Origin of the sequence: Larkinella fluvii (assembly GCF_051857545.1) — a bacterium.
GTDB lineage: Bacteria > Bacteroidota > Bacteroidia > Cytophagales > Spirosomataceae > Larkinella.
Genome location: NZ_JBPZHB010000008.1, coordinates 173,015 through 288,357, shown reverse-complemented (window position 1 = coordinate 288,357; position 115,343 = coordinate 173,015). Strand labels below are relative to the sequence as shown.

Here is a 115,343-nt window from a genome sequence, read left to right as displayed (position 1 = left end):
CTAGTGTTTAACTACTTTGATCGTCACACTTTTCAATCCGTTCGTTACGCGTAACAGCAGGAGCCCCGCCGGTTGCTGACGAACCGGTAAATGCTGCCGCTCAACCACCCGGGCCGCGTCAATGTGTCGCTGGCCAACCAGCCGCCCGCTGGCATCCGTCAGTTGCAATTGGAGCGGCTGGCCTTCCGCCCCCCGGATTTCGACTGCCACCTGCTCCGAAACCGGATTGCCCAACACCGTTACCTGAAGCTGCGAAGTGGTCTCTGCTGACATTCGGACCGCCGAAGGACAACGCAGCGGTTTGCCCGAATCTTTCAACACATAGGTGCTGCCCTGCACCCGACCATAGATCAGCCGCGTCGTGTTGTCTTTCAACTCGGCCGGTACCGTGAAACTGTAGGCATGAGCGCCGTTGCCCTTACCCGCATTTTTCAGATCGTCGCGGTAGACATTGGCCACCGTGCTGCCCCAAACCGTGTTCCCCGTGTAAAATTCCACGGTCAGTGGCGTATTGGGTTTATTCCGATCCCAGACCCAGCCCCGGATGGTACCGCACTCGACCTTGTCCAGATAGCCGTCGAAACTCCCCGTTACCGCGGTCGCCGATGTTGGCAGAACCGTAAACACGAAGCTGACACTGTTCGTGTTTCGGGCATCATCGGAGGCCTGGTACGACAATACAAACGTTCCGGCCACTTTGGGGGTGCCGCTGATGATCCGGTCGAAGGGGTCGAAATCCAGTCCGGCGGGTAAATTATCCAGGGTGTAAAAAAGCAGATCTTCCCCTTCCGGGTCCGTAAAGGCTGCCAGGGTTCCCGAGAACGGGACATCCACCTGCGCCGTGATGGGCGTAATTAAAATGGTTGGGGTCGGGGGCACCGGGGGCTTATTTTCCGGTTCGCGACCCGTCCGGCAGGTGAGTGCTTTCGGTGAACCCTTCAGGATAAAACCACTGCCCCGAATGCGGGCCGACAAACTGTGTGGGTTACGGTCTTTTATTTGTTCCGGAATCGAAAAAATGAACGCATGGCTGCCATTTCCTTTGCCCGCCGTGAGCAGATCCTGCCGAAATTCGCCGGCCGTCAACGTCCCGATTACATTGGGGCCATCCAGAATCTCGACGGAAACGGGCGTATTGGGTTTGTTACCATCCCAGGCCCAGCCCCGAAACGTACTGCAATCGGCGCCGTAGACATAGCCGTCGAACGAGCCCGTCGCCGATGGGTTGACGATCTCCAGAGCCGGGGTAATGGTGGCCTGGCAACTGCCCCGGGTACAGGTAATCGAATACGTCCTGAGACCGGTTACCGCCGTTGGCACCGGAATAAAGGGGCCTGCTCCCTGCTGGCCATCCGGCCCCGTCCAGGTGATCTGACCGGTTTCGCAACCCTCCACCTTAAGCAGGACGCCCGGCGTGTTTTGCACAAGGGGAGACGCGGTTCCATTGGAGGTATACGTCAGGGTTGGTGTCGTACAGGCCGATTCCTTTACAGCCACTAACCAGAAATCCGTAAGTCCTTTCGAATTTTCGGTTTTATCCCGACTGGCGTTGGAATAGGATCGGCCCAGAAGATAAAAATTCCCACTGGAGCTTTGGCAAGCGCTGACCAGGATGTCCTCATCGGAGCCCCCCAGGGTTTTATCCCAGACCCAGGCACCGTCTGACCCTAGTTTAACAACCCAGTAGTCCCAGTCTCCCCGGCTATTTTCCGACTTGATCGCATTCCGGTTCGATTGGGACATGCCACCGGCCAGAAAACCGCCATCAGCAGTTTTGATGACGTTGAGACCGTTTTCCTGGCTGGCCCCTCCCAGGGTTTTATCCCAGCGTTTGTTTCCATTCGCATCTATACAGACTACCCAGTAGTCGGAAGAACCGAACGAATTCTCCGATTTTTCAAAACCCTGGTTGGAGTAGGATACCCCGGTCACCACCACCCCGCCATCAGCCGTAGCGACCCCGGATGCTGGTGTGTCTTCGCGGTCCCCGCCGATGGTTTTATCCCAGATTTTCGTCCCGTCTTCGTCTATTTTGACCAGCCAGTAGTCACTGTCATTATAACCTGATCCGCGCACGTTTTCGGTTTTGTCGCCACCCGCGTTGGACCATGACAAACCCACCAGCACGAACTGGCCGTCTGAGGTCGGAACAATCCCTGACACCGCCTGAAAGGCAGGACCGCCGTAGCTTTTATCCCATAGTTTATTCCCATCCGGATCGATCCGGATCACCCAATAGTCGCCTTCTCCTTTTAAAGGGGCCGTTCGATCCGGATTGGGTGGAGATTGGGAGGTTCCGGCCAGCAGATAGCCTTTATTTCCCGGAAGAACCACTATCCCCGAAATCTCTTCCGGAAATTCGCCCCCGAACGTTTTGTCCCAGCTTTTATTCCCATCCTTGTCGATCTTCAGGACCCAGAAATCGCCGTATCCCCGGCCGTCCTCCGATTTATCTCCTCCTTTGTTGGAATCGGATCCTCCGCCCAGCAGAAAACCGCCATCGGGTGTTGCCACGATGGTATTTAAATAATCGAAACCGCTTCCTCCGTAGGCTTTATCCCAGAGCTTGTTCCCATCGACGTCGACTTTGACAATCCAGATATCCGAAGCCCCCAGATTGTTTACGGATTTATCACCACCGATCCCCGATGAGGAAGATCCGCCGAGAAGAAATCCTCCCTCGGTTGGAAGAATGATTCGGGCCTCGTCAAAATCATTTCCGCCGATGGTTTTATCGAAAACGTTGGTAACCTGCGCACGCAGACAGGTGCTCACGAAGAGGAACAGTACCGGCAGCCACCGGCGATTAAACGGCATCCATAAAGCGTTTTTCATGACACGACAGTAGTTGGTTTTGATCAATGGGAACGGGCTATTCTGGCACCGAACAGTGACCCGTTCCTTTACCGATCGGATCGCTTATCCGATTACTGCTTCAGAATTTTCAGACTGACCTTTTTCAAACCGCTACTAACCTGTAAGAATAGTAGGCCTGCCGGTTGTCCCTGGACCGATACCCTCTGCCGCTCAATCGCGGTAGCCGCTTCAATGTGCCGCTGGCCGATCAGCCGCCCGCTGGCATCGGTCAACTGCAACCGGAGCGGCTGGCCCTCCGCCCCCCGGATTTCGACCACCACCTGATCCGAAACCGGGTTGCCCAACACCGTCACCGCAAGCTGCGAAGCGGTTTCTGCCGACAACCGGGCCGGGGCACATTGGTAGGCCCTCGGGGAGCCTTTCAAATCATAGGTGCTACCCAGCACCCGCGCCCGGATCAGCGTGCCGTTGGTCACACTGCCCGGTGGGCTGAAGTTGTAGGCATGCGCTCCGTTGCCCTTCCCGGCATCCTTCAAATCCTGCCGGTAAATATTCGCCAGCGCACTGCCCAAAACCGTCCCCGATCCCTCCAGATAGAATTCGACGGTGAGCGGGGTGTTGGGTTTGTTGCGGTCCCAGACCCAGCCGCGGATGCCGCCACAGTCGAGCTTGTCGAGATAGCCCTCGAAGCTGCCCGTCACGGTCGTGGTGGAAGCGGGGTTGACGGTCAGCGGAAAGCTCACCGAATTGGTCAGCACGCCGTCGCTGGCCGAATAGGTCAGCACAAAGGTGCCTGCTTGCGTCGGTGTACCCGAGATCACCCGGCTGGTCATGCTGATCGACAAACCGTCGGGCAATCCGGTGAGCTGGTAGGTGAGGGGTTGTGCTTCGGGATCGGTGAAGGCGACGAGCGTGCCGGAGAAGGGCACACCGACCTGGGCGACCAGGGGGGCAATGAGCACGGTGGGGGATGGTGGCATGGGGGCTTTGTTGGCGGGCGATCCGGTTCCCTGACAGATGAGGGCTTTGGGGGAATCTTTCAGGATGAAGCTGCTGCCACTGACGCGGGCGGAGAGGTTGTGGGGCAAGCCATCTTTGAGATTGTCAGGGATGGAGAAGAAGAAGGCATGTCGTCCGTTGCCTTTTCCGGCAGTTTGCAGGTCTTGCCGGAAGACATCGGCGGAGAGGGAGGCAATGACGTTGGGTCCATCGAGGATGTCGACGGAGACGGCGGTATTGGGTTTGTTGCGGTCCCAGGCCCATCCTCGGAAGGTGGCACAGTCAGCACCGTAGACAAAACCGTCGAAGGAGCCGGTAATGAGTGGGGGCGAAACGGTTATCGTAGTGGACGCGGGGGCACTGCTGCAACTGCCGGCGGTGCAGGTGGCCGAGTAGATGAGCGTACCGGTGGCGGAGGTGGGTACGGAGATAGTGGTGCCGGTACCGCTGGTGCCGTTGGGGCCGTTCCAGCTGAGGGTGCCAGTGGTGCAGCCGGTGATGGAAAGGGCGACGCTCGGGGTGTTCTGAAAAACCGGTTGGGTGGAAACGTTGGAAGTGATGGAAATCGTCGGAGGAACACAGGGGTCTTCGAGCAGAATCAGCCAAAGGTCTCTACCTCCCAAATTGGGCGCTGTTTTGTCGACGCCGATTTCCGAGTTGGAATACCCGGCCAACAGGTAGTTACCCGCCGACGGTTCCAGCAAAGCCTGGATCATATCGTCGCTATTACTACCCCCTCCCAGCTTTTTTTCCCATTGGGTGTCTCCGCTGGCGTTGAGTTTAACGACCCAGTAGTCATACCGGGTCGGCGTTTCAACTGTATAATAGAATTCCCAGGTGCCCCCGAGCAGAAAGCCTCCGTCGCTGGTGGCCAGCAGTGCGTAACAATAGTCATCATCCGGTCCTCCCAGGGTTCGCTGCCAGTCGATCTCATTGGTGGAGTCAATTTTAAGAACCCAGAAATCATTTCTTCCCTGTGAATCCTCGGATTTATCACCACTCGTATTCGAATTGGAGTAACCCGCCAGCACATACCCCCCGTCAGTAGTTGTCACCAGACCATACAGGTCATCACTCTTATCTCCGCCGAAGGTTTTGTCCCATTGTTTAACCCCGTCTGCATTGATTTTAACGACCCAGTAATCGCTGTTTCCCTGGCTATTTTCGGTTTTGCCCGTCAAGTCTTCCGGGAGGGAAGCGTCGGATGACGAAGTGCCGGCCAGCAGAAAGTTTCCATCAGCCGTGGCCACGATCTTTCTCAGGCGGTCGCTATCCTCACCGCCATAGGATTGATCCCATAGCCGGTTCCCATCGGCGTCTATCTTGACCACCCAGAAATCAGGGGCAAAGGCATCATCATCTCCCTTCTTTTCGGCGGTTTTAGTGCCATTAACGCCCGAATTGGAATACCCGGCGAGCAGAAACTTTCCATCGGAGGTGGGCACGATGGAACTGAGGTCGTCGTTGTCATCTCCGCCAAAGGATTGATCCCATTTTTTTTCGCCGTCAAAACCGATTTTTACAACCCAGAAATCACCACTTCCAAACGACTCGCTTTCTTTGTTACCGTCATTGGGGGAATTGGAATCCCCGCCCAACAGATAGCCGTCCGGGGTAGCAACAATCGTCCGCAAAAACTCATTTTCACTGCCCCCGTAGGTCTTTTCCCACTGTTTGTTGTGGCTGGCATCGAACTTGATCACCCAAAAGTCAGTACCTCCCCAGAGCATTGCTTCTTTGGGCGAGTCCGCAGTAGCTTCTGAATCAGAGTGTCCGCCCAGCAGATAGCCTCCGTCGGCGGTTTTTAGCAGCACCTGTCCATCATCCCGGCCAGCCCCCCCAAACGTTTTGTCAAATGACTTGATCGGTTGGGCCCGGAGCATCTCTCCAAAACCGGTAGTCAACAGGAGTAGGAATAGACTGAAAAGCCGAATCCGGTATGCTGTTTTTGCTAGGGTAAAAGTTGTCATAAGTGAAAAGTCGAGGTTGAACGTGGATGGAGGCCCGGTTGGCGGGCATGTTGATTTTACAAGTCGGAATGAACAGAAGCGACGTTTTAGGGTCGGATTAGTTTGAGAAATGCAGACTGGGTGGAATTGGTAACCCGCAGAAACAGCAATCCGGGGGCTTGCTGGCTGACATCGAACTGGTGTCGCTCGACCAAACCGGCTTCGGGGACGTGCCGCTGGCCGATCAGCCGCCCGCTGGCATCGGTCAACTGCAACCGGAGCGGCTGGCCCTCCGCCCCCCGGATTTCGACCACCACCTGATCCGAAACCGGGTTGCCCAACACCGTTACCGCAAGTTGCGAAGCGGTTTCGGCCGACAACCGGGCCGGGGCACACTGGTAGGCCCTCGGTGAGCCTTTCAGGTCATAGGTGCTGCCCAGCACCCGCGCCCGGATCAGCGTGCCGTTGGTCACACTGCCCGGTGGGCTGAAGTTGTAGGCATGGGCCCCGTTGCCCTTCCCGGCATCCTTCAAATCCTGCCGGTAAATATTCGCCAGCGCACTGCCCAAAACCGTCCCCGATCCCTCCAGATAGAATTCGACGGTGAGCGGGGTGTTGGGTTTGTTGCGGTCCCAGACCCAGCCGCGGATGCCGCCACAGTCGAGCTTGTCGAGATAGCCCTCGAAGCTGCCCGTCACGGTCGTGGTGGAAGCGGGGTTGACGGTCAGCGGAAAGCTCACCGAATTGGTCAGCACGCCGTCGCTGGCCGAATAGGTCAGCACAAAGGTGCCTGCTTGCGTCGGTGTACCCGAGATCACCCGGCTGGTCATGCTGATCGACAAACCGTCGGGCAATCCGGTGAGCTGGTAGGTGAGGGGTTGTGCTTCGGGATCAGTGAAGGCGACGAGCGTGCCGGAGAAGGGCACACCGACCTGGGCGACCAGGGGGGCAATGAGCACGGTGGGGGATGGTGGCACGGGGGCTTTGTTGGCGGGCGATCCGGTTCCCTGACAGATGAGGGCTTTGGGGGAATCTTTCAGGATGAAGCTGCTGCCACTGACGCGGGCGGAGAGGTTGTGGGGCAGGCCATCTTTGAGATTGTCAGGGATGGAGAAGAAGAAGGCATGTCGTCCGTTGCCTTTTCCGGCAGTTTGCAGGTCTTGCCGGAAGACATCGGCGGAGAGGGAGGCAATGACGTTGGGTCCATCGAGGATGTCGACGGAGACGGCGGTATTGGGTTTGTTGCGGTCCCAGGCCCATCCTCGGAAGGTGGCACAGTCAGCACCGTAGACAAAACCGTCGAAGGAACCGGTAATGAGTGGGGGTGCAACGGTGATCGTGGCCGAACCGGGGGAGCTGGTGCAACTGCCAGCGGTGCAGGTGGCCGAGTAGACCAGCGTGCCGGTGGCGGAGGTGGGCACGGAGATGGTGGTGCCGGTTCCGGTGGTGCCGTTGGTTCCGGTCCAGTTGAGGGTGCCAGTGGTGCAGCCGGTGATGGAAAGGGCGACGCCCGGGGTGTTCTGAAAAACCGGTTGGGTGGAAACGTTGGAAGTAAGCAGGAGTGCGGCCAGTGGAGAACCCTGAAACTCATACGCCCCGAGATCGATGGGGCCGTCGTTGAAAAACCGGGAATTGCCGGCCAGATCCGTGGTAACACCGTTGAGGGCCGTAGCGCTGTTCGTTCCGGCATTGATGGCGGGCGAGCAGGCCGTCAAGCTCAGGTCATCATTGGCCGCATCGGTGAATTTCGGATCCTGGCCAACCCGGTTGTCGCCACCATCGGTAAAACCGGTCGTACCGGTTTCGATCAGGCTGTGGGCAACCGTGAGTGATAAATTTACACCCTCTTCAACCGCGTTAAAAAAAGCAGATGCCCCGCCGTTATCCCACAGGATGCAGTTGATCAGGCTGTGAATCGAACGAATCGTTGAAGTCCCTCCACCATCTGTATCAATGCCACCCTCATTGTAAATGACGTTACCTTGATTCTCGGTGGACGTATTCTGATAGAAGCTGCAATTGATCAGCGTCGAACGATTCAAAGCCGACCTGCCATCACTTGTTCGTCCAAAGAGATCATTAAAAATGGCTCCTCCGAGGTCGGCCTGGTTGCCGATAAAAATGCAATTGACCATGGTCAATTGCAGATTGGCCTGCGTATTAGCGTCGTTTTCCACCGCTCCACCCCGGCTTCCTTCGTTGCGGATGAAGCGGCAATTGGTAAAGACCGGCTCCAGCAAACCGTTTTGACTGTTGTTGTCGACGGCAGTCCCTTCCGTGTTCCCGATGAAACTGCAATTGGTTATTCTGGGACGGCTAACCGACAAATTCGTGGTTTCATCCGCATCGGAAGCGGATTCCGTCCTTAGCGCATAAAAGGTATTCTGGGTAAAACTACAATTCGTCAGGATGGGGTTGGAAGTTCCGCCATCGTCAACATAAGTCCTGAATGCGCCCCGGTTTTGAGAAAAACTACAATTGGTCAGAATGGGGCTCGTGGTTCCTCCGTCATTGGCGAAACTATAGACACCGCTTGAATTCTGAATAAACCGGCAGTCTGTCAGGATGGGGCTACTGACCCCCCCTTCTCTTCCATTGTTATACATAGCACCACCATCGTACGCGAAGTTCTGGATAAACGTACACTGGTTCAATGTCGGGTTACTCTGGTTGCCCGTACCACTGCCGTCATTGACGATGCCTCCTCCTGATCGATTGCCGTCCAGGTTATTGGCATAGCCTCCTGTAAGGGTGATGCCATCGAGCCGGGTCTGGGCGCTGGCATTTTTAAACTGCACGACATGGTAGCTGTTGCCATCATCCAGCGTAGAGTTATTGTCGATGTCACCCGATAAGGTAGTACTGGATGGATTCGTCGTGCGGACATCGGTTCCGGCGGTATACCCCCCGTACACCTGCACGCCCGAAGCAATGGAAAACGATTGCGTTCGGTCGGTCGTGGCCGTTGGTTTGTAGAGTCCAGCCCCCACCAACACGGTGGTACTGGCAGGGGATTGGGACAGCACGGCTTGTAATTGGGATGCGGGATAGGCATTGGTCCAACTATCGCCGTCTTGCGTACCGTTGCCGGTTGGGGTTACGTACTTGATCTGAGCGGAAGCCGTCAGAACACTGAGAAGCAGCAGAGTACAGGTAATGAAAAGACCAATTGGTCCAGGGAAGGGTAGATTTGTTTTCATAAGTGAACCGAGCGGTTTGGGTGCGGGTCGGAAAAGTCCCAAACGTAGTCTTCGATTCACAAACTGACTATCGCAATTTTCCCAATTCCTATAACAATCTTCCCACGGATCAAAAAATGGACATCAATCCCCAAAAACCAACCTCATGGGGTTAAAATTGGGATAGTTGCGTAGCGCCTTTGCTATCCCAATTTGACCTTTGCCTGATACTCCCTCGGGGTCACCTGGTAGTGTTGCCGAAACATCTTGGTGAAATGCGCCGGGGAATCAAAGCCCACCAGATAGGCCGTCTCCGATACCGCTTTTCCCTCCTTCAACAACTGAACCGACCGCTTCAGCCGGTGTACCCGAATAAAGTCACCGGGCGTCACCCCGGTCACTGCTTTCATCTTCCGGTACAGGCTCATCCGGCTCAGGTTCGTGTACTTTTCGATGTCTTCGACCCGAAAAGCTGCGTTATCCAGATTGGTTTCAATGAGCTGGGTGATGCCGGCCAGCAACGGATCGACGGGTGCTGGCGCCGGAATCGGTTGCGGGAGTTCGGGGTGCGTCAACCCGGCCTGTAGTTGCTCCCGCAGCCGACGCTGGTTCTCCAGCAGATTCCGCACCTGCAACTGTAACTCCTGTACGTGGAACGGTTTGGTCAGGTACGCATCCGCTCCCCGCGTCAACCCTTCGATTCGATCTTCATAGGCGACCTTTGCCGTCAGCAGCACCACCGGAATGTGGCTGGTCCGAAGGTCACTTTTCAGGTGGTCACACAGCATGTAACCATCCATCACCGGCATCATCACATCACTGATGATGACATCCGGCATCCGTTCGAAGGCCAGATTCAACCCGTCCTGTCCGTTGCGGGCCTGATCCACTTCATACCCGGCTGGCAGGCTCTCGGTGATAAACTGCGCCAGTTCGGCATTGTCTTCCACGACCAAAACCCGAACCCGCTCGTCCTGCCCGTTTTCATTGGAAGGGATTGCCGGTTCCTCATCGGTCAATCGGCCCTTTTCGGTTGGTTGAGCCATTCGAACCGGCAACCAGACCCGGAAGAGCGTGCCCAATCCTTCCCGGCTCTCCACCGTGATCTGCCCCTGCTGGCTTTCCACCAGTTCTTTGACCAACGATAGCCCAATGCCCGTCCCCGATGGTCGGTTTGGCAGATTCCCCGGTCCCGGTTCTGCCTGATAATACCGGTTGAAAATCAATGGGATGCTGACGGGGGGGATGCCAATACCTGTATCACTCACCGCAAGCTCGACCCCTTCCTGCTTTTCTTGCAGGGGGCGAATATGAACCCGCACCTGACCGCCTTCCGGCGTAAACTTCAGGGCATTTGACACCAGGTTATAGACGATCGGTTCGAGCTTGTCAGAATCGAACCAATAATGGGACCGCAACGCATTTTCGAAGATCAAATCGATGCCCAGTGCTGACGCCTGTTCCCGAAACGGCAACAGCCATTGATCCACACACTGGCCTATGTCACCCAGCGACTCGTTGACGGTCATGAGGTGGGCTTCCAGCTTGGAGAAGTCCATCAACTGGTTGATCAGTCGCAGCAAATGACGCGCCTGGGTCTCCATGATCGAGACCCGGCGCTGGATTCCGGGTTCGAGTGACTGTTGCAGCAGCTGTTCGGCGGGCGACAGAATTAGTGTCAGGGGCGTTCTGAACTCGTGGGTGATGTTGGCAAAAAACCGGGTTTTCATCGCATCCAGCTCCCGGAGCTTGGCGGCTTCGTGTTCCTTCAGCGCCATCGATTGCTGCATCTTGAGCCGGTTGACGTAATTCTGAAACAGGCCGTAGGCAATCCCGGCCACAGCGATAATGTAGAAAGCGTACGCCCACCAGGTGGCCCACCACGGCGGGTGAACGACAATTTGCAGGGTTCGGATCCTGGAACTCCAGATGCCGGATAAATTGGTTGCATTCAGGCGCAGGGTATAGGTGCCGGGCCTTAAATCCGTAAAAACCGCTTCGGGCCGCTGGCTTTCAACCCAGGTGGGGTCCAGGCCCACCAGTTGATAGCGATATCGGTTTTTGTCGTGTTTGTTGAATTGCAAAGCCGCAAAACCGATGGTCAGGAAGTTCTGGTTGTCGGGTAAACGCAGTTCGTGGATGGCCTGAACGGGTAACTCGCCCAAGGGAGAATCCGGGCCGGGAACGACCGGTTTATTGTTGATGGAAAGGGTGGTGATCTCGGTTGCGGGCTGAAACGAATCCGGGCGGATGTGGCCCGGATAGAACGCCGTAATGCCCTCCAGACCACCCATCAGGATGCGGTCATTTGGCAGATGCAGAAAATGGTATCGGTTGAACTCATCGGCCAGGATGCCATCTTCGGTCGTGTAGGTCTGGGTCGCCAGGGTCCGGCGTTGAATTTTACAAATCCCTTTGTTCGTTCCCATCCAGACCTGCCCTTTTTGATCGGGAATGACGGAGTAAATGACGTTGTTGGGCAGACCGTTGGCTACGGACAACCGTTGGCTCAAGCCGGTTTTTTTGTCGAATAGACAGGCTCCGCTGCCGAAGGTGCCGATCCAGAGCCGATCGGGTTGGTCGGGGTCGGTGGCCAGGCACAACAGATTGTCGCTGCTCAGGGAGTTCGGGTTGTCGGGATTGTTTTTATAGCTGGTTAGTCGACCGGTTTTGCGGTCGACCCGAACCAGTCCTTCGCTCGGTGTCGCCAGCCACAAGGCCTCATCATCGACGGTGAACATCAAGGTCGTCTTCCTGATGGCGTATGGGAAGCGGGTCCACCGGCCTGGTGATTCGTCATACCGATACGCCGTGGAATCCAGAAACGCCCACACCTGGCCCTGACGGTCGGTGGTCAGCGGGCAGAGCCGTTCGCCGATGGCAATGTTTTTAAAACGGACGGGAAAGGGAATTTTTTCGGATTTCCGGGCCTTGAGATCAATCCGGTACAGATCAGAGCTTCCAACATTGTACCAGAGCCGCCCCTGTCCATCGAAGGTATGGCGAAAGTTGTAGTTGGACAAAGACGGGTCGAGCGGGGGGATCTGATCGGGTGGTAAAGCAAGCCATCCGTTGTTCAACAGATCCTTCACAAAACCGGTTTGGTAGGTTGCGGTTTCAAACGGACTGAGCCGTAAGTCATACTTCTGAATGCCGTTGCCCGCAGTTCCAAGCCACAACACATTCGATTGGTCGATAAAGATGCTGCGGTAATTGATGGGGCCATTCTCGTTCCCGGAGCGGAGCAAGCGGGGGCCTTCGGCATCGGTAAAGCAAAATAACTTATTGTCGCGGGCAAAGTAAATCGTTCCCTTCTGATCGGCAGCGAAGTAGGTATTGAACAGCTCATTTTCCAAAGGCGGAATCGGATAGCTGCGGGCCTGATGCGTAGCGGTCTCGAAAACCGTAATGTGGTGGTGGAAGGCAACGACGAGGTCGCCATTGGGCCGCAGGTATAACCCGTTTAAATACGCTTCGGGCATCCAACTGGCTTTACCGGGTTGGTAGACATGCCGAAGAAAGGACTGTGAACGGTGGTTAAAATAATCAATTCCCTTGCTGGTAAAGACCCACAGATCATCCTCCGGCGTCGACTGCACGAAGCCAATCACATCGGAGGAAAGGGAGTTGGGCTGGTTGGGCTGGTGACGAAACAAGGTAGCTTTTTGCGTACGCAGGTTGAACGAGACCAAACCGGTGTTGGAACGGACGACCCACAGCCGCTCGCCCCGGCGGTCGAAACAGAAGTCGCCGATCCCGCTTTTTCCAAACAGTTTTACAAAAGCCGGTTGCTGCGAAAAGTTGGTAAACTGTTCGGTAACCGGATCGAATACATCGAGGTCCTGTCGCTCTGAGGCAATCCAGATCTTTCCGTTGGGATCCACTTTCAGTTTGGTAATCCCGGCAAATGAAAGGGAAGGGCGCCGGTTCGGATCAGGCTGGAACACTTTGAACTGACTGCCATCGTAGCGGGCCAGACCGTCGCGGGTTGCCATCCAGATAAACCCCTTTTGGTCCTGTACAATGGACGGTACAAAAGCCTGGGGTAACCCTTGCCGGTCGGTAATGAACTTGGGCGCGGGTAGTTTTTGAGGTTGCGCAAGCACGAAAGAACAGGGATTGAACAACCATCCCCAAATCAACCACAACAGGATCAAGTGACTGTCAATCTGTTTCATTCACACCTTTGAATTGCCCTCACCACGAAATAAGGATACTTTTTCGATATGTTACCATTCGTAGACGTACTTTTTACTGAACGTTGTAGGAACGGAGCGATTCTGGAAAATCGGGTTCGCTGGTCGGCCGTCATTTTTGCTCGACGCTGTACTTTTTAGTGCGTACGCAAAAGAACAAATTGGTTGCTTTTTAAGCTGACAACAACACGCGGAATCGTCAATATATACGCTCCGCGCAGCAAGATAGTTTGCTGCGCGCACAGGTTGTCTGAGCCCAAAGCTAACGGGGCGTTTATGGAATGTTAGATTTACCGTTTACCTTCGTGCTTTCCGGTTTGCATGAAGAAATGCACGATCCGGTAATCGGTCATCAGGTCCCGGCTTGTGTCAAAAGATCAATTCCATGAAACCCGTACTCCTCCTGCTCCTTCTCCTCAGTACTTCCTTTATCCGCGCTGCGCGGGCACAGACGGCCCCGGTCGATGGCCCGGCAAAAGCTACTTTTTCCAATCCCCTGCCGATCCAGTTTGGAGACCCTTACATTTTATACACCCAGGGTACCTATTATATGTACGGTACGGGCGGTGGAGCGGAGAAGGGGTTTGCCGCTTATTCGTCAAACGATATGGTTTCCTGGAAAGCCGAGGGGCAGGTGTATTTTCATACGAACAAAAATGGCTGGAGTGATCCCAAAGCCAGTTGGGGCGGGGCGTACTGGGCCCCTGAGGTCTACGAGGTGAAGGGGAAATTTTACCTCTTTTACAGTGCGCAATGGAAGGTAAACCCCACGCGGGAAGTGGAAAATTTCCGGATCGGCGTGGCCGTTGCCGACAAACCTACGGGGCCTTTCATCGATCTGGCTGACCAGCCCGTTTTTGATCCGGGGTATCCCATCATCGATGCCAATGTGTTTTTTGATCCGAATGGAAAAGTCTATCTCTATTATTCGCGTTGCTGCTATAAGCACCCGGTCAAGAGCGAAGTGGCCGATTTGGCCCGAAAAAAAGGGTGGTACGAGGAGATTGAAGAAAGCTGGGTGTATGGGGTTGAACTCAAACCGGATTTTTCCGGTGTCATTGGCGAACCGGTTTTGTTGCTGCGTCCCCCGGTCAGCCTGAGCGACAAGCAGGCCGAATGGGAAAGCCGCTCGGTTACGGCCCGCGAAGTAAACCGTCGCTGGACGGAGGGCTCCGTTACGTTTAAAAAAGACGATACGTATTACATGATGTATTCGGCCAACCATTTCGGCGGTCAGTTTTATGCCATTGGTTATGCCACATCCAAATCCCCCCTGGGTCCTTTCAAAAAAGCAGACAACAATCCGGTATTGCAGAAAAATACCGATCAGGGAGGTTCGGTTACGGGCACTGGTCACAACAGCATCGCCTACTCGCCGGACGGACGGGAGATGTTTTGCGTATACCACGCCAGAACGGCCAAAACCGGGGGTGAGCGCGTGGTTTGTATCGACCGCATGGCGGTGAAAGACGGAAAAATAACCATTTTCGGGCCTACCACGACGCCCCAGAAACGCCCTTCCGGCGTAGCAAAGTCGTTAAAAGAGTAAACGCATTAGCCTTTTTTGGGCGGCCCCGACCCAAAACCGACAAACCGTAGACGCCGATCGAACTTATTCTTCTTTAGAAGAACCCCGAAGCGACTTGAAAACGGCCACAAGGCCGGCCAGCACCAATCCAACCACCAATCCAACCCCAAATTCTTTCAGGGTGGCCGGAAGGTTCGGAAATAAGGTGTGCAGGAAGTGGATGTTATGCACAAATATTCCGCCCGCAACCAGCAGAAGAGCCAACGTCCCTACCACGCTTAAAATCCGGACGATAATTGGTAGCGCGCCAACCAGCACATGGCCCAGTTTGGAAAGGAAACCCGTATGGTTCGACCGTTTGATCAACCTGTAGCCGGCATCATCCATTCGGACAATGAGCGCTACCAGGCCATAGACGCCAACCGTCGCCAGCAGGGCCACCACGGATACCGTCAAAATCTGTATCATGGAGGGTTGTCCGGCAACCGACCCCAGCGCAATGATGACAATTTCTACGGAAAGGATAAAATCCGTCGTTATGGCGGATTTTACTTTGACTTTTTCCTGGTCGACAGGAGGAGTGGCTTGCTGGTCATCCGGGGTCACCTGGTGTTTGGGTGCCTTTTTTTTGCCAAAGTAGTCGATTATTTTTTCGCCCCCTTCATAGGCCAGGTAGCAACCGCCCAGCAGCAGGATGAAGGTGATGGCGACCGGAAAGAATGCATTCAGCAGCAGGGCAATCGGAACAATAATGAGTTTATTAATGAATGAGCCTTTCGTAATAGACCACAGGATGGGCAATTCTCTGTCGGCCAGAAATCCCGTCGCCTTTTCTGCGTTTACCGCCAGATCGTCTCCCAATATACCGGCAGTCTTGCGGGTGGCTATTTTTGTTGCTAAAGCAACATCATCCATTAAGGCAGCAATATCATCTAAAATTGCAAAAAAACCAGAGGCCATTTGTCGAGTGAATTATACGAAAACTTTTTACGGCTGAAAGATAGAGATAGATTGCCTCTAAAGTACCGCCTGCATCCATTATCTGATTGTTTGGGATTGAGGTCACCAGCTTTCTGCCGGTTGCTAAACCAATTCCGGACCTGTTGTAAAAACTTCCTATCTTTCGATCATCGGCAGACTTTAACTACGGTGTTCGATGAGAACCACGGCTTTGCGCTTTTTATTACTGCTCTATGTTCTCTATCGATCAGGAGCTGGTTCGTTATCGGCTCAGCCCAATGCTGTTCAGGATAGCATCGATCGGTACCTCGACCGGGCCGAACAACTCACCTCTTCCCAGCCTGAAAAAGCGCTAGTTGCCGCGAAAACCGCCCTGGTGCTGGCGCAAAAAAAACAGCTGACTTTATCCGAAGGAAAAGCGTATCAATGGCTGGCCCGCATCCACGCCGAACGGGACGACTACGTCAGTGCCCTCGATGCGGCTAAAGCCGGGCTTTCGATTTTCCACAAGCTGGGCGAGCAACGGGACGTTTGCCGCACGTACATCGCCGTGGGCGTCATCAACCGCTATCTGAAACTGTACGACGCGAGTATTGAAGCGAACCTGCAAGCCCAAAAAATCGCGGAAGCGCGGCAAGACACGGCTATGCTCGGAGCCATTTACGGCAACCTGGGAAACGTGTACTTCGACAAAAAAGACTACGATCGGTCCTTGCAAGCCGCCTTGAAGGCCCTGAACATCCAGACGGCCCGGCGGGATGTTCAGGCGATGGGCAATACGTTTCATAACCTGGCGAGAATTTACCGCATTCGCAGGGAGTTTGGCAAAGCGCTCGAATTCTACAACAAATCGCTGACTATCGACCTGAAGAACAACAACCAACTGAACATCGGCGGCTCCTACGTGGATTTGGCACTGTTGTTCAGGGACATGGGCGATTTTCAGCAAGCCTTGCAGTATTCGCAGCGGGCGCTGGCTATTGCCGAACGAATCGAATCCAAAAGTCTGCAGCAACTGGCCCTGGCCAATTTGCCCTTGATTTACGGCGTGTTGGGAAAATCCCGGGAAGCCGTGATGGCCCAAAAGCAGTACCAATACCTGACCGACAGTTTGCAGTCAGCAGAACTGTCCCGGCAGATCGCAGACGTGCAGGGCCGGTATCAGGCCGAACAGAAAGACCGCGAACTGAATTTGCAAAAACTTCGCCTGGAGGCTCAGCAGGCGTCACTAAGCCAGCAGCGTACGCTGATTGCAGCACTAATCGCCTTCGTACTGTTGGCAGGATTGATTGGCTACCTGCTCTTCAATCGGTATAAACTCCGGCAGCGCAACGTAAAACTTTCGCTGGAAAACCAGCAATACCAGCTTTCGAAGAACCTGCAGCTCCGGCAGGATATCGATGAAACCATTAACTACTTCGCCAGCTCGCTCTACGGCAAAAATACGGTGGATGAAATCCTGTGGGATGTGGCTAAAAACTGCATTGCCCGCCTGGGCTTTGTCGATTGCGTGATCTATTTGCTCAATGACGAGCAAACGGCTCTGGTTCAGAAAGCCGCTTACGGCAACAAAAACCCGGAAGCGTATTCCATTCTGGATCCGCTGGTGATTCCGCTGGGCAAAGGCATTGTGGGGAGTGTCGCACGGACGGGGAAACCGGAAATCGTAACCGACACCACCCAGGATCCGCGCTACGTACTGGACGACGAGATGCGCTACGCTGAATTGGCCGTACCGCTGCTGTTGCAAAACAAGGTCATTGGCGTCATTGACTCGGAGCATCCCGAAAAAGGCTTTTTTAAGGAGCATCATCTGGATGCTTTGCAAACCATTGCGGCTATCTGTAGCAGTAAAATTGCCCAGGCCATCGCGGATGAAGAGGCAAAAAAGGCCCGAATCCTGCAACTCGAAGCGGATTACAGCAAGCAAATGGATCGCGTCAAGTCGCAGTTTTTTGCCAACATCTCGCACGAATTCCGTACCCCGCTCCATCTAATTCTGGCTCCGCTCCAAAAACGGCAGGCCATCAGCCCGGAAGAAACTCAAATGATGGAGCGTAACGCCAACCGATTACTTCGATTGGTGAACCAACTGCTCGATCTGGCCAAAGCCGAAATGGGGATGCTTACCCTGAGCCGGCAACGGGGTAATTTAGTCGGCTTCCTGGGACAGACCGCCCGGTATTTTCAGCCGATGGCCGAATCCAAAAACCTGCACTACCAGATCGACCTTCCCAACACCGACTGGGTGGCCACTTTCGACCGCGATAAGCTCGAAATGATTGTGTACAATTTATTGTCCAACGCCATTAAGTTCACCCCATCGGGCGGGCAGGTCATGCTGCGGGCCGAGGTCGAACCGGAGACCGGCCTTCGACTGACCGTTCGCGACACGGGCATCGGTATTCCCGAATCGCTGCAAAACCGCATATTTGACCGCTTCTATCAGATCGACCCCTCGCAAACGCGGGCCTTCGAGGGGAGCGGTCTGGGGCTGGCCTTGACCAAAGAACTGGTCGAACTCTACAAAGGCTCCATTGAGGTGAAAAGCCGACCCGATTCGGGCAGTACGTTTGCGGTCTGGCTGCCGATAAAAGCCGATATCGTGCAGGAAGCTGACGGATTGGACGGGGTCGCATTCCTTACGCCTGTCGGTCAGTCTCCTGGCATAGCCATGACTACGCCCGACCCGTTGATGGAGGAAGAACAGGCCGACGTCAGCGCGGAAGACAAGCCCATGCTCCTGCTGGTCGAAGACCATCCCGAGTTGAACCATTACCTCCGTCAGCAACTTGCCGACCGCTTCCGGGTTGTGCAGGCCATGCGGGGCGACGAAGGACTGCAAGTGGCGCGCCGGGTGGTTCCGGACCTGATCATTTCCGATGTGATGATGCCGGTGATGGACGGTTTTTCGATGACCCGCCACTTGAAAGAAGACGACTTGACCAGCCACATTCCGGTGATCCTGCTAACGGCAAAAGATGACGTCGATTCCCGGAAAGAAGGTTTTGAGGGCGGGGCTGAGCAGTATTTAGCGAAGCCTTTTGCCCTGGACGAACTGGTGACCCGCATCAACAGCCTGCTGACCCAGCGCGATCTGTTGCGCAAAAAGTACAGCCGGGAGGTGAGGCTGCAACCTTCCGGAACACCCATCCGCGACCGGGAAGCCGAGTTTCTGGAAAAAGCCATCCAAATTATTGATGAACACATGACCGACGAAGCGTTCAGTGTGGAATTGCTTCAGCGGGAAATGGGCATGAGCCGGATGCAGTTACACCGGAAACTGAAAGCGCTCACCGACCAGTCGGCCTCCGATTTTATCCGATCTATTCGGCTGCAGCGGGCTGCTGACCTCCTGCAACAACCCGGTATTCAGATTGCCGAGGCCGCTTATCTGTCGGGTTTCCAACATCTTTCCTACTTCACCAGGTGTTTTAAAGAGCAGTTTGGAAGGCTACCCTCCGAATTTGCGAAACAAAAAGCATAAATCCTTTCGGTGTTTACTTGTAATGTTCTGATTGTTAATGGTATAGGGTCGGTATTGACTCTATGTTACATCCGTGCTATTTTCTGGGAAATGCGTGTTAGTCCCGCGATGAGGGCCTGCGCTACCTTTGTTGCCGTAAGGTATCGGCCGAATCACCTGTAAGCAGTAGGCAAACCGATTTTTCTTTTTTCCACACCAACTAAAATGCAAAAAGTAAACGTAGTAACCGTCTTCGCCTTGTGTCTGGTGACACTTTGCGGCTGCGAAGAAAGCTTCATTGAGCGGCAGGAGATGCTAACCTCAACCGGCAAAGTTGCTAACCCTGAGTCAGAAGGGATCGGCGGTGTCAAAACCAATCCGGGGGGGCAATCGCTGCCGTACCCAACCATTACCAGGAAAACGTTTATTCCAGACTATGATCTGTGGGCTCACACCAAGTGCCACACCTGGCGGATTGAGTGGCCGAACTATCCGGCCGGTACTGACCCCAACAAGATTCCAACGGTCTTTACGCTATCCAACGGCGCACTCAACAGTTTCGATTACCTGAATGCCCAATCGGCCTCCAACACGTACAAGACCCATTTCAACCTGTACCACAACGCCCAACTGGAAATGTCCAGTACGCTGTGGGACGAACTGATCTATTCGTTTAACGGTAGCGATCAGATGGAAATCACCTGGTTCAACAAGACTGATATTTCGGTAAAGAGTCTCGAACACTGGGTAAAAGAGCGGCCAGCCCTTTTCGAAAACAACTGGGTGGATAACAGTCAGGAGCCTCCAGTCTATCAGCAGGGCGATGTATTCCTGTTTAAGGTAATGAACTTGTCTTCACCGATGATCCCGAACCGCTACGGCGGCATCCGAATCGTCTCCATGACGCCCCGTATCATCGAGGTGTATCTGGCCGTGCCGAACGACTGATTCGGCCTAACCGCTTCCCTCACAATGTACTATGTTGTTACCGGAGCAGACCCCTGCACCGGGTTGGGGAAGTTATGTCCTCTATTCGTTACTCTTTAACCATTAATTTCTCAAAATCATGCGTAACTATTTTGCACACCTTCTAACAGCCGTGTGCCTTGCGGGCCTTCTGTTCAGCCCCAATCAAGTTCTGGCCCAATGGTCGACACAAAACGGCAACGTGTACGTCAACCCGCCGACCAAAATTGGAATCGGTTTATCAAATCCTAGTCGGAACCTGGACATTCATAGCACATCCGATACCTATCTACGGGTTAGTTCCCTGGGCGGGGCCTCCCTCGGTAGCCAGACGGCCGGCATCGAACTGCGGAGAACCGCCAACAACGCCACGACCAATACCTGGTCCATCAATAACGAAAACCACTTCCGCATCCGGCACAACAGTGACCTGCTGTTTGGTTTGTCTCCCGACATGGCCCGGCTGGGTATCAACCTCGACAACCCGGTCGAATTCACCATCTATGGAAAAAACGTCACCAAATCGGGTAATTCAGTGGTTGACGGTGCCCTACGTCTGCATTCGAAGGTGGGCGACAACATCCACATGCTGGCCCTCGACGGCAACCAGATCGAAAGCAGCGATCCGCTGTACATTAACAACGATTCGGAACAGAACGTCCACCTCGCCAACGGCGGGGGCAAGGTGAAAGTCGGTACGACCGATAACGAAGCCCGGCTGAGCGTGTCCTCGGAAACCGATATGCAGCTCAAGCTTATCAACCCCGGTGCGGGCGGAACGGCCTGGCGGATTGGGGTGGCCAACAACTCCTGGAGTGCCGGGGCGGGTAAACTGGTGTTCTCCAAAACGGCCAGTTCCGACGATGCGACGATGGTAATTACGCCCGCCGGGAACGTAGGCATTGGCCTGACAACGCCCTCCAAAACCCTGCATGTCAACGGAACCACCTCGACCAAAGTGCTTGAAATTACCGGCGGGTCCGATCTGGCCGAACACTTCGACATCGAAGCGGGCGAAAAGCTGCTGCCGGGTACGGTGGTCAGTATCGACCCCAATAAACCGGGGCAACTGCGGGTGGCCCGGCAGGCGTACGACAAAACGGTGGCGGGTATTGTGAGCGGAGCGGGCGACGTGCAGCCGGGGATGTTGATGGGGCAGGCCGGTACGCTGGCCAGTGGGCAGCATCCGGTGGCGCTGACGGGACGCGTTTATTGCCGGGTCGATGCACAGTACGGGGCCATCCGGCCGGGTGATCTGCTCACGACCTCGCCCACGACCGGCCACGCCATGAAATCGACCGACTCCGGGAAGGCCCAGGGAGCCATCCTTGGCAAAGCGATGACGTCATTGGAAACGGGCACGGGCCTGGTGTTAGTACTGGTTAGTCTTCAGTAAGATACGTTAAACCAGCAGCAGCGATGAAAGCAATCAATCCCATTCTCTTTGGTCTGGCCTGCCTGTTCAGCGTTTCGGCGGTGGCCCAGAAATTGGTACCGCATTCGTTCCGGTATCAGGCCGGGACGCCGGACCGGGCCACGTCAGGCCGCGATTCATCAGGCAGCGAACAGCTCCGGTTTCTGACTCAGATAACTCAGCCCAACACGACGTTTCTTCGGCTGTATTTCACGGGAACGCAACTGGGCGACGGCAGCTATCTGGTGCTGGAAGGCACCGATGGCACCCGGCAGGAACTGAGAAAGCCGGACCTGGAAAACTGGCACTATAGCTCGGCATACTTCAACGGCCAATCAGTGAACGTCTCGCTGTTTGCGGCTGCCGGTGATAGAAACACGGTCAGTATCAGCGGCATGAAGGTAAGCGGTGAACCGGCCAGCCTGACCAACAAGGCCCGCCCGGTTGCGGCTTCGCAGCCAGCAGCGCGACAGTCGGCGACACTGGCTGAGGTTTCGCCTGTAACGTACCCACATGCCAAAGCGGTAGGCCGGTTTACCAACGGAACAGATGCGTACGGCACGGGCTGGATTGCACCCAACGGGGCAATTGTTACGGTTATGCTCATGGTCTGGAAAGCAGAAAAAGAAGGGTATGATGTGATTGAATTCAACGTACCAGCCTCTACGGGTATGACGGTCCAACATCCAGCCCCTCAGGATCAGTACCCAATAAAAAGCCGGAATAAAGATGGCTTCGAAACGTTTGCCTTTAAGGGCTCTGCACTCGGTACATCATTTATCAGAGCGAATTGGGCCGTTCTGGAGGCACTTCCGAACGGCACGAGGCTACGGCCGGGCGAACGCCAACAGGAGCACTTCCGCATCGCCACCAACCCGAGCAACTACACCATTGATGCGATGGGTGACGTGCCGGTCGATGTGTTTCACTACGGGAACGGCCACGCTGACCAGTTAGAAGGAAATACCACGTTCCGAACGCTCCGCCTGACGCAGACATCCCTGCTGAAACAGAACGACTACCTGGCGAACCCCTTTGGCGTAGCCGACCGCGACCTGTTCGTGCTGTACAACATGCCGTCGTTTAAAGCGAGTCACGAGGGTGCTCCGGTTGTTTATCAAGGTTCCAACGTGGCCATCGGGGTTCATAACGACCTCGGTGGAAACGATCCAGGCTTTGGCGTCGGCTTCCAGGCCGACGGTTTTCGGAATGGCGTGGCCCGGTTCTTTACCGAAAAATCGGCCTATCTTGACCAGGAAGGCGTAAGCGACCAGCCCAACGGCCAAATTGATAAACCCTACCGCACCGCGCAGCAGGCGGCTCAGCACGCGCCCAATGATTATACGGTGTACATCGCCAGGGGTACGTATTCGGGGGCGGTTACGTTTAACCGGCCCCTGACGCTGCGGGCACCCGTGGGTAAGGTTGTCATCGGTTCGTCGAATGGGGGGGCACGCAAGTCGGCTGAGTCATCCGTTGCCCGAAACGTGGCGATGATCGAAGCCTCGGGTGCCCACTCGCGGCTCGAAAGTTCGGAAACGGCTGAGAAGGTGCGGGTTTACCCCAATCCGTTCCGGGAACAGACCGAAATCAAGTACCCGTTTGCGGAGGGAGGGCCTGTATCGGTGCGTATCGTCAACACGGCTGGCGTACCCGTCGCTACATTCACGCCGAACAATGCCGCATCCGGCCAAAATGGGGTGCAATGGGACGGCACTGACCAAAACGGAATGTCGGTTCCGGCAGGGCTATATATAGTGAAGGTAAACTACGGAAACCAGACCTTCACGACCAAAGTGCTGAAAAAGTAAGCCGTTTGGCAGGTTTCGATTAATGTTCAATTCCAAAATCACAAACTATTTACGACATGAAGCGAATGATGAATAACTTGATTGCAGTAGTTTTTTTAGGGGTTACCCTGACAGGTGTTGCACTCGCTCAGACTCCACCGGAAGAGTTGGCGAAACGAACAGGCAAGGCGCAGGTGGCCGTGGTCGAATTTACGCCCGGCCCAAACGTAGCGGTGATGTCGCCAGAAGCCAGGCGGCAGCTCCAGGCCAGCATTGCGTTCAGAATGATGAAAACCAACCGGATTCACGTTGTGGACGTCCGGCACACGCGGGAAGCGTCGCAGGCCGACCTGACGGCGGTGAATGGAGCTTCGACGGCCGCTGCGGTGCGGGTCGGTAAGCAACTCCGGGTAAGTTACGTGCTGACGGGAACGGTTGACGAATATGACTCGAAAGGCTCCGCCACGCTCAAAACCCGGCTCGTTGAGGTGGCTACCGGAAAGGTCAAACACGCCGACGAGTTGTCGCACCAGAGCACCGCTGTCATGTACAGCGGTAGTGATGCTGAAATGAAGGCTAAAGTACTGCTCCCGCTGATTCTGAAGTTAACGGCTGCGCTCACGGCGGAGGTGCTTTGATCCTGACTGCATCGTAACCCTGGAAGTGAAGCCATCGAGTTTCCGACCCCGATAATTATTTTCTGGCTTAGGTTCTGAAGGTGTTCCATTGGGACAGAATTCGGAAAAATTGGGTGGAAAATTATTTGGAAACAAAAAACCCCGAAATCAGCCTGATTTCGGGGTTTTTTTGGGAAAAAGTAGTAGTTCGTGGGCCCACTTGGAATCGAACCAAGCACCTACTGATTATGAGTCAGTTGCTCTAACCGAATGAGCTATAGGCCCGCACCGGAAAACCGGGGCTTCGACCCTGGGGCAAAGCGTCTGCAAATATACAAAAATCGACTTCCGCTTCAAATCGTAATTACAAAAGTCGCCCGATTGGATGGTCTCGCTGGTGTCGTGCAACACTCTACTCCATTTTGGCGTATATTTGTCTGTAAACCGGTTCCATTCCATTTGGCTTCCCAGAACAAAAAAAAGATCCTGAATGACCCCGTCTACGGGTTTATCACCATCCCGAACGAGTTGACCTTCGATCTGGTCGAGCACCCGTATTTTCAGCGGCTCCGGCGGATCAAGCAACTGGGGCTGTCGGAACTGGTGTATCCCGGGGCCTTGCACACCCGGTTTCACCACGCCCTGGGCGCCATGCACCTGATGGGGCAGGCCATTCAGACCCTGCGCGGCAAAGGCCACCGGATTTCGGAACCGGAATGTGATGCCGCCCAAATCGCCATTCTGCTGCACGACATCGGCCATGGGCCGTTTTCCCACGTCCTGGAATACACCATCCTGCAAGGCATTCCACACGAGCGGCTGTCGCTGCTGCTGATGGAAGAACTAAACCGGCAATTCCATGGTGGCCTGTCGATCGCCATTCAGATGTTCGAGGGGACCTACCCCCGGCCGTTTTTCCACCAGTTGATTTCCAGTCAGTTGGACATGGATCGGATGGATTACCTCAACCGTGACTGTTTCTACACGGGCGTGGCCGAAGGAACCATCGGCGCGGATCGCATCATCAAAATGCTCGATCTCGTCGACGACCATCTGGTGGTGGAAGCCAAGGGAATTCTGAGCATCGAAAACTTTCTGAGTTCCCGGCGGCTCATGTACTGGCAGGTGTATCTGCACAAAACGTCACTCTGCGCCGAGTCGATGCTGGTGCAGATTATCCGACGGGCGCGGTTTTTGCTGACACAAACCGGGTCGGGTCAGAACCGCGAAACGGCGGTTTTTACGACCCCCGCCCTGCACACGTTTCTGTCAAAACCGATCACGATGGAAGACTTTCAACAGAATCCGGACTACCTGAACGCGTTTACGCAACTGGACGATTACGACATCTGGACGTCGGTCAAATTCTGGAGCCGGCATCCCGACCGGGTTTTGTCTACGCTTTGCCAGATGCTGCTCGACCGGCGGCTGTTTAAAATCATTCTGTCGGACCAGCCTTTTGCCGGGGATCTGGTGCGCGAAATTGAGCAGCAATTGTTGGAAGCCGGAATTCAGCAGGATGAATTGTCCTATTTTCTGGTCGAAGGCGTTGCCACTAATTCCGCCTATTTACCGTCTATCGATAATATAAATATCAAGCTGAAAGATGATCGTATTATTGACATTGCCGATGCGTCCGATCTGCCCGGTATTAAAGCCCTGACCAATATGGTCAGGCGATACTACCTCTGCTGGGCGAAAAACCTGACCCGGCAACCGGTTCGGTTGGTATAGTTCAATTTGTTCTCTACCTTAGCGGCACAAATATCCGAGTCTTACATAGCCCCAACGACGACGACGTCAACTCTATGGAATTTACAGTGAAGCAGATTGCTGCCCTGCTCGGCGGTACAGTTGATGGGAATGAATCTCTGAAAATCAGTCAACTGTCCAAAATAGAAGAGGGTAAGGAAGGCAGCATCTCTTTTTTAGCGAATCTGAAATACGAACAGTATCTGTATACAACAGCCGCGTCAGCCGTCATTGTCAATCAGTCTTTTCAACCCCGGCAACCCGTTCAGGCGACCTTAATTTTCGTAGATAACTCCTATTCCGCTTTTACCAAGTTACTGGAGCACGTAAACCGGCTCCAGCCCACAGAAAAAATTGGCGTGGAGCAACCTTCCTTTATGGCCGAAACCAGCCGGATCGGTGACCGGGTCTACCGCGGGGCTTTTTCGTACATTGGAGAAAATTGCCTGATTGGCAGCAATGTCAAAATCTACCCACAGGCCTATATTGGTAACAACGTTACCATCGGAGACAACACGATCATTCATGCCGGTGCACGAATCATCGACAATACCGTAATTGGTCAGCATTGCGTCATTAAACCGAACGCGGTGATTGGTAGCGAAGGCTTCGGATTCGCCCCCGAACCCGACGGAAGCTACCGGGCAATTCCGCAGTTGGGCAACGTCATCATTGAGGACAACGTCAGCATTGGGGCCAACACCACCATCGATTGCGCCACGGTGGGTTCCACCATCATCCGGAAAGGCGTCAAGCTTGACAACCTGATCCAGGTGGGACACAACGTTGAAATTGGCCGAAACACGGTTATTGCGGCCCAGTGTGGCATTGCCGGTTCCGCTAAAATTGGCGAAAACTGCGTCATTGGCGGACAAAGCGGTATCACCGGTCATATTGTTCTGGCCAACCGCACGAAAGTGGGCGGTCGGTCGGGTGTTACCAAATCCGTGAAAGAGGAGGGATTGTCGCTCAATGGCATGCCCGCTTTCGATGTCAAAGACAGCTTGCGATCGTCGATTGTTTTTCAACGGTTGCCGTCACTCGAAAAACGAATCGGGGTGTTAGAAAATAAACTAAACAATCAGTAGTTACAAACGAACGGTTTTCTACGGAATGTCCGTTATGAAGTGACGATAATAGTCTTCTGGTCAGAAGCTTACGGAATGAATACCAAACAGCAAACAATTCAAAAATCGGTATCGGTCTCAGGTGTGGGGTTGCATACAGGCGTTACGGCAACGATGACGTTCCTGCCCGCACCCGCCCATCACGGTTACAAGTTTCAACGCGTCGATTTGCCGGGTCAGCCGATTGTCGATGCGGATGTCGATAATGTGGTCGATTTGTCCCGCGGCACCACCCTGGAGCAAAACGGCGCGCGGATTCATACCGTCGAGCATGCCCTGGCCTCGCTGGTCGGGTTGCAACTCGATAATATTCTGATTCAGCTCGACGGCCCCGAACCGCCCATCATGGACGGCAGTTCGATCAAGTTCATCGAAGCCTTGCAGGATGCCGGTATTGAAGAACAGAATGCGTACCGTAACTATTTCGAAATCAACGAATACGTTCATTACAAGAATTCCGAAAAAGACATTGAAATTGCCGCTTTGCCGCTCAATGATTACCGGCTCACCGTCATGGTGGACTACAATTCACGGGTCATCACGAGCCAGCACGCATTTCTGAACGACATCAGCCAGTTCTCGTCGCAGATCGCGATGTGCCGGACGTTTGTGTTTCTGCACGAACTGGAAATGCTCTACAAACAGAATCTGATCAAGGGTGGTGATCTGACCAACGCCATCGTTATTGTCGACCGGGATGTGCGCGAAGGCGAGCTGGATTACCTGGCCGACCTCCTGAACAAACCGAAAGTTAGCGTCAATAAAAAAGAAGGAATCCTGAATAACCTCGATCTGCATTACCCGAATGAAATGGCCCGCCATAAGCTGCTCGACCTCGTTGGCGACCTGGCCCTGGTGGGGCGGCCCATCAAGGCGCAGATTCTGGCGGCCCGGCCCGGCCACGCGGCCAATGTGGCTTTTGCCAAGAAGATCAAGAAGTTGATGCAGAAAAATGCCGCGAACACGAGCCCGGCCTACGACCCGACTCAACCGCCGGTGTATGATTTTCACAAAATCGCCAGCCTGCTCCCACACCGCTACCCGTTCCAGATGATCGACAAAATCATCGCCCTGGACGAAACCAGCGTCGTTGGCGTGAAGAACGTAACCATGAATGAGCAATATTTTATGGGGCATTTTCCGGGAAATCCGGTGATGCCGGGTGTATTGCAACTTGAGTCGATGGCCCAAACCGGCGGAATTCTGGTGCTGAGCACCGTTCCGGATCCGGAGAACTACTGGCCTTACCTGATCGGTATCGAAAACTGCCGTTTTCGCCGGAATGTCGTTCCGGGCGATACGCTGATTTTTCGTTGTGAATTTATCTCGCCCATGAAGCGGGGGATCGTCAAAATGTCCGGCCGGGGATACGTCGCCGGGCAACTTGTCTGCGAAGCCGAAATGATCGCCAGTCTTGTTAAGAAAAAATAGGTTTAAGGTTTGAATTTCAACGTTTAAGGACGCGTTCCATTCCAACGCCCCGCTTTAAACGGAAGACGTTAAACCGAAAACGTTAAACCACGAAGTTGAATGATTCAACCACTTGCATACATCCATCCTGATTCTAAAATTGCTCAAAACGTTGTTATCGAGCCATTTGCAATCATCCATAAAGATGTCGAAATCGGTGAAGGAACATGGATCGGCTCCCATGCCGTCATAAATGAGGGCGCCCGCATCGGCAAAAACTGTCGCATTTATCCGGGGGTCGTCATTTCGGCCATTCCCCAGGATCTGAAATTCAAGGGCGAATATACGCTCACCTTCGTGGGCGATAATACCACCATTCGGGAGTATGCCACGGTGAGCCGGGGAACCGAAGAACACCGCCGGACCGAAATTGGCAGCGATTGCCTGATCATGGCCTATGCGCACGTCGCGCACGATTGCCGGATTGGAAACCACTGCCTCATTGGCAATACCGTTCAGATGGCGGGCCATGTTCAGCTCGGCGACTGGGCGATCATCAGCGCGTTCAGTGCGGTACACCAGTTCGCCAAAATCGGGATTCATTCCTTCATTTCGGGTGGATCGCTGGTTCGGAAAGACGTTCCGCCGTTTTCCAAAGCCGCCCGTGAACCGATTACCTACGCCGGGATCAACTCCGTGGGGCTGCGTCGGCGCGGCTATACCAACGAGCAAATCAACCAGATTCAGGAGATTTACCGGTATGTCTACCTGCGTGGTTTGAACAACGCCGAAGCCCTCACCCGCATCGACCTGGAACTGCCTCCTTCCGACGAACGCGACGAAATCGTCAACTTCATCCGCAACTCCGAACGCGGCATCATGAAAGGCCCGTCGGGGCGGGAAGTGGGAGAGTAAGAAGAATTGAATAACGAACACTGAATATTGAATACTGAATATCGAAGTCTCCAGTAACCAGATTTCGTTATTCGCTATTCATTATTTGCTATTCGTTATTTTTTGTTTGAAATCTATGCAAATCACCACCGAACGACTCAGCAAGCGCTTCCGGCGCGAGTGGATTTTCCGGAACGTTGATCTGACGATGCGGGCCGGAAACAGCTATACCTTCGTCGGTCCCAACGGCAGCGGGAAATCGACCCTGCTCCAGACCCTCGCCGGCGTTTTGCCCGCTTCGGAAGGTACCATACACTATACGGTTCAGGAAAAACCGGTCGAGATTGACGACTGGTTCCGCCACCTGGTGGTAGCCGCTCCGTACCTCGAATTGATTGAAGAATTGACGCTCCTCGAATTGCTGACATTCCACCAGGCTTTCAAACCCTTCAAAAACCAGCTTACGCCCGACCAGCTTTGCGAACTGATGTACCTGAGCCACGCCCGAAACAAGGAAATCAAAGCGTTTTCGTCGGGCATGAAGCAGCGGGTGAAACTGGGACTGGCGTTCTACTCCGAAGCCGCCATCGTGATCCTGGATGAACCCACCTCCAACCTCGATAAACAGGGCGTCGCCTGGTACCGGGAGCGCGTAAGGCTGCTTTCCGACCAACTGGTTTTGATTGGCTCCAACCAGCCCGACGAATACGATTTCTGCCCCAACGTCATCGACATCAGCCGCTGGAAGTAATTCTTCCCAGGTTTGCTGACGGCTTAAACTGTCCCTCAAAACAGCCTCTCGGCAACATACAGTTGCAACTCTTCGCGTCGTTATGGAGTCATGGTTACTAAGAGGAGAGAGGATAGATTAGAGAGGAAAGAAGGTTCTATACCGGTTTTATCTCTTGTCCCGACTCTCACTTCCTTCCTCTAAAATGATTATCTTGAAATTCTTTACTGATGTCGCCGGTCTATGTGCAGAACATTTACTTTCGCTTTGTTTTTCGTGTTTTTGGGACTGCTCTCTTCCGCCTTTGCTGAGGCTCCGGGCGGGGCCGTACGGTTTGTGCAGAACAAAGGCCAGTGGTCGCCGGAAGTGCTGTTCCGGGCCGAATTACCGGGCGGTTTTCTGTTCCTGAAAAAGCAGTCGCTCCACTACGTTTTTTACGATACCGAAACCCTGGACCGGCTTCACGCGGGGCCGGTTAACCAGCCTGCCTCCCGAACGGCAGCGCCCTCCGAACGCGCCGAACCGCTGGTGAATGCCCACGGCGTGGATGTACAACTGCAAAACAGTCTGCCCACGGCCCAAATTGAAAGCAAAAACCGCGTTTCCGAACACCATAATTATTTTTTGGGGAATGACGCCAACCGCTGGGCGAGCGCCGTTCCGGCTTTTGGCGAAATCATTTACCACGACATTTATCCAGGAATCGACCTGCGGCTGTTTGCCTATTACCAGACTATGAAGTACGAGTTTCTGGTAAAACCGGGTGCCGATCCGTCGGTGATCCGGCTGCGGTATGACGGGGCGTCGTCGGTTCGTTCGGAAAAGGGGCAATTGGTTATTGAAACCACTCTTTTGCCCTTTCGGGAAGAAAAACCGTATTCGTTTACCGAAAAAAACAACAAAACCACGGAGGTTCCGGCGGATTGGGTGCTGGAAGATAAAACCGCCACGTTTCGTTTTCCCAATGGCTACGACAAACAGCAGCCGCTCACCATCGATCCGACCCTGATTTTTTCGACCTATTCCGGCTCGGTTAGCGACAACTGGGGGCATACGGCCACCTACGACAACGATGGCAATCTCTACACCGCCGGAACCGTGTACGGCACCAGTTTTGTGCCCACCACCGGCGCGTTTCAAACCCGGTATGGGGCCGAAATGGACGTGGCGATTATGAAATTCAGTCCGGACGGCAAGCAATTGCTGTATGCAACCTACCTGGGCGGAGCGACCGGAGAAACGCCTAACAGCCTGATTGTGAACAGTAAAAACGAACTATTAATTTACGGAGTCACTTCTTCGGCTAATTTTCCGACGACCGCATCGGCCTACAGCCGGAAGTTTGCGGGTGGGACGGGGTATATTCCCATCGGGAATGGTTTGCCCGAACCGGGCAGTCTTTTCGGAACCATCTACTTCCGAACCGGAACCGATTTGTTTTTAGCCAACCTCAGCACCGACGGCCGGACCCTGAAAAGCAGTACGTACGTCGGCGGTTCGGCGAACGACGGCATCAATGTGGCCGATCAGTACCTGGGCATCTACAATTATGGAGACGACCTGCGGGGTGAAATCATGGTCGATCAAAACGACAATGTCTACGTGGCCACGGTGTCGTTTTCCGCTGATTTTCCGGTAACGGCCAACGCTCCTCAGCCGAGGCTCAATGGCCCGGCCGATGCGGTTTTGCTGCAACTGAGTCCGGATTTAAGCCAGTTGCGTTGGAGTACATATTTTGGCGGAAGTGGTTACGACGTCGCCTACGCGTTGCGAATCGGCGCGTCGGGGTCGTTGTATGCCGTCGGGACGACCCGGAGTGCGGATTTGCCCGGTATTGCCGGTGCCTTCAAACCGGCCATTGGCGGTAGGGAAGACGGTTTTCTGGTCAAATATACCAACAACCAGCTTGAACGAAGCACCTACCTGGGCACCACCGCCGACGATGCTGCCTATCTGATCGACCTCGACCCGCAGGAAAATCCGCACGTTTTTGGCCTAACCCGGGGGACGTATGCAGTAACGGATAGTGTGTATCAAAACGCCCGCAGCGGGCAGTTCATTCACGCGCTCGACCCCACGCTGTCAAAAACCGTCTTTTCGACCGTCATCGGTTCCGGTCGGGTGGGGCCGGATATCTCTCCGACGGCTTTTCTGGTGAACGAATGCGGTAACATTTATTTGTCGGGCTGGGGTGGCAACGTGAACGTCCGGAGTGCCAACGTCAACAGCAGTACGCGTGGGTTGCCCGTCACGGCGGATGCCTTCCGACGGACGACCGATGGCAGCAATTTCTGGCTGGCGTTGCTGGAGCAGGGCGGAAAATCGCTTTTGTATGCCACCTATTTCGGTAGTGAAAACCCGGTCGGACGCGGTGATCACGTCGATGGCGGAACCAGCCGGTTCGACAAAAGTGGGGTCATCTATCACGCGGCCTGTGCCTGCGGAGGAACGACTTTTCCGGCGACGGCCCAGGTGTGGTCAACAACCAACAAAAGCCCCAACTGCAACAATGCGGCCTTCAAATTTGACATCGACCGGCTGAAAGCCACCTTCGATGCCTATCAGGGAACGCAGAAAGACGTCATTCAGGGATGTACGCCGTTGACACTCAATTTCGTCAACACCAGCGAAGGCGGGATTACCTACGCGTGGGATTTTGGCGATACCGGCACCTCGACCAACCCGGCGCAGGTGAGCCACACGTTTGATAAACCGGGCGAATACACGGTTACGTTGACGGCCTATAACCGCCTGACCTGCAAGCGGGTCGATGTTGCCAAAAAGGTGATTAAAGTGTTTCCCGCCAATTTCAAGATCAGCAAAGACACCACAATTTGTCCGGGGCAGCCGGTTCAACTGCTGGCGGAGGGTGGCGCCACCTACGCCTGGACGCCCACGCAGGGAATGACCACGGCGACGGTGGGAAATCCGGTGGTGAATCCCACCCAAACCACCACCTATTCCGTAAAGATCACGAACGAAAACGGGTGTTCGACCACCAAAAATGTGACGATTACCACCGATGATTCCTTCCGGCCCGTTGCCGAGGTTCGGCTCAGTTCGGAATGCGGGCGGCCCATGAAAGTGGAACTGGTCAACAAAACGACGGGAGCCACCGGCCTGGCGTGGGCGATGGGCAATGGTGACACGTTGCGGACCAATTCGCCCGAGCCGTATCAATATCCGCAATCCGGGCAGTATGAAATTACGGTGACATCCTCCAAAAACGGGTGCAGTCTGGCGCTCAATCTGCCGGTTATCATCGAAAACATGAGTGAGGTTCCCAACGTCGTAACGGCCAACCACGACGGGAAAAATGATGTCTTCAACGTGGGGTTCACGGGGGCAAAGCTGGAGATTTTTAACCGCTGGGGTAAACTGATTTACCGCAGTGAGAACTACACAAACACCTGGGGCAATGAAGCTCCGGGTGGCCTGTATTATTACCTGCTGACGACGCAGCGGGGAACGCAGTGCAAAGGGTGGGTCGAAGTGCTGGAATAAACGCCTGCCCCTTACCCCTCTGAGACCACGGTGTTGACGATGTCCTGTACGGTATAAAAAACCGTACTTTCGGCGTAGGCTTCCAGTACATCGGCGCGGGTGTAGCCCCAGGCAACGCCACCGAAGGCAATACCGGCTTCTTTTGCAGCTTCCAGGTCCCGGACTTCATCACCCACGCAAAGCGCTTCGCCGGGCTGAACGCCCACCTTCGCCAGGGCTTTTCGGAATTTGTGCTGTTTTCCGAACAGCGAGCTGCCACAGCCGTAGTGCGTGATGAGAGCTGCGGTGTCGGGGCCCAGCACCCGGCGGATGTTCTCTTCCGAATTCGAACTGACGATGGCGAGTCGGACGCCCACATTCGACAACTGCTTTAACAGCTCAGGAACCCCATCAAACAACGGAATTTGCGCAATGTCTTTGCCCATTTGGCGAATAAAGGCATTGGCAATGAGCGGGATTTTCCAGGCGGGCAGCCGGGCGTTTTTCATCAATTGCCGGGCGTCCATGCCCCGGAGCTGATCGACATTGTCGGGATCGATGGGCGGAAAATGGTAGGTTTCCGCCAGCACATTTACCGTTTTCAAAAAATAGGGGAACGAATCGGCCAGCGTGCCATCGAAATCGAAAATAACCAGTTTATAGTTCATCGTCATTGTTGTTTTACTTGCCGGTTTAAAGTCCTGAAAGGCACTCTGGATGGGAACTTGTTCAAGAGAAACTCCCAAAGGTCAGGCCGATAAGTGGTTTTTCCATCCGCTCTTCCCCAACTTTTTTTCCAACTAAAAACTTTTTTTCAAAACCGCGTAGGGGGAGCACTTCCGACGCGGGTCATAGCGGCATACAACAGCAAATACATTCACAAATCGCTATGACAACCATGAAATTATCCACCATTCTTTCCGCTTTTTTTCTTTTCGCCCTGGTGTCGCTGACCTCCTGCGACTTTGAACACGTCGGTCCTTACGAAGAGGACGACCGCTCGTTTGGCCTGACCAACTTCGACCGGCTCGACATGGGCAGTGCCTTTACCATCAGCGTTGAACAAGGCAGCAACTTTCGCATCGAAGCCCGGGGAAACAGCCGGGATCTGGATGATCTCGACCTCTACACCCGCGCCGGGACGCTCTACGCCCGCTACCGCAATGGCTCGTCGCGGCACAGGCGGTACGACATGAACATCAGCATTACGATGCCGAGCCTGCGGGGCGTCGATTTTTCCGGTGCTTCACGGTCCGACATCAGCGGTTTTCAGGGCCAGCGGGATTTCGACATCCGGCTGACGGGCGCATCCCGTTCGACCGTCGATCTCGACGCCGACCGGACCACCATCGACCTGTCGGGCGCATCGGACCTCGACCTCAAGGGAGCGAGTGGCTTGCTGATCGGCGAACTGTCGGGAGCCAGTAAGGTAGAAGCCTTCGATTATCCGGTCGATGAAGCCGAACTGGATTTGTCGGGCGCCAGCACAGCCCGCGTCCGGGTATCGAAACTGCTCGAGGTAAAAGCCAGTGGTGCCAGCAGCGTGCGGTACCGGGGCACACCTGAGGTAAAAACCAATATATCGGGGTCAAGCACCGTGCGCAAGGATTGATTTCAAAGATGAAAGAAGTGAGAGTAGAGAAAAAAGACTTTTTAACCAAAAAGGAGCACTTGTCGGTGCTCCTTTCTTTCTTCTCTATTCTCACCTCTCTTCTCTATTTAATCAATCGCCTGCGCTACTTCCAGTTCCTGCGGTTTTTTCGGTTTTACTTTCTTTCCGGTAAACCGGGCGATAATCCGATCGACCACCAGATACATCGATGGAACGATCAGCAACGTCAAAATCAGCGACGACGTCAGACCGCCGATGATGACCCAGGCCATCCCGTTTTTGGTTTCGGCACCGGCACCACTGGCCAGCGCAATCGGCAGCATCCCCAGAATCATCGCCAGCGTAGTCATCAGAATCGGGCGCAACCGCTCTTTTCCGGCTTCGATCAGGGCATCGACCACATCGTGCCCTTCGGCTTTCAACTGATTGGTAAAGTCGACGATCAGAATGGCATTTTTGGCCACCAGACCGAGCAGCATGATCATCCCGACAATCGAGAAAACCGTCAGACTTTCCATCGTCAGGGCCAGCGCCAGCAAGGCGCCTACCAGGGCTACCGGGATGGAGAACAGGACGACGAACGGATAAACCACGCTTTCGTAGAGTGCCACCATGATAAAATACACCAGCAGAATGGCAATCATCAACGCCAGTCCGAGGCTGCCAAACGCGTCGGATTGTTGCTGCAACTGACCCAGATACTGAATCGAAACGCCTTCCGGCAGCTTCACGTTCGCCATTTTGGTTTGAATATCCGTACCAACGGTTCCCACCGGACGACCCACCACCTGGGCGTTAATCGTCACCGAAGAAAGCCGGTCGATGCGTTCCAGTACGCTTTCGCCAATTTGTTCCTGAACCTGAGCAAACTGCGAGAGTTCAAACGTTTTGCCCTGGTTATTGACAAACGTCAACCGGCTGATGTCTTCCGGTTTGGTGCGATCGAACTGATCCAGGCTGATGAGAATATCATACTCATTCCCCTTCTGCTTAAATTTCGACAGGTCGTTACCCCGGAAAGCATTCTGCAACGCAATCCCGACTTCAGAAGCATTGATCCCCAATTGGGCCATTTTATCCCGGTCGAGATTAACCGTTACTTCCGGTTTTGGGTCTTTTACCGAATACTTCACATCCTGCGTGCCCGGCACCGACTGGGTCACTTCCTTCACCTGCGCAGCGGCTTTCCGGATGTCGGCCAGGTTCGTTCCTTTCACGGCAATCTGAATCGGCGCCTGCGAAGCTCCCACAAGACCCACCGGAACAACCGTTACTTTCACGCCCGGAATTTTTCCCACTTCTTCTTTCAGCAATTGACCGAAGCTCTCAGTCGATATGGTGCGCAGTTTTTTATCGATCAGTTTCACGTTCAGATCGGCAATATTGCTGTTCGAGGAGGTAGCAATCCCGCTGCTGGTATACCCCACATTGGTGAACACATTGGTCACTTCGGGGTGTTTCATAATAATTTGCTCCGCCCGCTGCGCTACGGCATTGCTCTGATAAATGGAAGCCGTTGGTGCGAGCTCAATCTGGATGCTCATTTCACCCTGATCACTGGCCGGCATAAAAGCGCCCCCGATAAAACCGGCAGGAACTAAGGCAATGGAGCCCACCAGCAAGGCAAAAATCCCGATGAACACGTAGCGTTTGTGGCCCAGTACCCAGACCAGAATCCGGCCATAAGCGGCCGTCAGCCGGTCGATCAGGCTTTCAAAGCCCAGGTTCAGACGTCCCCACAAAGAGCTTTTGCTGAGGACTTCGATCTTGCCGAAGCGCGATGCCAGCAAAGGCGTCAGCGTAAAGGAGACGAGCAAACTCATCAGCGTCGAGAAAACCACCACCAGGGCAAATTCCCGCAGGATGTTCCCGATCAAACCGCCGGTCATGGCCAATGGCACGAACACCACGACGTCCACCAGCGTAATCGCTAAAGCGGTGAAGCCAATTTCACTTCGTCCGTCCAAAGCTGCCGTCCGTTTGTCTTTCCCCATTTCGAGGTGGCGGTTGATGTTTTCCAACACCACAATCGAGTCATCGACCAGAATACCGACCACCAGCGATAAGGCCATCAGTGTCATCAGGTTCAGCGAAAAACCCATGATGTACATGAGCGCGAAGGTCGGAATCATCGACGATGGCAGGGCCACCAGCACGAACATGGCCGAGCGGAAACTGTGCAGGAAGAGCAGCATGACCACCGACACAATCAGGATCGCCAGTCCCATGTCAAAGACGACGGCATTGGCCGAAGCCAGGGTGTAGATCGACTGATCGGAGGCAATGTTGAATTTCAGCTTGAACTGGCTGTACTGTTTTTCCAGTTGCGTCAGCTTGACCTGCGTCAACTGGCTGACCGATACGGCATTGGCGTCCGACTGTTTCTGAATTTGCAGCCCGATGGCCGGCAGGGCATTGATGTGGTTGATGGCGGTTGGTTTGGTGGTTGCGTCCACCACTTCGGCCAGATCCTTGAGCAACACCTGGCTGCCGTTGGTTTTGCGGACAATGATCAACTCGCGCAGGCGGTTGGTCGTTTCGACGGAAGCATCAAAACGAATCGAATACTGGGACTCCCGCGTTTCCAACTGACCGGCCGGATAACTGGTATTGGCTGCGTTGATGGCCTGCGAAACCTGACCAATCGACACGCCGTAGGCACGGAGTTTTTCCGGATTGACGTTCACCTGAATTTCGCGTTCGTTCCCGCCAATGACGTTGACCTGACCCACGCCGGAAACGTTCGACAACTGCGGTTTGATATCATTATCGATCAGGTCGTACAGCGCCGTCGGTGACATATCGGCCGTAACGCCCATCCGCAAAACCGGGATTTCGTCGGTCGAGAATTTGTTCAGAATCGGGCGGTCGGCTTCGTCGGGCAACAGGTTGACAATCTGCTCTACTTTGCGCTGGGCATCCTGCTGGGCCAGGGTGGTGCTGATGCCGTTTTTAAGCTGAATAATCACAATGGAGGCTCCTTCCTGCGAGGTTGAGGTCATGCGATCCAGCCCTTCCAGCGACGATAGGGCGTCTTCAATGCGCTTGGTCACGTTGGTTTCCACCTCGTCGGCGGAGGCTCCGCGGTAGGTCGTGGCCACGCTGATGACGTTGGCTTCGAACTTCGGCAACAGGTTGTAAGACAGTTGCTTGTAACTCAGTGCCCCAAACAGGATGAGTACAATAAAGATGGTGATGACCAGCAACGGACGTTTGACCGCTATTTCGGATATGGACATGGTTTGAGTCGTTTAAGCCGTGGGTACGGTTATTGGGTGATCTGTACGGTTTTGCCGTCGCTCAGGTTCAGTTGACCCGTCGTTACCACCTGATCGCCAGCCGATAACCCCTCCAGCACTTCGATGGAATCGTCGAATTCCCGGCCTACTTTGATGATACGTTTCTGCACGGCATTGCCATTCACCACATAGACGTACGGATTCTTGATGCTCTCGACCAGGGCCATGCGCGGAATTTGCAGGGCTTTCTGGTTGGATTTCTGCGAGAAATCAACGTTGACAAACGTTCCGGCTTTCAGTCCACCGGCGTTGTCGATGGTGATCTCAACCGGGTAATTGTGTTCCTCGGTTCCCTGCGGAGCGATGTATGAAATACGGCCGCTGAACGTTTTTCCCGGAAACACATCCGCCGACACGCGAACCGTCTGGCCTTCGCGCAACCGGTACACGTCGCTTTCGTTGACTGGCACCTGCACTTTCAGCCGGGCTACGTCCAACACCGTTCCCAACACCGTCCCGACCGTAATGTATTCGCCCGGTTCGATGTTTTTCTTCACAATCCGGCCGCTGATCGGCGCTTTCACGTTGGCATCCGCAATCTGCTTCTGAATCTGCTCGGCCTGATTGACGGCGTTTTCGTAGTTATATTTTGTCTCATTCAACTGAATTTCAGTGGTTGCATTGCCCGCCAGCAGCGTGGTATACCGCGTCACGTCTTTTTTCAGCTTTTCAATGTTCAGCCGGGTGGCTTCCAGCGATAGTTCTTTCAGTTTGTTGTCCAGTTGCACCAGCGTCGCGCCCTGCCGGATCGAAGAACCCAGATCAAAATTCACCTGCGTCACTTTGCCGGCGGTTGTGGCTGTAATGTCGGCTTCCTTGAACGGGATCAGATTGCCAGTTTTGACCAGTTGCTGGCTGACGGCTCCTTCTGCAACCGGCGCAACGGTCACCGGAATAGCGGTGTTGGTGTTAGTCGGCATCTGGTTTTTTTCATCGATCGTCTTCTTGTTGGCGGCCAGCCGGAAGCCGATGAGCGAGGTAACGGCCAGAACAGCGATTACAACGATAATTGTGGTCTTTTTCATTTTATTCGGTTGTATTTAGTAATCAGAGCTGGTTATAGAAAGTTAACAACGTGCCCTGCGATTGTTCCAGATCGAGTCGGGCCTGGTAGAAATTAATGAGCGAATTGATGTAGTTTGACTGTGCTTGCCGGTATGAATTGTCGGCGTTGATCAGATCCGTCAGCGGTTTGGTTCCCTGCTTATATTGCAAGGTCGTGATGTTGTAGACCTCCTGGGCCAGCTTCACGGTTCGTTCGTCGTTTTCGGCGTTCAGTTTCGCTTTCTGAATTTGCGATTGGGCATTGCTGAACTGGAGTTGATACGAAGCCGTATTCAATCGTTGCTGTTCTTCCTGCGTCAGCACGGTTAATTTCGCCTGTTGCACCTGCGCGTCCCGCTGGAATCCGTCGAAAATCGGCACATTCAAGCGAAGCCCAATGCTGCCGTACCCGATAAAATTCTTGAAGGCATTGTCGAATTGATTCGCAAAGTTCAGTGTCCCGTAGTTGGCCGTAAAATTCAGTGCAGGCATATAACCCGCCCGAATCCGCTGCAATTGCAACCGCTGCAGCGCGAGGTTGGTCTCGGCCTGTTGAAACGTTACCAGATTTTTCGCGTCGAACTGGGTTTGTTCCACTACGGGAGCCACTTTCATCAGCAACGAATCCGACACCGTCAGCGGCTGATCCTGCGATAAGCCCATTTGGTATTTCAGACGGTTCAGCGCCAGGTTGACATCGTTCTCGGCCAGCGATAATTGCGAACGGGTGTTATTGTAACTCACTTCCGTATTCGTATAATCCACGGGTTGAATCACGCCGTTATCCCGTTGCAGTTTCAGAATGTTCAACACCTGCTGCGTCCGCTCCAGGTTGTCTTTCAAGAGGGCGATCTGTTGCTGGGAAATGAAGACCTGGTAGTAATTGCTCGTGATGTTGTAAATAACGTCTTCGCGGGTTTGCCGGTTGTTGAGGTCGGCCAGTTGCTGATTCGGTTTATTCGCCTTGAGACCGAGCAGTAAAGCTTTGTCGTAAAGCGGTTGGGTGAGCTGAGCGGAAACGTTGTTCTGGTATTTTTGACCAAACGTGAGCCGAATCGGTTCGGGCGACAGTGGCCCCGCCGGGATAATGGACGTTTGCAACTTGACGTTATCCGTAAATGTCGCTGAGCCCGACACCTGTGGTAAATAAAGTCCCAACGCCTGCCGGGCCTGCTGATTGGCGGTTTCAACCTGATAGCTGGCAATTTTCACGGTTCCAAAATGCTGAAGACCGTAATCAATGCATTGTTTTAGCGACCAGTTCGTCTGCGCCAAACCGGGCAGCGAACCTGTTAATAGGAGGAATAAAAAGAGGGCAACGATCTTTTTCATAATTGGTAATAAACGAAGAAAAACTTATATTGTTGATAGGTCTACTGTTGATATATCAACAATATGAATAAATAAAAATCAACTTTCAACCAAAGCCGTCAATTTCCGGAGGAGTTTGAGCAGCGTATTAACCTCTTCCGGATCAAGCTGGCTTCGCACTTCCTCGTCCTGCCTTTTGGCCGCTTCGATAATCTGATCGATGATCATCTTGCCGGCCGGGGTCAACTGAATCAGGTTTTTGCGCCGATCGATGCTGTCCGGGGTAATTCGGAGGTAACCGTCGCGTTCCAGAGTGCGAATAGAGCGTTGAATGCCTGATTTATCCTTCTGTAACGCATTGGCAATGTCTTGTTGCGAAAGCAAGCCATCGGGCGCAAAGTTGACGACAAAAAGCACCGGAAGTTGTTCATACTGGAGTGTGAAACCGGCTTTGGCCAAATCCCGATTCGCTTTTTTGGCAACCTGGTGTAAAAAGTGGTTGACATTGAATACCACGAATCCACCCATCTGGTTGAATATCTTTTCCCGTATACTGATTTCTTCTTGCGTGATCATGGTCACAAACTTATGATAGGTTGATATATCAACCAAATTTACTCCGAAAAAGTTTTGTATTTTTTGAGGATGCGGTAAATGCAAAGGATAAGCGGTAAAAGCTACCCGTTCTTCATCAGCCGGTCGGCCAACGCGGGCGAGAGACGCTGGAGCAGCCGGAGCAATTTGGTTTTCCCGATCCGGCTTTCGAACTGGTTCTTCCGAAAGTGGCGAATGAACTCATCCACCAGTTGTTGGGGCGTTATTTTCCCCTTTCCCCGGCCAGTCGTCATGGGTGTATCGACCAGCGCCGGAATAATTTCGAAAACGTTTATGCCGGTTTTCTCAAGCTGATACCGCAGGGCTTTCGTGGTCGTGTGAATAGCGGCTTTGGTTCCGCAATAGACCGGTGCCGATTTTTTAGGCGCATAAATCAAACCGGATGAAACCGTCACCAGAGCGGCCTCGGGGTGTTTCAATAAAACCGGCAGAAGGCCGTAGGCTAATTGCAACGGACTGGTCAGGTTTATCGTGATTTCGTCGCTGATTTTCTGATAACCATCCGATTCGGTTAGCCAATCGTACGGGTATTGAACCCCCGCATTGTTGATCAGCACATTGATGTCCGGATAATCCTCCCGGCACCGCCGGATCAGGGCCCTGACCTGCGTCGAATCAGCGAGATTGCAGGGAATGGTGTCGATGTTAGGAAATTGACTGCGGAGGTTGGTTAACTTACCCGGATCACTGGAAACCACAATCAGCCGGTTGCCGAGTTCATAAAACCGCCTGACCAGTTCATACCCAATGCCCGAAGTGCCGCCGGTCAGCAGAATCGTATTGTTCGTGACTTTCATAGAATAGGCTGTCAACCGACGGTAAGTGTCTGATAAAGAACGTACTGTCGTATTTTGTGCAGTCAAAACTACCGGACACGAAACGAAAAAAAAATGACATAGGTAAACAAATCAGCGGTGCGCTATTTTTCGGCGGATGCGGCTTAACTGCGTCGGGGTGACGCCCAGGTAGGAAGCAATGTGGTATTGTGGAACGCGTTGTTCGAGTCCGGGATAGTGTTGCTGGAAGAGCGCATAGCGGGTTTGGGCATCCAGCAACACGAGTTCAATTTCCCGTTCTTCTTTCTGAACAAAAAAACGTTCCGCCAGCATCCGGGCCGCCCGTTCGAGATCAGGTGCGCTGTCATAAAGGGCCGAGAGGGCCGCAAAATCGGCAACCAGCAAGCGGCAGTTGGTCAGGGCCTGCTGCCAGATTTGGTTGGGTTTGCCGGTGATCAGTGAAGCATAACCACCCGCGAAGGAATTCGGGATAAAAAAATGTTTGTTGTATTCTATACCGTCCTGATTCCGGTAAAAGGCCCGGATGATGCCTTCCGTTAGAAAGCCAATTTGCGTGGCTTGGCGTCCCTCTTCCAGAAAATACTGGCCTTTCGGCAACCGGATTTCTGAAAAAAGCGGTTCCACCCTTTGCCAGGTTTCAGGACGAAGGGGTGTGAGGGTGTTCAGGAAGGCTTTTAAGGTTTCCAAGAATCCACAGTGCCTAAACCGCATACCGGCCGGTAGCCGAGTAATGCTTCAGCTCGATGGTATCACCCGGCAACGGTTTGGTGTTCCAGTGGTGGTGAATCGCCAGGGCCGATCCCAGGGCCGTTGCCTGCGCCATCGAAGCGGCAAACACTTCGGTATGCGGGAAAGCCGATGCCAGCAAATTCATATAAATCGGGTTCTTGCTGAATCCGCCATCCACAAAAATGCGCTTGACCGGCGAGTTTTCCAGCACCAGGTTGGTCGAGATCAACTGCTGCGACACAATATCGAGCATCAACTGGTGGTAGGCTTCTTCGTAGGACCGGAAAACCGACAAATCGCGGTGGCGGAACAACGATTCCTGGAGCGGAGGGGCTTTGACGCCCTCAAACCGGTTGTCGGAATTGGGCCGCGATTCCCGCAAATACTGAATCAGTTCCGAATCAAAATCGACCTGCTTGTACTGATCGACCGGTGTCTGGAAATGGGCAGCAATTCGTTTGGTCTGCTGTTCGTGTTCATACCCAGCAAACAGGCGCGACGCCTTGATGGGCTGGCCCTGGTAATGCAGGTAACACAGACAATCGTACTGCAACTCCTCCGCCGTCAATGGAATGGTATTGAACGGATTGAGGCTGATGGACCAGGTTCCGGTCGAAATCAGCACGAAAGGTTCCTGAAAAGAGGCCAGATAGGGGATTAAAGCCGCCGAACTGTCGTGCAAACCGACGCCGACCTTGAGCGGATGGTTCAGCCAGATGGCGTTTAGCACACTGTCCGATGTGAAAATAGGGCCAAAAAGTTTGTCCAGTTGCTCGGCAATGACCCAGTCGTGGTACTGGTTTTTATTGAAATCCCATAGCATCGTGTGGCAACCGATGCTGGTGACGTCCGTTAGTACCTGTCCGGTAAACAGGTAACTCAAGTACTGGGGTAAATGCAACGAATACCAGATACGGCGGAACAACTTCGGTTTGTCGTACTTGATCCGGTACAGCATCAGGCCCGAATTCAGGCTGTCCAAAGCCGGGGAAGCGGTTTGCATCGCCAGCGTCGTTTCGTCGCCGTACGTACTGTAGAACTTCTGCCGGATTGCGGCCGGATACGGTTTCAGGTAATTATAGAGGTAGCCGATGGGGCGGCTTTCTTCGTCCAGATGGACAAAACTGGCTCCGTAGGTCGAAAAATTCAACGCCCGGATCTCGAACTCGGGTAACTGCAAGACCTCCCGCAGCAGGGTTTGCACCCAAGCCGTGAGCCGGGCAACGTCTTCGCACGGATCGCCATCGTCGTCCACGATTTCATCAAACGGTTCCGATCGCTCCCACACGATTTCGTACCGTTCGTTAAACAGAAACAGCTTCTTGTTCGTCTTCCCGACGTCGAAAATGGCAATAACGGGCGTTTTCATATTTAATGAGTGAATGAGTGAATGTGCGAATGAGTGAATAGCTACCGCAGTCCGTTACTTTTATAGCGTGATCTTTGATCCTATTCACTCATTCACTCATTCGCTCATTCACAATTGAAATTAAAGTCCTGTGGCGATGGTTTTCAGGCCGCGTTCGCCGATGAGTTGCTGACGGATGTTAAATTGTCGGAAGAGGGCCAGGGGTTGCAAAGCGCCACCGGACCGCCGACGGGCTTCGGCCACCAGGGGCCGGACGTCGGTGCGGTAGGCTTCCTGCAAAATCTCCTGCGCCCGCACTACATCGTTGGCGTCGCGGGCTTCTTCCAGGGCTGTCCGATCGACCAGCAGTGCCTGTGCATACGCCAGTTGTATGGCTTCGACCGACTGCAACAGATCTTCCAGCGGGTCTTTGACGTTATGACTGGCGTCGATCATCCAACCCAAATCCGTCGCGTGATTCATGCCCTTGGCGTCCATGCCTTCAATCAATTCGTTGAAAATCAGGAACAACTGGTACGGACGAATACTGCCAACGGTCAAATCATCATCGCCGTATTTGGAGTCGTTGAAGTGAAAACCGCCCAGTTTGCCTTCCATCAACAGCAGTGAAACGATTTGCTCGATGTTGGCATTCGGCAGGTGGTGACCCAGATCGACCAGCGTGTAGGCTTTCGGTCCGAGTTTATTGGCAAATAGGAGTGATGCACCCCAGTCGCCGACGGTCATCGAATAGAAATTGGGTTCGAAGGCTTTGTATTCGACAAAAACTTTCCAGTTGTCGGGCAAAGCTGCGTAGATTTCCTGCAAACTTTCCTGCGTACGCTCAAACGCTTTCCGAAAATTGAGCTGCCCTGGAAAACAGGAACCGTCTGACAACCAAACCGTCAACGAATTGGAACCCAGTGCCACACCGTGTTTAATCACGTCGATGTTGTGATCGATGGCCTGTTGCCGAACCGCCCGGTCAACGTGTTGCAGGGAACCAAATTTGTAGCTGTGTTCCTGATTGGGCTGATCCTGAAACGTGTTGGAGTTCATGGCGTCGAACCGCAAGCCGAAACTGGCCGCCATACTTTTGATGGCTTCGCCGTCCTGCGGAATGTCCCACGGAATGTGCAGCGAAATCGCTCCGCTCGATTGGTTGAGGGCGTGCAATAGGCCCACGTCCTCGATTTTTTCTTCCAGCGAACGCGGTTCTCCACCGCCCGGAAAACGCCCGAACCGGGTGCCGCCGGTGCCGAGCGCCCAACTCGGAATAGCAATCTGAAAATCGATCAGCTTCTGAATGATGGGTTCGGCATTCGCGATTTCATCCGTCCAGTAGGATAGCTTACGCTGGTGCGCTTCCAGTGCCTTCTGGTTATGATCGGCTATTTTATACGCTTCGAGTTGCATGTGAGTCAGGGTTAAGATTAGTTATTTCGCAGAGTTTATCAGAGTAAAAAGAGTTAAGCGGAGTTTTCTCTGATAAACTCTGATTTTCTCCGCTTAACTCTGCGATACAACTTTTTCTAATCTTTATCGAACAAATGCCATCGCTACACCGCCATCCACGTTCAACACATTGCCGGTGGATTTGCTCAGCAAACCGCCGACGAAGGCGAAACAGGCGTTGGCAATGTCGTCTGGCAAAATGATTTCGTTCAGCAAAGTGCGTTTGGCGTAATACGCTGGCAGTTCGGCCACCGTCACGCCGTAGGCTTTGGCCCGGCCTTCGGCCCAGGCACCCGCCCAGATTTTGCTGTCGGAAATCACCGCATCCGGGTTCACGACATTGACCCGAATGTGGTCTTTACCCAGTTCGGCGGCATTGAGTCGGCTCAGGTGCAATTGAGCCGCTTTCGCCGAACCATAACCGGCATTGTTCGGGCCGGAAACCAGACCGTTTTTGCTGGCAATGTTAATGACGTCGCCCCCCAGTTTCTGCTTCCGCATGATCTCAACGCCTTTCTGGGTGACCAGAAACTGGCCTTTTACCAGGACGTCATACAGCAGATCCCAATCTTTTTCGGTATGCTCTTCAATCGGTTTCGAGATCGACAGACCGGCGCAGTTGACTACAATATCCACCCCGCCAAACGCCAGCGCAGCCGCTTCAAAGGCCTTGCTAATGGTTTCGGCACTGGTTACGTCGAGGGTGGCCGACGTGTGCGTATCCCGGCCGTATTGCTGGCGGAATTCCTCATCCGCGCCTTTCAGCCGGTCGGGGTCGTTGTCGTTGATGACCACCACCGCGCCTTCGGCCACAAACCGCTTGGCAATGGCTTTTCCGATTCCACCGGCACTGCCCGTGATCAGCGCAATTTTGCCCGATAAGGGTTTTGGCTTCGGCATCCGCTGCAATTTCGCTTCTTCCAGCAGCCAGTATTCAATGTCGAACGCTTCCTGACGCGGCAAGGAAGTGTATTCCGAAATGGCTTCAGCCCCCTTCATCACGTTGATGGCGTTGGTATAAAATTCAGCCGCCACCCGCGCCGTTTGCTTGTCTTTCGCGAAGGCAAACATACCCACACCCGGCCACAGAAGGATCACCGGATTTTTATCGCGGATGCCCGGACTGTTCGGGTGTTTGCAGGTTTCGTAATATTCCTGGTACATCGCCCGGTAGGCTTCATACGCCGGAGCCAGTTTTTCCTGAATCGCTGCGGTATCCGTCACATCCTCGTCCGGTTTCAGGTCAAGCACCAGCGGGCTGATTTTGGTCCGCAGGAAGTGGTCGGGGCAGGAGGTTCCGAGCGGAGCCAGCCGGTCCAGATCGTTGGAATTGATGAATTCGAGCACGCGAGCGTCGTCCGTAAAATGGCCGACCATCGACGTATGGTTGGAGCAGAAACCGCGCAGAACCGGGGCCAGCGTGGCCGCCTGCTTCAGCCGGGCGTCTTTTTCGAGGCTTTCAATTTTGGCACCACCAAAAACCGGACGGGTTTTGCCGTAGTTTTCTTCCAGATATTCCGCACATTTCTCAATAACTTCCAGCGTATTGATGTAGCTTTCATAGGCCGTGTCACCCCACGTAAACAAACCGTGTGAGCCCAGCATGATGCCCCGGATACCCGGATTCTGCTCCAGGCATTCAGCCAGTTTCAGACCCAGGTCAAAGCCGGGACGCTGCCACTCGACCCAGCCAATGGTCCCATCGAACAGTTCCTGCGTAATTTTTTTGCCGTCTTTGGCAGCCGCAATCGCAATGGCCGCATCCGGGTGCAGGTGGTCGATGTGGGCAAAAGGCAGAAAACCGTGCAGGGGCGTATCGATTGAAGGTGCTTTGGAGGACAAATCGAAAATGCAGTGGTTGAACAGTTCCACCATCTCATCTTCAAACTCAATACCCCGGTAGACGTTTTTCAGACTCCGCAACCGATCGACGTAGAGTGCCGCCAAACCGCTTTTTTTGAGTGTACCAATGTCTCCGCCAGAACCTTTGATCCACATCACTTCCGTATCGTTGCCCGTCAGCGGGTCTTTGGCCATCACTTTGCAGGAGGTGTTCCCGCCACCGTAGTTGGTCAGCCGGAGGTCGGCACCTAACAGGTTAGAACGATAGATGAGGAGGGCTACTTCGTCACCGGCCAGTTGAGCGGCTTTGGCTTCGTCCCACAAGTAGCTTACATGACGAAACTCGTTCGCCTGCCGTGTTTTGTTCGTACTGAGCATATCGAATTGATGTCGGAACGCCGACGCGATTGAAACTTCAGAGCCTTAATTCTGTACTAAAAAGCGGTTTTAACCAAATTATACCCAAAGATAAACGCTTCCGACAGCCTTACTTTCATGTACTGTCCTATTTTGTGCCTGAAAAATGAATTTTCTGTCTGTCAACCCAGGCTTTTGAGACGACAATCCGCCAATTTAGCGTGTTTAAACTCTTTTCTGTTAATTGGGTTTTTTAAATAAAGATTATAAAACCGTATGTTGGCCGTAACACCCGTAACCATTCAGAAAATCAGTCAAAGCCATGAACCTCAGGAGCACAGCGATTTGCTGGCAGTGGAAGAACCGCTGGAAATTCGCCTGGGTTTCGGACCTGCCGACGACCGTCAGCAACGCAGTGTGGCCGTGACGATGCGGACGCCGGGCCACGATGAAGAACTGGCCCTGGGTTTTTTATTTACTGAAAATATACTTTCTACACCTTCCCAAATCATTTCCGTTCGACATTGTGTTACCGATTCGGAGAAAAAAGGCAATGTCCTGCGCGTTGAACTACAGCCGGACGTCAAAATCGACTGGCAGCGGCTCGAACGACACAGTTATACGGCTTCCAGTTGCGGGATTTGCGGAAAAACGTCCATTGAAGCCGTGCAAAGCGTTTGTCAAAAACCGCTTTCCGGCAATTTTGCGGTCGATTCGGAAATCATCCATACCTTACCGGAAAAACTGCGGGCTGCCCAACGGACGTTTGCTTACACGGGAGGACTACACGCAGCGGCTTTGTTCGACGAAACCGGGCAGTTGCGGCTGGTTCGGGAAGACATCGGGCGGCACAACGCGCTGGACAAACTCATTGGCGCGGCTTTCTGGCAGGGTTGGTTGCCGCTGAGCCGGTTTGGGGTGCTGGTGAGCGGGCGCGTCGCGTTCGAACTGGTGCAGAAGTGCTGGATGGCGGGTGTTCCGCTGCTGGCCGCCGTGGGTGCGCCGTCGAGTCTGGCCGTCGAACTGGCGAAGGAAGCCGGAATGACGCTGCTCGGTTTTGTCCGGGAAAACCGGTTTAATCAGTACAATTAATCCTGTCAGCGCCGGGCCGTCGTTACGGTCGAAGACCCTGACAGCGGTTTGGTTAAAAACCGTAATTAAATCTCCATAGTTGTATTTATCACCTATTTGCCGCTGTCAGGGTCTTCGACCGCTGACAGGGCGGTAACAGAATAAATCATGAAACTTGCTCCTGATACCTTAACCGATCTGAAAATTACCAAACCGAAGGATACGGCCGCCGGGCTGACCGCTGTAACCGAATCTTTTCGACACGTTTTTCGCCAGACGGAACTGGTGCGCGGCTGGAAAGCGCTGTATCAGCTCAACCAGAAAGACGGCTACGATTGCCCGAGTTGCGCCTGGCCCGATCCCGACGACAACCGCTCATCGGTTGCGGAGTATTGCGAAAGTGGTGCCAAAGCCGTTGCCGATGAAGTGATGACGAAACACACGGCGTCGCCGGTTCTGTTTCAGCGGTATTCGGTGGCGGACTTGCTGCAAAAAGATGATTTCTGGCTCGGACAGCAGGGGCGGTTGACGCAGCCGCTGGTGATTCGGAAAGGGCAGACACACTACGAACCCATCGCCTGGAACGATGCTTTTCAACTCATTGCCGACCACCTCAATGCGCTCGGTTCGCCGGACGAAGCGGTTTTTTATACCTCGGGCCGAACCAGTAACGAAGCGGCTTTTCTGTACCAGTTGTTTGTTCGGCAATATGGCACTAACAACATGCCGGATTGCTCCAACATGTGCCACGAATCGACCTCCGTTGCGCTGGCCGAAACCCTCGGGCTGGGTAAGGCATCGATTGTGTATGAAGATTTTGAAAAAGCGGAGGTGATCATGATCATGGGCCAGAACCCCGGCACCAACGCCCCCCGGATGTTGACGCCCCTCGAACAGGCCAAGCGCAACGGCGCCACCATCATCGCCGTTAATCCGCTGGTGGAAACCGGTTTACTGGCCTTCCAGTTTCCGCAAAGCGTTAGGGATATGGTGCTGGGCGGACAGAAACTGACCGACCTCTACCTGCAAATCCGGATCAACTCGGACCTGGCTTTTCTGAAAGCCATTTGTAAACTGCTGCTGGAAGAGGAGAAGAAAACACCCGGAAAAGTCATTGACAAAGCTTTTATAGAGGAATATACGGCAGATTATCAGAATTTTATCAGTAGTCTTGAGCAATACGAACTGAGCGAACTGGTGGGCCAAACCGGATTGTCGCTGGCGGAGATTCAGCAGACGGTCGATCTGCTCAAACACAAAAAGAAGATCATCATTTGCTGGGCGATGGGGCTGACGCAACACCGCAATTCCGTTCAGACCATCAACGAAGTGATCAATGTGCTGTTACTCAAGGGCAGCATTGGCATCGAAGGCGGAGGGGCGGCTCCCATTCGCGGGCATAGCAACGTGCAGGGCGACCGGACGATGGGCATCTGGGAACGTCCGAAACCGGAGTTTCTGGACAAACTGAAAACCGTCTTTGGGTTTGAACCCCCGCGCGAACACGGTTTCAGCGTAGTCGAAGCCGTGAAAGCCATGCACGAAGGAGACGCCAAAGTGTTTTTCGGAATGGGCGGCAATTTCCTGATGGCGGTTTCCGATACGAACTACACCGCCGAGGCCCTGCAACGCTGCCGACTCACCGTTCAGGTGTCTACCAAGCTGAACCGCAGCCACCTGGTTCATGGCGAAACGGCCCTGATTCTGCCGTGTCTGGCGCGCTCCGACCGGGATGCGCAGGCTTCGGGCGATCAGTTTGTGACGACCGAAGCCACCACCGGCGTCGTTCAACAGTCACACGGCACCCTGGAACCGGTTTCGAAACACCTGAAAAGCGAACCGGCGATTGTGGCCGAACTGGCCAAAGCGGTTTTCCGAAACCGCCCGAACACCGTCGATTGGGACAAAGCGATTACCAATTATGATTACATCCGCGACCTGATCGAACAAGTCGTTCCCGGTTTTGACAATTACAACGAGCGTGTCCGGAAACCGGGCGGTTTTTACCTGCCCAACGGCCCCCGCGAACGGAAATTTCCGACCAAAGATGGCAAGGCGCATTTCTCGATCAATGTCCCCAGCCAGATCGCGTTACAACCCGACGAACTGCTCTTGATGACGATTCGCAGCCACGACCAGTTCAACACGACGGTCTATGGCCGCGACGACCGCTACCGGGGCATTCACAACGAACGGCGGGTGGTGTTCATGCATGCTGATGACATCGCGAGCCGGGGATTAAAACCGCAGCAGGTCGTGAATCTGCAAAGCCGGTATGACGGAAAAATCCGCACCGCCGAGCGGTTTGTCGTGGTTTCCTACAACATTCCGCGCGGCTGCACGGCGGCTTATTTCCCGGAAACCAACGTGCTGCTGCCCATTGACCAATACGCCGAAGGGAGCCTGACGCCCACGTCGAAGTCGATTGTGATTACGGTATATCCTTCCTGAACCGAACTTCTTTCACTTCCATCAAGTCAACGACCGTCAGGCGGTTACGGAAAACAATGTAGACGTCGTGTTCACCCGTCACCGGTTTGATCGGCAGGGTTTTCTCGACCCACACTCTCCGCTTTCCGGTGGCGGGTGCATCCATTTCGCCCAGTAACTCACCGGACGGGCTGTCGAGCCGGACTTCGATGCTGGTGCCTTTGGTTTCGGTCGCGAGGGTGAAGTCGATGGCGTGAATGCCGGTGAGGTTGAACTGGCGCATCATCACCCAGCCCGCTTTGTGAATATCGTATAGAATGTCACTGCGCTGAAGTTCATAATGTGCATCAAAATCCTGGGCCGTCAGCACGGGCGGGCGTAGCACCACCGTCGACTGGCGGGTCAACGGGCGGGCGGTTTTATTCCCTTTGTCGGTGTAGGTGGCCGTCAGCACATACGTGCCGTGAGCGGCCGGGTCGGTAGAAAATTTACCTTCGGCGGGTACTTTTTTCTCGGTTTTTTCGTCTGACAACGACAGGATATAGCGCACCATTTCCGACGTTACCTCATCCGAAAGCTGCGGGTGGGCGCTCATGTTGGTTGGCCCCCAAACGCCGGAACCGCCTTTCAGAATCTTCTTGCTCAGTTGCTCGATCAGCGCCGGATCGTTTTTTTTCGGCTGGTACTTCACCGCGATTTCCCGAAAACTCGGCCCGACGGATTTGTCGTTCAGCGCGTGGCAGGCTTTGCAGTCGTTCTCCTCGATCCAGGTGTAACCGCGTTGGTTAGGCAATGTCAGTTCGCCTTTCTCCGAAAGTGAAACGGTTTTTCGGGTAGGCAGATACGTCAGCTTTACCTGAATTCGGGCCGGATCGACGCGGCCATCTTCGGCATCCTCCACCTTTGTCCGGTACGAAACCGCCGGGCCATACAGCCGTCCCGGTTCGGCCAGTTCAATCGTTACTTTGGGCGGATTGTTGCCCGCATTCACCACGGTTTCTGTCGCCGAACGCAGCCCCGCCCGGTCGCTGACCACCAGTTTGACGCGGTAATTGCCCGGTTTCCGAAACGTGTAGGAAAGGTCGGCGGTCGTCTGGCTAAGCGGTTTTCCGTTGATGAACCAGCGGTAGGCAAGCTGGTCGTTCTTGTCGTAGTCCAGTGAGTTTTTGGCCGAAAACTGAACCGGCAACGGCACACCCCCGGCTTCTGTTGTTTTTTCCAGCTTCGCCACCGGCGGACGGTTTCCGGCAATGTATTCAATCCGGACCAGGCGAGAATCGCTGTTGCCACCCCACAAGGCTCCAAATTCGATAAGATACAAAGCGCCATCCGGGCCGAATCGCATGGCAATCGGCTTGCGAAAAGCCGTGGAAGGCATGAATGACTCGATGGCTTTCAGGTTTTTCTGGTCATCGAACGACACGGTTTTCATCCAGTTCCGCATCCATTCGCCCAAAAACAGCTTGCGGTCAAAATAGGCCGGGAATTTAATAGGAGAGGGGTTTTTCGGGTCAAAATAGTAAATCGGTCCGGCCACCAGCGTTCGCCCGCCGGAGCCTAATTCCGGGTGTTCGGTCGACACGTCGTAGGGATACGCCAGAAAAGCCGGTTGCGCCGGGGGCAAATCCCGCAAACCGGTGTTGTTCACCGAGGTATTGGTGGGGTGTTGCGGATCGAACTGAAACAGGACGGAATCCTTCGTAAAATCCACTTTGGCATACGGTTCGTTGTTGCCGATGAAAAACGGCCAGCCGTGGTTACCGGCTTTGCGGGCCTGATTTAGTTCATCGTAGCCCCGGGGTCCGCGCGATTCGGTGTCGCTGGCATCGGGGCCGATTTCGCTCCAGTACACAAAATCCGTGTCCTGATCGACGGTCACTTTAAACGGATTCCGGCAGCCCATGACGTAAATTTCGGGCCGGGTCAGCGTGTCTTTGGAATCGGCAAACAGATTGCCCTTCGGAATGGTGTAGGTGCCGTCGGGTTCGGGATGAATCCGGAGAATCTTCCCGCGCAAATCGTGCGTGTTGCCCGCCGAACGCTGGGCATCGAAGATTTCCCGGCCGGGCCGTTCGTCGAGCGGGGCAAAATTGGTGCCGAACGGATTGGTGTTGTCGCCGGTGGTCAGGTACAGATTTCCGTGTCGATCGAACGTCATGCCCCCACCCGAGTGGCAGCATTCCCATGAATCGGAGACTTCCAGCATCATCTTCTCCGAACTCAGATCGAGCGAATCGCCCCGGAGCGTGAAGCGCGACAGCACGTTGACGTTTTTGCGGGTTTTCGGGGCATAGTACAAATACAGGTGCCGGTTTTGCATAAAGCCCGGATCGAGGGCAATGGCCTGCAGCGTGGCTTCTGATGGTTGCGGGTCAATTTTTCCAAGCAGTTTGTTTTCTTTGGTCGCAATCCGGTGAACATACAGTTCACCGCGGTGGCCGATGTAATACACATCACCATTCGGGGCAATATCCAGTTCGATCAGGTCGCGGAGGTTGCCGGTGAGGTCCACTTTCCGAAACCGGTGTTCGTCGGGCGCTTCAGTCGGGCGGTCCTGCCGAAAAGCAACCGATAACACACCAACCAGGATCAGTGGTAAAAAAAGACGGACTATTTTCATAGTGTGTTTAGGGACGACTCATTTATTCAAATGTAATTCAATCCGGTTTTGTTTTGGTATAGGCCCGTTCCATTTCTTACATTTGAATTTTAGCCTGAACAACACGCTATGTCAACCGTATTATTGACCGGAGGTGCCGGTGGTCTGGGCCGCTCCATTACCCAACAGTTGCTGAACAGCGGCCATACCGTTATTGCCACCCTCGAACCGGGCGGCCATACGCTCGACGCGCAGCCCAATCTGGTGACGCACGAACTTGACCTGACCGACGAAGCGGGTTGTCAGGCTCTGGTTCAGAAGGTGGTGGCCGAACACGGGGGCATCGATGCGGCCATCCTGCTGGTGGGCGGTTTTGCGATGGGGTCGATCACGGACACCGATTTTGCCGCCATCGATCTCCTGTTCCGGCTGAATTTTCAGACAACCTACCAGGTGGCCCGCCCGGTTTTTGAGCAGATGAGCCAGCAGGCGCAGGGCGGACGGTTTGTGCTGATTGGTGCCCGCCCGGCCCTGGTTCCGTCGGCCGGGAAGAGCATGGTTGCCTATGCACTCTCGAAATCGCTGGTGATCCAGTTGTCCGAAATTCTCAATGCCGCCGGCAAAGACAAGAATATAATTTCAACGGTTCTGGTGCCGAGCACCATCGACACGCCGACCAACCGCAAAGCCATGCCCGACGCCGATCCGGCCAATTGGGTAAAGCCCGAAGATATCGCCGAACTGATTGATTTTGTGACCTTTGGTGCCGGAAAGATGTTGCGTGAATCAGTTTTGAAAGTATACAACAAGGCCTAGAGAAACCGAAAAAGCTATCCGAAGCACCGACCGGGCTTCCTGTTTCCAACGATAAATGGTCCCGGCTGAGTGTTTCAGCGAGGAAATGCAATTTTATTGAATAACGTCTTGATAGTCAGTGCTTGTTTGTGTTATGAGAATGGCCGTGTTTCCACACTTCCATTGGTAATCGCTTGAAACGGCTGTAAAGTCCGGTTCGTGTCGTAATTTGCAGCTTTCATTCGCTTTCAAACACATGTTCTTTTTCATTCTTTTTTTTAGAAGACTGTATTCCCTAATCAATCGAAGATTTATCTGGACTGGTTTACTGTGGCTGATTATTCATGCCGTATTTGCCCAGAATCCGTCGGCAATCTGGTATCGTCAGCCCGCCCGCAACTGGAATGAAGCCCTGCCGGTGGGCAACGGTCGGCTGGGGGCAATGGTTTTTGGCCGCGCCGGTGACGAACTGATTCAGTTGAACGAATCGTCGCTCTGGTCGGGCGGGCCGGTCAATCGCAATCCCAATCCCGGTGTTGCCAAGTATTTACCCGAAATTCGGGAAGCCCTCTTCCGGGAAGATTATGAAGCCGCTGCCAAACTGACGCAGCACATGCAGGGGCTGTATACGGAAGCCTACCAACCGCTCGGCGATCTGTTTCTGAAACAGGATTTTTCGGGACAACCTACGGATTACTACCGCGATCTAAACATAAAAAATGCCACGGCGACCACCCGGTTTCGGGTAAATGGCGTCAACTATACCCGCGAAATCTTCGTCTCCGCGCCCGATCAGGTCGTGGTCGTGCGGCTGACGGCGGATAAAAAAGGAGCCCTGACGGTAACGGCAGCCGCACGCAGTCCGCATCCCGTCACGAAATCAGCACAGGGGCGCGATGAACTGGTTATTCGCGGGAAAGCCCCCGCCCACGCAGATCCGAATTACGTCAACTACAATCCAAAACCGGTTATTTACGGCGATTCTGCAGGCTGCAAAGGCATGCGTTTCGACTGGCGGGTGAAAGTTCGCTCGACGGATGGCACGGTTTCGACCGATACGGCGGGTATTCGCATTCAAAATGCAACGGAAGCGGTTTTGCTGCTGACGGCGGCTACCAGTTTCAACGGTTTTGACAAATGCCCCGATCGGGAAGGGCAGGATGAAAAACAACTGGTGAACGGCTACCTGAAAAAAGCACTCACCAAAACCGTGGATGCGCTCCGGAAGGCTCATGTAGCTGATTACCAACGGTATTTTAACCGCACTAGTTTTACGCTGGAAACCGCATCGGCGGTCAATCTGCCGATGGACGAACGACTGAAGCGGTATGCCGAAGGCGGTGCCGACCCGGAACTGGAAACGCTGTATTTTCAATTCGGGCGGTATTTGCTCATTTCGAGTTCCCGGCCCGGCGGACCACCAGCCAACCTCCAGGGACTCTGGAATCCGATGGTTCGTCCACCCTGGAGCAGCAACTACACCACCAACATCAACGCCGAAATGAATTACTGGCCGGCGGAAATGGTCAACCTGTCGGAACTGCATACGCCCTTGCTGACCTGGATTAGGTACATGGCAAAAACTGGTCGTGAAACCACGAAGACTTTTTACAACGCCCGGGGCTGGACGGTTCACCACAATTCCGACATTTGGGGCGCGTCGAATCCCGTTGGCGACAAGGGCAAGGGCAGTCCGTCGTGGGCCAACTGGGCGGTGGGCGGTGCCTGGCTGAGCCAGCATCTTTACGACCATTACCTGTTTACCGGCGACAAAAAATACCTGCAAACCTACGCCTATCCACTGATGAAGGATGCGGCCCTGTTCTGCCTCGACTGGCTGGTGGAAGATCCGCAGGGACGTCTGGTAACGGCACCGTCTACATCACCCGAAAACGTATTTATCACGGATAAAGGCGTCAAGCAATCCGTTTCCGTGGCCACCACGATGGACATGGGCCTGATCTGGGACGTGTTTTCGAACGTCATTCAGGCTTCGTCACAATTGGGAATTGATGCGGATTTTCGGAAAACATTGTCCGATAAAAAAAGTAAACTGTTTCCGTTGCAGATCGGAAAAAGTGGCAATTTGCAGGAGTGGTACAAAGACTGGCAGGATGAAGACCCGCAGCACCGCCACGTTTCGCACCTGTATGCACTGCATCCGGGTCGCGAAATTTCTCCGCTGACTACGCCCCAGTTTGCCGATGCGGCCCGCAAAACCCTCGAAATCCGGGGCGATGGCGGAACGGGCTGGAGCAAGTCCTGGAAAATCAACTTCTGGGCGCGGCTGCACGACGGCAATCATGCCTACAAACTCCTGCGCGAACTGCTGAAGCTGACGGGCGTCGAAGGAACCGATTACGCCAACGGGGGCGGCACCTATCCCAACCTGTTCTGTGCGCATCCGCCGTTCCAGATCGACGGGAACTTTGGCGGCACATCGGGCATTGGTGAAATGCTGGTGCAGAGCCACGACGGTTTGCTCAACCTGCTGCCCGCCCGGCCCGATGCCTGGGCCACCGGCGAGGTGACAGGAATGAAGGCGCGGGGCGGTTATGAACTCGATATGAGCTGGAAAAACGGCAAACTGACGCGCGTGGCCGTTCGCTCGGCGCTGGGTGGCAACTGTCGGCTGCGGGTGACGAGCGCGCTGAAGAGCGATGGGAAAACCCGGCTTCAAACCGCCAAAGGCACCAATCCGAATGCGTTTTTTCAACAGCCGGAAAACCGTTACCAAACGACCAAACCCGAAACCCCCGCCAATGGTGTTTATCTCTACGATCTGGCGACGGAACCGGGGAAAGAATATGTTTTGCTGGGTGTATAAGACAAAAGAGTAAAGAAGTGAGAATAGAGACCGGAGAAGGGAGATCAGTCGCCCGTTTTCCGTCTCAGATCTCCTGTCTCACCTCTTTACTCTTTTGTCTCACTTCTTTATTCTATTGTCTTATTCCTAACGAGTTACCCTTACTTTTACTACCATGAAAACCCTGAAATGCCTGCTTGTATTGTTGTTGGTAACCGGCAACCTGATGGCCACCGAGCCCGGTAAAAAAGACGAAAAACAGGCCGTTGAGCAAGCCGTTGAGAAGCTGCGGAAAGGCATCATCGACGCCGATCAGGCCACGCTCGAATCCCTCGTCACCGACCAACTGACATATGGACACTCCAATGGATTGCTGGAAGATAAAACCGCTTTTGTCAAAGCCCTGGTGAGCAAAGAGTCTGATTTCGTGACGATTGACCTGACCGATCAGAGCGTTTCCATCGTGGATAACACCGCCTGGGTGCGGCACAAACTGTCGGGAACGACCAACAACAAAGGCGTGGCCGGAACGGTCAAACTCTCGGTTTTGCTCGTTTGGGTCAAGCAGAAAGGCGACTGGAAATTGCTCGCCCGGCAGGCGGTTAAGATTTAAGTTTACGGTATTCGGTATTCGGTTTACGGTTTACGGTGGCTGACGCATGCTTTCTTCTCGCGTCAGCCACCGTAAACCGTAAACCGTAAACCGAATACCGTAAACCGAATCCCTGTAAACCGCCCTTCACTTCTCCGTAAACTTTTGCTTTCTCAGCAACCGGTTGATGGTTTCGGCCAGGCGGTCAATTTTGGTTTCTTCGCTTTTGGCCGAATCGATCCAGTCTACGTACGCTTTTTGCTCGGCTTTGGTGTAGCTTAAAAACGTTTGATGGGCGGCTGGTTCGTCTTCCAGGCACAGCAGCAGGTCTTTTTGCGTATCAACCGGAGCCTGAGCGGAATACAATACCACCTCCACCCAATCGCCCGCTTTCTTTCCGATCTGCTTCCTGATTTCGGCCTTAACCGCCAGAAACAGCTTGCCATTGCCCATCGGCATCAGGCTGTAGTTCTTTATTTCGTAACCGTCGATCGTGCCGTTCACCTTCACCCAGTTGAAATACGCTTTTTTGTCTGGTTTCACTTCGGGTAGTGCGGCATACGTCCAACCCCCTTTCCCCTGAAATTTTTCCAACAGATACGAGCCATTGACCAACGGTTTTTCCATAGCAGTAAGGCGGCCGATTCAACGCCATGGCCCAAAGATAGGCATAAAAAAAGGTGCTGAATAGTCTGCGAAGGCAGGAAAAAACCGCTTTTATCGACCGGTATTCAACGCCAGAAAGGCTTCTTCGGGTGAGGAGAGGAAGAGTTTATAGAGCGTGGCGGTGTTGCCGACATGGATTTCGTAGGTGTCTGTTTCGAGGGCTGTCAGCAGATCCTGGGCTACGACCGTGGGCGAGATGCCGTTGATGCCGCCAATTTCCTGCGAGAAGTCGGTATTGACCAAGGGCGGCATCAGTTCAAAAACCTTGATGGCCGTATCTTTCGCCAGTGTATACCGCATCGCCTGCGTGTAGGCGTGTAAGGCGGCTTTGCTGGCCGAATAGGTAGCCGTGGTGTGACCGGGGACGAAGGCGACAATGGACGAGACATTGACCAGCGCGGCCTCGCTTTGTTTTTTCAGGAGTGGCAATAGCTTTTCCGTCAGACGGATGATGGAAAGGTAGTTCGTCGTCATTTCTTCCCCGGCTTTGTCGCTCGCCTGAATGCCGTCTTCTGACAAAGAATAATAGAATGCCCGGCCGGCGTTGTTGATGACCAGATTCAGGGTTGGGAAGTCTTTGTTCAAGCGTGCCACCAACTGATCGACATCGGCCGGATTGCTGACGTCGGAGACGATGGCCGTGGTGTTGTCCAGTTGCGCTGCGGCCTTTTGCAGCCTTTCGGCGTTCCGGCCGGTGATGATGACCTGATTGCCATTCTGAGCAAATAATTTGGCGATTTCAAAACCGATACCGGCACTGCCACCCGTAATTAAAACCGTGTTGTTCTGCGTTTTCATGTTTGTAAAATAGACTGTGAATTGATTAGATAACTAATATATACCGATCGGTATATTGGTACTCAAAAAAAATTAAGGTGTTGATTTTGTTTCGATGTCGTACACCATTTTCCGGGCGGTTTCCAGCACCGTATCCAGATAAAAAGGGTTCTGCGTCGTCCGGGCAATGAAAATACCGCCCTGAATGAGGGCAACCAGCGCAACGGCCACCTTTTCGGCATCCGTATCTGCCTGAAACTCGTTTGCCTGAATGCCCATCCGAACGATGGAAGACAGTTCGGTCTGGGTTTCGATCAGTTCTTCCGCTACGCGTTGCCGCAGGGGTTCGTGCGTATCATCGGCTTCAACGCCCGCATTGAGCAGGGGGCAACCGCCTTCCGGGAAATGCTGAATTTCGTCCCGACTGAACAGATCGATAAAGGCCAGCAGCTTTTCTTTTGGACGAACAGCCCGGCTGAGCCTGGCCCGAACCAGTTTGTTCCGGCGGGCGGCATTGAAATTGAAAACCGCCAGGGCAACATCTTCTTTGTTCTCGAAATTTCCGTAAATGCTGCCCTTCGTCAGCCGCGTGGCCTCCGTCAGATCCGATAGCGATGTGCCCGCATAGCCCTTCTTGTTGAAAATGCCGGCGGCAGTTTCAATGATGAATTGGCGGGTGGCTTCTGATCGCGGTGTAAACTTCATGCTGCAAATATACCGATCGGTATATGAACTGCAAACTATTTCTGGATTTTTTTTCAGGAACCGCTCATCCAGTCCGGTGAGCGGTTCCTGATTCCAGGACGGGTAGGAGATCAGGCCGTAATTGATACGGAGCAACCAGCTATTTAAACCCAAACAGGATCGGAAACAGAAAGGTCACAAGGATGGTCCACAGGGCGTAAACGGGGAGGTAGAAGGCCGTGGCTTTTCCAACGCCGGCTATCGTTGTCTTCTTGGAAAGAACCCTGAAAAGTTGTACCGTTACGAGCAGAAGATGGATTAGAATTAAAACATTGCTGCCCAGCACGGCGGTCCGGTTAGGCGTGATGCCCCATTCTGAAATCCGGAACAGAATGGCCGACAGCGCAATGCCATTTACCACGATCGTGATAGCCGATAGCAGAAAAAGAACCCAGATTTCCAACTGGCTTTTTGTGGTTTTCGATGTTTCTGCGACGGAAAAAAAGATGATGGCCATAACGCCAACCAATAATGCATTGAAAAGCAGTAAAAACTCCCGGTCGTTGTAGGGATCTTTGCCGGAATAAACGATGGCTATGAGATAAATAACCAGCATGACAACGACCAGCGGACTGAATATTTTAGCGATCACCGGTGAAACTTTACCGACTAATTGCGGATTGGTCTGGGTGAGATACGTGCCTATGATGGGAGCCGCAGAAAGCCCGAAAATGCCGAAGTAATCGAAATAAAGCTTTTCAATCTCAAAACCGATCAATTTGAAAAGGCCGATGGTTAAACCGGTCATGATGCCGCCGGCGATCAGGATAAGGGTAGTCATGACGACCAGATCACCGTTGTATCTTAGATAGTTAAGTCGTTTCTCGTCAGCATTGCCCGTCTCACCAACAAAAGCAAAACCGAGTATCGACCACAGAAATAAGACAACGTGAATGCACGCTAAATCCAGGGTGTCGCTTCTTTTAACGTCAGGTAAAAAATTGATAAAAAGTACAGATACGAGGATTGAGATCGCTATAAAAATAAGCTTACCCACCGATAATTTATTCTTCCAGGCAAAGTAAGCCGCCAGGACCGGGAAAATGATAAAACCGATGTTTCGGGTGTAAAAATATTCTTCATCGATGGATAAAAGTACCGGTAACTTGGCGATACCACCGGCCACAAGAGAAGCAATAAGGATAAAGATCAGGTCTTTCTGCGACCCCCAGGAAATGTCTTCACCCGCGAAATTGATTCGTTCGTTCCAGAATGTAAGCAGGGCATTGTCTTTTAGTTCGGGATAGAGCGCTTTGAATGCGCGCTTAAACGTTGGTTTGTCGGCTCTATACAAACGCTCAAGCTGTCCGGGGTTGTTGAGATTTGATAGAATTTCATCTTTCATGACGCAGTAATTTAAAGTGAATACGATTTGTTTCTTTGCTTGTAAAAAGGGTTGACCTGGCGTTTCCGGAGAATGCTCAATGGATGAGTGCATTTCAGCAGTATTCTGGATAGTCTCCTGTTTTTGTATTTATTAAAAGTACTTTGTGATTCAAAGTTAAAAACAAATTCATAAGATACAAGAGCAGTTCCAAAAATATTTGCGGTTTTTATACCGGGCGTTCTGAAACAACCGAAGCAATCACTATTTACGCCAAAAGCCACTCCGGGGAGTGGCTTTTGGCGTAATTGTATTTTCAATTCCGGATTTATTTCTTCGGATTAGTCGACGAGGCACCACCGAGCGAAGCCGGGGTCGAGGTACCTTCCGCAACGGCCGGATTGCCTTCCTTGTCGAGTTCAACAATTTCGTAGCCCAGCCGCTGCAAACCCGGTTTGACGGCCGATTTGTCGCCCACGACCGTGATGATCAGGTTGTTGACGGGCAGGCGTTTTTTGGCGATGGCGTCGATGTCTTTCTTCGTCATTTTTTGCAAAATCTGGCTCTGCTGCTCCACGAAGTTGCCCGGCAGATCGTAGTCGATGATCTGGTTCAGGAAAAGCGCCTTCTGGAACGAGGTCTCGTACCGCAGGGCGTCCCGCTGGCCGACCGAACTTTTCAGGAAGGCCAGTTCGTCTTCCGTAATCCCGGTTTTGCCGTAGTTCGTCAGTTCCTTGACAAATTCGACCACCGAGCTGTCCGTAGCGGCTGCTTTCACCCCGGCCTGAGCCGTGAAAGGACCAGGCGTTTTGGTGCTGCCGAACGACGAACGTGCGCCGTACGTCCAGCCTTTGTCTTCACGCAGGTTCATGTTGATCCGGCTGTTGAACGCACCGCCGAGGATGTAGTTGGCCAGCCCGGCTTTGTAATATTCGCCCGTGGCATCGTACGGTAAATCCGTCAAATACCCGATCCGAATTTCTGATTGAGCGGCTTTGTCTTTGTCAATCAGGTAGATACGGGTTTTGTCGATTTTTTTGGCAACGGGTGCTTTGGGCAAGGAGACCGGTTTGGCGGCCCACTTTTTCAGGAAGTCGAGCTTCGGCAGAATGGCGGTTTTTTCGACGTCGCCCACAATGACGAGGTTTGTGACGGAGGGCGAGAAATTCTGCTGGTAGAACGCTTTCACGTCGTCCAGCGAAATATTTTCAACGGTTTTGATCGTCCCACTGGTCGGAATCGCCCGGATGTTATCCGCGCCGTAGAGTAGTCGGCTATAGGCTTTGTTGGCAATCACCACCGGCTGCGTGCTCTGATTCGAGATCAGTTCGAGCTGTTGTTTTTTCAGCCGGACAAAGTCTTCCGTGGCAAACTTGGGGCGGAACATTTTTTCTTCCACCAGCGCCAGCGTCGCGTCCAGGTTTTTAGTCAGCGACGAAACCGACACCTGAATTTCTTCCGTGCTGGCGTAAATCTGGATGCTGCTGCCCAGTTTTTCGAGCTTCGCGTTGATTTCCTCGTTGCTGAAATTCTGCGTTGCTTCGTTCATCAATGCCGCCGTAAGCTGGGCAATTCCGGCTTTGGAAGGGTCTTTGGCCGACAGCGTGTGGCCGCCCTTAACCGAAAACAACAGGGTTACCGTCGGGATTTCATCGTTTTTAGTCCCGATCATTTTCAAACCGTTCGGCAGCTTGTCGGACCAGAACGGCGGAACTTTCAGGGTTGGGCTGGCACCGGGAGCCGGTTTTTTGCTCCGGTCGAAGGAATCCTTCGCTTTGGCGTATTTCAGGCCATCGTAGCCGTAATCCGGGGCCTTGTAGCCTTCCGTCGCAATCGTGTAGTTGTCGGGATGCGCCACAATTTCCTTTTTATCTTTGGGATAAACCGTCAGAATAACGGCTTTTTTGCCCTTGATATACTGGTTGTAAACCCGCATGATATCGGCTTTCGTGAGGGCCTGATACCGTTTCAGTTCGGTCGGCAGGTAATTTGGTGATCCGGTAAAGGTCTGGAAAGAAGCCAGTTGCGAAACTTTGCCGGAAACACTGGACAGATAATCAATAATTTCGGCTTCGCGGGTGGCTTTAAACTGAGCAAGGTCGTCGTCGGTCACCCCACGGGCTTCGAATTCGGCCAGCGAGTTCCGGACGATCGTTTCCGCGCTGTCCAGCCGGACGTTCGGGAAAGGCAGCACCGTAAACGTAAACTCCCCGGCTAACTCATTGGCCGGGTGGCCAACGTTGGCCTGAACCGCTTTTTCGGTTTTGACCAGGTTTTTGTAGAACAGCGAACTTTTGCCACCGCCCAGAATCTGGGCCAGCGCGTCCAGGGGTGCTTCGTCCGGGTGGAAACGCGCCACGGTCGGGTACGTAATCCGCAGCATCGGAAACCGGATGTTGTCTTCGTACGACACGTAGCGGTCTTTGTCGACCACCACCGGCGGAACAATGGTTTTGGTCACTTCCGGGCCTTTGGGAATGCTGCCGAAATATTTCTCGGTCAGTTGCACCACCTGTTTGGGGTCCACGTCGCCACCGATGGTCAAAACCGCATTGTTGGGGCCATACCAGCGCAGGAAGAAGTTTTTCAGGTCATTGACATTCACCCGGTTCAGGTCTTCGATGTAGCCGATGGTGAGCCAGGAATACGGGTGGCCGTAGGGGTAGAGGTTCTTGGCGGTATACTCGTAAGACAAACCGTATGGGCGGTTGTCGTAATTCTGACCGCGTTCGTTCTTCACGGTCGCCCGTTGAATTTCAAATTTTTTCTGGGTCACGGCATCCAGCAAAAAGCCCATCCGGTCGGCTTCGAGCCAGAGCGCGCGCTCCAGTTGGTTGCTGGGTACGGTTTCGAAATAGTTGGTGCGGTCGCCGTTGGTGGTCCCGTTCAGGGTGCCGCCGGCTTCGGTCACGAGTTTGAAATGCTCATCATCGGCCACGTGATCGGAGCCCTGAAACATCATGTGCTCGAAAAAGTGGGCAAACCCCGACTTTCCGATCTCTTCCCGCGCCGATCCGACGTGGTAGGTGACATCGACGTGGACAATCGGATCGGAATGGTCTTCGTGAATGACCAGCGTCAACCCGTTGGGCAGCACATACTTCTGGTACGGAATAATCAGTTCGCCCTCTTTGCGGGTGACGGTTTCCACGAGTTTCGTCTGTGACCAGGCCAGGTGGGTCAGCATCAGGCCAAGAAGCCCGATGCCATAGCGTAATTTTCTCATTTGTATAGGCTGATGAAATCTATACAAATTAACTGGAATAAGCGCAGGATTGAAAGCGGTTTGCTTATTTGAGCGTACTCATTCCACCATCGACGCCCAGAATCTGGCCCGTGACCCAGCCGGATTCCTCCGACAGCAGAAACGTGACCATCCCGGCGATGTCGGCGGAGGTGCCGATGCGACCCAGCGGATGCCGTTTGCCAGCCGCTTCGAGCCGGTTGGGCGAGACCAGCCCGGCGGCTTGTGCCAGGGGCGTGTCGGTGAGGGAGGGCGCCACGGTGTTGAACCGGATGTTGTGGGGAGCATATTCGGCCGCCAGGGATTTTGTCAAGCCTTCAACCGCCGACTTCGACACGCTGACCGACGAATGCAATCCGAAGCCGAGTTGGGCCGCTACCGTGCTGAACAACACCACACTGGCCGACTTGGACTGGAGGAGGGCGGGCATGACGGTTTTCAGGATGGCGATGGCCCCCAGCACGTTCAGCGTGAAATCTTCCTGAAAGTGATCGAGGGTTAACCGGCCAAACGGAGCCAGCCGAATGGAGCCGGGCGCATACACCAGCCCGTGTAACGTATCGGGCAAGCCGCTCAGGTCGGACTCTCCGGGTTGGGTGGCGTCCCACGTCAGGTGGGTAGATTGAATGCCTTCGGGTTGTCGCCGACCGGCCGTAAAAACCGTGGCCCCTGCCGCCTGAACCCGTTGGGCGGTTGCCTGACCGATGCCGGACGATGCGCCGACAATCAGGATATTTTTTCCTTCGAATTTGTTCATGAGGGGCCAACACGCTGTTGAGTGTTGTGGTTAGAAAAAAGTTGAAAGAAAGGGGAGGGGAAGTACCTGAAGTCGTAAAAACAAAATAAGCCCATTAGAAATCTAACAGGCTTATCCTACTAACCTATGATGAAATAGTATTCTACGGTGCAAAAGTATTGAGTTAGAATGAGCTAACTATACCGTGGTCTCCTGCTTTGTCCGGTCTTCTAAAAAAATAGTTCAGGGGCTGTATCGTTAGACCGGGCCAACTTTTCGCTTTATGAATTCAGGAGAGCGCAGGAAGGTCTTTCTCCGGAAACTACACAGATTTGTTGAAAAATCACTATACATGGCCGTCATTTGGGGAGTAGTCTTGCACGCGCTCGGAGGGTTTGCTTCCGGCAGTTTCTATCTACCGTATAAAAAAGTACAGGGCTGGGCCTGGGAAAGTTACTGGCTCGTGGGCGGTATTTTCTCCTGGGTATTTGCCCCGCTGATTTTCGGTCTGCTCACCGTGCCGAATCTGTTTGACGTACTGGCCGCAGCCCCAACCGAAACCGTGTGGTGGTCGTATTTCTGGGGTGTACTCTGGGGCTTCGGCGGATTGACGTTCGGCCTGACGATGCGGTATTTGGGATTATCACTGGGCATGGCCGTCGTACTGGGACTCTGTGCGGTTTTCGGAACCGTCGTTCCGCCCATCTGGCAGGGGCAATTCGGCACGCTGATGAGTACATTGTCCGGTCAGGTCATCATTCTGGGCTTAGCGGTCTGCGTGCTGGGCATTTCAATTTGCGGTATTGCCGGTATGATGAAGGAAAAGTCGATGACAGATGATCAGAAAAAAGAAACCATCGCCGAATTTGATCTCAAAAAGGGCGTTCTCGTGGCGGTTTTCTCGGGCATCATGAGTGCCTGTTTTTCGTTCGGACTAACGGCTGGCCAACCCATTGCCGAACTGGCGGTGCAGAACGGTGCCGACCCGCTGTACATGAACAATGCGCCCCTCGTATTCATCCTGCTGGGCGGTTTGACCACCAACGCCATCTGGTGTATCTACCTCAATATCAAGAATAAAACGTATACCGATTACGGCAATGTAACGGCCCCCGCCGTGCGGAATATCATTTTTTGCGCCATGGCCGGGGTAACCTGGTACCTGCAATTCTTCTTCTACGGCATGGGTGACAGCAAAATGGGCGAGTACCGGTTTTCGGGCTGGACCCTGCACATGGCGTTCATCATCGCCTTCAGCAGTTTCTGGGGGCTGTATCTGCACGAGTGGCGCGGGGCCAACCGGCAGACCATGCGCACCATTACCCTCGGGATTGCCACCGTGGTGTTTTCGACGGTTGTAGTCGGTATTGGGAATTATCTGGCGGAATAAAAACCGGATGAAGCCTCGAATTATACCGGTTCTCCTGCTGATTCTGTGTTTAGTCAGGACGCACGCCAGCGTTGGTCAACCGGGCCAGCGAAAAGCGTTGTTTGTCATTGTCGACGGCATTTCGGCGGATGTGATCGAAAAGATTGCCAAACCGAATCTGGACGCCATCGCCCGGGAAGGCGGGTATGTTCGGGCGTACGTCGGCGGACAGAAGGGAACGTATTCGCAGACGCCGACGATCTCGGCGGTGGGCTACAACAGCCTGCTGACGGGCACGTGGGTCAACAAGCACAACGTCTGGGACAACGACATCAAGGACCCGAATTATCAGTATTGGACCATCTTCCGGTTTTTCGAGTCGCAGTATCCCCAGAAAAAAACCGCCGTTTTCTCAACCTGGCTCGACAACCGCACCAAGCTGGTGGGCGAAGGGCTTCCGGCCACGGGCCACCTGCGTCTCGACTATTCATTCGACGGTTTTGAGCTGGACACGCTCCATTTTCCGCACGACAAAGACAAACTGTACATTCACCAGATTGACGAAAAAGTGGTGAACGAAGCCGCTGCCTACATCCGCCAGGAAAGCCCGGATCTGTCGTGGGTATACCTGGAATACACCGACGACATGGGTCATCGGTATGGCGATGGTGAGCGGTTCCATGAGGCCATCCGGATGATGGACGATCAGATGGGGCGGTTGTGGAAAGCCGTTCAATACCGGCAGAAAACATTCGGCGAAGACTGGCAGGTGTTCATTACGACCGACCATGGCCGGAGTGCGGATACCGGCAAAAACCACGGCGGGCAGTCGGAGCGGGAGCGGAGCACGTGGATGGTGACGAACGCCAAAAACCTGAATCCGTATTTCCGAAATTCAACCCCCGGTATTGTCGACATCATACCGACGCTGGCCCGGCACCTGCAGGTTTCCATTCCGAAAGAGCAAGCCTTTGAGATTGATGGTATTCCGCTCACCGGCCAACTGTCGCTGACCCAGCCGACGGCGAAAAAAGAAGCCGGGAAAATCGCCCTGAGCTGGAAAGCCGCCGATCCGGAAGGCAACGTGAAAATCTGGCTTACGACCACCAACCACTTCGAAGAAGGCCAGCGCGACCGGTATTTGCTGATGGACGAACTCCCTGCCAAAACCGAAAAAGCCGTGATCGACGTGTCGAAACTGCCCACCGGTTTTTACAAGATTGTGCTGGAAGGGCGGTATAACAATGCCGTTCGCTGGATTGTGGAGTAAGTAATTTTAAGAAAAAGAAATAAACCTGCCTATTCTCTCACTGACGCTGTTTAGGGTTAAAAATCCGGTCCCTTTCTGAAAGTATACCCAACATTGTCGCAACCGGCGGGTTTACTTTTTAGAGTTCTTGTTAACCTGACCGGATTCGAAGCGGTTCTGCTTATCTACCACCGCTTCCGGTTTTTAATCCTATTCACGCGATGACGTCCCTAGATTTTAACAAAGAAGCCCTGCTTGAACTGGCGGATCACGCTCTCGAGCATTCGATTTCCATTTTTATTCCGACCCACCGCCGGGGTAAAGAGGTGTTGGAAGGCCAGGACAGTATTGCGTTCAAAAATCACGTTCAGGCCATTCGGCATGAGCTTGAAGCGCAGGCGCTCCCAAGCCACGAGATTGATGCGTTGATGCTACCGCTGGATGCGCTCCTGGATGATCCGCAATTCTGGCGGCACCGTTCCGAAGGCCTGGCGGTTTTCCGCAGCTCCGACCACTTTTTTACGTTTGACAGTCCGGTACCCCTGGACGATTTCCATAAAATAGGTCCGCAGTTTTGGGTACGACCCCTGCTGTCGTACGTGCAGCCTTCCCGGCAATATTTCCTGCTGCAAATTGGCAAAAACGGCGTGGTGCTCTATCAGGCCGATCAATTTGCGATAACCGTCGTTGAAACCGGGGATGTGATGCCGACCGGTATGGAAGAGGTAACGAAACACTACGATTTTGAGCAGGAATTGCAGGGCCGCACGAAAGGGGTAGGCGGTATGACGGCGATGTATGCGAGTGACGATAACGACAACAAAGACAAAGACCACCTGCTGGCCGATTATTTCCGGCTCGTCGACGAGGCCATGATGAAGCTCAACGGCACCCAGACGATCCCGTTGCTGCTGGCATCGGTTGCCTATTACCAACCCATCTACCGGCAGGTCAATTCGTATCCGTATTTGCACGCTGGCGGGCTGACGGGCAATTTTGATCACGTTCAGATCGGAGAACTGCATCAAATGGCCAATGAAGCGCTTGGTAATTATTTTGAGGAGTCCCGGCAGCAGCGGATCAAGCAATACCAGAATAACAGCGGGAGCGAGCTGGTTTCGCGCGATCTCCGCCAGATTCTGGAAGCCGCTGTAACGGGGAGAATCGAAGCCCTGTTTGTTCGGCACGATGCCCGGGCATGGGGACATTTTGACGAAGAAACCCTGACGGCAACCATCCACGAAGACGAAAAGGAAGGGGATGCTTCATTGATCGATCAGGCCGCTTTGTTGACGCTGCGCCACGGTGGCGAAGTTTATCTAATGGATGAGGTCAAATTGCTCAACAACCGCAGCCCGGTGATGATCACGGCCCTTTACCGGTTTTAATTCAGTACAAAACGTTAACCAACCCTCGAAACATCATGGAATATTCTGTTGATAGTATTAAAATCGATTTGCAAACCGTCGGCTTCGACGAAACACCCGAACTCGTAAATCAGGTGGAAGGCGAACTTCGCCGGGTGATGCGTTTCCGGAATGACATCGTTGCCGCCGATATTTACCTGCGCGAAGAAGGCCGCAATCCCGAAAACAACAAAACGGTGCGCTGGCGGCTGGGCATTCCGGGCAACGACCTGTTTGCCGAAGGAACCGGCTCTAGCTGGGCCGCCGGTCTGCGGGACGCCAGTGACAAACTCCGCCGTCAGTTTGTGGACTGAACCACCGACATAAACGTCAATTGAATAAAGTCCGGGTTATTTGTCAGATTGACGAGTGGCCCGGATTTTTTGTGTTTGTCATGTTGAAATCTATGCATAGTCGATAGCCATTTGTTCTACTTCTTTAATAACGTCCTCTACGGTTTCTTTTAATTCCGGCCCCATCCGGAGATAATCGGTGGGATATTCATCGCGCAGGTAATGCAGCGTCGCATAATACAGCGGTTTAAACCGGTCTTTTAATTGCCATTCCTCCTGCTGGAAATAGTGGTAAGCGGTATGGTATTGTTTTTTGGCAAGGAGGAGCTTGAGGAAAGTTTCCCAAAGATCAGGACGAATTATGTCCGGAAATTCTTTCTTAATCTTCTCTTCAGATTCTATTACCGATGAGGAATTTTGATAAGCAGTAGGCGCAGTAAAATTACTCTCAACCTGAGCGTATGCGTTATTCCACAAGTAAATTATATTCTTTACAATAGAAAATGAGAGATATTCATCGTGACTCATGTTGTCTATTTTTCCATCTGTATAACTCGTTGCCTCAGAAGCTAAGTTGACTAAATCATAAGCGATTTGTTTGCGATATTTCGCCTTTATGAAAAAATAAGATATGGCAATTTCAAGAGATAAAGAGCCTGACGACGTCAAATGCCATGAAATGCCCTTATTTCCAGATCGATCAATAAATAGATTAGATATAATTCCGCTAATAAAGGTGTAGGTAGCTTCTTTTTCTTCTCCATAGTAAAATTCTTTTTTGACCCAGTTCTGAGCTAACCTGTTCTTATAAAAGTCATATAAAGCCATTTCTATTTCTTGTTGATATTTATATTCATAAAGAAAATGATAACAAGTTGCTGTGTCGAGATAAACCAATGCTGTCTTTTTTTTGAATCCGTTCAATAATTGGATCGATTCCTCATATAGTCTGTTTTCAATTAGATCTGTCACTTTTTCTAGCTGGGAGGAACCAATTTCTTCTGCTAATTCCATACGACCTGTTTTGGTTAAATATATCCTTGTTGTCTTACTGATTATGTCTTCTAATTCTTCATCTGTGATAAACTTTCTAAGTGCAGCACTTAAGTAAAAAGCCGCTTCCGGGTCAAATTCGCCCTTTTCTATTGCCGCTAAATGTTGATTAATCCTTTCCTGCATCCATTCCGGATCATCCCCAAACATCTCTTCAAAAAAACGCACCAACCACAAAACCCGCTGGTCGGTGGTGCGGCCAAATCGCATCAAATACCAGATGTTAAAGAACCGTTCTTCCAGCCGGTAGAGATGGTTTTTCGTGCCGGTTTCTATTTTTTCAACAATACGATTGTGAATCAATTGGGTGAGCTGAGCCGAAATCACCTTGCTTTCCAGCCGGACGGTTTGCGACAGTTCTTTGGTGCTGGCGGCATCCCAGGCCTGGGCCAGAGCCACCACGATCTTTTGCTGCTGAGGAGGCAAATCATCCATGCGGTGTTTGTAGAGGGGCGTCACCCGGTCGAGGAGCACCTGCAAATCGCGGAAAACCGTTCCGTTCCCGTTTTCAACCAGAATTTCGTAGAGCAACACCATCGTTCGAATCACCCCGCCCGTCAGTCGTCGGATGGCTTCGATCCGGCCCGGTTGGTGTTTGACAATTTGTTGGATGGCTTCGGTATGGTAGGTTTCGCCCAGTTTCAGGAAAAGCGCCGGAGCTTCTTCGCGGCTTAAACCTTCCAGATGAATAACCTTGAAAAACTCGTAGAAAGGTCGGGTATAGTCGTGAAATTGTTCGATTAGAACAGGTGTTGCTCCTATAATTCGCAAATCCGGCGAAGTCAGTAGCACTTCGCGCAACCGTTGTTCTTCCTGCTTGTCTAATTTTCTCAGAATGTCGCCGATGTTGTCGATCAACAGCAGCAGTTTCTTTTTGTGTTGGCGCAGCCGTAGCGTGAGCAATTCGAAAGCTTGCCGCTCATAGCCTTCCTGCCCAAATTGGCCGGTTATAGCCTGATAAATATCGCTAAAAGACGAATCGGCTTCTTCCAGATATTTGGCAACCCGTTCCCAGACATCTGCCAGCGAACCAATGCCGTATTCTTCTTCATTGAATACGATCGGAATCAATTGGTTGCGGAGTTCGGGCGCGTTTTCCACTTCGTAGGCTAACCGCAGAAGCAGGGTAGTTTTTCCCATACCCCGGATGCCCTGAATGAGATAATGCTGCTCCGGTTTAGCCATCGGAGCGGTATGAATGTCCCGGAACAAGCGTTCGAACAACCGCTTCCGGACGATAAAACCCGCAATCAGTGCTTCTTTGCTTTGGGTGTGCGGATTGTATAAGGTGGCAACGAGCGGGCGCGAATTAGCTGACATATTTTTTCCACCAGGTTTTTAGTATGGACGAATTGAACCGGTACCCCTGATTATCAGCGGTTTCGTGCAGATAACCGTCATACTGTAACGATTCCATCGTGGCTTTGTAACTGGCACTAAAGTTGTTTTTTACCGCCAAATCGTGGACAATGGCTTTTTCCAACGAATCGGTTTGCGCCACCCGATTCAAGACTTCATGAACAAAATTATATTCCGATCCGGGTTCCAGCCGCTTCTTTAATCGCTCGTAATATTGTTCAAAATAGATGCGGTTGCGTTGGTGGAAAACCTGTTCAAAGGCTTGTTTGGCTTTTCCTTCATCGATTGGATTGCCTAGACTCTCAAAAACATCGATGACTTCCTGGACCAGCAACTGGACGTGGAACGGCATCAGCCAGTCAATTTTTTGTAAAATGGAGCGGATGGTTTCGTCGGTTATTTCAATACCGTCGGCCTGAATCAATCGCCGGAACAAGGAACAAGCCTCGTCTTCGGTCAGTGGCGGAATGTCGATAACCAACAACTGGTTGATCAGGTCACTGCCTTCCAGTTTTTTCACCAGAGGCTGTAGGCCAATCGAACCCGTCAGTAGAAACTGGACTTTATGGGTCAGCTTCCGGTTGTGCATCAGTTCCCGAAACGTTTGTAAAAACCGTCTGGCTTCCTGTTTACCATCCTTGATCAGAATATTATCGAGCGTTTCGGTAAACTCATCGACCATGATGATCAGTTTACCGCCTTCCAAATCCAGTTCTTCCAGTAACTTTTCCAGTTCGATCTGAAAATTAATGGCTTGCCCTTTCTCGGTCGACAGTTCCACGAATGGAATCGAGACCTTGATCGTAATATGCTGAAGTAAGTTTTTTGTGATCTTTTTTAGCGTTTCGGACGCCTTTGTCAATTTTCCGAAAGAAGGACTCTCCAGAACCTGCCGGGCTATTTCCTGGTAAAAAGTCGATGTGGTATCAATCGATTGTGTGATAGCATACACATAGTGTTGATTGGTTTCAGGATTGTCCTGAAGGTAGTTCATGATGGAGGTTTTACCCACCCGGCGAGGTGCGGATAGATAGACCTGATTCCCATTGCGTAAAGCCCGGTGGATTTTCTGAATGATTTGGGGCCGCTCAAAGAAATCACTTCCCGAAACCGCCTGACCAATAATATTTCTCATTTGACAATAAATTTATTGTCAAATATAATGACAATAAATTTATTGTCAAATGAATTGGGTCACACTTTGTGTACTGGAATCACGCCAAAATATCCCGCACCACCTTCCCCGAAACATCCGTTAACCGGTATCGGCGGCCGAGGTGTTTGAAAACCAGCTTCTCGTGATTGAGGCCCAACTGGTGCAACACCGTGGCCTGAAAATCGTGGACGTGAACGGGGTTGGCAATGGTGTTATAGCCGAATTCGTCGGTTTCGCCGTATACCATGCCGGGTTTGATACCGCCCCCGGCCATCCAGATCGTGAAGCTGCGCGGGTGGTGGTCGCGACCGTAATTCTCTTTCGTCAGCTTGCCCTGGCTGAAGCAGGTGCGGCCAAACTCACCGCCCCAGATCACCAGCGTTTCGTCGAGCAGTCCGCGTTGTTTGAGGTCGGTCACCAGAGCCGCCGATGCCTGATCGACGTCTTTGGTCTGGCCGGTAATCTCTACGGGCAAATTGACGTGCTGATCCCAGCCCTGGTGGTATAACTGTACAAACCGCACGCCGTTTTCGGATAACTTCCGGGCCAGCAGGCAGTTGGCGGCAAACGTGCCGGGAATCAGACAGTCGGAGCCGTAGAGCTTGATGATGTCATCCGGTTCTTTCGACAGGTCCGTAATTTCCGGCACGGCGGTTTGCATCCGGTATGCCATTTCGTACTGCTTGATTTTGGCATTGATCTCCGGATCATGCACTTCCTCGTAGGCCAACTGGTTCAATTCCGCCAGGCGGTCAAGCATTTTTCGGCGCGACTGGCGGCTCATGCCTTCCGGGTCGCGCAGGTACAACACCGGATCTTCGCCCTTGCTGAACTGCACCCCCTGGTGAATCGAATCCAGAAAACCGTTCGACCACAGCTTGGAATATACCCCCTGGCTGTTGCCTTTTCCCCGGGAAATCAATACCGTAAAATTGGGCAGGTTTTTGTTTTCATTGCCCAGTCCGTAGCTCAGCCACGACCCCATGCTCGGGCGGTTGCCCTGCTGGGCACCGGTCTGGAAAAACGTGATGGCCGGGTCGTGGTTGATGGCTTCGGTGTGCATGGATTTCACAATGCACAGATCATCCACAATGCTGGCCATGTGCGGCAACAGATCGCTCACCCACGCCCGCGACTGCCCATACTGCTTGAAATCGACGAACGATCCGGCCAGGGGCAGGGAGGCCTGGGTGGCCGTAAAACCGGTGAGTCGCTGCCCTCCCCGTACCGACGGTGGGAGGTCTTTGCCAAAAAGCTCCCGTAATTTGGGTTTGTAGTCAAACGTTTCGAGCTGAGAGGGGGCGCCATTCTGGAATAAATAAATGACCCGCTTGGCCTTTGGCGCAAAATGCGGGGTTCCGGGAATGAAATCAGGCTCGTCGGAATCGCTGTTTTTGCTAAACAGATCCGGTATCAGCAGCGAACCCAGCGCAGCACTGCCCAGGCCCAGACTCAGTTTCGAGAAAAACCGACGCCGGTTGAAGGTCAGCAAATGGTCCAGCAGTTCTTTTTCCATAACGGTCAGGATTTAGTAATGGATTCTTCCAGGTTGTAAATCATCGATACCACGCGCATCAGAGCCGCCAGCCGCTTTTTATCGATCTTTTCGGGAACCGGATACTCCCCGACGGCCAGCACGTTTTCAATCTCCGTCGTTTTTATCGTTTGCATTTCCTCCCCGAAATAGGTCACGAGTACACTCAGTTCGGGCTGGGTCGGTTTTCGATTGACAATCAGCCGGAAGGCCTGGCCGATTTTGGTTTCCATCCCGGTGTTTTCCTGCAACAGACGGGCCGCCAGCACCCGCGAAGCTTCCAGCACCGTGGGGTCGTTCATCATTACCAGGGCCTGCAAAGGCGTGTTGGTTTTGCTCCGGCCTACTTCGCACTGGTCACGGTTGCTGGCATCGAAAATGGCCATGGAGGGGGGCGGAACGGTTCGCTTGATGAACGTGTACATACCGCGCCGGTACAAAGCCGGGCCGTGATCCTGGTTGTAGGTCGACAACATGCCGTCGCCCCCGGCGGTGGCGCTTTCCCACAGCCCGGCTGGCTGATATGGTTTTACACTGGGGCCACCGATGGCCCGGTTGAGCAGACCGCTGCTCGCCAGCACCAGATCTTTCACCAGTTCGGCCGGAATGTGGTAACGCGGTGCCCGGGCCAGTAGCACGTTCTCCGGATCGGCCCGCAGCTTTTCGGGGCTAACGACAATCGACTGGCGGTAGGTGGCCGACGTGACGATCTGCCTGACCAGCCGTTTGATGTTCCAGCCGTGCTGCATAAAGTCGACGGCCAGCCAGTCCAGCAGTTCCGGATGGGAGGGAAGCTCGCCCTGCATGCCGAAGTCACCGGCGGTTTTGACAATACCCCGCCCGAAGAACTCCTGCCAGATGCGATTGACGTAGACGCGGGCCGTCAGCGGATTCTTTTTGTCGAACAGCCACTGCGAAAGGCCCAGCCGGTTTTTGGGATAATTAGCATTGAAAGGCAGAATGGACGCGGGGGTGCCGGGCTGCACTTCGTCGCCGTAGGCATCGAAAACGCCCCGTTTCAGAATGTACGTTTTGCGAAGCGTGTCCAGATCGCCCATGACGGATACAATCAGGCGACTGGTATCCGGTTTGTTGATAAACTTCAACAGGCTCTTTACGTCGTCGTTACTGATTTCCATCAGCGGTTTTTTGGCATACGACTCCGGTTTGCCGACGGCGGGGTCGATGGCCGTGTATTTGGAGCGCATTTCATCGACGTTGTTGAAAAAGGCGAAGAGCTGGTAATATTCTTTCTGCGAAAACGGGTCATACTTATGGTCGTGGCAATGTGCACATTCCAGCGTGATGCCCAGCAGCCCTTTGCCGAAGGTGTCGTTGCGGTCGGTCACGTAGGTCACCCGGTATTCTTCTTCGTCGACGGCCCCTTCTTCGGTGATTTTATGGTTGCGGTTAAAACCGGTGGCCAGGAGTTGCTCCTTGCTGGATGCACCACCGGGCGGTACGGGCAGCAGGTCGCCCGCCAGTTGCCAGGTGATAAACCGGTCGTACGGCATGTTCTGGTTGAAGGCATGAATGACCCAATCCCGCCAGGGCCACTGCGTCCGGAAATTATCCATCTGATAGCCGTAGGAGTCGGCATACCGGGCCAGATCCAGCCAGTGCAGCGCCATTTTTTCGCCGTAGGCCGGACTTTTCAGCAACTGATCGACCGCTTTTTCGTAGGCTGTTGGACTGTTGTCGGCCAGAAACTGATCCATCATCGACAAGGTGGGCGGCAATCCGGTCAGGTCCAGACTGACGCGCTTGAGCAGGCGTTCCTTGTCGGATTCTTCGTTGGGGGCCAGGCCTTTCTGCTCCTGTTTGTGGAGAATGAAATAATCGATTTCATTCCGTGGCCACGCCGTCTGATCGATGGGCGGCAGGGCGGCTTTTTGGGGCGGCACAAAGGCCCAGTGTTTTTCGTACTTCGCCCCCTGTTTGATCCACTTTTCAATCAGGTCTATTTCGCGGGTGGAGAGCTTCAGGTTAGACGACGGGGGCGGCATCAGCAGGGAGGTATCCGGCGTGGTAATGCGCCGGAAAGCCTCCGACAGTTCGGGCTTCCCGGCTACCAGCGCGTGGGCCGTCGGGTTTTCGGCGAGGGCTTTGAAGGCGCTTTCGGCGACATCGAGCCGCAGACCGGCTTCCCGCTTGTTGGCATCCGGTCCGTGGCAGGCCAGGCATTTATCCGACAGAATGGGCCGAATGTCAAAGTTGTAGCTGACGGTTTCCGGTAGTTTCTCCTCCGCTGACCCGCTCGACAAGCCCGTAGAGCAGGATTGGAAAGCACCTGCACCACCGGCCACCATGAACAGCAAATAAGAAAGCCTTTTCATTGTAACGTCTGGACTGACTAAAATTTAAATGACCTGTTTTATTAGGACTTACGTCTAATAATTCTGTTGAACTTACAAATTGCCCCTAAATCCCCTAAAGGCCGGGCGGCCGGAGCCGGACTTTAGCATCTGGAAAATTCCGCGTTCAAGTCCCCTTTAGGGGATTTAGGGGCAAAAGCGAAAGACCTGTTTTATAAACAAACCGCCCTGGAGCGTCTCATTCATAAAACAGGTTAATCGTGTTTTTTACCTACATTCCGCGTTAATAACCCGGATTTTGTTGCAGCTTTCCGATTAATATTTCGCGGTTGGGTATCGGAAAAAGCAGACGGTTCTGGGTCACTGCGTAACTGGTACCGGGCAGATACGATTCGCCGGCATGAAACGCCTTGATGTACTCCCCGTTCTTGTTCATCACCTCGATGGCTTTGCCGGTGCGGACCAAATCCAGCCACCGTTTGTTTTCAAAGGCAAATTCAACGCGCCGTTCGTGGGCGATCAGGTCCCGCAAAGCCGCCTGACTGGTTTGCGTCGACGGGGCCAGACCCGCCCGCACCCGAACCGGATTTAGATAGGTCAGCGCTTCGGTACCTTTATTTTGTTCATTGAGGGCTTCGGCCAGCCCCAGGAGCACATCGGAATAACGATAAACCGGGAAATTGTCGTCGGTATTCTGCTCCAGGCTGTGGGCGTGCAGGTACTTTTTGATGTACGGGTACGCCCTTTTACCCGCCGGTTTGACGTAGCCAACCGGGCTTTTCAGGGTTTCAATAGCCATGTCGCCCACTACACCGGTTCCTTCCGCAATGCCAATCGACGCTTCCAGCCGCTTGTCGCCGGGTTCGTAGGTGCCGATCATCTCGAAGGTCGGCACGTTCCAGCCGCCCCCCTGTCGGTTTTGGGAGGTGATGCCGGTGATCTTGCTGACATCCGAAGCCAGGGGCAGAAACGGATACAGAAAGTTGCTGTTTTGCCCCTGATTGCCCTGCTGGTACTGAATCTCGAACAGCGACTCCCGGCTGTTTTTATTCGACAAACTGAAAACCGAGGCATAGTCGGGCAGGAGCGCAAAGCCCATCGGAGTAATCCCTTTCAATTCGGTTTCGGCCAGCGCAAAATTCTTCTGCGTCAGATACACATCGGCCAGCAGCATTTTGGCCGCTGCCTGCGTGGCGCGTCCTGTTTGCGGAAATGCCGGTGCCGGTAGTTTGGCAATGGCGTCTTTCAGATCGTCGACAATGACTTTATACACCTCCTCGACGGACGAACGCGGAAGATAGGCATCACCGGCGCCCGATACGGCTTTCAGGTACAGCGGAACCCCGCCAAAATACCGCACCAGATCAAAGTAAAACAACGCCCGCAGAAACCGGGCCTGCCCCGTCAGCCGGTCGGCCACCTGTTGGCTCAGCCCCGCGCTAGGCAGATAGTCGATGATGCTGTTGGCGCGGGCAATGCCGACGTAACACCGGTTGTACTTGTCGGCGACGAGCGTACTGGTCACATCATCCAGAAAAAAATCGGTATACTCCCGTTCGATGTAGGCCGGTCCGCGGTTGGTGTTGTTGAACTCAAGGTGCGTGTTGTCCGATCGCATCTCGCCCATGCACCAGGCGGCAATCGATCCTTTGGCGTCCCGGACAGCCGCATAGGCACCCACCATGGCCTGTTCGAACTGGGCTTCGGTCTGGTAAAAATTACCGGAGGTTACGGAGCTTTCCGGCACGCGTTCCAGAAAATCTTCGGAACAACCCATCAGGAGCAGGGTCGTTAAAAGCGATAGATACAGGAGCTTTTTCATGTCTTTGATTTTCGATACGATTAAAAATTCAGATTCAGGCCCAGCGCAAATGTCCGTGGAACCGGATACGGGCTGATGTCGACCCCTTCGCTCAGGCCGCTCAGTCCGTTGAAGCTGGCTTCCGGATTGGCTCCTTTGTATTTGGTCAAGACCAGCGCCTGCTGCACACTCAGAAAAATCCGGGATTTGGTGATGTAGCGCGATACTTTCGGCAGGGTGTAGCCCAGTGTGATGTTTTTTACGGTCAGGTACGAAGCATCGAGCGCCAGACGGTCCTGCACATTGCGCGGAAATTCGGTGGTTCCTGACAGTGACCGTCCGACAATACCGGCACCGGGGTTTTCGGGCGACCGCCAGCGGTCTTTCATGTACGTTTCGACATTGAAAATCCCTTCCAGGGTTTCGGTCCATTCCGCCAGCGCATAGTACATTTTTCCACCGTAGGCCCCCGAAATCACAACATTCAGATCCAGGTTTTTGTAGGCAAACGTATTGTTGATGCCATACACAAATTTCGGATTGGGGTTGCCGATGTACGTTTTATCCAGGGTGTTGATGATCCCGTCGCCGTTGATGTCTTTCATGCGCATGGTGCCCACCTTGGACGTGCTGTGTTTGGGCTGCGAATCAAACTCCTCCTGCGTTTTGTAGATGCCATCGAACACATAGCCGTAGAACTGCCCGATTGGATGGCCCACTTCGGTTTTCCAGATCGTGCTGGAATAGTTGCCGATGCCGCCGATGGGCGTGTCGTTGGTTCCTAACTTGATGACCTTGTTGCGGTTGAACGAAATGTTGAAATCGCTTGTCCATTTCAGTGTACCAACCAGATTGCGGGTGGTGGCGCCAAATTCATACCCCCAGAAATGGAATTCGCCAATGTTGTCCTGGATGTTGGAAAAACCGGTTCCAGTCGGAATATCCACCTGATACAGCATGTTCTTGGTTCTTTTGTTGTAATAATCGGCCGTCAGCGAAATCCGGTCGTTCAGCAGCCCCACATCCAGTCCAATGTCCATTCCGGTGGTAGTTTCCCAGGTTAGGCTGGTATTGCCAATCGTGTTGGGGCTTCGTCCCTGCACGAGGGCATTTCCGAATAGGTAATTGGTGGAGACGATGTTGCCAAACTGGCTGTAATTACCAATGTTAAAATTGCCGGCATCTCCGTATTCGGCCCGTAATTTCAGGTAACTCACGCTGCTCCATTTTTGAGCAAAACCTTCGTCCGAAATAATCCAGCCCGCCGATATGGAGGGGAAAGAACCCCAGCGGTTTGCCGATCCAAACCGGGAAGAGCCATCCCGGCGAATGGAAGCGGCCAACAGGTATTTTCCTTTGTAGTTGTAGTTCACCCGGCTAAACATCGAGAGCAACGACCATTCCGTTGAGCTGCTGTTCCCGTTTTTGATGGCAGCCGCGTCGATCCAGGTAACGGCATCGTCCGGAAAGCTGGTGCCCGTGAGCCGGTTGGTTTCCTGCCGGAACTGCTGGGCCGAATACCCCACAAGGGCTTCGACATGGTGGTCTGTCGCAAAGGATTTACTGTAATTGAGGGTATTTTCGGTCAGCCACGAGGTGTATTCATTCGTTTCATACGAGCCGGTGGCCAGCTTGGGCGGGGGCGCAAAAATGCCGCCCGCCGTCGACGGGTTGAAAATCCGCTGTTTGCGGCTTTCCAGATCCAGCGAGAGGGAGCTTTTAAACCGGAAATTTTTCAGAAAGTCGATCTCGGCGTAGGCATTGCTCAAAATCCGGGTCGAGTTGGTCCGGTTGGTGGTTTCCAACAAGGTTTTTTTCCAGTTCGGAAACGTAAAAAGCCCCGGTCCGGTAAAACTGAGTTTGACAGAACCGTCGGGGTTTTTGTCATCGGGCGAAAAGATGGGGGGCGTGATGATGGCCGAATAGAGCGTGCTGTAAAAACCGTCGGTTTCCTGATTCAGACTGCGCTGATAGGTTGGGGCAATGTTGATGCCAACCCGGGCGAAGTCGTTGATCTTGTACTGATTGTTGGACCGCAGGGAAAACCGCTCGTAATTGGTGTTCAGCACCACCCCTTTTTCCTTGTAATAGCCCAGGGTGGTGGCCGAACTGAAGTTGTTTTTGTTTGATAAAATGGAGAGGTTATAGCTGTTCTGCCCGCCCGTCTGCAACAGTTCGTTATACCAGTCGGTACTTTTTCCGGTATAGGCTTCGGGGTTTTGATACAGCGCCGGGATACCGCCGGTGTAGCCTTCGTATTTAATTTTGTCTTCAAAAATTTCTTTCCGGTCCTGTAAAAACTCCTTCGCATTCATGAGCTTGGCCCGCCCCCGCTGCGGAACCTGGGCAAGGCCGTAGGTGGCGCTGAACTGGATGGTGGTCCGGCCTTCTTTGGCCTGTTTCGTGGTAATCAGAATCACGCCGTTGGCCGCCCGCGAACCGTATAAAGCAGCCGCCGAAGCGCCTTTCAGGACGGAGAAATTTTCGATTTCGTTGGGGTTGATGTTGTTGATACCGCCCACAATCGGAAAGCCGTCGACCACATACAGGGGTGTGTTACCAGCATTGATGGAGGCCGCCCCGCGAATCCGGATGGCCATTCCGCTGCCGGGTGTGCCCGAAGCCTGGTTGATCTGGACACCGGCAATGCGTCCCTGAAGCTTTTGAGCCAACTGACCCACCGGCTGGTCTTCCAGTTGGGCTGCGGGCAACGAGGCAATGGAACCGGTGACTTCCCGTTGTTTCTGCGTTCCGTAGCCCACCACCACGATTTCTTCCAGCGCCCGGTCTTCCGGAGCAAGCGTAATGGAAAAGGTGCTCTGGTTGCCTACGGTCATTTCCTGGCTTTTGTAGCCAACGAAGCTAAAAACGAGGGTGGCATTGTCTTCCGTTTCCATCTGAAAATCCCCCTCTCCGTTTGTAATCGTACCCCGCTGCGTTCCTTTCACAACGACGCTGACACCGGGTAATCCTTTGCCGGTTTCATCGAGCACTTTTCCGGAAACCGTACGCTTGGGGGCCACCTGGCCCACCGGAGGGAGTGGTAGCGGTGCTGCTTCTTCGCGTCTGATAATAATGACTTTTCCGGTCAGTTCGTACTGCAATCCCAGTGGGCTCAGGATGTGGTCCAATACCTGTTGAAGCGGTTTGTTTTCGGCAGAAAGGGTGATTTTTCGGCTGGATTGAATCAGTTTCGAGCTAAACACAAAACGGACGTCTACCTGCCGTTCCACCTGGCTTAATACCTTTTTTATCTCCATTTCCTGCGCTCTAACCGTGATTTTCTGATTAAGAAGCGACTGGGCTACGCCGTCGCTGGCGTAGCCCAGTCCGGCAAAGCAAAAAGCGAACAAGGTCTGAATCGCAGTGAGACCCAGGGTTCGGCAGAAGATTCGACAGACGAACGGTTGAATCTGTAGGGGTTTTTTCATAAAAGTTAAGGGTATAGGAGTTTGAACAGGCAATAGTTTTCCCGGCTCCCTTTTTCGGGGAGTAGCATGAAAAGCAGTTTTGAAAAAATGCGTTGGGATTTAACCGGACCGAACGAACTCAGCCCGGCACCTTTTCAGATTGCAGGTTTTTGGGATCATCATACCGCATAAAGTTTTAAGGGTTTAGGTTATTTCGATCAGAAAAAGAATTCAGCCAGTTTATAAACCCGCTTGACAGGTACGCTTTAATTCGTTTTACATCCCTTGCCGTGAATAACAATTTGCCCTTCCACCAGCTCATACCGGGCCTCAATGGCTTTACAGATAATGGTTAGCTGATCATATAATGCCATACTGTCCAGGGAAGCCGTTAAGGGGCAGTCCATCATCAGGTCTTTGTCATAAATGATCGGAACACCGTAGGCTTTTTCGAGCGCAGCGAAAACTTCATTCACAGGTTTGTCTTCAAAGTGAAACGAAGGCTGAACAACGGTCTTGAGCAACACGGGTTTTTCCACCAGGGTTTTTCGCATCCGTACATCGTTCGTTTTGTAAACAATTTTCTGGTTGGGGGAAAGAACGACCCCTTCCAGTTCGCGATTGATGGCTTTTTCCTTTGCTTTGGGATCCGACTGGGCAAACACCGAAACGCGTCCGGTTTTTACTTCAACGATCACTTCCCGCGAACTTTCGTAGGCTTTCACCGTAAAACTAGTTCCTAAGACTTTGGTAACCAGTCCATTGGCATAAACCAAAAAAGGGTGGGCCGGATCTTTGGCGACTTCAAAAAAAGCTTCTCCGTTGAGGTAGACTTCCCGTTTGGGGGTTGAGAAGTTTTTGGCATAGTGAATCCGACTGGCGGGCGCGAGGGTTACAGTACTGCCATCGTCGAGGTGGATCACGACCGGTTGGGATGATGTATTCGCGGTATCGGTGACGGCCGATGTCTGATTGTTAGCAATCGTGAAGGGCGCATCCAACCGGGTGGATGGCCGCTCGGAACGGAGATAGGGGAAAGCCAGCCATCCTGCCAGCAGAATAAGGCTGACCGACGCGGCCACCCGGAACCAGCTACGGTTATAAACCGGTAAAGGCCGCTGCCTGTATTCCGGAGTTGAGGATGACGGCTGATTGATTCTCGAAATCGTCGATTTGACAACCTGCTCAATTTCGTGTGCGGGCAGCGTAGGTTCGTTTACCTGAAGAGACAACACAACGGTTCGGGCCTCGTGAATCCGGTCGGCGCGGTCCGGATTTTCCTGCATCCATTGATGCCAGAAGAAATCCGTCTCGCTGCTGGGCGAAAGAACCCACTGCCGAAAAAAAGGATCCCAGACAAAATCGCCGGTTTTGAAACTTCTGTACTGATCCATACCTACCTGTTCATCTATACCATACGATAGACGAAATCACGGCCGCGATACCAAAAGAAGTAGAATTATTTTGAAAAAAAATAGAATGTTGCCAACTGGTCTGATCCGGTTATCCGTAAAAATGGACCAGAAGCAGCGTTAAGAATTCCACTTTCCAGTATTCCTTTAGTTGTCTGATGGCAATCTGAAGCAGATTGGATACCGTTTGGGGAGAAATGTCCATCACCTCCGAAATCTGGTTCCGGTCCATTTCCTGAAAGAATTTTAGATAAATAACTTCCTTCTGCCGTTTGGGAAGTTCATCCAGCAGCTTTTTGAAACGTTGGGTGACGACCCGGACGCTTTCCTGTTCGATGTACTCTTCTTCGACCGAATATTCAATGTCAAAGCCCTCCTGGTTTTCGCCGGGAAACTCAGTCGATAAACCGGTTCGGGATTGTCCGCTGCGGTTCATCAGCCGGCGGAGCGAGGCCATCAGGTAGGGCTTCACCGCCACCTCCGCACTGAGTCGGTCACGTCGTTCCCAAATGATCAGAAACAGGTCCTGAATGCAGTCCTTGACAAACTCCTTGTCTTTCGAAAATTTACTGCCATACCGAAACAGAACCTGAAAATGAGAAGACATCAGATAGGCAAAAGCCACGGTATCGCCAGACAGAAACTGTTGCCATACAACAAGTTCTGCGGGTCGATTGAAGGGGTGTTTCTTCTGATCCATATGCCATTACCCATTAACATGCGGTTCTAAACACTTGAAAATGTGCGTGTCTTTACTGGCCTGTTTTCAATTCACAAACATCTCATCCACCAGCACCAGTCCCGGTTTGCCTTTGCCGCCGTGCCATTCCGGCAACGTACACGGTTTGGCGACCACTTTGATGTAGGCCAGCGATTGCGGTTTGAACGTACAGGTCACGTTCGGGATCGAGGGCGTGTCGCCTTTGGCGGGCATTTTTGGCTTGACAGTCGTGAGCAGTTTCATCTGGTCGCGGCTGTCGCCCCCCCAGATTTCGACGGTGCCCGGCGGAAAAATACCCGTGGCTTCTTCCACCATGATGCGCAGGGCCACGGAGGAAACCGTGACCGGTTTTTTATATTCCGCCACCAGCACCATGTCGTTGTTGCGGACGCCCGTCCAGTTATTGGCCCAGGCCGGGCTGTTGGCGTTGAACGTACCGAGTTTGTGGTCAAACAGCGATTTAGCCCCCTCCGCCTGGTGAACGCGGTTGAGCGGCAGCAACAGATTGACGCTGTCGGGTTTGTAGGCACTCTTGTAAAAATCGAAGGTGGCCGTACTGCTGCCGAACCAGCCGTCTTTGAACGCCCGGGCCTTGATGGTTGCCCTGTCCGTTAACACCGTCTGGTTGTTGAAAACCGGCGAGTGGATGCTGTCGGGCTCGGTGCCGTCGGTGGTGAAGCGAATCTCAACGCCTTTGATCGGGTGCTTCAGTTGCAGGGCCGTTGGTTTGTCGAAAATCGTCGAACTGTTTTTAATCTGCGGAGGGTTCAGCGTAATCGGGTTTTTGCCGTCGTCCTTAAACCCGGCAATAAACGCGATATTTCGATTGGCTTTCTGCAATTGCTGAATCTCCGAAACCGACAGTTTGGTTTCCCAGAGCGAGACGGTTTTCAGGCTTTTGAAATCGCCGATCTGTTTCTGCAAGTCGGCATACGTTACTTTGGTGCCCGACAAGGTCAGGGTGTTGAGGTGTTTCAGAGCCGCCAGTTCTTGCAGGTCTTTTCCGGTAATGTCGGTGAAATTCAGGTCCAGCTTTTGCAGGTTTTCAAACTGGGCAATCGTTTTCAAATCCGCATCTTTTACCGGCAGTTTGTTCAGGCTCAGCGAAACGACCTGTTGTTTGATGTCACTCAGTTCCTTCAGTTTATCCACGGAATAGGTGTTCCGGTTGTAGAGATTGACCGCCAGCGCCGGTGACTCCCGGGCCAGGGGGGCAATCGTCCGGTAATCGTTGTTGAGTTTCTGAACCGTCTCTTCGTCAGCCGCATCGAATTCATAGACCACTTCCTGCTGTTCGGCGGGTTTGAGCAGGGTGGCAGCAATGCGCCGTAAAGAATCGGTGGGCGGTAAATCGATGACCTTTTTCTTGAAATCCGGTTTGCTTTTCACCCAGAGTGCCAGCAGCGTCATTTCGTCGGCCGTCAACTGTGTTTTACCCGTCGGCGGCATGTGTTTTTTCTCTTCCAGCGGCAGGTGAATACGCTGCAGCAACAGGCTCTGGTCGGGGAAACCGGCTTTGAACAGTTTGCCGGATTTGCCGCCTTTCAGCAGGGCATCGACGTCGGCCATGTTCAGTTCGCCTTTCAGCTTCTCCGGATTGTGGCAACTGATGCACTTCTGCTGGAAAATGGGTTGAATGACGTGGTCGAACACCAGCGCCTGATCGAGGGCCACCGGTTCAACGGTCGGGTTGCTGATCGGGCCGGTAATGAAGTTGTCGCCGTGGGTTAAAACCGCCCCGTAATGCCCCGCGCCAATCAGGAAAACAACGGCCAGAATGGCCCCCGACCGGGCCACCGTGGCTTGGTACCAATCCCGGTTGCGGCTCCAGTAAATCAGGCAGGAGAGGTAGAACAGGCCGATGCCCGACCATTTGTGCCACTGCAACACTTCCCCGGAATAACCGTCTTCTTTGGACAGAAACAGGCCCATGATGACCGTAATACCGGCTGATAAAACGCCAACCAGGAGCAAGTTGGATAAAAAACCGCGGTAAAACTCGTTAGCGGCATACGAAGCGTTGAACCGAAACAGTTCCATTGCCATCGCCAGCAACAGGATCACGATGGGGAAATGGAGAAAGAGCGGGTGCATCCGCCCAAGGGGCTGCACCCAGGTCGGCACCACAATCTTACTCTCGAAAAGCAGAAGAAACAGAATAAAAATGGCTGAAGCAAACAACGCCTGCTCGGCCAGACTTTTGACCTTTTTAGTCATCACAACAAGGAATCCAGTGGGTTAGGAATAGTAGGGTACTGATCAGGCCAGAATATCCCGGACCACTTTGCCGGAAACATCCGTCAAACGGTACCGGCGACCCAGGTGTTTGAAAATCAATTTTTCGTGATTCAGACCCAACTGGTGCAACACCGTCGCCTGAAAATCGTGGACGTGAACCGGATTCTGCGCGATGTTATAGCCCAGTTCATCCGTTTCGCCGTACACCATTCCGGGTTTGATACCACCCCCGGCCATCCAGATCGTGAAGCAGCGCGGGTGGTGGTCGCGTCCGTAGTTATCGGCCGTGAGCTTGCCCTGGGTGTAGCTGGTCCGCCCAAATTCACCGCCCCAGATCACCAGCGTTTCGTCCAGCAAACCGCGTTGTTTGAGGTCGGTCACCAGAGCCGCCGACGCCTGATCGACGTCCTTGGCCTGTTTGGCAATTTCGAACGGCAGGTTGCCGTGCTGATCCCAGCCCTGGTGATACAACTGCACAAACCGCACGCCGTTTTCGGATAACTTCCGGGCCAGCAGGCAGTTGGCGGCAAACGTGCCGGGCACCAGACAGTCCGGGCCGTAGAGCTTGATGATGTCGTCCGGCTCTTTCGACAGGTCCATTACTTCAGGAACCGCCGTCTGCATCCGGTACGCCATTTCGTATTGTTTTACTTTGGCCGTAATTTCCGGATCGCCAAATTCTTGATACGCCAGATCGTTGAGTTCCGCCAGATTGTCCAGCATATCCCGGCGCGCGTGCCGGTCCATGCCTTCGGGATCGCGCAGGTACAACACCGGATCTTCGCCCTTGCTGAACTGCACGCCCTGGTGAATCGAATCCAGAAAACCGTTCGACCAGAGTTTGGAATACACGCCCTGCCCGTTGCCGATGCCGCGTGACAGCAGCACTGTAAAATTCGGCAGGTTTTTATTTTCATTGCCCAGCCCGTAGCTCAGCCAAGACCCCATGCTCGGGCGGTTGCCCTGCTGCGAGCCGGTTTGCAGAAACGTGAGCGCCGGATCGTGGTTGATAGCTTCCGTAAACATGGATTTCACAATACACAGATCATCCACGATTTTAGCGGTATACGGAAACAGGTCACTTACCCACGCCCGCGACTGACCATACTGCTTGAAATTCACGAACGAACCCACCAGCGGAAACGACGCCTGGTTGGCGGTCATCCCGGTCAGCCGCTGTGTTCCCCGCACCGACGGCGGAATTTCCTGCCCCAGCATTTCCCGCAACTTGGGTTTGTAATCAAACAATTCCTGCTGCGAGGGTGCACCATTCTGGAACAGGTAAATAACGCGTTTGGCTTTGGGCGCAAAATGCGGAATGCCGGGCGTAAGCCCTTCTTCATCGGTACTGTTGCCGCCAAACAGATCGGGGATCATCAGCGATCCTAAAGCCGCACTGCCCAGTCCTAAACTCAAGCGGGATAAGAAGCGACGCCGGTTGAAATTAAAGCCGTGTTCTAAGATTTCCTTTTCCATGATCACTACGTCTTTGTAATGGTTTCTTCCAGGTTATAAATTGTCGAAATCACCCGCATCATCGCGGCCAGTTTCGTCTTGTCCACTTTCTCCGGAATCGGATATTCGCCCACCGCCAGGGCCTTTTCCGCGACCGGTTTTTTGATTTCCTTCAGCCCTTTTTCGTAATAGGCCGTCAGCATGTCGATTTCCTTTTCTTTGGGTTTTCGACCCACAATCAGGCGGAACGCCTTGCTGATTTTATCCTTCGACGCGCTGTTTTCCTGCAACAGATTGGCCGCCAGCACGCGGGACGCTTCCAGCACCGTGGGGTCGTTCATCATCACCAAAGCCTGCAAGGGCGTGTTGGTTTTCAGCCGTTTCACCTCACACAAATCCCGGTTGCTGGCGTCGAAAATGGCCATTGATGGGGGAGGGACGGTTCGCTTGATGAGCGTGTACATCCCCCGGCGGTACAGACTCGGCCCGTGATCCTGGTTGTAGGTCGACAGCAGCCCGCGGCCCGAAGTCGCGCCTTCCCACAAGCCGGGGGGCTGATACGGTTTGACGCTGGGACCACCAATTTTCCTGTTCAGCAAACCGCTGCTCGACAACACCAGGTCTTTGATGAACTCGGCGGGAATCCGGTAGCGGGGGCCACGCGCCAGCAAGACATTGTCGGGGTCGTTTTTCAACTTTTCGGGCGTCACCACCGCCGACTGGCGGTAGGTAGCCGAGGTCACCATCTGTTTCACCAGTCGTTTGATGTCCCAGTTGTGCTCCATAAAATCGACGGCCAGCCAGTCCAGCAATTCCGGATGCGACGGCAGATCGCCCTGCATCCCGAAATCGCCGGAGGTTTTCACGATGCCCTTCCCAAAGAATTCCTGCCACAGCAGGTTGACATACACGCGGGCCGTCAGCGGATTCTTTTTATCGAACAGCCACTGCGAAAGGCCCAGGCGGTTTTTAGGATAGTTTTTGTTGAAAGGCAGAATGGACGACGGCGTTCCGGGTTCCACTTCGTCGCCCGGCGCGTCGTAAACACCCCGCTTGAGAATGTACGTTTTGCGCATCGTATCGGGGTCCATATCGCCCATGACCGACACAATCAAGCGGTTGGTATCCGGTTTGTTGACAAACGTCAGGATGTTTTTGACCTCGTCGTCACTGATTTCCATCAACGGTTTCTTGGCGTAGGTTTCGGGGCCCCCAATCACCGACTCGATCCCCACTTCTTTCACGTTGTTAAAGAACGCAAAAAGCTGGTAGTATTCTTTCTGGGAGAACGGGTCGTATTTATGGTCGTGGCAGTGTGCACATTCCATCGTCACGCCCATGAGCCCTTTTCCGAACAAATCCGTCCGGTCGGTGACGTACATAATCCGGTATTCCTCCGGAATAACCCCGCCTTCTTCGGTGATTTTATGATTCCGGTTAAAACCGGTCGCCAGCAGTTGTTCTTTCGAAGCATTGGGCAACAAATCGCCAGCCAATTGCCAGGTGACGAAGTCGTTGTAATGCATGTTTTTGTTGAACGCGTGGATCACCCAATCGCGCCAGGGCCACTGCGTCCGGTAGCCATCGTCCTGATAACCATGCGAATCGGCGTAGCGGGCCAGATCGAGCCAGTGCAGGGCCATTTTTTCGCCGTAGGCCGGATTTTTCAGCAACTGATCGACGGCTTTTTCGTAGGCATTCGGGCTGTTGTCGGCCAGAAACTGATCCATCAGGGGCAACGACGGCGGCAAACCGGTCAAGTCCAGGCTCAGTCGTTTCAATAAACGCTCTTTGTCGGCCTCTTCGTTGGGGGCTAATCCTTTCTGCTCCTGTTTGTGGAGAATGAAATGGTCGATCTCGTTTTTGGGCCAGTCGGTCTGGTCAACCTCCGGAACGGCCGGTTTTTTAGGTGCCACAAACGCCCAGTGTTTTTCATATTTCGCTCCCTGCTTGATCCATTTTTCGATCAGGTTGATTTCGCGGGTCGACAATTTAAGATTAGACGCCGGAGGAGGCATCAGCAGGGAGGTATCCTGTGTGGTAATGCGCAGAAAAGCCTCCGACAATTTGGGCTTCCCGGCCACCAGCGCGTGAGCCGTCGGGTTTTCGGCCAGCGCTTTGAAGGCACTTTCGGCCACATCGAGTCGCAAACCGGCTTCCCGTTTATTGGCATCCGGGCCGTGGCAGGCCAGGCATTTGTCCGACAAAATGGGGCGAATATCGAAATTATAACTGACGACATCCGGCAATTTTTCGTCTTCAACGCCATGCGTTGAACCCGTATTGCAGGCCTGGATCACCCCGAGAACACTTGCCAAAACACCGATCAAATAAAAGGACTGCTTAAGCATAGGAAATAAATTAGTTCGGTAGTAGTTGAAGAATCCTACTGGTTTAGGAAGATGTGAAGCGTTGGTGTTACGCTAAAAACGCGTCCAATTTCGTGAAATAATGTAACAATAGATGATACAATTTGGTGCCATAGTGATATTATTTCATAAATTTAGCCAAGTTCTCTTTGGTTACCAACTGGAATGGAATCAACGTTTCCTTCGCATAGGCTTCCCCTTTCGCAATCTTGATGGCGGTTTCGATGGCTTTGGCGCCCTGCTGTTCGGCATTCTGAAAAACCGTAGCATCGAGCGTCCCTTTCTTGACAGCCTGCAACGCATCCGGAATCGCATCGATGCTGACCACGATGACTTTTTCTTTCAATCCGGCGTCGGTTAATGCCTTGACGGCACCCATGCCCATTTCATCATTCTGGGCAAAAACCGCGTTGATGGTCGTGCCGTACGATTGAATCCAGTTCTCCATCAGTGACATGGCCTTCGCCCGATCCCACTCGCCGGTCTGGTGGGCAATCAGTTTCAGGTTCGGATACTGTTTCAGAATTTCCCGCGCGCCCTGTTCCCGTTTGATCTGGGCAGCCTGGCCCATGTAGCCGTGCATCATCACCACATTGCCTTTTCCACCCAGTTTTTCGGCAATGAATTTCATCGCAATCCGGGCTGATTCTACGTCGTCGGAACCGATGAAGGCTGACGGTTTGGCGGTGGTTTCGGAGTTGACATTGATGATCGGAATGTTGGCGGCCAACGCCTTCGCCACCGCGGGCGAGCTGGCTTCCACTTCGCAGGGATTCATGATGATCACATCGACTTTCTGCGCAATAAAGCTCTCCACCTGCTCGATCTGTTTCAGAGCCGAACGCTCGGCATCGACGGTGATCAGTTCCACATTTGATTCTTTCGCTTTTTTGTCGATCTCGTCACTGACGTTGACAATGAACTCGTTCTGCATGCTGAGCATCGTCACGCCCACGGTCAGTTTTTTGTCGCCGGTTTCGCCGGTTTTTTCGCCCGATGAAGATTGGTTGCAACCTGTTAGCAGGCTGGTAGTGAAGAAGGTAACAAAAATAGAAAAGAAGGTAATTTGTTTCATCTTGTTTTATTATTCCTATTCTCTGGAAGGTTTGTAAAGTTGATTTCTGTTAAACTGATTCAGTTCAAACTCCGAAGGGGTTAAATGTCAATAGAACGTTTTCCATAAACCTCAAAGCCCGGCGGGGCGTCCTAAAAATGGATTTGCCTTCAGAACGCCCCTGCCGGGGCTTTGAACATGGACTTTTCAATTGGCTATCAACATTTAACCCCGCCGGGGTTTTAAAATATTAGCTTTTCGGTTGATTCAAACTATCCAGAACCACGGCTCCGATGATGATGATACCCATCACGACCTGCTGGTAATACGAGGTGACATTCATCAAATCCAGCCCGTTGCTGATGACGCCGATCAGCAACGCCCCAATCAGCGTTCCGGTCATGGTGCCGGTTCCGCCCGAGGTGCTGGTTCCGCCGATGATGGCGGCCGCAATCGCGTCCAGCTCGAAACCGACGCCGGCGTTGGGCTGGCCCGTGGTGATGCGCGACGTCAGCAAGATACCGGCCAGAGCCGCGAGTCCTCCGCAAAGCGTGTATACCACCATTTTGACTTTATTCAGTTGAATGCCTGATGCCTGAGCGGCCTGTTCATTGCCACCCACGGCGTACATGTAGCGGCCCAACACGGTTTTTTTGAGCACCACCGAGCAGATGATAAAAAACACGATCAGGATGAGAATCGGGGTCGGAATGCCCAGCAGATGCCCGCCACCGATGAAATTAAAGGAATCAGAGAGGTTGGACACGGGACGGCCCTTGCTCAGAATGAGGGCCAGGCCCCGGCCGATGGTCATGGTTCCCAGTGTCACAATAAAAGGCGGCACTTTGCTTTTGGTGATGACCAACCCGTTGAACGCACCGAGGATCAAACCGGCGGCTAAACCGGTCAGAATGGGTACGACGACGGGATAGGTATCCGGATGGGCGAAGGACGCGGCTACCACACTCGTAACGGCCACGATGGAACCGATGGACAAATCAATGCCGCCCGTAATGATCACAAACGTAACCCCAAAGGCCAGCAGCGCATTGATCGACACCTGCGTGACAACAATCGTCAGGTTGGAAACCGTCAGAAATTTGGGCGTGACGACCGAAAGAACCAGGCAAATCAGGATGAAGGCAATGAAAATACCGTATTGGCCGATCCCCCGGATGCGTTTTTTGGTCGATATCCCAACCGGGTTGCGGTCGGTTTGAACAGGGTTTTCCATTCAGGTTTAGGATGCGTAATGATTCAATGCACGGCGTACTGCAGGATGGTCTCCTGCGTCGCTTCTGCCTTGGTCAGTAAAGCGGTTTGTTTTCCTTTCGACAGCACCAGAATCCGGTCACTCAGGCCCAGAATTTCGGGCAATTCGGACGAAATCATGATCACGGCAATGCCATCGGAAACCAGCCGATTAATCAATTTATAAATTTCAAACTTGGCCCCCACGTCAATTCCGCGTGTCGGTTCATCCAGAATAACCAGGTCCGGTGACGCCAGCAATACCTTTCCAATCACAACTTTCTGCTGGTTTCCACCACTCAGAAATGTCACTTTCTGATCCGCCCCGGCGGTTTTGATCCGCAGGTCGGCGATCATTTGGGCCGCCGTTTCCGTCTCGCTTTTGTCCTGAATAAACAGGCCTTTGGCGTGGTTCGGCAGACTCGCCAGCGTCATGTTGTGCTTTACCGACATGCCGGGAATAAACCCCAGTTTTTTCCGATCTTCGCTAACATACCCAATGCCGGATCGAATGGCATCCTGTGGAGTCTTGATAATAAGTTGATTTCCTTTCAAATATACTTCACCACTGTCAACGGGGTCCAGGCCAAAAATGGCACGGGCAATTTCGGTGCGGCCCGCGCCCATCAAACCGGCGATACCCAGCACTTCCCCGGCGTGAACCGCAAACGTAATATTAGAAAATTTTCCGGCCCGGCTGAGGTTTTTAACTGACAGAATTTCAGTGCCTTTCTGCGCAACCGAATCCGGAAACAGGCTGTCAATTTCCCGGCCCACCATCAGCTTGATCAGCGTTGGCGTGTCCAGCTCGGCGGCCGGTTTGGTGTCGATGTAGTTGCCATCCCGCAAGACCGTTATGGTGTCGGAGATTTCAAATATTTCGTCCATTTTGTGGGAAATGTAAATGATGGCGACGCCTTTTTTCTTCAAATCCCGGATGATGCCGAAGAGGGTAGCCACTTCTTTGTCGGACAGCGCGGAGGTCGGCTCGTCCATGATAATCACTTTGGCGTCGTTGGAAATGGCTTTGGCGATTTCCACCATTTGCATTTCGGCCACACTAAGGTATTTCATGGGGATTGTGGGCGAAATCGTGACGCCCATTTGCTCCAGCAGAACACCGGCTTTTTGATTCAGTTTTTTTTCGTCGATCCAGCTAAAGAAGCCCCGGTTCGATTCCCGCCCCAGAAAGATGTTCTGGGCAACGGTCAGTTCCGGAACGATCAGAATTTCCTGGTGAATCATGGAGATTCCCTTTTTCAGAACCTCGTTCACATCGCTGGCTTTCAAGTTGCTACCTTCGAAGATGATTTCCCCGGAATCGGGCGTGTGAAGCCCAATTAGAATCTTCATGAAGGTGGATTTTCCGGCTCCATTTTCGCCCATCAACGCATGAACCTCGCCTTTCCGCAGGTTCAACTGCACCTGGTCCAGCGCTTTGACGCCCGAAAAGGTTTTGGTCAATCCGCGTACGGTAAGGATAAAATTTGGATTCATGAGTGTATATTAACCCACGGTTTTAACCGTGGGACACGGGGAATAAGTATTGACTAAACCAAAACCGTTTTAACGGTTTCCGTACGAACCCGGAAAACCGTTAAAACGGTTTTGACAAATGAGGTAATAATCCAGGTCCCCCGGTTAAAACCGGAAGCTACAAGATGATTCATCCCTCCGGGATTTGAGGTCTACCTTGTCCATGCCATCCCGGTTAAAACCGGAGGCTACAAGATGATTCATCCCTCCGGGATTTGAGGTCTAACCTTGTTCATGCAATCCCGGTTAAAACCGGAGGCTACAAGATGATCTATTCCTCCGGGATTATCAAATTTACAATCCCGGAGGGATGAATCATCTTGTAGCGGTGGGTTTTAACCCGCCGAAAAAAGCAGGGATCGAATGTGACAAGTCCCGTAGGGATGATCCATCGAATTATTTCTCCGTCCATTCGACGCCCGTATCCTGCCAGCTTCGCGATTTGGCGGAGTTGATTACCGCTTCGCACACTTTCTGGGTTTCCAGCGCGTCTTTGAATGTGGGTGAACAAGGCTCACCGGTTTCGAGACTTTTCAGGAAATCGGCCACCTGGTGCACAAAACCGTGTTCGTAGCCAATGCCCAGACCCGGCACCCACCACTTGTCCATGTACGGTTGATCGCCGTCCGTGACGTGGATGGAACGCCAGCCACGCACAATTGACTCGTCGGAGTGATCGAAATATTCCAGGCGGTTCAGGTCATGCAGATCCCAGCGGATCGACGCATGTTCGCCGTTGATCTCAAGCGTATACAGCGCCTTATGACCACGGGCATAGCGGGTCGATTCAAACAAACCCAGCGAACCGTTTTCAAAGTGGCAGTGAAAAATACAGGCGTCGTCGATGCCGACCGGTTGTACTTTCCCGGTCAGGGCGTGCATCCGTTCTTTCACAAACGTCTCGGTCACCGCCGACACATCCGTGATGCCGCCGTTGATCCACATCGCCGTGTCGATGCAGTGGGCCAGCAAATCACCCGTTACGCCCGAACCGGCGGCTTCCAGGTCCATGCGCCAAGTGCCGGTGCCGCCCTGCGGAACGTCGGCATTGATGGTCCAGTCCTGCAAAAAGTTGGCGCGGTAGTGGAAAATCCGACCCAGTTTCCCGGAAGCCACGATCTGTTTCGCCAGTGAAACCGCCGGCAAACGACGATAGTTGTACCAAACCGTGTTGGCAACCCCGGCTTTGTCAACGGCTTCCACCATCTGTTCGCCTTCGGCCAGATTGCGGGAGAGCGGTTTTTCGCAGAGAATCATTTTACCTGCCGCAGCCGCAGCAATGGCAATTTCGGCGTGGGTGTCGTTCGGTGTACAGATGTCCACCGCGTCGATGTCATCCCGGGCGATCAGGGCTTTCCAGTCCGTTTCGATGGATTCGTAGCCCCACTGATCGGCAAAAGCCTGCACTTTTTCGGCGTTGCGCGAGCAAACCGCCTTCAAAACCGGGGTGTATTCCAGTTCAGGGAAAAAATTGGGTACGCGATTATATCCGTTGGAGTGTGTCCGGCCCATGAAACCGGTCCCGATCAATCCAATTCTGAGTTCTTTTTTCGTTGCCATTCGTTCAGTTTATGGTTTTAGAGTTTGTCGTTTACGGTTTTCAGTTTACGGTTTTCGGTTGGCTGACGCATTCTGTTAAAGCTGGCGTCAGCCAACCGAAAACCGTAAACTGAAAACCGTAACCCTATTCTGACCAGCCGTGCTGATTACGGACTTTAATCAAAGCCGCGAGGATGTCGTTCCAGGTCTGTTGTTTATACATGACCTCGTTCGGGAACATACAGCCATCCCAGCAGATGTGTTTGAAGGCTTTGGTCAGTTCGCCGGTATCGTCGCGCAGCCAATAGCCTGCGTCGTGGGCGATGTCGAGTTTGCCGTTGGGGTCGGTAGCCAGACAATGGCGACCGGTTTTGTCATGCGAGCCGGTTCCGTGAACGGTTCCGTCGTTTTGCGCAACGTGGAAGTCGATGGTCCAGGGGCGCAGGGCGTTGGTCAGTTTTTTCAGACCTTCTTCCAGTGTTGCCCGGTCGCTCCACTCAAAATCGGCGGGTAAAATCCGGTCCTGTGGGCTGTTGTAGCCTAACAGATACAGGAAGGTATGGGACATATCGGCCTGAAAGCCCATGTTCGGCCGGTCGACGGCTTCGAGCGTGTCAAGCATCGCCCGCCAGCTGTGCATACCACCCCAGCAGATTTCGCCTTCAGCCGCCAGTTTTTCGCCGTATTCGGCCGCCACATCGCAGGCTTCCCGGAAGGTTTCAGCGATGATTTTGGTGTTTCCAACCGGATCAGCCGCCCAGGCTTCGGGCGAGCTGGCGGAGTCGATCCGAATCACGCCGTAGGGCCGAATGCCAATTTCTTTCAGGTATTGACCGTATTGACAGGCTTTGCGCACCATGTCGACAAAAACGGCGCGGTCTTCTTTCGTCCCCAAAACCGGGCCTCCCCAGATGGGGGCCACCAACGAACCGATCACCAGACCGTGCGCGGCTACTTTATCGGCTAGTTTTTTAGCCCCCTCTTTTGGGTCATTGATATCGATGCTGGGATCGAAAAGACCGACATCGACGCCGTCGAACTTCACTCCGTCTACTTCCGCAGCCGCTGTCAGTTCCAGCATCGTGTCGATTGGAATCAGGGGTTCAGAATCCGGTCCTTTTCCGACAACACCAGGCCAGGTGGCGTTGTGGAGTTTAGGATAATTATTCGTGCTCATGAAGGGTATATGGTTTAAGGTTTTTATGCGGTTTACGGTTTACGGTTTTCAGTTTACGGTGGCTGACGCATGCTTGCATACGGGTTTTAATTCGTGCGCCAGCCACCGAAAACTGTATACCGAAAACCGAAAACTTATAAAACTAAATCAGGATTCGCCGGGCCGAAGTGTTTCAGCATGACGATGGGGTCGGTGGATGAGGGGTTAACAATCGTAACACCTTCTGTAGCCGCTTTTTCGCTGATGAAAAATTCGTCGTTCGTCAATTGGCCGTAGCGGATCAGGGCCGGGGTTTCGATGTCCCAAACGCCCATTTTGCCGTGTCCCTGCATGACGATGATGCCGTAAGCCGCGCTGTCTTTGATGGTCACGGTCTGGCCCGGCAACACCGTCAGTTCCTTGGCACTGAACGCGTCCGATTTATAGCAAACCCAGACTTCGCGGTAGCCTTCGGCTTCCATTTCGGCGGTATCTTTCACAGGTTTCGGAACCATATACCGGTTGGCCATCATCTGCGGATCGACGTTCAGGTCCCAGTCGATGGCTTCCATCAGTTGGTCGTAGTCGCCGATGCGGTCTTTTGGGGTGCCATTCCAGAGCAGTTCTTCCGGAATGATGGCTTCGTTGACCAGCGACTGGTACATCGCGAAAACGTCCGATGCTTTCTGCGGTTCGTAGGTACACAAACTGCCCGGTGCGTGGAGCAGTCCGGGCGGAACATCCCAGCCCGTTCCCGGTTCGAGCCGGTAGGCCATCGAGTAATTCGTGATTTTATTATCGCCTTTGGTGAAGTTCTGGAGGCATTCCTTGATTTGCTCCTTGCTGGTGCCAGGCGCAATACCGATGAATGTATACGGAAAATCACCGCCGTGGTTGTTCAGTTGTGGGGGGAAGTAATAGGCTTCCGGTTTGCCCAACTGCCCGATCAGCGCAGCCTGCTCGTCGTTGTGGTGGAGGTGGTGGGGGAGTGGCCCCATGTTATCGAAAAACTTGGAATACATCGGCCAGGCACCGTATTCGTTCCACAGCCGGTCGCCGATCAATTCGCCTTTCAGTTCATCGATGGCATCTTTCAGCAAGATCTTCTCTTCGGTGGTTCCATCCGAATACACCACCTGGCTCAAACCTTCGTTTTCACCGGTCAGCGGGCCGTTTTTGGCGGGGGTTGTTGAGGACAGCCAGCGTTCGTCGATGCCACCGCGTTCACCGCCCAGCACGTAATAATCATCGGGATGTAACTTGATCCGGCGTCCGGGTACGCAGAAAGACCGGGGCACCCAGGTCGGAGCCAGCCGCAGAATGCCTTGTCCCTGTTCTAATGCTTTTTGAGCTACACTCACTTTTTCGGTTGTTTCCATGAAAGGGTCACTTTTTAATCTACCTAAACTTATTTTCCTAAAAAACGCGTGATGGAGTCCTGTTCGGTCAAAATGGACAGTTCGACTTCATACTGGCGGCTTTCGCCCGGTGCCAGAAAGATCAATTCGTTCAATTCCCGGGCTTTGGCCTGTCCCATGGGCGCGTGGGTTCCCGGTTCGATGCCCGTTACGTATTCACCCGCACCCCAGTGTTGCCAGTTGGTCAGCCAGGGCAATTGCGCTTTCTGAAACCGCATCGACAAGGCAAAACCGAGTTGGGTGTTGTAGAGCCCGGCGGTACACCAGCCGTCGGCGTCCGGCGTAGGGTCGATGATGGCAACTTCTTCGCCAAAACCGCTGTGATCGTCCAGCGGGGCCGGGCATTTTTTGAAGTCGTTTCCTGCTACGAAGATTTTGTATTCCTGATCCGGGTGGCGGGGTTGCCACGGCCCCTGCCACACCAGTTCCGTTCCTTCATCGACCAGCGGCCAGCCGAAATTGAAATGGTACAGCAGCATGTGCGGGGCCGGGGTGTTGGCCCGGTTGATCACTTCGTCGTGAATACGGATCGTCGGCTGGCCGAGCGTTCCCGAAATCGTGCGCCGAAGTTCGAGACTGGGGCCGAAAACCCGGGTTTGCCGGATGATACCGGTAATGCTCATGTCCAGCTTCCCCAGGGCGGGGTCGGGCTGAATGATGGAGACGATTTCGGCGGGAATGTTGCTGATTTCACCGTGCAGACCGCGTTCGCCGTAGGCATCCGATTCGGGGCCGCCCACGTGCGTAAGGCCGCAGGTGGTGAGCAGTCCGCCATTGAAGGTTCGGAGCCAGTCGATGCCTTTGTCCGAAAACGGTTGCGGGGGAGTGATCCCGGAATGACTCAGCCAGGCCAGACCATGCTGGTTGTAAAACGCGTCGGCGATGTCCATTGCCCGGTCGATCACCACTTTGTAACGGAGTCCGGTGCCAGTATTGATCCAGGCAATTCGGGTGCCTCGTCCGGCGCCGTTGTCGAGCACGGCGGTTTCGATGCCTCCCCATTGGGCTGGATGAGAAAGTTTTTTATGCCAGTTTGGTGGTGTCAAATCAATTTGTTGTTTACGGTTTACGGTATTCGGTTTACGGTGGGCTGACGCATTTTTAGCATGCGTCAGCCCACCGTAAACCGAATACCGTAAACCGAATACCATAAAATCTACAACTGCTTCAGCATCAGGTTGCGGTATTGCACTTTCATGGGCGGACCGACGTGTACCTGAACGCCCAGGAGGCCTTTGGCGGCTCCGTTGACAGTGTCTTCGTCCGTCACTTCGCTCATCAAAACCCCGTTGACGTAATGCTGCAGCTTATTTCCTTTCACAATCAGGTGAAACGTGTTCCAGTCTTCCTTCTTAATTAAAGTCTTCAAGGAGTCGGAACTACCCAGCGAACCGGTTACGGTCAGGCCATTCCAGGCATTTTTGCTGACGTTGGACCGAATTCCTTCCGGCGTTGCGGGGCCGGTGTACGGCTTGATGGTGGTTTTCTGGCCGCGATAGGCCAGCGTCGTCCGTTTGCGTTCTTCGTAATTCTGGCCGGTGTAGCGGTTGGCACCGTCGATGTCGGCCTGATAGCCCCGGAGGGCAAACGGAATGTCGGTCAGTTGCTCGCTGCGGTAATTGATGCCGGAGTTGCCGCTTTCGGTGATGTTGAACTCGCCTTTCAGTTCAAAGTCCGCCGGTTGGCCACCTTTCCAGATGATGAAGGAGTTGGTTTTCAGAAGGGTGGTCGGCGTGATTTCACCCACCAGATTGCCGTTTTCGGCTTTCCAGTAAACCGGGTCGCCATCCCAGCCTTTCAGGGATTTACCGTCGAATATTTTTACGAAACCCTCTTTCTTTTCTTTCTTCGTTTGCCCTACGCAGCCGGTGGTCAAACCGCTGGTTAGGACGGCTGCCAGGAGAAATCCAACTGGAAGGAATTTATACTTTGCTTTTTTCAACATCGCATTTTTAATTTTTACACTTGAACGAATAATGCCCCTCGATCCTGATGCATCGGGATCGAGGGGCGTTAAGCTGTTACTTATCACCTTTTGCCGCCCCGGTTCCGCCTTTGTAGACGGGATTTTCAGGGTTGCCACCGGCTTTCAGATACGCCATCAAGTCTTTCAGTTCCTCCGGGTTCAAGCTGTTGATCAGACCCGGTAACATGACCGATTCGGTGGAATACTTGGTGGAGGTTACGTCTTTCTTCAGAATTTTCCGGGTCTGATCCGGCGCAAACGGATTCTGCGAAATGGTGTAGCTGGTCTTGTCTTCCGAAAGCTGCCGCCCCAACACCGACTGTCCGTTTTTCAGGTAATAGATCGTGGACGCATACTGATCGGAAACCGCTTTGTTCGGGTTGATGATCGCTTCCAGCATGTCCTTGTTCGAAAACCGGGTGCCGAGTTGCGTCAGATCCGGGCCAATGTCACCGCCCGAACCCTGAATCGAGTGGCAACGGCTGCACAGAACGGCCCCGTAGATTTTTTTGCCTTCTTCGAAATTCCGTCCCGTCAATTCCGTCCCGACAGCCGCAACAGCGTCGTCGAGCTGCCAGCGCCGACCCGGCCCTTTGGGAGCGTAGCCCATTGCCAGATCATTCCCGTTCGTCGTTAACAAATCCGCTCCCGACATTTTGTTGTATTTGTCAAACTGATCTTTGGGAACATGTGCCAGCGCCAGTTTCCGGGCCCGGTCGATAAAGCCTACATAGCTGCGACCGCCCTGGTATTTGAAGGCATTGCCAAACCACGTGAAATACTTGTTCCGCAGTTCAGGGGTCCAGCCGGTTTCCTGGCGGCTCAACATGACGGCGTAATAGGTCTGTTGCAGCGGTGGTACCTTTTCCAGCATTTTGGCAATATCCAGTCCGTACTGGGGGTTGCGTAGAATGAGGTCCGAAGAGGCCGTCGCAGGGGTCAGATTGAGATCGGCCATACCCGGCTCGTCTTTTTTGTCCATCAACGCCAAGGTTTTGGCAACTACGCCCGGCGCTTCCAGGTAGATCAGTACCTTACTCAAACCCCGGTTCATTAACGCGGTTTTGGCCGGATAATGAGGATTTAGGTACGCAATAACTTTGGCTTTGTCGGCGTCGGTCGGCGCACCCATCCGCAGGAAAATCAATTCAAATGCCCGCAGAACGTCAAATTGTTGCGACTCCGGAAGTTGAGCGAAGTTAATTTTCAACAAGGTATTGATGGCTCCGCTTTTGGCGGATTCACTGCCTTGCCGCGCCAGAGCGACAATCGCCTGCGTGGCACGTTGCGGATTCGTTTCGCTGAGGGCTTTTTCCTGCCATTGGGCTACGGGCTGGTGTTCAACCGCAATCCGGGCCGCATAGCGAACAAACCGGTCCGGGTGGCTCAGGTGGGGCCAGGCGGCTGCCAGTGCTGCGGGGTTGGGCTCCAGGTGGTATTGTTCCAGACTGGTCCGGAGTTTATGCTCAGCCGTAACGGTTGGTGTGAGCGGGGTGGTCGAAGTGGACTCGGAGCCGTTGTAATAAACCCGGTACAGATCGGACTCCAGCCGGCGACCGCCCACCAGAAAATACATGGCACCATCGGGGCCAATCGAACCATCCGTGAGCGGAAGTGGTGAGCCCGAGATAAATTCTTCCCGTTCGCCCTCGTAGGTTGCTCCTTTCGGTTTCAGATGAATGGAATAGATGATTCCGAAACTCCAGTCGAACGCGTACAGGGACTGGCGGTATTTTTGCGGAAACTTCGCATTCGCTCCGTAGAATACGTTGGTCGGCGAACCCTGACCAATGTTCAGCAAGGGCGGTAAGTTGTCCGGATTGCCGGGTAACCATTTGCTATTCCCGGTACGCCAGCCAAATTCGGCCCCACTGGAAACGTGGCAAATCCGGGTCGGGCGGTACCAGGGCGTGCCAAAATCCCACTCCATGTCCGAATCGTAGGTGAACATATCACCGTTTTCGTTAAATGCCACATCGAACTCGTTCCGGAAACCGGCTCCGAGCAGTTCCCATCGCTTGCCTTCGGGGTCGGTTGTGGCGACCCAGCCGCCGGGGGCCATTCGGTCGTTGGCGTGGCCGCGTGGGTCTTTGATGAGCGGAAACAGGTTATCCTCTTTCCAGTTGGAAGGAAGCCGGTACGCATCCATCGGGGGGACGTCGGTGTGGTTACCCGCCACCACAATCAGTGATTTTTTATCGGGTGACAACACGATGCTGTGCGGACCGTGTTCGCCTTCCCCTTTCAATTCTCTTAGCAGGGTTACCTTGTCGAATTGATCGTCGTTGTCGGTATCCTGCAAGCGGTATAAACCGCTGGATTTAGGAAACCGGGGGTTCGACCGGTTGTTGACCATGACATAGAGGCTGTTGAACGCATACAGCAGCCCCTGCGCGTAACCCATTCCTAATGTATCCTTGCCAACGCTGAGTTTTTCGACGGTTGGTTTGGTCGAACCGGAACCGATGGCCGGAATTTTGAGCCGGAAAAGTCCACCATATTGATCGGAAGTGATCATACGCCCTTTGTCGTCGAATGTCATCGAAACCCAGGAGCCCTGGTTATTTTCGGAAGGGCTGTACAAATGTTCTGCCTTGAAACCGGGCAGTAGTTTTAGTTTGTCGACCTTCGGACTTTCGGCCCCCTGCCGGTTCGTTTCCGGGTAGTTTAAACCGACCCACGAAGCGCCCACCAGAGCAAGTGCCGAGACCGATAGCATTAACTTGACCGATCTGTACGTAGAAAACATAAGTAATTAGGGTTTATACAGTAAAAAATGCTTGTCGACCCGGACGTCGGGCAAAGCCGTTGAGTTTGAAGACCAGAGTAAAGATTTTAGTCAAGAGAAAAGAGACTTGAATCCAGGACGAGGAAAATGTCTTTATTCTTTGATCTTTATTCTTTTCTCTCGGTTTGAGTTCTGCGAGATGGTTCAATTCTATACGATACTGCTGACTTGATAAAATGGGCCTCGCGGCTCCGGCTTATTTCGGGTTTGGCGTTGAACGTATTCCCCGGTGGCTAAACCGTGGTGTAATAAGGTAAAAGAAAAGCCTTCTTACTGATTGAATAAAAAAGAAAGCACCAACAACATTCAGGTCAAGCGTACTGTGAATTATTCTGCCGGTTTCACTTCTGAAACCGGCAGAATAACCAATCTTAAAAGTGCGGAGTCAAAGCCGCTTCGACGGCCGGAAGGGGATAGTAGTCGTCCAGAACCGTGAAGGCATTTGGCGGAGGAACGGCCCCTTTCGGAAAATAATAATCCAGCGGATTGGCTTTCACCCGGGCACCATGCGCACCGATGATTTCCTTGACCCGGCCCGTCCGGACCAGATCGAACCAGCGTTTGTTTTCAAAAGCCAGTTCGACCCGACGTTCTTTGAAAATGGCTTCCCGCATGGCCGTCTGGTTAGCGGCTGTGGTTGCGGGTAGCCCCGCCCGCGTCCGGATCTGGTTCAGGAAGGGAGCCGCTTCGGCGGTTTTTCCCTGTTCGTTCAATACTTCTGCCATAAACAGGATCACTTCGGCATAGCGGTAAACGGGCCAGTTCTGGCCGGTGTTGTTGTGAACCGAGTGCGTTTTTGCGTATTTTTTAATGTACGGATACACCTTGTTCTCCCGCTGACTCTGGCTCAGGGTAACATAACCGATGGAAAGATCCTTCCGTTTGTCGCCGGTTTCATAAGCCGCGATGAGGTCGGGGGTCGGAATGTTGTTGTTTTCGCCCGAAATCGCCTGCGGATTCGAAGTGCCGGTTATCGGAGCCAACTCGGCGATCGTAATGGGCGCAGGAATAAAGCGGTAAATTTGGTTGCCATTGAAACCCGCAGCCCCTTCCATATACTGCACTTCGAAGATCGACTCCGAATTGTTCTTGTTGGCAGTGGTCGTAGAAACGGTGTTGGCATAGTCTGGAACGAGGGCGTAGCCACCGTTGGCTATAACATCCTTCAGCACGGTTTCGGCTTGTGCCCATTTCTTCTGAACGATGTAGAGGTTGGCCAGAACCGTTTTAGCCGCTCCGGAAGTGGCCCGGCCGGCTTCCTGAGTAGCTTTGTTCGGCAGCAAGCTCCCCGCTTCCGTCGCATCTTTTTCCACCTGGGCGTAGAGCTGGTCAGTCGTAGCAAGGGGCAGGGCGGCTTCTTCGCGGCCCGTAACCGGCGTTAAATGCAGCGGTACTTTTCCGAACAGGCGGGCCAGTTCAAAATACGCGTACGATCTCAGAAACAGCGCCTGTCCTTTCAGATTGCTTTTAACAGCGGCATCGAATTCCACGCCATCGATCAGGGCCAGAATCTGGTTGGTGCGGGCAACGATCTGAAAATAAAGCCGGTAAATCACCAGAACGTTGTCGTTGGCGGTTACTCCATTGGCCGTTGGGATGGCAAAGTCGGCCACGTTTTCGGTATTGTCTACCGCACCAAACAGAATGTTCCGGGCGTAGTAGGTGTTGTCGGAGTGCATTTCTTCCAACACCCAGGCCCGTTCGTTGTTGATTTGCCGCAGCGGCACATAGGCCGCATTGACAGCCTGCTGAAAATCGGCCTGTGATTTGAAGAAGGTGGCCGAACTCAGACTTGTTTCGGGAACGACCGATAGAAAATCGTCCTGGCAGCCCGTCGATAGAAGCCCCAGAAGACCAAAGAGTATGAATGTTTTTTTCATTCCGGTAAAGGAGATAAAGATGGTCGAAAGTTGATCTGAATTTTGTCTTTTAAAAATTCAGGTTAACACCCAGCGTATAGGTACGCGGAACCGGGTAGTTCGAGAGATCGACACCCTGGCTGAGGTTTCCGCCATCGCCGTTGCCATCCCCCTGCGCACTGGTTTCCGGGTTTGGGCCACCCCAGTATTTCGTGAAGACGTACACCTGCTGAACGGAGGCATAGATCCGGGCGGATTTGAAAAACTTATTGACCGCGCCCATGTTGTAGCCCAGTGTGATGTTCTTGATCGTGAAGAACGAGGCATCGGCCAGGAAGTGTGAACTGTTCCAGTCGCGTTCAACTCCGGTGAAGTTACCGCCATTGTTCGTCGCGCCAAACATGCCGTTTCCTTCCGTGATCACGGTCGTAGCCACGCCCTGACCAGCGGCATTTGTTACATTTTTAACCCGGAAACGGTCTTTCACCCCCGCTACCATGTTGAAAACACCGTCCAGATTGGCCGTGCTGTAGAGGTGACGAATCCAAAGCTGATTGCCATACGAGCCGGAGCCAACGATCGCCAGGTCCCAGTTTCCGTAGGTCAGGTTGTTGACAATACCGTAGGTGAATTTCGGGAACGGCGTACCGATGATGGTCCGGTCATCGGCATCACCACCGTAGGTAATGACCCCATCGCCATTGACGTCTTTCATTTTGATGGTCCCGATGGCCGAGCGGCCCGGAATGATCGGCGAATTGGCGAGTTCTTCGGCACTCCGGTAAAATCCTTCTTTTTGCAGTCCATAGAACTGACCGAAGGGTTGTCCCACCTGCGTGATGTGGAAGGTTCCATAGACCCGGTCGATGCCCGGAGCCAGAGCGACAACCTCATTGCGGTTGAAGGAGATATTGGCATTGGTCGTCCACTTCAGTTTGCCCTCGGTGTTGCGGGTGTTCAGCGCAAATTCATGACCCCAGAATTTAATTTCACCAATGTTGTCAAAGAAGTTCCCGAAGCCGGCTTCCTGCGGAATCTGAACGCTGTACAGCAGGTTGGTGGTGTTCTTCTGATAATAGTCATAGGTAAACTGAATCCGGTCGTTGAATAATCCCAGGTCCAGCCCTAAATCCAACTGCTTGGTGGTTTCCCAGCCCAGATTTGCGTTTGCCAGTGAGGTAACGACGGCACCGGTAGCAACGGTATTGCCAAATACGGCGTTGACGGTGTTGTTGACCAGGGCATACTGGGTGTAGTTACCGATGTTGTTGTTCCCGATCACCCCGTAGCTGGCCCGCAGTTTGGCAAACGAAATCTGTGGGGTGCTTTTCAGGAAATCTTCATCCGAAATGACCCATCCCGCCGAAACGGATGGGAACGTACCCCAGCGGTTGTTTGCACCGAATCGCGACGAACCATCCCGACGGATCGAAGCCGTAAACAGGTATTTGCCTTTGTAGTTGTAGTTCAACCGCGACAGCAGCGAGGTCAGCGTCCATTCGTTGATCCCGTTTTGGGTGCCGCCCCGGTTGATGTTGAGTGCGCCCTGGATGGTTGGCAGCCGGTCATCCGCGTAGGTGTCGGCCTGAATCCGGGAGAATTCCTGGCGGTAGCGTTGATTGGTAAAACCACCCAGCACCTCGAAGTTATGATCGCCGAACGCCCGCGAATACGTCGCCGTATTTTCGTTCAGCCAGCCGATGTTTTCCAGGCTTTGCCGGATCGAGACCGCCGTGGTCGGAATCGGTACGTTGATGGCGCTGGTGGCTGTCGACGGGTTGAAGAAGAAGAACTTGTTGTTTTCATACTCAATGTTGATGGTCGATTTCAGATTCAACCCTTTGATCGGGCTGTACTGAGCATACGCATTGCTCAGCAACTTGGTCTGCTTGGTTTCGTTGACCAACTCTTCCGCAGCGCGCACCCAGTTCGGGTAGGCAAAGATGTTCCCCGTGCTGCCCGGAAACTGGTTGAACTTGGTCAGTACGCCGTTGGCATCCCGAATGGGCATCACCGGCCAGGTGTGCAGGGCGTTGAACAAAATCCCGGTTCCGCGGTCACCGTCGGTGCGGGGCGTGTTGTCAAAAACGTACTGCGGAGCGATGTTGAACCCGACGCGTACTTTCGGGGAGATGTCGTAATCCGTATTCATCCGCAGCGAATAGCGCAGGTACTTGTTATTCAGAACGACCCCTTCCTGGTTGAAAATCCCACCCACAATGGCGGTTCTGGATTTTTCCGTATTGGACGTAATGGTGAGGTTGTAGCTCTGAACGGGTGCGGTCCGCAGCAAGGCACCGTACCAGTCGTTGTCTTTGCCTTCATATTGCGACGGATTCTGGAATTCAACCGGAACCGCCTGGTTCATGTCTTCGTAGAATTCCTTTTTGAACTGCGCAAATTCAACGGCATTCAGCATTTTGATCCGACCCCGTTCCGGCACCTGCTGCACACCGGCGAAAGCGTTGAAGCTGATGTTGGTCTGGCCGACCTTTCCGCGTTTGGTCGTGATCAGCACCACGCCGTTGGCTGCCCGCGAACCGTATAGCGAAGTCGATGAAGCGTCTTTCAGAACGGAGATATCTTCAATTTCATCCGGGTTGATGGCGCCAATGCTCCCGGTAATAGGGAAGCCGTCGACCACATACAGGGGTTCGCTACCGGCCGAAACCGACAATTGACCCCGAATCCGAACCGACATTCCCTGGCCCGGTTTACCGGTGGCCTGGTTGATCTGAACCCCGGCCAGACGACCCTGCAATTTTTGGGTGATCTGCGAAACCGGAATGTCTTTGAGTTCTTTTGCCGTAACGGTTTGAACGGCACCGGTTACTTCTTTCTTCAACTGGCTACCGTAACCCACGACGACGACTTCCGACAGCGTCTGGTCATCCGGAACCAGTTTGATCGTCAGGCTGGTCTGGCTTCCAACGGTGATTTCCTGTTTCAGATACCCCACCGAACTGAACACCAGAACGGCTCTTTCGTTGGGTACGGAGATTTTAAACCGCCCTTCGGCATCGGTGGTCGTTCCGGAGCTGGAACCTTTTACCACAACGTTGACACCCGGCAAGCCGGTGCCGGCTTCATCGGTTACCGTACCGGTAACATCGGCCAGAAGAACTTCCCGGTTGATCGTCGACCGGCTTTCCGGGCCATTCTTGTTGCCGTCGGGATTGGCCCAGGCAGGCGAGGTGAATAAGCTGGCAAACAGGCACGGTACCAGGAGCCGTTTTGCATAGCGTTGGGAGTTGCCCAATGAGGTAATGCATTTTTTCATAATAGAGATGTTGGAAGGTTTAGGGATCTCGAAGTCCCAGGGTTCAAAAAATACGTTTGTCTGGCATCGGTCCGGTCGCTGAAACCAATGCGATTCCGGATCATGGGTTTTCTAACGGGTTTAAGACATGGTAGTAAGTGGTTGAATGTACATTTCAGGTTATAAGGATGGTCTTGGCAAAGCGTGATTAAATCACGCGGAAAAATCACTATCATCCAATTAATTGAATGAGCAAATTGCAAGTATTTATAAAATTAGTTCAATTAACAAAAAGACAGGCCAATGACTATCCTTTACTCTACTGTTTTGAGTAAAAAAGCCTGTTTTTTTAGCTGAAGGGATTTTTTACGCGAATCCCGAAGGCTCAGGATTCGCGTAAAAGAACGCCGTGTATCAGGTGAGTAACTCCATGACGGCTTTCCCTTTTCCGTCAGGGGTGGTGTAGAACGGTCGTTTTTCGATTTCGTACTGGGTGTCCGGTGCAATGCCCAGGGCGTGGTAGATGGTCTGGTGAATGCCATCAATTTTGACCGGATTCTCGATGCTTTTGCAGGGCCGTTCGTCGGCGGTTTTTCCGTATACAAACCCTTTTTTGATACCGCCACCGAACATGAGCACGGAGGCTCCGTCGGTAAAGTGGCGGTGCATTCCGTAGAATTTCATGTCGGAGAGAATATCCGGCTGGTTGACCTGCTCCTTCACTTTTTCGCCGGGGCGGCCTTCCACCATCATGTCGCGGCTGAACTCGCTGGCCAGAATTACCATCGTCCGGTCCAGATGCCCGGTTTTGTCCAGATCCTTGATGAGTTGAGCAATGGGACCATCGATCAACTTTTTCATATCGGCCATCCGGGTGTGGCCGTTTTCGTGCGTATCGAATCCTTTAAACGGTTCGTATTCAGTGGTTACGCTGATAAACCGGGCGCCTTGTTCCGTCAGCCGACGCGCCAGCAGACACCCCAGCCCAAACTTGCCGGTGTTGTAAATGTCATAACTTTCCTTCGGCTCGGTGCTGAGGTCGAACGCCTTGGCTTCCGGCGAATTCAGCAGCATATACGCTTGTTCCATCGACCTTTTGAGCGATTCTTTCTGGTAATCGCTGCCAAACTCCCCAATCGGACTGTTGCTCACCAGGTCGTTGTAAAGCTGGTTGCGACGCTCGAACCGGCTGGCGTTCATGCCCACCGGTGGCCGGACGCTTTCCAGACCCTGGCTGGGGTCGGGAATGAAGAAGGGACCGAACTCATTCCCCAGAAAACCGGCGGTATGAAACGCCTTCAGTTCTTCCGCTTCGCCCACCGTAAACCGCTGGCCGATGTCGATGAAGGCGGGAATTACCGGGTTTTTAGGTCCCAGTTCCTTGGCAATCCAGGAGCCGATGTGCGGAGCCGCCACCGTTTGGGGTGGTTCGTAGCAGGTGTGCCAGTGGTACTGGTGACGCGAGTGCAGAATGTGTCCCAGGTCGGCCGAGACATACGAGCGAATCAGCGTCCCTTTGTCCATCACCTTGCCGATGGATTGAAGTCCTTCCGAGAAATGAATGCCGTCCAAAACCGTAGGAACCGATTTGAACGTACTCAGGACCCGGTTGCCCTCCATGTCTTTTTCGTAAGGCGTATACCGCTTCGGGTCGAACGTTTCGGTATGGGCCATGCCACCGGCCATCCAAAGCAGGATAACCGTGTCGGCGGTTCCGTCGGTCTGGCCGATTTTCTTGGTTTTACAGCCTGACAGGAGGCTTGCCATGGGAGCGCCTGCCGCCAGTGCCGCCATTGTAGCGGCACTGGCGCGTTGCAGAAATTCCCGTCTGTTCCAACTGTTCTTCATGGTGTTCTATTTTAAAACCTGTTAGGTCTCCAAGACCTAACAGATTTCGTGGGTTTTAATTGATCAACTGAAATTCAGGGTGTAAGCTAATGGCCCAGACCAAATCCTGGATGCCTTCGATACTCGGGGTTTTACCCACAATTTTTTCGGCAACCGCCAGTTCCTTCGGTTGTGGTTCGCGCCCCAGAGCGTTTCGGTAAAGTTCTTTAACGATTAGGTCCGACGACGGATATTTGGCTTTCCAGATCTGCGCGCCTTTTTTCAGCGCGTCGTTGAACTTGGCCCCGTTGGTCAACTCCAGTGCCTGCAACAGGTTGGCCTGCGAGGTTCGGCTGGTGCTGACGGTTTCGCGGTTGGGCCGTCCCAAAGCCGTCAGGAAAGGGTCGTTCTTCACCAGAGACGCCCGCGGGAAGGGAATTTCCTGCTTGATGGTTTCCGGCAAAAGCTTGGTAGCCAGGGAAGAATCCCCGTAAACCGGGTTGAAGGCAATGCTGACGGCGTCGGCAAACTGCTCGGCCGACAGCCGACGGCGCACCATGCCTTCGAATACGAAGGTCGGCGCGGTGAGCAGGGCCGGATCTTTCACGCTGATGGATGGCAACTGGTAGGTTTTCGAGGTCAGAATGGTGGTCATCAACCGCTTGATGTCGTAGTTGCTGGCCGCAAAATCAGACGCCAGCCAGTCCAGCAAATCCTGACTCCAGGGTTCGTTGTCCATCATATCGACCGGCTCGACCAGACCACGGCCCATCAACTGCGCCCAAATCCGGTTCACGAGTGTCCGGTAGAGCCGACCGTCTTTCGGTTGCACCATAAACTCGGCCAGTTCGCGGAGCCGCTGTTCGGTGGGGGCTTTTCCGTTGATGGTTCCCAGTTCCTTGAACAAAATGCCCGTGCCGGCCATTTTGCCCGTCGGTTTGTCGCAGCGGTGAATTTCCAGTGTTGTATCGGAGAACACGTTGGCGAAGGCATAGGCGTCGGCCAGTTTCCAGTCGCTGATGAAACTGTCGTGGCACGAAGCGCACTTCAGGTTCAGGCCCAGCAACACCTGCGACACGTTCTGGGCCGCCTGCATTTCAGTACTCTGGCTCGAGTTGATCGTTCCGCGCCACTTGATGCCCTTGATAAAGCCGGCCGATTCTTCGGTCGGGCTGATCAGCTCGCGCACAAACTGGTTGTACGGTTTATTCGTTTTGAGGGAACTGTAGAGCCACTTCGTAATGTCGAAGCGTCCTTTGGTGATGTAACCGGTTCCGGAGTAGTCATTGCGCAGCGCATCATTCCAGAACGTGAGCCAGTGCTGGGCATAGTCTTCGTTGCGGTTCAGCAGTTCGGTCACCAGAATTTCCCGCTTGTTCGGGCGGGTATCCGCCGTGAAGGAGGCAATTTTGTCGGGCGTTGGCAGCAATCCCACTACGTCCAGATATACCCGGCGCAGGTAGGTGCGGTCGTCGACAACGGTTTTCCAGGCCACTTTATTCTTCTGGAAATAGACGTTGACAAACCGGTCGACCGGGTTGGTCAGATCGCCGGTAACGGCCGGAATCGCGGGCATGCGGGGTTCCAGAGCGGCCACGCGGTAAATGCTTTTTTCGGCACCGCTGGGCCAGGGGGCACCTTGTTTGATCCAGAATTCGAGGATCGCTATTTCTTTGTCCGTCAGTCGCTTGCCTTTGGTGGGCATGGCGTCATCGTGACCCGCCGGGAGCTTGACCCGCCGGATCATGTCGCTCTCTTCGGGGTGGCCGGCCTTCAGAATAACGCCGTTTTCGCCCCCTTTGAAGAGCAATTCTTTCTTATCCAGCCGCAGTTCTCCTTTGGTTTTGGTCGCACTGTGGCAACTGTAGCAATTGTGGGCAAGAATCGACCGGACTTCCAGGTTCAGGTCCTCGATCTGCTTGTCGGTTAGCGGTTGATTGGTATTGCTGATGAAGGCCAGATTCGGATCCGTCGTCGAGGGGGCTTTCGCGTCCTTGCCGAAGGGCAAAACGCTGGTCAAATAATCTTCGCCGTGGGTCAGCAAAGCGCCGTAATGGCCGGCAATGCTGACGCCGAAAACCGTTAGAAACAGCAGGCTCCGGTACAACGCCAGTCGGCCCGAACGGAGTGCGAAACCGGTGACAAGTGCCAGGGCCATGGTGGTAAGCCCCGACCACTGGTGGATGGTGACGGTGTCTCCGCCGTATTCTTCCTGGTTGATCAAAATGAGCCCAAAGACCGCGGCCACTACCGAACTGATGGCACCGATCCACACCAGGGCCGTAATACCGGACCGCATATCGTTGGACTTGCGGGACCAGCCAATGATTTCCAGCAACAGAGCCACGCAGAGCAAACCGACCGGAAAGTGGACGATCAGCGGATGCAGACGACCCAGAAACTGCCAAAGCCAAAAGGATTCTGTCAAAATGGTCACTTTGTAATAGGGATTAGTTGAGGGTTGTATAGGAAATGCACCTTACTGCACGGATCAATCCTACTTTAACAGTATTCCGTCCAATAAGGTGCATTTTTTACGATTAACTATCCTGCACTTTCCTTTAGTACCCCGGATTTTGAGTCAGTTTGCTGCTGATCAGAATCTGTGGGGCCGGAATCGGGAGGTAATACTCGTTGTCGGCAAACACATAATCCAGCGCGTTGAACGCAATACCACCCCGGTCGACAGTCGGTTTTGCTTTTTCTTTCGCACCATAGGCGTTCATGAAAGCGGTCAGTTCGGCGGGCGTTTTCGTTCTCCGCAAATCGAACCAGCGGTGGTTTTCAAACGCCAGTTCCACCCGGCGCTCTTTCATGATCGCATCGCGGAGGGCTACTTTATCCAGACCCGTTTTGGCCGCCAGACCCGCCCGTTTGCGCACCTGATTCAGGTAATCGAACGCTTCTGCCGAAGGTCCGGTGGCTTCGTTGATCGACTCGGCCAGCATCAGCAGCACGTCGGCATACCGCAACACCGGCCAGTTGTTGTCCGTCCGGCCCGTAATCGTGTGGGGATGCGTAAACTTGATGACGTACGGGATGGCGAATTCCTTGCCACCCAGCGTATAGCTGGTTTTTAGCGAAACATCTTTGCGCAAGTCGCCGGTTTCGTAGGCCGCGATCATGTCGTTGGTCGGAATGTTCCGACCCGCGGGGGGCGTATTGGCAAAACCGGTTACGGCACCTGCCGACAGCCGGGGTGCAAAGACATAGGCAAAGTTGCTCCACTCGCCGAGGTCATTACCGCCCTGGTACTGAATCTCGAAAATGGATTCGGGGCCGTTTTTTCTGGCCGGATTGAAATTGTCGGCATACAGCGGATTTAACGTGTAACCGGTCACCTGTTTCAGCGTCGTGACAGCATCGGCGTATTTCTTTTGGGTCAGATACGATTTGCCCAACAGACTCAGCGCAGCCCCTTTCGTGACCCGGCCCAGTTGAGCCGCCGGATAGGTAGCCGGTAGAACGGCAACGGCTTCTTTCAGGTCTTTTTCAATCTGCGCCCAGACTTCAGCCTGTGGAGAACGCGTCAGGTCAAAGGCCGCATCCGGGTTGGCCAGTGTCTGGGTGACCAGCACGACATCGCCAAAATACTGCACCAGATTGAAGTAGCCGTAGGCTCTGATAAACTTCAACTGGCCTTCGATGGGGGCTTTGATGGCAGCATCGACCGTGCTTCCCGCAATTTTCTCCAGCGCATAGTTGATGTTGTACATCATGGAATAGTACTGGTTCCAGAGGTTGGAAATTTCACCATTTCCCTGATTGACGGTCGAAAACTCGAAGGCTTCCCAACCAGCCGCCCCCCCGCGATCGAGCGGGTTGAAGTCGAGGGTGGTGTTGTCCGACGGAAATTCCTGAAAGATGTAGGCCGTATTAGTAATGCCCTGCAACTGACCGTAGACACCATTCAGGGCCTGCAACAACTGCGTTTCGTCTTTGTAAAAAAGGTCGGCACCAATCCGGGTGGGATCGGTCGTTACCAGCATATCATCCGAGCACGAAAACTGGGCTATGCTAAGCAGAATTGTACCTATAACCGTTATTTTTTTCATGTCTGTGTCAATTAAAAGTTCAGTTTGAGACCAGCGGCAAACGTTCTCGGAATCGGATACGACTCATCGTCGTTGTTGAGTTCGGTTCCACCCCGAACACCGGCATCCGGGTTGTTTCCGGGGTATTTGGTAAACAGGAACAGGTTGTTCGCCGTCACGAAAATCCGGGCATCGCTCAGCACCGATTTGACTTTGGGCAGAGTATAACCCAGCGTGACGGTTTTCAGCCAGACATAGCTGCCGTCATACACATACCGTTCGCTGCTCTCCCGCGACCATTTGAAGTAACTGGTACCACCTTGCGAGTTTTTCGCGTTCGGGTTGGAACCCGGATTTTCGGGTGACCGCCAGCGGTCTTTCGCTTTATCGAGCACGTTGAAAACGCCGTCCATGTTCATGGTCGAAGCCTCGATATTCCGATACACATCGAAGTCGTGGGCACCCACAAAGAGAACGTTCACGTCAAACCGTTTGTAGTCGGCGGCCACGGTCCAGGCCCAGTTGAAGGCCGGATTCGGGTTGCCGATTTCCACCATGTCCTGGGTGTCGTAAGAAATCACGCCGTCGCCGGTGGCATCGAAGAACTTCATGGCACCCGGAATGGCACCATCCTGTTTCGGAGCGGCATCGATTTCAGCCTGGGTGTTGAAAATGCCCAACTTCCGGTAACCATAGATCATCCCGATGGGGCGACCCACTTTCTGAACGTTGTAGCCACCGTAGAAACCACCATACCAGAGCATGTCGTTCGCGCCTTTGATTTCCAGGATTTTGCTGCGGTTGAAGGTGATGTTGGCATTGGTCCGGAAATTAACCGCCCCGATGTTGGTCCGGAAATCAGCCCCGATTTCAACCCCTTTGTTCTGTACTTTCCCGATGTTGGCCAAACTGGTGGTAAAACCGGATACGGCCGGAATCGAAATCGGCAGCAGCATGTCGTTGGTAATCTTCTTGTAGTATTCGAGATTCAACGTCAGCTTGTTATTAAACAGGGCCAGGTCCATCCCGATATCCAACTGGTTCGA

70 protein-coding genes and 1 tRNA gene (1 of these 71 cut by a window edge) are annotated in these 115,343 nt (G+C 53.4%); 22 read left to right on the top strand and 49 right to left on the bottom strand.

Going from position 1 to position 115,343, the window contains the following annotated elements; all coding sequences use genetic code 11:
* The 4 genes from ACS5NO_RS22230 to ACS5NO_RS22215 all read right to left on the bottom strand — a co-directional run bounded on the left by ACS5NO_RS22230 (window position 1) and on the right by ACS5NO_RS22215 (window position 13,050).
* Window positions 1-2,835 (bottom strand): putative Ig domain-containing protein, encoded by a 2,835-nt coding sequence (locus tag ACS5NO_RS22230; RefSeq protein WP_439417174.1) that lies wholly within the window; start codon window positions 2,833-2,835, stop codon window positions 1-3.
* Between the two features lie 92 nt (window positions 2,836-2,927).
* Complete coding sequence (locus ACS5NO_RS22225) at window positions 2,928-5,786, bottom strand: putative Ig domain-containing protein (RefSeq protein WP_439417173.1); 2,859 nt, start codon at window positions 5,784-5,786, stop codon at window positions 2,928-2,930.
* A gap of 86 nt (window positions 5,787-5,872) precedes the next feature.
* Window positions 5,873-8,965, bottom strand: coding sequence for a putative Ig domain-containing protein (locus ACS5NO_RS22220; RefSeq protein WP_439417172.1), 3,093 nt, complete (start codon window positions 8,963-8,965; stop codon window positions 5,873-5,875).
* Between the two features lie 182 nt (window positions 8,966-9,147).
* The gene (locus tag ACS5NO_RS22215; protein WP_439417171.1) at window positions 9,148-13,050 is read right to left on the bottom strand and encodes a hybrid sensor histidine kinase/response regulator transcription factor; all 3,903 of its coding nucleotides are present in this window, start codon (window positions 13,048-13,050) and stop codon (window positions 9,148-9,150) included.
* 475 nt (window positions 13,051-13,525) lie between these two features.
* On the opposite strand from ACS5NO_RS22215, the gene ACS5NO_RS22210 reads away from it, so the two are divergent.
* Entirely contained in the window at window positions 13,526-14,689 is a 1,164-nt protein-coding gene (locus ACS5NO_RS22210; protein WP_439417170.1) for a glycoside hydrolase family 43 protein, read from the top strand.
* Between the two features lie 63 nt (window positions 14,690-14,752).
* Here ACS5NO_RS22210 and ACS5NO_RS22205 read toward each other — a convergent pair whose 3' ends face one another.
* Window positions 14,753-15,628 (bottom strand): DUF808 domain-containing protein, encoded by an 876-nt coding sequence (locus tag ACS5NO_RS22205; RefSeq protein ID WP_439417169.1) that lies wholly within the window; start codon window positions 15,626-15,628, stop codon window positions 14,753-14,755.
* Window positions 15,629-15,824: 196 nt separating this feature from the next.
* On the opposite strand from ACS5NO_RS22205, the gene ACS5NO_RS22200 reads away from it, so the two are divergent.
* The 5 genes from ACS5NO_RS22200 to ACS5NO_RS22180 all read left to right on the top strand — a co-directional run bounded on the left by ACS5NO_RS22200 (window position 15,825) and on the right by ACS5NO_RS22180 (window position 23,902).
* Window positions 15,825-19,115: an ATP-binding protein gene (locus tag ACS5NO_RS22200; RefSeq protein ID WP_439417168.1), complete on the top strand. Its 3,291-nt coding sequence runs from the start codon at window positions 15,825-15,827 to the stop codon at window positions 19,113-19,115.
* 204 nt (window positions 19,116-19,319) lie between these two features.
* Entirely contained in the window at window positions 19,320-20,042 is a 723-nt protein-coding gene (locus ACS5NO_RS22195; protein ID WP_439417167.1) for a hypothetical protein, read from the top strand.
* A 118-nt stretch (window positions 20,043-20,160) separates the two neighbouring features.
* Complete coding sequence (locus tag ACS5NO_RS22190) at window positions 20,161-21,456, top strand: hypothetical protein (protein ID WP_439417166.1); 1,296 nt, start codon at window positions 20,161-20,163, stop codon at window positions 21,454-21,456.
* Between the two features lie 23 nt (window positions 21,457-21,479).
* Window positions 21,480-23,285: a T9SS type A sorting domain-containing protein gene (locus ACS5NO_RS22185; RefSeq protein WP_439417165.1), complete on the top strand. Its 1,806-nt coding sequence runs from the start codon at window positions 21,480-21,482 to the stop codon at window positions 23,283-23,285.
* 65 nt (window positions 23,286-23,350) lie between these two features.
* Entirely contained in the window at window positions 23,351-23,902 is a 552-nt protein-coding gene (locus tag ACS5NO_RS22180; RefSeq protein ID WP_439417164.1) for a hypothetical protein, read from the top strand.
* A gap of 190 nt (window positions 23,903-24,092) precedes the next feature.
* On the opposite strand, the gene ACS5NO_RS22175 is transcribed toward ACS5NO_RS22180, so the two are convergent.
* A tRNA-Ile gene (locus tag ACS5NO_RS22175) sits at window positions 24,093-24,166 on the bottom strand.
* A gap of 174 nt (window positions 24,167-24,340) precedes the next feature.
* Between ACS5NO_RS22175 and ACS5NO_RS22170 the strand changes: the two genes are divergently transcribed.
* The 6 genes from ACS5NO_RS22170 (at window position 24,341) to ACS5NO_RS22145 (ending at window position 33,298) form a co-directional block, all read left to right on the top strand.
* Window positions 24,341-25,615 (top strand): HD domain-containing protein, encoded by a 1,275-nt coding sequence (locus ACS5NO_RS22170; protein ID WP_439417163.1) that lies wholly within the window; start codon window positions 24,341-24,343, stop codon window positions 25,613-25,615.
* Between the two features lie 74 nt (window positions 25,616-25,689).
* Window positions 25,690-26,721 (top strand): UDP-3-O-(3-hydroxymyristoyl)glucosamine N-acyltransferase, encoded by a 1,032-nt coding sequence (lpxD, locus tag ACS5NO_RS22165; protein ID WP_439417162.1) that lies wholly within the window; start codon window positions 25,690-25,692, stop codon window positions 26,719-26,721.
* Window positions 26,722-26,796: 75 nt separating this feature from the next.
* Window positions 26,797-28,191 carry a bifunctional UDP-3-O-[3-hydroxymyristoyl] N-acetylglucosamine deacetylase/3-hydroxyacyl-ACP dehydratase gene (locus ACS5NO_RS22160; protein ID WP_138991204.1) on the top strand — a complete coding sequence of 465 codons (1,395 nt, stop codon included), beginning with the start codon at window positions 26,797-26,799 and terminating at the stop codon, window positions 28,189-28,191.
* A 99-nt stretch (window positions 28,192-28,290) separates the two neighbouring features.
* Window positions 28,291-29,085 carry an acyl-ACP--UDP-N-acetylglucosamine O-acyltransferase gene (lpxA, locus tag ACS5NO_RS22155; RefSeq protein ID WP_114407409.1) on the top strand — a complete coding sequence of 265 codons (795 nt, stop codon included), beginning with the start codon at window positions 28,291-28,293 and terminating at the stop codon, window positions 29,083-29,085.
* 115 nt (window positions 29,086-29,200) lie between these two features.
* Window positions 29,201-29,815 carry an ABC transporter ATP-binding protein gene (locus ACS5NO_RS22150; protein WP_439417161.1) on the top strand — a complete coding sequence of 205 codons (615 nt, stop codon included), beginning with the start codon at window positions 29,201-29,203 and terminating at the stop codon, window positions 29,813-29,815.
* 255 nt (window positions 29,816-30,070) lie between these two features.
* Window positions 30,071-33,298, top strand: a complete 3,228-nt coding sequence (locus ACS5NO_RS22145; RefSeq protein ID WP_439417160.1) for a DUF7948 domain-containing protein — start codon at window positions 30,071-30,073, stop codon at window positions 33,296-33,298.
* 11 nt (window positions 33,299-33,309) lie between these two features.
* Here ACS5NO_RS22145 and ACS5NO_RS22140 read toward each other — a convergent pair whose 3' ends face one another.
* Window positions 33,310-33,945, bottom strand: a complete 636-nt coding sequence (locus ACS5NO_RS22140) for an HAD-IA family hydrolase (RefSeq protein WP_439417159.1) — start codon at window positions 33,943-33,945, stop codon at window positions 33,310-33,312.
* Between the two features lie 230 nt (window positions 33,946-34,175).
* On the opposite strand from ACS5NO_RS22140, the gene ACS5NO_RS22135 reads away from it, so the two are divergent.
* Window positions 34,176-34,889 carry a head GIN domain-containing protein gene (locus ACS5NO_RS22135; RefSeq protein ID WP_439417158.1) on the top strand — a complete coding sequence of 238 codons (714 nt, stop codon included), beginning with the start codon at window positions 34,176-34,178 and terminating at the stop codon, window positions 34,887-34,889.
* A 107-nt stretch (window positions 34,890-34,996) separates the two neighbouring features.
* On the opposite strand, the gene ACS5NO_RS22130 is transcribed toward ACS5NO_RS22135, so the two are convergent.
* The 9 genes from ACS5NO_RS22130 to ACS5NO_RS22090 all read right to left on the bottom strand — a co-directional run bounded on the left by ACS5NO_RS22130 (window position 34,997) and on the right by ACS5NO_RS22090 (window position 47,707).
* On the bottom strand, window positions 34,997-38,128 hold the full coding sequence (locus ACS5NO_RS22130; protein ID WP_439417157.1) for an efflux RND transporter permease subunit: 3,132 nt from the start codon (window positions 38,126-38,128) through the stop codon (window positions 34,997-34,999).
* 29 nt (window positions 38,129-38,157) lie between these two features.
* Complete coding sequence (locus tag ACS5NO_RS22125) at window positions 38,158-39,213, bottom strand: efflux RND transporter periplasmic adaptor subunit (RefSeq protein WP_439417156.1); 1,056 nt, start codon at window positions 39,211-39,213, stop codon at window positions 38,158-38,160.
* 22 nt (window positions 39,214-39,235) lie between these two features.
* The gene (locus ACS5NO_RS22120; protein ID WP_439417155.1) at window positions 39,236-40,564 is read right to left on the bottom strand and encodes a TolC family protein; all 1,329 of its coding nucleotides are present in this window, start codon (window positions 40,562-40,564) and stop codon (window positions 39,236-39,238) included.
* A 78-nt stretch (window positions 40,565-40,642) separates the two neighbouring features.
* Entirely contained in the window at window positions 40,643-41,119 is a 477-nt protein-coding gene (locus ACS5NO_RS22115; protein WP_439417154.1) for a MarR family winged helix-turn-helix transcriptional regulator, read from the bottom strand.
* A gap of 101 nt (window positions 41,120-41,220) precedes the next feature.
* Window positions 41,221-41,955, bottom strand: a complete 735-nt coding sequence (locus ACS5NO_RS22110; RefSeq protein WP_439417153.1) for an SDR family oxidoreductase — start codon at window positions 41,953-41,955, stop codon at window positions 41,221-41,223.
* 111 nt (window positions 41,956-42,066) lie between these two features.
* Window positions 42,067-42,642, bottom strand: a complete 576-nt coding sequence (locus ACS5NO_RS22105) for a Crp/Fnr family transcriptional regulator (protein WP_439417152.1) — start codon at window positions 42,640-42,642, stop codon at window positions 42,067-42,069.
* A gap of 13 nt (window positions 42,643-42,655) precedes the next feature.
* Window positions 42,656-44,053 (bottom strand): FGGY-family carbohydrate kinase, encoded by a 1,398-nt coding sequence (locus ACS5NO_RS22100; RefSeq protein WP_439417151.1) that lies wholly within the window; start codon window positions 44,051-44,053, stop codon window positions 42,656-42,658.
* 120 nt (window positions 44,054-44,173) lie between these two features.
* Complete coding sequence (locus ACS5NO_RS22095) at window positions 44,174-45,448, bottom strand: sugar isomerase (protein ID WP_439417150.1); 1,275 nt, start codon at window positions 45,446-45,448, stop codon at window positions 44,174-44,176.
* A 123-nt stretch (window positions 45,449-45,571) separates the two neighbouring features.
* The gene (locus ACS5NO_RS22090; RefSeq protein ID WP_439417149.1) at window positions 45,572-47,707 is read right to left on the bottom strand and encodes a bifunctional aldolase/short-chain dehydrogenase; all 2,136 of its coding nucleotides are present in this window, start codon (window positions 47,705-47,707) and stop codon (window positions 45,572-45,574) included.
* Window positions 47,708-47,962: 255 nt separating this feature from the next.
* Between ACS5NO_RS22090 and fdhD the strand changes: the two genes are divergently transcribed.
* Both fdhD and ACS5NO_RS22080 read left to right on the top strand, forming a co-directional pair.
* The gene (fdhD, locus tag ACS5NO_RS22085) at window positions 47,963-48,778 is read left to right on the top strand and encodes a formate dehydrogenase accessory sulfurtransferase FdhD (RefSeq protein ID WP_439417148.1); all 816 of its coding nucleotides are present in this window, start codon (window positions 47,963-47,965) and stop codon (window positions 48,776-48,778) included.
* Window positions 48,779-48,925: 147 nt separating this feature from the next.
* Complete coding sequence (locus ACS5NO_RS22080; protein ID WP_439417147.1) at window positions 48,926-51,208, top strand: FdhF/YdeP family oxidoreductase; 2,283 nt, start codon at window positions 48,926-48,928, stop codon at window positions 51,206-51,208.
* On the opposite strand, the gene ACS5NO_RS22075 is transcribed toward ACS5NO_RS22080, so the two are convergent.
* Entirely contained in the window at window positions 51,189-53,807 is a 2,619-nt protein-coding gene (locus ACS5NO_RS22075; protein ID WP_439417146.1) for a PQQ-dependent sugar dehydrogenase, read from the bottom strand. The two genes, ACS5NO_RS22080 and ACS5NO_RS22075, sit on opposite strands and share 20 nt — an antisense overlap.
* Before the next feature lie 108 nt (window positions 53,808-53,915).
* Here ACS5NO_RS22075 and ACS5NO_RS22070 point away from each other — a divergent pair, with 108 nt between their 5' ends.
* The 3 genes from ACS5NO_RS22070 to ACS5NO_RS22060 all read left to right on the top strand — a co-directional run bounded on the left by ACS5NO_RS22070 (window position 53,916) and on the right by ACS5NO_RS22060 (window position 58,000).
* Entirely contained in the window at window positions 53,916-54,602 is a 687-nt protein-coding gene (locus tag ACS5NO_RS22070) for an SDR family NAD(P)-dependent oxidoreductase (RefSeq protein ID WP_439417145.1), read from the top strand.
* Window positions 54,603-54,837: 235 nt separating this feature from the next.
* A complete protein-coding gene (locus ACS5NO_RS22065) occupies window positions 54,838-57,408 on the top strand; it encodes a glycoside hydrolase family 95 protein (RefSeq protein ID WP_439417144.1) in 2,571 nt (856 codons plus the stop codon).
* A gap of 154 nt (window positions 57,409-57,562) precedes the next feature.
* Window positions 57,563-58,000 carry a nuclear transport factor 2 family protein gene (locus tag ACS5NO_RS22060; RefSeq protein ID WP_114407392.1) on the top strand — a complete coding sequence of 146 codons (438 nt, stop codon included), beginning with the start codon at window positions 57,563-57,565 and terminating at the stop codon, window positions 57,998-58,000.
* A gap of 126 nt (window positions 58,001-58,126) precedes the next feature.
* Here the strand turns inward: ACS5NO_RS22060 and ACS5NO_RS22055 are convergent, their stop codons facing one another.
* The 6 genes from ACS5NO_RS22055 to ACS5NO_RS22030 form a co-directional block, all read right to left on the bottom strand.
* Entirely contained in the window at window positions 58,127-58,606 is a 480-nt protein-coding gene (locus ACS5NO_RS22055; RefSeq protein WP_439417143.1) for a YdeI/OmpD-associated family protein, read from the bottom strand.
* 90 nt (window positions 58,607-58,696) lie between these two features.
* Window positions 58,697-59,443, bottom strand: a complete 747-nt coding sequence (locus tag ACS5NO_RS22050; RefSeq protein ID WP_439417142.1) for an SDR family oxidoreductase — start codon at window positions 59,441-59,443, stop codon at window positions 58,697-58,699.
* Window positions 59,444-59,515: 72 nt separating this feature from the next.
* The gene (locus tag ACS5NO_RS22045; protein WP_439417141.1) at window positions 59,516-60,127 is read right to left on the bottom strand and encodes a TetR/AcrR family transcriptional regulator; all 612 of its coding nucleotides are present in this window, start codon (window positions 60,125-60,127) and stop codon (window positions 59,516-59,518) included.
* Window positions 60,128-60,266: 139 nt separating this feature from the next.
* Window positions 60,267-61,511, bottom strand: a complete 1,245-nt coding sequence (locus tag ACS5NO_RS22040) for a hypothetical protein (RefSeq protein ID WP_439417140.1) — start codon at window positions 61,509-61,511, stop codon at window positions 60,267-60,269.
* A gap of 307 nt (window positions 61,512-61,818) precedes the next feature.
* Window positions 61,819-64,716 (bottom strand): M16 family metallopeptidase, encoded by a 2,898-nt coding sequence (locus ACS5NO_RS22035; RefSeq protein ID WP_439417139.1) that lies wholly within the window; start codon window positions 64,714-64,716, stop codon window positions 61,819-61,821.
* A 64-nt stretch (window positions 64,717-64,780) separates the two neighbouring features.
* Window positions 64,781-65,491, bottom strand: coding sequence for an SDR family NAD(P)-dependent oxidoreductase (locus tag ACS5NO_RS22030; protein ID WP_439417138.1), 711 nt, complete (start codon window positions 65,489-65,491; stop codon window positions 64,781-64,783).
* 331 nt (window positions 65,492-65,822) lie between these two features.
* On the opposite strand from ACS5NO_RS22030, the gene rhaT reads away from it, so the two are divergent.
* The 4 genes from rhaT to ACS5NO_RS22010 all read left to right on the top strand — a co-directional run bounded on the left by rhaT (window position 65,823) and on the right by ACS5NO_RS22010 (window position 69,808).
* On the top strand, window positions 65,823-66,860 hold the full coding sequence (rhaT, locus tag ACS5NO_RS22025; protein WP_439417137.1) for an L-rhamnose/proton symporter RhaT: 1,038 nt from the start codon (window positions 65,823-65,825) through the stop codon (window positions 66,858-66,860).
* A gap of 7 nt (window positions 66,861-66,867) precedes the next feature.
* On the top strand, window positions 66,868-68,109 hold the full coding sequence (locus tag ACS5NO_RS22020; protein ID WP_439417136.1) for an alkaline phosphatase family protein: 1,242 nt from the start codon (window positions 66,868-66,870) through the stop codon (window positions 68,107-68,109).
* 200 nt (window positions 68,110-68,309) lie between these two features.
* Complete coding sequence (locus ACS5NO_RS22015) at window positions 68,310-69,476, top strand: baeRF7 domain-containing protein (RefSeq protein WP_439417135.1); 1,167 nt, start codon at window positions 68,310-68,312, stop codon at window positions 69,474-69,476.
* Window positions 69,477-69,511: 35 nt separating this feature from the next.
* Window positions 69,512-69,808, top strand: a complete 297-nt coding sequence (locus tag ACS5NO_RS22010) for an HPF/RaiA family ribosome-associated protein (protein WP_439417134.1) — start codon at window positions 69,512-69,514, stop codon at window positions 69,806-69,808.
* 90 nt (window positions 69,809-69,898) lie between these two features.
* Here the strand turns inward: ACS5NO_RS22010 and ACS5NO_RS22005 are convergent, their stop codons facing one another.
* From ACS5NO_RS22005 to ACS5NO_RS21880, 26 genes are all read right to left on the bottom strand, one after another.
* Window positions 69,899-72,160, bottom strand: coding sequence for an ATP-binding protein (locus tag ACS5NO_RS22005; RefSeq protein WP_439417133.1), 2,262 nt, complete (start codon window positions 72,158-72,160; stop codon window positions 69,899-69,901).
* Entirely contained in the window at window positions 72,150-73,334 is a 1,185-nt protein-coding gene (locus ACS5NO_RS22000) for an AAA family ATPase (protein ID WP_439417132.1), read from the bottom strand. The genes ACS5NO_RS22005 and ACS5NO_RS22000 overlap by 11 nt, the downstream gene beginning before the upstream one ends.
* Window positions 73,335-73,413: 79 nt before the next feature.
* Window positions 73,414-74,871 (bottom strand): DUF1501 domain-containing protein, encoded by a 1,458-nt coding sequence (locus ACS5NO_RS21995; protein WP_150880749.1) that lies wholly within the window; start codon window positions 74,869-74,871, stop codon window positions 73,414-73,416.
* Window positions 74,872-74,876: 5 nt separating this feature from the next.
* Entirely contained in the window at window positions 74,877-77,225 is a 2,349-nt protein-coding gene (locus ACS5NO_RS21990; protein WP_439417131.1) for a PSD1 and planctomycete cytochrome C domain-containing protein, read from the bottom strand.
* Between the two features lie 262 nt (window positions 77,226-77,487).
* Window positions 77,488-79,026 (bottom strand): RagB/SusD family nutrient uptake outer membrane protein, encoded by a 1,539-nt coding sequence (locus ACS5NO_RS21985; RefSeq protein ID WP_439417130.1) that lies wholly within the window; start codon window positions 79,024-79,026, stop codon window positions 77,488-77,490.
* Window positions 79,027-79,046: 20 nt separating this feature from the next.
* Window positions 79,047-82,436 (bottom strand): TonB-dependent receptor, encoded by a 3,390-nt coding sequence (locus ACS5NO_RS21980; protein ID WP_439417129.1) that lies wholly within the window; start codon window positions 82,434-82,436, stop codon window positions 79,047-79,049.
* A 245-nt stretch (window positions 82,437-82,681) separates the two neighbouring features.
* Window positions 82,682-83,809 carry a FecR family protein gene (locus tag ACS5NO_RS21975; RefSeq protein WP_439417128.1) on the bottom strand — a complete coding sequence of 376 codons (1,128 nt, stop codon included), beginning with the start codon at window positions 83,807-83,809 and terminating at the stop codon, window positions 82,682-82,684.
* A 109-nt stretch (window positions 83,810-83,918) separates the two neighbouring features.
* The gene (locus ACS5NO_RS21970; RefSeq protein ID WP_439417127.1) at window positions 83,919-84,527 is read right to left on the bottom strand and encodes an RNA polymerase sigma factor; all 609 of its coding nucleotides are present in this window, start codon (window positions 84,525-84,527) and stop codon (window positions 83,919-83,921) included.
* Between the two features lie 66 nt (window positions 84,528-84,593).
* Entirely contained in the window at window positions 84,594-86,765 is a 2,172-nt protein-coding gene (locus ACS5NO_RS21965) for a c-type cytochrome domain-containing protein (protein ID WP_439417126.1), read from the bottom strand.
* Between the two features lie 42 nt (window positions 86,766-86,807).
* Window positions 86,808-88,262 carry a DUF1501 domain-containing protein gene (locus ACS5NO_RS21960; protein ID WP_114407376.1) on the bottom strand — a complete coding sequence of 485 codons (1,455 nt, stop codon included), beginning with the start codon at window positions 88,260-88,262 and terminating at the stop codon, window positions 86,808-86,810.
* 5 nt (window positions 88,263-88,267) lie between these two features.
* Window positions 88,268-90,592 carry a PSD1 and planctomycete cytochrome C domain-containing protein gene (locus ACS5NO_RS21955; RefSeq protein ID WP_439417125.1) on the bottom strand — a complete coding sequence of 775 codons (2,325 nt, stop codon included), beginning with the start codon at window positions 90,590-90,592 and terminating at the stop codon, window positions 88,268-88,270.
* A gap of 139 nt (window positions 90,593-90,731) precedes the next feature.
* Window positions 90,732-91,685: a sugar ABC transporter substrate-binding protein gene (locus ACS5NO_RS21950; protein ID WP_439417124.1), complete on the bottom strand. Its 954-nt coding sequence runs from the start codon at window positions 91,683-91,685 to the stop codon at window positions 90,732-90,734.
* Window positions 91,686-91,914: 229 nt separating this feature from the next.
* The gene (locus tag ACS5NO_RS21945; RefSeq protein ID WP_439417123.1) at window positions 91,915-92,898 is read right to left on the bottom strand and encodes an ABC transporter permease; all 984 of its coding nucleotides are present in this window, start codon (window positions 92,896-92,898) and stop codon (window positions 91,915-91,917) included.
* A gap of 23 nt (window positions 92,899-92,921) precedes the next feature.
* Entirely contained in the window at window positions 92,922-94,412 is a 1,491-nt protein-coding gene (locus tag ACS5NO_RS21940; protein WP_439417122.1) for a sugar ABC transporter ATP-binding protein, read from the bottom strand.
* Between the two features lie 435 nt (window positions 94,413-94,847).
* Window positions 94,848-96,011: a Gfo/Idh/MocA family protein gene (locus ACS5NO_RS21935; RefSeq protein ID WP_421826736.1), complete on the bottom strand. Its 1,164-nt coding sequence runs from the start codon at window positions 96,009-96,011 to the stop codon at window positions 94,848-94,850.
* 124 nt (window positions 96,012-96,135) lie between these two features.
* The gene (locus tag ACS5NO_RS21930; RefSeq protein ID WP_114407370.1) at window positions 96,136-97,167 is read right to left on the bottom strand and encodes a sugar phosphate isomerase/epimerase family protein; all 1,032 of its coding nucleotides are present in this window, start codon (window positions 97,165-97,167) and stop codon (window positions 96,136-96,138) included.
* A 134-nt stretch (window positions 97,168-97,301) separates the two neighbouring features.
* A complete protein-coding gene (locus ACS5NO_RS21925) occupies window positions 97,302-98,525 on the bottom strand; it encodes a class I mannose-6-phosphate isomerase (protein ID WP_439417121.1) in 1,224 nt (407 codons plus the stop codon).
* A 29-nt stretch (window positions 98,526-98,554) separates the two neighbouring features.
* Complete coding sequence (locus ACS5NO_RS21920) at window positions 98,555-99,610, bottom strand: aldose 1-epimerase family protein (protein WP_439417120.1); 1,056 nt, start codon at window positions 99,608-99,610, stop codon at window positions 98,555-98,557.
* Window positions 99,611-99,720: 110 nt separating this feature from the next.
* Window positions 99,721-100,509 carry a 3-keto-disaccharide hydrolase gene (locus tag ACS5NO_RS21915; RefSeq protein WP_439417119.1) on the bottom strand — a complete coding sequence of 263 codons (789 nt, stop codon included), beginning with the start codon at window positions 100,507-100,509 and terminating at the stop codon, window positions 99,721-99,723.
* Window positions 100,510-100,585: 76 nt separating this feature from the next.
* On the bottom strand, window positions 100,586-103,279 hold the full coding sequence (locus ACS5NO_RS21910) for a c-type cytochrome (protein ID WP_439417118.1): 2,694 nt from the start codon (window positions 103,277-103,279) through the stop codon (window positions 100,586-100,588).
* Window positions 103,280-103,689: 410 nt separating this feature from the next.
* The gene (locus ACS5NO_RS21905) at window positions 103,690-105,198 is read right to left on the bottom strand and encodes a RagB/SusD family nutrient uptake outer membrane protein (protein ID WP_439417117.1); all 1,509 of its coding nucleotides are present in this window, start codon (window positions 105,196-105,198) and stop codon (window positions 103,690-103,692) included.
* 49 nt (window positions 105,199-105,247) lie between these two features.
* Window positions 105,248-108,457: a SusC/RagA family TonB-linked outer membrane protein gene (locus ACS5NO_RS21900; RefSeq protein ID WP_439417116.1), complete on the bottom strand. Its 3,210-nt coding sequence runs from the start codon at window positions 108,455-108,457 to the stop codon at window positions 105,248-105,250.
* Between the two features lie 393 nt (window positions 108,458-108,850).
* Window positions 108,851-110,284, bottom strand: coding sequence for a DUF1501 domain-containing protein (locus ACS5NO_RS21895; RefSeq protein ID WP_439417115.1), 1,434 nt, complete (start codon window positions 110,282-110,284; stop codon window positions 108,851-108,853).
* A gap of 55 nt (window positions 110,285-110,339) precedes the next feature.
* Window positions 110,340-112,700, bottom strand: coding sequence for a DUF1549 domain-containing protein (locus tag ACS5NO_RS21890; protein WP_439417114.1), 2,361 nt, complete (start codon window positions 112,698-112,700; stop codon window positions 110,340-110,342).
* Window positions 112,701-112,824: 124 nt separating this feature from the next.
* Entirely contained in the window at window positions 112,825-114,318 is a 1,494-nt protein-coding gene (locus ACS5NO_RS21885; protein WP_439417113.1) for a RagB/SusD family nutrient uptake outer membrane protein, read from the bottom strand.
* 11 nt (window positions 114,319-114,329) lie between these two features.
* A protein-coding gene (locus ACS5NO_RS21880; protein WP_439417351.1) for a SusC/RagA family TonB-linked outer membrane protein crosses the window boundary here: on the bottom strand, window positions 114,330-115,343 show its 3' portion. The gene runs 2,040 nt beyond the window's last position; only the last 1,014 of its 3,054 coding nucleotides appear in the window; its start codon lies beyond the right edge, outside the window — the gene reads right to left on this strand; its stop codon occupies window positions 114,330-114,332.

What these genes read in the sequence shown, in the direction of transcription:
- ACS5NO_RS21905 (WP_439417117.1), bottom strand. Translation starts at nt 105,198, where the DNA reads ATGAAAAAAACATTCATACTCTTTGGTCTTCTGGGGCTTCTATCGACG.
- ACS5NO_RS21980 (WP_439417129.1), bottom strand. Translation starts at nt 82,436, where the DNA reads ATGAAAAAACCCCTACAGATTCAACCGTTCGTCTGTCGAATCTTCTGC.
- ACS5NO_RS21970 (WP_439417127.1), bottom strand. Translation starts at nt 84,527, where the DNA reads ATGGATCAGAAGAAACACCCCTTCAATCGACCCGCAGAACTTGTTGTA.
- ACS5NO_RS21940 (WP_439417122.1), bottom strand. Translation starts at nt 94,412, where the DNA reads ATGAATCCAAATTTTATCCTTACCGTACGCGGATTGACCAAAACCTTT.
- ACS5NO_RS22015 (WP_439417135.1), top strand. Translation starts at nt 68,310, where the DNA reads ATGACGTCCCTAGATTTTAACAAAGAAGCCCTGCTTGAACTGGCGGAT.
- ACS5NO_RS21965 (WP_439417126.1), bottom strand. Translation starts at nt 86,765, where the DNA reads ATGACTAAAAAGGTCAAAAGTCTGGCCGAGCAGGCGTTGTTTGCTTCA.
- ACS5NO_RS22000 (WP_439417132.1), bottom strand. Translation starts at nt 73,334, where the DNA reads ATGAGAAATATTATTGGTCAGGCGGTTTCGGGAAGTGATTTCTTTGAG.
- ACS5NO_RS21955 (WP_439417125.1), bottom strand. Translation starts at nt 90,592, where the DNA reads ATGCTTAAGCAGTCCTTTTATTTGATCGGTGTTTTGGCAAGTGTTCTC.
- ACS5NO_RS21985 (WP_439417130.1), bottom strand. Translation starts at nt 79,026, where the DNA reads ATGAAAAAGCTCCTGTATCTATCGCTTTTAACGACCCTGCTCCTGATG.
- ACS5NO_RS22095 (WP_439417150.1), bottom strand. Translation starts at nt 45,448, where the DNA reads ATGCAACTCGAAGCGTATAAAATAGCCGATCATAACCAGAAGGCACTG.
- ACS5NO_RS22120 (WP_439417155.1), bottom strand. Translation starts at nt 40,564, where the DNA reads ATGAAAAAGATCGTTGCCCTCTTTTTATTCCTCCTATTAACAGGTTCG.
- ACS5NO_RS22030 (WP_439417138.1), bottom strand. Translation starts at nt 65,491, where the DNA reads ATGAACAAATTCGAAGGAAAAAATATCCTGATTGTCGGCGCATCGTCC.
- ACS5NO_RS21960 (WP_114407376.1), bottom strand. Translation starts at nt 88,262, where the DNA reads ATGGAAAAGGAAATCTTAGAACACGGCTTTAATTTCAACCGGCGTCGC.
- ACS5NO_RS22080 (WP_439417147.1), top strand. Translation starts at nt 48,926, where the DNA reads ATGAAACTTGCTCCTGATACCTTAACCGATCTGAAAATTACCAAACCG.
- fdhD (WP_439417148.1), top strand. Translation starts at nt 47,963, where the DNA reads ATGTTGGCCGTAACACCCGTAACCATTCAGAAAATCAGTCAAAGCCAT.
- ACS5NO_RS21910 (WP_439417118.1), bottom strand. Translation starts at nt 103,279, where the DNA reads ATGTTTTCTACGTACAGATCGGTCAAGTTAATGCTATCGGTCTCGGCA.
- ACS5NO_RS21895 (WP_439417115.1), bottom strand. Translation starts at nt 110,284, where the DNA reads ATGAAGAACAGTTGGAACAGACGGGAATTTCTGCAACGCGCCAGTGCC.
- ACS5NO_RS22075 (WP_439417146.1), bottom strand. Translation starts at nt 53,807, where the DNA reads ATGAAAATAGTCCGTCTTTTTTTACCACTGATCCTGGTTGGTGTGTTA.
- ACS5NO_RS22020 (WP_439417136.1), top strand. Translation starts at nt 66,868, where the DNA reads ATGAAGCCTCGAATTATACCGGTTCTCCTGCTGATTCTGTGTTTAGTC.
- ACS5NO_RS22200 (WP_439417168.1), top strand. Translation starts at nt 15,825, where the DNA reads ATGAGAACCACGGCTTTGCGCTTTTTATTACTGCTCTATGTTCTCTAT.
- ACS5NO_RS22205 (WP_439417169.1), bottom strand. Translation starts at nt 15,628, where the DNA reads ATGGCCTCTGGTTTTTTTGCAATTTTAGATGATATTGCTGCCTTAATG.
- ACS5NO_RS22035 (WP_439417139.1), bottom strand. Translation starts at nt 64,716, where the DNA reads ATGAGAAAATTACGCTATGGCATCGGGCTTCTTGGCCTGATGCTGACC.
- ACS5NO_RS22230 (WP_439417174.1), bottom strand. Translation starts at nt 2,835, where the DNA reads ATGAAAAACGCTTTATGGATGCCGTTTAATCGCCGGTGGCTGCCGGTA.
- ACS5NO_RS22160 (WP_138991204.1), top strand. Translation starts at nt 26,797, where the DNA reads ATGAATACCAAACAGCAAACAATTCAAAAATCGGTATCGGTCTCAGGT.
- ACS5NO_RS22135 (WP_439417158.1), top strand. Translation starts at nt 34,176, where the DNA reads ATGAAATTATCCACCATTCTTTCCGCTTTTTTTCTTTTCGCCCTGGTG.
- ACS5NO_RS22180 (WP_439417164.1), top strand. Translation starts at nt 23,351, where the DNA reads ATGATGAATAACTTGATTGCAGTAGTTTTTTTAGGGGTTACCCTGACA.
- ACS5NO_RS22210 (WP_439417170.1), top strand. Translation starts at nt 13,526, where the DNA reads ATGAAACCCGTACTCCTCCTGCTCCTTCTCCTCAGTACTTCCTTTATC.
- ACS5NO_RS22070 (WP_439417145.1), top strand. Translation starts at nt 53,916, where the DNA reads ATGTCAACCGTATTATTGACCGGAGGTGCCGGTGGTCTGGGCCGCTCC.
- ACS5NO_RS21930 (WP_114407370.1), bottom strand. Translation starts at nt 97,167, where the DNA reads ATGAGCACGAATAATTATCCTAAACTCCACAACGCCACCTGGCCTGGT.
- ACS5NO_RS22185 (WP_439417165.1), top strand. Translation starts at nt 21,480, where the DNA reads ATGAAAGCAATCAATCCCATTCTCTTTGGTCTGGCCTGCCTGTTCAGC.
- ACS5NO_RS22010 (WP_439417134.1), top strand. Translation starts at nt 69,512, where the DNA reads ATGGAATATTCTGTTGATAGTATTAAAATCGATTTGCAAACCGTCGGC.
- ACS5NO_RS21900 (WP_439417116.1), bottom strand. Translation starts at nt 108,457, where the DNA reads ATGAAAAAATGCATTACCTCATTGGGCAACTCCCAACGCTATGCAAAA.
- ACS5NO_RS22125 (WP_439417156.1), bottom strand. Translation starts at nt 39,213, where the DNA reads ATGAAAAAGACCACAATTATCGTTGTAATCGCTGTTCTGGCCGTTACC.
- ACS5NO_RS21945 (WP_439417123.1), bottom strand. Translation starts at nt 92,898, where the DNA reads ATGGAAAACCCTGTTCAAACCGACCGCAACCCGGTTGGGATATCGACC.
- ACS5NO_RS21925 (WP_439417121.1), bottom strand. Translation starts at nt 98,525, where the DNA reads ATGGAAACAACCGAAAAAGTGAGTGTAGCTCAAAAAGCATTAGAACAG.
- ACS5NO_RS22065 (WP_439417144.1), top strand. Translation starts at nt 54,838, where the DNA reads ATGTTCTTTTTCATTCTTTTTTTTAGAAGACTGTATTCCCTAATCAAT.
- ACS5NO_RS21975 (WP_439417128.1), bottom strand. Translation starts at nt 83,809, where the DNA reads ATGGATCAGTACAGAAGTTTCAAAACCGGCGATTTTGTCTGGGATCCT.
- ACS5NO_RS22040 (WP_439417140.1), bottom strand. Translation starts at nt 61,511, where the DNA reads ATGAAAGATGAAATTCTATCAAATCTCAACAACCCCGGACAGCTTGAG.
- ACS5NO_RS22060 (WP_114407392.1), top strand. Translation starts at nt 57,563, where the DNA reads ATGAAAACCCTGAAATGCCTGCTTGTATTGTTGTTGGTAACCGGCAAC.
- ACS5NO_RS22130 (WP_439417157.1), bottom strand. Translation starts at nt 38,128, where the DNA reads ATGTCCATATCCGAAATAGCGGTCAAACGTCCGTTGCTGGTCATCACC.
- ACS5NO_RS21990 (WP_439417131.1), bottom strand. Translation starts at nt 77,225, where the DNA reads ATGAAAAGGCTTTCTTATTTGCTGTTCATGGTGGCCGGTGGTGCAGGT.
- rhaT (WP_439417137.1), top strand. Translation starts at nt 65,823, where the DNA reads ATGGCCGTCATTTGGGGAGTAGTCTTGCACGCGCTCGGAGGGTTTGCT.
- lpxA (WP_114407409.1), top strand. Translation starts at nt 28,291, where the DNA reads ATGATTCAACCACTTGCATACATCCATCCTGATTCTAAAATTGCTCAA.
- ACS5NO_RS21885 (WP_439417113.1), bottom strand. Translation starts at nt 114,318, where the DNA reads ATGAAAAAAATAACGGTTATAGGTACAATTCTGCTTAGCATAGCCCAG.
- ACS5NO_RS22225 (WP_439417173.1), bottom strand. Translation starts at nt 5,786, where the DNA reads ATGACAACTTTTACCCTAGCAAAAACAGCATACCGGATTCGGCTTTTC.
- ACS5NO_RS22190 (WP_439417166.1), top strand. Translation starts at nt 20,161, where the DNA reads ATGCGTAACTATTTTGCACACCTTCTAACAGCCGTGTGCCTTGCGGGC.
- ACS5NO_RS21935 (WP_421826736.1), bottom strand. Translation starts at nt 96,011, where the DNA reads ATGGCAACGAAAAAAGAACTCAGAATTGGATTGATCGGGACCGGTTTC.
- ACS5NO_RS22150 (WP_439417161.1), top strand. Translation starts at nt 29,201, where the DNA reads ATGCAAATCACCACCGAACGACTCAGCAAGCGCTTCCGGCGCGAGTGG.
- ACS5NO_RS22220 (WP_439417172.1), bottom strand. Translation starts at nt 8,965, where the DNA reads ATGAAAACAAATCTACCCTTCCCTGGACCAATTGGTCTTTTCATTACC.
- ACS5NO_RS22045 (WP_439417141.1), bottom strand. Translation starts at nt 60,127, where the DNA reads ATGAAGTTTACACCGCGATCAGAAGCCACCCGCCAATTCATCATTGAA.
- ACS5NO_RS21915 (WP_439417119.1), bottom strand. Translation starts at nt 100,509, where the DNA reads ATGTTGAAAAAAGCAAAGTATAAATTCCTTCCAGTTGGATTTCTCCTG.
- ACS5NO_RS21995 (WP_150880749.1), bottom strand. Translation starts at nt 74,871, where the DNA reads ATGGAAAAAGAACTGCTGGACCATTTGCTGACCTTCAACCGGCGTCGG.
- ACS5NO_RS22110 (WP_439417153.1), bottom strand. Translation starts at nt 41,955, where the DNA reads ATGAAAGTCACGAACAATACGATTCTGCTGACCGGCGGCACTTCGGGC.
- ACS5NO_RS21950 (WP_439417124.1), bottom strand. Translation starts at nt 91,685, where the DNA reads ATGAAACAAATTACCTTCTTTTCTATTTTTGTTACCTTCTTCACTACC.
- ACS5NO_RS22140 (WP_439417159.1), bottom strand. Translation starts at nt 33,945, where the DNA reads ATGAACTATAAACTGGTTATTTTCGATTTCGATGGCACGCTGGCCGAT.
- ACS5NO_RS22050 (WP_439417142.1), bottom strand. Translation starts at nt 59,443, where the DNA reads ATGAAAACGCAGAACAACACGGTTTTAATTACGGGTGGCAGTGCCGGT.
- lpxD (WP_439417162.1), top strand. Translation starts at nt 25,690, where the DNA reads ATGGAATTTACAGTGAAGCAGATTGCTGCCCTGCTCGGCGGTACAGTT.
- ACS5NO_RS22100 (WP_439417151.1), bottom strand. Translation starts at nt 44,053, where the DNA reads ATGAAAACGCCCGTTATTGCCATTTTCGACGTCGGGAAGACGAACAAG.
- ACS5NO_RS22195 (WP_439417167.1), top strand. Translation starts at nt 19,320, where the DNA reads ATGCAAAAAGTAAACGTAGTAACCGTCTTCGCCTTGTGTCTGGTGACA.
- ACS5NO_RS22005 (WP_439417133.1), bottom strand. Translation starts at nt 72,160, where the DNA reads ATGTCAGCTAATTCGCGCCCGCTCGTTGCCACCTTATACAATCCGCAC.
- ACS5NO_RS22090 (WP_439417149.1), bottom strand. Translation starts at nt 47,707, where the DNA reads ATGCTCAGTACGAACAAAACACGGCAGGCGAACGAGTTTCGTCATGTA.
- ACS5NO_RS22055 (WP_439417143.1), bottom strand. Translation starts at nt 58,606, where the DNA reads ATGGAAAAACCGTTGGTCAATGGCTCGTATCTGTTGGAAAAATTTCAG.
- ACS5NO_RS22115 (WP_439417154.1), bottom strand. Translation starts at nt 41,119, where the DNA reads ATGATCACGCAAGAAGAAATCAGTATACGGGAAAAGATATTCAACCAG.